The following is a 115,343-nucleotide window of genomic DNA, read 5'->3' as shown; positions in this document are numbered from 1 at the left end:
TAGCTAAAGATCATAGAAACAACTCGCAGATTACTTGGAGATAAAATGGGTTTATCCAAAAAAAAAACGGCTATAGCAACAGCACTCTCGTTAATATTATCAGTACCTTCCTATGCTGAACTTGCAACCAATACAACACATAATGACTTTCGTAGTTCTGTCAAATTAGACGTTAATCCAATACAACAAACAAATAAATCAGCCTATACAAATGGTTTACCAATACGTCAGCAGGATATAGCGTTCCAATATCTCAAGGATAATAAAAAGCGATACCAGATTGAATCAATCATTAATAGCTTGAAATTAACCTCAACCAAATCAAGCCTAATATCTAAGCATTTTTACTTTAAACAGTTTGTAAACGACATCCCAGTTGAAAGCAGCACAATAATTGTATCCATTAATAAAAATAATCAAATCACTCGTGTCTACAATAATACTTATCCAGTCTTTAAAAAAAGCAACATTCATAGTAAAAAGAATATAAGTGCGGATATGGCAATAAAGACGGCGTGGGAATTTCTACAAGCATCTGGCATTTTACATATCAAGCCAACATCCCAATTAACATATTTAAATATGGGAACAACCTTTCAGCTTTCTTATAAAGTGAATATCTCGGTCTCAAACCCACAAGGAGATTGGGAATTTAATATTAACGCAAAAGACAATAGCGTTATAAATGTTACGCGTATTGATCTACCTATTAATAAAAATGCCAATTCAAATTCAAATAATGGGAAATGGTCTCCATTTCCAATAAATAAGCAGCATAAGGCATTAGATGACGCGTTAGCGGAACTACATCAGGATAATAAATCAAACACTTACAATGTAATATCAACATCTATAAATGCCCAAGCTTTAGTATTCTCCTCTAATCCAATTATAGATTTAAAAGATAATACGATTGAAGATAATTCATCGGAAAATAGATTCTCGTCCGCTTATGTAACAAGGTCGCTTAACGAGGTAAGCTTAATTAATGGGCACTATCACCTAAGTGGGCCATGGGTTAAAATCGTAGACTGGGATGCTCCAAACACAGAACCAAGCACAACAGAAAATGGAAGCTGGACAGCCAAACGAGGTGATAATGCTTTTAATGATGCAATGACCTACTATCACATAGATCAAAGCCAACGTTATATTCAAAGCTTGGGATATTCAGGAAAGAAAGGTATACAGTTCAATTCGATTGCTGTTGATACAAACGGTGCCAAAGGAGCAGACAACTCTTACTTCTCTCCAGGAACGAATCGTTTATCATTTGGTCATGGTGGCGTTGATGATAATGAAGATAGTGATGTAATTCTTCATGAATATGGGCATGCCATTAATAAGTCTATAAATGATCAATGGTATGGCGGTGATACTGGCGCGATGGGTGAGGGATTTGGTGATTACTGGGCGAACTCTTACCGTTATTCAACGACTAACGGGCGTACTTTTAAACCTGAAAAAGTGTTCTCATGGGATGGAATTTCATGGGGCGGACGTCGTTCAGACAGAACCACATTCAGTTACGACCCAACAAAAACTTATCCAGCCCATACCGGAGTAAATGGACAAAACGGTGATGAACTATGGTCTACACCGCTTACACAAGCTCACTTAGAACTATTAGATCTCGGGATCCCCAGATCCGAAATTGATACTATTATATTAGAATCACAATTTGGATTGGGCCAGGGTTTAACGATGCCAGATCTAGCGAATTCAATCGTAAGCACAGCTCAAAAACTCTTCCCTTCTAAGGCACACGCGAGGGTTTTCTTTAAACACTTTAGCCAAGTAAATATACTTGAAGCCATGAAGGCTAAACCCGTTATAATCCTCAGTTCAGGTAACGATGTAACTGCCGAACCAGGTGAAACCGTTAATATACAAATTCCATTGAATAATAAGTCACCTGCAACACTATCAGGTATAATAGGCTCATTATCTAGTTCATCAAATATAGATATTAATCAACCTTCAAGCCGTTACCCTGACTTAATCGCTAACTCTATAGATAATAACCTAAAAAATTATCAATTTACAATTCCACATAACCATATTTGCGGTGCAGGAATACCACTTACACTATCTGCCCAATATCAATATAACAATAGTCCAAGGACCCACAATTTTAGTTTCTTGATTCCTACAGGAAAACCTGGAAACCTTGTCTCCCAACAATCAACACCCAATAAAGCCATACCAGATAATGATAACTCAGGTATCAATGATCAACTCACGTTAACAAATAGTGCACCAAATAGTTCCATCTCAGTGGAGGTTAATATATCTCATCCTTATTCAGGGGATATAACACTACTCTTAACTTCTCCTCATGGTACCCAAGTTAAATTGAAAGCCAGAAAACCTGGTGATTACAGCGCAAATATACAAGGTAATTACCCATTAACACTAACGCCAGTTGAGAGTCTCTCTGTATTCCGAGGGGAAGACACGAACGGAACTTGGACATTAAATGTTGCTGATGTTGACTCAATCGGCACAGGTGAATTAATTAGTTGGAAGATCATTTCCAGCGCTTTTAGCTGTAAGATGCCACCAAACCAACCACCTGTGATAAATATTCCGGATCTCAACATTTCAATTCACGAAAAAGAAAATGTTGTATTAGATGCAAGTAATAGCACTGACCCTGAAAATAGTGTACTAACATTCAATTGGACACAAGTTTCAGGTCCCGATGTTGTGCTGATAAATGCAGACAAAGCCAAAACCAATTTTATTGCTCCTGACGTGTCGGCCTCTACTGAACTCATATTTGAAATAAAGGTATCAGACCCACAAAATTCGGCATCAACTGAGCGTATGACAGTCAAGGTCATGCCTAAGCTTATCGAACCAAACCAACCACCTGTGATAAATATTCCGAATCTCAACATTTCTACCCGAGAAAGTGAAAATGTTGTATTAGATGCAAGTAATAGTACAGACCCTGAACATGGTGTACTAACATTCAATTGGACACAAATTTCAGGTCCTGATGTTGTGCTGATAAATGCAGATAAAGCCAGAGCCAATTTTATTGTTCCTGAAATATCTAAAGCTGCTGAACTCATATTCGAGATAGTAGTGTCTGACTCAAAAAGTGCTACGTCAATTGAAGAAGTTACGGTTAAAGTGAATAATATCAATTCGATACCACCACAATCAGTAAAACTAGAAGAAAACACGAGTGGAGGTAGCGTTGGGATATTTAGTATACTAACTATCGGCTTACTTACATTATTTAGACGTATCAAATAGCGGCAAAAAACCAAGGCACTCTCTCTTTACAGTGCCTTGGTTAAGATAGAACAAGGTGAATGATGAAAAAAAAATATTGGAAACTAACCCCTATTTTATGTTTTTCAATCCTAATAACAGCGTGTCAATCAACACATTCGGTTGTTAATACGTCGACTAAAACAGTGACCATTTACAACCTAAAAGGAAAAGAAATAAAAGAGCTCGTTGATCCTTCAATTATACAAAAATTAGAAATTAATTTATCTAAAAAAGATCGTATCTTTACAAAGCGTAGGCCTACATTTGAAGCAAAAATAATTATTAAAAACTCAAATACAACAATTAATGAATGGTTTTATTCAAGTAAGGGTTTTGCCACATCAACAAACAAAAAAAATCCTGATATATATAGGGTATTCCTGCCGAGTATAGATCTTTATTTAAAAGCGAATGAAGATTAGTATAAATCATGTAGCTCCACTTCTGCACAGTAAGAGGGGGGAGTCCTTTATATCAATGTTACTTTAAGCTACTGTGTTTAATTGTATATTGCAGTTTAAACGATATGAATATCCGTTTCAGTGACGGGTAAGCATTAGCAAAAATGACTCCGACAGTAATGCAGGTAATCCCAGTTAACTGTAATAGATGAGGCTGGGTGCCCATGGACATGCTAATCAGTAAAGTAAACATAGGAATAAGATTAAACATAGATGTTACTTTCTGTGGTCCAATTGTTTGAGTTGCCTTCATCCATAAAAAGTAAGCGACTAAAGTACCTAAAATCCCCATGTAGGACAGTAGTACGAGATCTTTCAGTGTCATGCTTTGGTAAACATCAACAGGGGATTCAAGCCAGCAAGCAGTTAATAACATTTGTATTAGTCCGAGTCCCAATGTCCACCTGACAAACTGAGGTACAGGTACATGCGGTACCCATTTTTTCGCCAGAATTGTATACAAACAACCACCAGCCAAGGCTAAAACAACGAGAAGATCACCCTTCCTCAAGAGTATCTGGTGCCAGTTTCCATCGGTGATCACCAACAACACACCAAACAGACTAATACAGATACCAACGATATGATAAAAGGTGATCCGAGTACGTAATAATAGTGCCGAAAGCAACAGACCAGCGAGTGGCATGTTCGCCATAATAACAGACCCGTTGACAGCCGAAGTATACCGCATAGCCAAAAACAAGGCGCTGTTTTGGATGAACACCCCAATAATAGAGAGCAACAGCAGATAGCCTTTGTCCTTATTTGACAGTATCGATTCAGGATGTTTCGATAATAAGCGTAGAATAAGGAGGGCAAACACCGCTATCGAAAAACGAATTGCAGCCGCTGTGATAGGGGTTAATTCTGGGCTCAACGCACTAATAGCATTAAAGTTACTCCCCCAGAAAAAAATAGCCAATACCGCGCCCAGCCAGATTTTATAATTATTTCTCATTGTGTTACCTATCTAATGACTTGTGCTAACAGAATATAGATTGCATAATTGTTTGTTAATAGACAGATTTAAGAGCTTAGTTATCAAAAATGAGAAATCATTCATTGGATGATTTGTATCTTTTCGTACAAATCTCTCAGTATCAAAACCTGACCGTTGCAGCAAAGAAACTAGACATACCATTGGCTACCCTCAGTCGTAGGCTAAAACGGTTGGAGCAGCAACTCAACTGCAGGCTAATCGAAAGGAGTGCTCATCATTTCTCCCTAACCAGTGATGGCATCCGCTACTGTCAGTTATGTCAGCCATTTATTAATGGATTACATAATGTGAAGCAACTTATTGAAATTGACCGGCAGCAACTTGAGGGGCACATTAAAATTACAGCGCCAATGAATATGACACAGGCCTGGCTCAAACACTGCATCTATGATTTTTACCTGAAACATCCGTCCATCAGTATCGATTTACAGGTACAGAACGAAAAGATTAATCTCACCGCCGAGCAAGTCGATGTCGCATTCCGAGTTGGAGATGCTCAGGAGACAGACTGGATTGCTCGTGATCTCTGGCAAAGCTCATTTGCTCTTTGTGCATCGACCCTTTATCTGGACCAACACCCCACTATTCATCACCCTTCAAATTTACTGGATCATAAATTACTGTCAGTCAGTACCTCCCCCAGATGGATTATGCGTCATAAGCAAACTCGCGAAGTTTATGAGATCAGTACTGAGTTTTCGTTTAAATCAAATGATGTGTTGTTGGTCAGGGATGCTGTTAAAGAAGGTATGGGAATCAGCTGGATGCCACCTTATTACTTTAATGGAGAACAGCATAAGGGTCATGGATTGGTACCGATACTACCAGACTGGTGTGGCCAAGACCGCCAAGTTATTTTGATGTACCGGGATAGAGATAAACAGCCTGCTAGAGTTCAGGCATTTATTCAGCATGTGTTCGACTGGAAAGCAGAGCAACCAGCTATGTATTCGGCGAACTAGCGCCAAATAGCTGGTTTATAATGGTATATGATACTCGACGAGTAAATCTACAAATAAAACAATCACTTAAAAAAGACCTTTCGCATTTATTAATGACTATGATTCTGTATTAACATCATGAATGCGCTCCAATGCTTTAATCCTACGCAATTGTGCAGTAGAAAAACGGACCTCACGTAAGTCTGTTATCGCGAATTCAAGCTCTTCATCCGTTAAGTTGTCATCCGCCATTAGCACTTGGCGCTCAACTAAATAATCATCAAGCTGGGTACTAAACGCATTATTTTTTTCATCTAATTCAGCTAAACGTTGTGCTCCTTCATCCCCCACCAGATCTTGACGTATTAAGTACTTTTCTTGCGTATCCAACCCTTTCGTATCTGCTAACGACCCCATTAAGGCCGCATTTTTATACACTACCTGTTCTTCTTCAGGAAGTAACTGTAATTCTTGTTGCCATAGTACATCAAACTCCTCTTCCGATGCTGCGACTTGCTGGAGTGCTAGTTTTTTCAATGTCATCGTTCTAAGTTGGTTTTCGTCTGCGAACAGATCTTTTTGTTGTTCAGGTGTAAAAAACTTAAGCTGAGCAGCAAGTAATAGATCATTTAGCGCCATCAGATCCTCTAAACCAAATTCATCAGAGCTAGCATTAGATTCTAGCGTCTGTAAATAGGTTTTATAGTTAATATATTGCTGAAATAATGCCTTATCTATTTGTGAGTCAGCAGGACGCTGCGAATTAAACTGTATAAATTTCGCTTGTAAATCATCCAACTCAACCTCACCTAATCCCGATAAAAAATATTCAAATGTATCGCGATCAAATGTTGAATCAATAGCAGTATCCTGCTGTGATTTTGACTGGAACGATTGCGCTTGCATTTGCTTATTCGTGTTATCCGTATAGATAAAGATCGCAGTAACGACTACGATTAAAACTACCAGCGTTAATACGATCTTTTTCATTTCTATAAACCTTGTAGTTTTAAACGGTTAGCATGTTGACGATATAAAGTTTTAGGATCAGTTTCAAATAAATGATGAAGACCCAAAGTTTGATTAACTTCATCCATATGATTCATTCTATAATTATCGCGAATTACTTTACCTAAGCGTGAACTGCACGAAGAAACAAGGCCATCATTTGGAACATTAAAAGCCTTACCAGTCAGAGTAAGCGCTAAATCCATTGGGTCTAACACATTAGTAAAGTTAGAACTACCGCTCCATGAGTAATAGTAAACCCCATTCCCAGCAACATAATCACCTTCACCACATGCGGTTGTAGGCACACCTTCTGGATACGATTCATTAAATTTTAGTGAGTTTTTAGTTGTTAACGCTTCTAATGCAGCAACTGTATCTTGTGGTAGCTTCCCTCCACGAGAAAGAAAAGTAATTAACTTACTTAAGCCATTAGCCATAGAAGCTATTAATTTCTCAGATACCGAACCCTCTGGCACCTCTCCACGTAAAATATCTGCAACACGTGAACCTTTATTCACACCACCAATGCTCGTTACTGACGCCACGTATTGTGGCGCTACAGATGCCACATAACGCGATGTTGGACCGCCATGGCTGTGACCAATTAAGTTAACTTTATCAGCACCAGTAGCCGCTAAAATCTCTTCAACCTGTGCTAATAACTGCTCGCCACGAACTTCGGTAGTATTCGCCGCAGATACTTGGGCTACATACACCTCAGCACCACTTCTACTTAGAGCACGAGTAACACCATAAAAATAATCAATACCCAAAATGGAATCAAAACCAAACAACCCATGGACTAAAACAATGGGATATTTCGTTTCTGTGTAGCCCTTATAGCTCGAACTATTCATGAAGCCTTTAGCCTGACTACTAAATACAATTAAACATAGAGTGAAAAATGTAAAAATCCGTTTCATTTGTCTATCCTTTATTATTAAATTTAAGTTAACAAATCAGTTCAGAGAGCCAGAACTGAGTTTTACTGAATAAAAACAAGTAAACATTACAGGTAGTCACGTTGAATAAATGTGATTAAGATCAATAAATTAAGACAATGTATTTGTGCATAAAAGTTTGATTTTTAGCGTTTTATTTTAAATGTGGAATTTTAATCTAATTAGAGATTAGATTATAAAAGAAACAATATAACCAACCTTGAAGCATCACTTAATGGGTATTTAATTCTAGGTAAGTCAAGGCTTAGAATTAATATATAAGTAAAGTAAAATTAATTAGCTATTGATACAGTTACTTTGCGATAACCACACCAACCAAATAACATAATAAGAAACAAGGGTCCAAGCCACAGTACATAAGTTCTTGGTTCAAATTTAGGTTTATACAAAACCACATCACCAAAACGGTGAGTCAGAAAATCTATCACTTGTCGATCGGTTTTGCCTTCATTCACCATCAAATACACTTTAAGTCGCAAATCTTTGGCTATCGAGGAATTTGACTCCATCAGGTTCTGGTTTCGGCATTGAGGGCAACGTAATTGGCGTGCTAAGTTAATGGCCCGATTTTGAGTGCCAACAGAATTGAACTCAAATATTTCTACCGATTGCTGTGATTCAACACTCGATGATATGTTGTATTCTGTTTGTAACTTTGCAGATAGAGGCGATACAACTAGTATGATAAAAATAAACAAATACACCGATGACAACTTCATTTTACTTCGTCCTTATATTGATTATTCACTTACTTTTTATTATTTAGCATAACGTTGTCCTATTGCTAACAGGCCACCAAGCATCATCATTATACTTCCCGCCCATAGCCAACTAATAAACGCCCTATTTTGTATTCTAATTGCATATGAATGACGGTCTATTTTCTCACCCATGGTGATGTAGATATCACGTAGCCAACTAGAATGAATAGCAGGTTCACTCATATTCATCACTCGGACTGGATAATGCCGTTTTTGTGGTTTCAATTGTACAATATGCCCGTCCTTATCAACGACCTCAAGTACCGCCTGCTCTGCGGTATAATTAGACGCGACCAACCACTCAGTCTCTATATAGTTAACGGTTATATCGCCTAAAACTACAGAACTACCAGGACTCATTTTGGCACTTACTTCCGTCGATTCGTAACTGACAAGCAGTACTCCAACAGCTGTAATAGCGACACCAACATGCGCAACAGTCATGCCTAAATGGCGAATACTCACACCGCCAAATAAACTCGACATAGCCACTGCAGCGCACAATATCAATACCAGTGATACAAACACTGACAAGCTATCATTAAATAAGTAACTAGCCACAGAGCCGACGACAACAGAAGATACCCAAACTAATACCAGCTTCGTGTTTATGCCATTAAAGTTGGTTTTTTTCCAATGTATAAAGGGTGAAATACCCATTAACACAAAACATAACAATGCCAAGGGGACAAATACGGTATTAAAGAAAGGCGCACCAACCGAAATACTCGCAAGATTAAATACTTGGAATACCATCGGATAAAAAGTCCCGAGCAATATCGATAATGTTGCAACCACCAGCAAACTATTTAGCATTAAAAACAATACTTCTCGACTAACCATACTGCGTAATCGCAAAGGTTTAATCTTACCGCTTTGTAACATGAACAAGGTTAATGGTACCACCACGCAAATACCTAGGATCACCAAGAGTACAAGTCCACGAGTTGGATCTACTGCAAATGCATGCACTGATGTTAAGATCCCTGATCGAACCACAAATGTACCCAGTAAACTTAAGCTAAATGTAAATATGGACAGTAGTAAACTCCAGTTAATCAAGGCCTGACGCTTTTCACTGGCTATCAATGAATGCACTAATGCAGTACCTGTTAACCAGGGCAGCAATGACGCATTTTCAACGGGATCCCAAAACCACCAGCCTCCCCAACCCAGTTCATAATAAGCCCACCAAGCGCCAAGTGCGATGCCTCCCGTTAGCATAACCCAAGCTGCAAGCGTCCAAGTTCGGCTCCACTCTGGCCAAGGGATATTAATATCTGGCATCGTTAACGCAGCGACCGCAAAAGCAAACGCACCCGAAAATCCGACATAGCCCATATACAACAGTGGAGGATGAAAAATAAGGCCAATATCTTGTAACATCGGATGTAAATCTCGTCCTTGCATTGGTACAGGAAACAAACGTGAAAACGGGTTTGAGGCCAACAAGGTGAATAAGCCAAACGCTGCCGTTAATAGGCTTAAAACAATTAATACTCGACTGATAAAAACCTGGTTATGATTACGGTTAACGAAGGCAATAGCCGCAGACCATACAGACAGAGAAAACACCCAAAATAATAATGATCCTTCATGCCCACCCCATACCGCGGCAATCTTAAAAAAGACGGGCAGCTGTGAATTAGAGTGTTGAGCAATATAACCAACAGAAAAATCATCCACGGTGAAGCTATAAGCAAGTAGACCAATTGACGTCGCCACAGCGATAAATGCGCCATAACTCAGTGGCCATGAATAACGGCTAAGTTGCGGTTGTTTACTCGCAATGCCAAACAAAGGAATAGCGGCACCTAAAATAGCGCATAAGGTACCAAGGATAAGCGAAAATAATGCAATTTCTGGGATCATAAATGGATCCATTAATAATAGGAAAACAAAGAGAGCCCTAATGAACCCTCTTACTTTATACTCAAGTCATTAAAACACTCGTTAAACGACCGTCATCTGTCCCGCATACAAAATAAATGTACGTAGCATTAACACACCTGCAAGACTGAGTGATGTCACTAACAATACAAACACTTTGTTATGACGCGACTGAGCTGGCACAAAAAAGTTTAACGCTAATGGCATTAACATACCTGTGCCAACTACCCCGTACCAGAACCATGATGCCCAAAAATCACCACCAATTGCAGCCATTGCCGCTGCTTCTTTCTGACCACCACCAAAAATAAGACCAGTGAAGAAAGTAAGTAACACAAACAATTCGAACACAACAACTGGACGTTCAATACTGTGGATCCATTTAACGCTTTTACTATGGAATGATTCTTTAAAACCAACAACACCCAGCATTAAACACGCCGCAGCACCTGATGACACACTCGAGAAGATAAACAGCACTGGTAATACAGGGTTGTTTAACATCGGATAGCTTTTCAATGCCGATAATAAAAAGCCAGTATAAGCGGCTAACATCGCAGCAAGCAGTGCTAAAAATAGCTCTAACGCATTCTCGAATTTAGCGATTTTATCTACAATAGGATTAACAAAAGCAAGGCGATCTTTAAATAGCTTCTGAAGTAATGTCGCTAACTCTTCTTTGAACATCACCGCGATCCAAGTAAATAGAATAACCATATAAACTTGGAATAAGATCACGCCCATCGACATAACAGAAGTTGGGTTAAAGTAAACTAAGATCTTCCAAAACGCTAATGGTTTAGTTAAGTGAAAGATCAGAATGGTTAAGCCTGACATGATCCCCAACGGCGCTAAAATTGCGGTAGCTTTGATAATACCATTAGCTGACGCTTTACCTTCAATCACCTTACGTTTCAAATGGATAGAAATTAATACCATCCCTGCTGACATGCCGGTTAAAAACAGGTACACAGCAATGATCCAGTCCCATACTAAAGAATCAAACGTAAAAGCACTTATAAATGTATTCATCGTTTTATCTCCCCTTTTGTGTCTGCCACTTTATACAGTTTCGGTTCGGTACCGAGCTCTACTTTCGAACGATAAACAGCGTTACTTGCAATCACTTTGTTTATCTCACTCGTTGGATCATTAAGATCACCAAAGGTCAGTGCGTTAGTCGGACACGATTCCACACAAGCAGGCAATTTACCGGCTTTTAGGTTGGTATCACGACAGAAGTTACATTTATCTGCAGATTTCGTTTCAGGATGGAAGAAGCGCACTTGATACGGGCATGCAGCTAAGCAATAGCCACAACCCACACACTTATCGCCATGCACATCAACAATGCCGGTTTTTAGATCAACATACGACGCACCCGTTGGACAAACTGTCACACAGGGCGCATTATCACAGTGTTGACACGAGATACGGCTAAATGTGTAGTCAACATCTGGGTACTCACCCATCGGCGCACTACGCTCTATTTTTAAGCGAGAAACACCTTCTGGCACATTATTTGTTTCACGGCAGGCATCTGTACATGCAGTACAACCAATACAAGCCGTTTCATCAAAAACCATACCGTAGCGTTTATCTCCGTCTTCTTGCGTAGCGACTAATGATTTTTTGGCTATCGCGACTGTAGAGACGCCGGTGGTGAAGATAACCGCACCAGCACCTATTAATAAGTTTCGTCTAGAACAGGCCATGTCATTCTCCCTTATCTTCTTTTTTCAAGTTAAAGTCTTTATGACAATCGACGCATTGCGCAATCTGAGCCTTACGTTCTAGCGCTTGCATGCCTTCTTTTTCACCATCGGCATGTATCACATGACAAGATGAACAAGTGGCTTTTTTCGCATGGACATCATGTACCCACGTTTTATCTTGTAATCGTTCTGATGTATGACATTCAGTACAATTGCCCGTTGCTTTTAAGATAGCGTCAAAATCAAGCAGGGTTTTATGTGTGCCGATTTGAGATTGAGCTGCAGAGAACTTGGTAACTTGAGAGGGATTTTCGCGGTGGTCTGGACCAATCGAATTATGGCATTCAACACATTTAAGGTCTCGGCCAATTTCTGCGACGACTTTTTCACCATGCGTACCTTGTCGTGTTTCTTTCGAGTCTTTATGGCATTGCGTACACGCATAATCACTGTCACGAATAAACGTTACTTCATGTCGGCTGTCAGTATTCGGATCAACGTTCTGACGATCTGACGACTCTGCAGTAACACTGAAATTAAAACCATAGATACATATGAACAGCAGAAAGCTAATCGTTGTACGTATGGCTAATTTTACATTACCCATTTTGCATCCTTCTATGAGAATTATAAAAATGTACTTCAATTAAAATACATTTTAATTTTCGTTAGTTTAATTATTCAAACAAACAAAGTTTTTAAATTAAAAGTAATTTTAACTTAACAATTATTTGTTTTACTGAGTAACACTAATTCTAATTAAGAATAATTCTTATTTATATATGCCAGCCACAACGCTTAACGAATTCACTATATTTTAAAATAGAAAAATTAAAAACAAATAACACATACCTACAATGAGTTAATGCCATATTTGAGATATACATCAACAAAGCTGTAACCCCTTGTTTTAAAGGTAGCATGAGTTGTTATTCAAATGTAAATAAATGTCAGCGTGTGTCATTTAGTGTATAACACCCATTCCCAGATTATATTCTTATTATTAATCTCGCATCACAAGGCTTAGCTTTAAGCATATTGATCAAAAACAATAAACACGACGGTAACGTTCGATTTGTATTTATATATAGGTAGGTTTGAGATATTTTAAATAACGTAATTATATGTTTTAAAATAACCCTTCAGATATGAAATGTTAAATTAAAATATATAACTACATTTCCAATTCTTATTTATTGCCACCCTCACAACGCTTGGTCAATCTAAATAATTAATAATTGGAGACAACATGGCTAGTATATATAAAACTCTAAAACCAGCCTCAGGCGTTACAGTTCTGCTCGTGACGTTATTGCTTGGTGCTAGCAGTAGTACTGTATTTGCTGCTGATCAAGTATCAGAAAAATTAGAACCACGTAATGAAAAATTCGAACAAGCCCATCCAGATCAGTATAAAACCTGGAAAGCGACTAGCGAAAGTAAAGAAATAGAAGATGCATTACAAGATGATCCAAATATGGTCATCATGTGGGCAGGTTATGGTTTTTCTAAAGACTATAATAAGGCTCGTGGTCATTTCTATGCAATTGATGACATTCGTAATACCTTACGCACAGGTGGACCAACGAATGCGAAGAGTGGCCCAATGGTCATGTCTTGCTGGAGTTGTAAAGGCCCTGACGTAGCACGCTTTATTGAAGAAAACGGTGAAGATGCTTACTTCTCGGGTAAATGGGCTAAAGGTGGCGCTGAAGTGGTCAATGCAATTGGTTGTGCCGATTGTCATGATACCCGTAGTGACGCATTTAAAAATGGTGAACCGGCGCTAAAACTGACTCGTCCACACGTTGAACGAGCAATGGAAGCAATTGGCAAGCCATTTGCAGAGCAAGGTCGTCTTGATCAACAAGCGCAAGTTTGTGCGCAATGCCACGTAGAGTACTACTTCACTGGTCCAACAAAAGCCGTTAAATTCCCATGGGATAAAGGTACTTCTGTTGACCAAATGGAAGAATATTATGACGAAATTGGCTTTAAAGATTGGACACACAAGCTGTCTAAAACGCCAATGTTAAAAGCACAGCATCCTGGTTATGAAACATGGCGCGAAGGTATTCACGGTAAAAACAACGTAACATGTGTTGATTGTCATATGCCTAAAGTGAAAAACGCAGACGGAACAGTGTTCACGGATCATAAAGTGGGTAACCCATTTGACCGTTTCCAAGATACGTGTGCAAACTGTCATACACAAACGAAAGAAATGCTACAAGATGTTGTTAAAACGCGTAAACAGCAAGTTCAAGAAATGAAACTGCTGGCTGAAAAACAAATCGTTGCAGCGCACTTTGAAGCAAAAGCAGCTTGGGATGTCGGCGCAACACAAGCTGAAATGGATGAGATCCAACTTAACATCCGTCATGCACAATGGCGCTGGGATTATGCAATTGCCTCTCATGGTGTGCACATGCATGCTCCTGAAGTTGCATTACGCATATTAGGTACAGCGTTAGACCGTGCAACAGATGCACGAACTCAATTGGTTCGCTTACTTGCTAAGAAAGGTATTACAGAACCAGTAGCGATCCCTGATATCTCAACAAAAGAGCTTGCACAAAAAGCTCTTGGTATGGATATGGACAAGATGAATAAAGAGAAAGCTGAATTCTTGAAAACACTTGTACCAAAATGGGAAGCTGAAGCAGAAAAACGCGAAGCGACTTATTAGTCATTCGTAAAGTACAACAAAAATGCCAACATAATGTTGGCATTTTTATTTAATAAATACTATTTAATCCGTTGTTATCGAATAAATTGTTTAGCTTGATTAATTGAATTGATAATTGATACTCTATCTAACCCTTGCTGATCAGAGTCAAGCAACTGTACCCAAAGGTCGATTGCTTGTTGATAACGCACATTCATAAATTCATTTGACGCTAACATCATTAATGCCGTTTGATTATTGACTTCGAGTGATAATGCCTGCTCAAGTAATGCTTCAACCTCTACCGTTAAATGCTGTCCTCCCGCATAATATAATGCAGAAGCCTTTGCTGAATACAGCGTGGCCGTTGGACTAGGTGTTAATTTTATTGAATAATCAAACACTAATAAAGCGTTGTCATATTCGCCGTTATACAGGTAAGCATTACCAAGTTGAAACCAAAGCGTCGCATTTTGCTTATCATCATAAAGCTTGTCTTGAAGGTTTAAAATACGCTTATCACTTATTTCTAGCACAGAAAGCTGTTCGAAAGGGGCAGCAGCTATTACCGCTTGCTGCGTCTCTAAGCGCTGATAATCGCTCAATAAATAATAACCCCCTAAGCTACCTGCAATCAGTACAGAAGATATTAATGGCGTCCACAAACGTCTATTCATAGTCATTATTTCATCTGTTGATAATGATGCGATCAGTTTAACAGATCTACCTATTATTACTTACTTATAAAGCTAAATAGTGAGGTAAACATTGTTAAACTCGCAATAAACTGCTTAAATACACCCACAAATGGGTACTCGATGTTAATTAAACAGCTCTGCGAGATAGAGGGAAACAGTCAATGAACACGAGCCAACCACAAAATTGCAATACTACAATGATCCGGACTCATGCCCTACTGAATATAGCTAAATCAATTCGGAGTATTAAAGAGGCTAAAAACCAAGGTATTGAATATTTAGAACCAAATATTGACCTTGCTGCGATTCAACGTAAATTAGATCAACTTGAAAGCCAATATTACTTTAATCATCAAGGTTACGTAACTAATCTAACTGACACTGTCGAATCGGCGAAAATAAATCCATACACTGAAGAATGTAAAATACTTAGCCCTGCAGGTAATAAACGTATTTGGCATTACAATGAAGCCGCAGCTATACAATTCATTCCGGCAAAACTTGCTGTCATTGGTGCAGGTATAGACTCGATTGAGATTGCGACCATCTATCAAGCATTAGGCTCGAATGTTGATATCTTCATTACTGGCGATGAAGTATTTCCAGAACTAGATAAAGACATCAATAAAGCCTTTCAGCGTTATGTAAAACGGCTTTTCAAAATAAAACCACAAGCAGAAATAACCGCTTTTAACTGCACGGATCATCACGTTCAGCTATCCGTAACCAGCAAAAATAAAATGCTGAAGGGCACGGATTATGATGCGATATTTATTGCTGACGATGCCGACTCACAACTCGATTTATTAACCCATCCTTTCATGGCCACCAGCTTCCCGACAGTGGCCTGGCTCGGCTGGACAGAAAAGAAACTGGCTATCAGTGCGTTAAATTATAAAGTGATCAACATACCATGGCGTTCACTTGGTCGCGCGAATACGGACGTAAATACCAATGGTCTAACTAAATTAATCTTTAATACCGATGACAACACATTAATCGGTGGCGGGACTATGGGTAACAATGCCGATGAAATATTTGGTGAGATTTGTTTAGCCATTCACAACAAGTTCACGGCAGACAATATTGCGCATACAGTACATGCCCATCCTACCCTGCATGAATCCATATTACTGGCTGCCGAGGTCTACAACGGCACAGCAACAGATGTATTAAATGAAGGATAGAGGACGATTAAATCAATCAGCATTAATTGTAATTAATGCTGATTCTTTATGACATTCTCATTAATAAGCCCGCACAAGAGCACCAGTTGCTCCCTCAAGGCTAACGATTGTGCTTGTTTTTCGGCATTATCTTTCTCATTTTTAACAATCGGCCAGCCTATGTTTAATCTTAAGCAGTTTTGATAATAATCAAGCGTGGTAAATTCACTCCCAGAACGGAACGAAATCCCTTTTTTCAACGCTTCATTTAATACGCTTTGACTATCCATATTATCAAGTTGTAACCAAATAACCATACCACCTTCGGCAACACTGATTTTAGTATTTGTGGGGAGTAATTCCCGTAGTAAACTATGGTACTGCCGTGCATGTGCAGCTAGGGTTAGCGTTAATTTTTTAAGGTGTTTTGCATAATTCCCCGTATTAATAAACTCGCATACCGTATGTTGAACGATATTATTAACACCGAAAAACTGCACACTCCGCAAGTGTAAATACGCATTAAAAAAACGCCCGGGCTCACACCATCCCAAACGGTACCCTGCAGCAATCGTCTTAGATACCGAACTACACCACAATACCCAGCCAGATTTATCCCAATACTTAATTGGTAAAGGGGTTGTATTGGAATAGCTTAACTCCAGATAAATGTCATCTTCGATAACAGGCACTCGATAATCAGCTGCAAGCTCAGCAATGCGTTGTTTTTGTTGATTACTTAAACAAAACCCTTGTGGATTTATATGGTTAGCGCTAAATAAACACGCAGAAATACGCTTAGCTTTGAGTAAAGATTCAAGTTGTTCTAAATCTAGCTGTGATTGATAACAAGGTATCTCAAGCACTAATCGCCCCATATTTTCAAGTAAGTTCAATAAACCATTAAAACAAGGTGATGAAATCGCGACCGTGTCCCCTGGATTAGTCGTGACTTCAATGGCACTACGCACAGCATCGATACAACCATTAGTAACAACCAAATGATCCGCCGTTAAAGGAAAGTGCTGTTGCGTAAAATGATCGGCTAATGCGGTACGTAAGCTCATGTCACCTTGATAATCAGGGTATGCAAATAGATCTGAACCAACTTTTTGGTTAGCACGTCGCAAACAGCGATTCAAAATGTCTTGAGGTAACAAGTCAGCAGGCAATTGCGCGGTATAAAATGGACCACGTAATCCTTGATCAATGGATTGACCAACTTTAGGCTTTGCAACTTGAGCGTTGAATTGAGGGTATATTGGGGTATTTTGTTTATTCAAAGGCTGAGTAATAAAATAGCCAATTTGCGGCTTTGCATGCAACCAACCTAAATCGAGTAAACGCTGATAGCAATTATTCGCTGTTGTCATACTCACATTATGCAACTGGGTAAACTGCCGTAACGACGGCATTCGTTTATCGACAAGTAACATACCTTTATCAATGTCGTTAATAATATTATCTGAAATTGTAATATAACGTGCGGTCATCCTTCCCTCCCCATCAAAATTAAAACTGTACTCTAAAAAATAACAAAAACTGCATCTGTTTATTATTTGTGAAAGCAACATACTAGTCAAACAATAAAACAACGGAGTATTCATATGCACGGAAGATCAATAGCACCTATTCACTTATTCATCATTATCGCGGTAACTTGTCTATGGGGTTTCAATTTCTCCGTGATTAAAGCGGGTGTGGACAACATAGACCCCTTTATTTTAACAGGGCTACGTTTCACCTTTGCAGCATTTCCAGCGGTCTTGTTTGTTCGTAAGCCGGATGTCAAGTGGCGTTATCTCGCACTCTATGGCATTACATTTGGAGTTGGCCTATGGGGTATGATGTCTATGGCTATTTATTCAGGTTTATCGGCTGGAACAGCGAGTTTGATACTTGAGTTCAGCGTATTTATTAGCGTACTAATGGGTATCGTCTTTCTAAAAGAGCGCATTAATACGAGTTTAAAAATAGGACTCGCATTGACCTTAGTGGGGCTTATCTTTATTGCCAATATTACTGATGGTTCGGTTACCTTAATCGGTTTTGTATTTGCACTCACTGGCGCCCTAAGCATGAGCATCATTAGCTTAATGGTTAAAAAATTGAATATTAAAGATATGTTTGCTTTTGTCGCTTGGTCTTGCCTTTTTGCACCGCTGCCGTTATTTACTATGGCGTATATCGTCAATGGCGTTAATCTTTATAGCGAGTTAAGCACGAAATTCAATCCAACAGCTTTTGGCTCTGTCTTGTTTCAGGCTTATCCAACAACCTTATTAGGCTATTGGGTATGGAACAAAATGCTAATTAAATACCCGCTCAGTATGATGAGTCCATTTAAACTATTAGTGCCTATTTTTGCTCTATTAGGATCGGTCATCTTTTATAACGAACAATTAGGCATAAACAAGATGATTGCCTTTTCGCTCATTATCGTCGGGATATTATTACCATTAATAACACCGTTATTAATGCCATTCATAAAACAACTACGGTTTAAAAAATTACAGTTATAATCTAACGGTTAATCAGCATTAACTGTGATTAATGCTGATTTTTCTATCTTAGCGGTACGCGTTTTAGTTCCTTCGCAATCATCACTATTACACTGCCGTGTACATGATTTAGTACAATGCACTCGCTTATTACAGCTCCATAAACAAAGCTGCCAAACTTGCCGCTTAGACTCTGGGTCTAAACAGTTGAGATCAGCCGCACAAAGATGACCCGCCTGAATCAACTCTGCAAGTTTCGAACTCGATATACTTAAATTAACCTTAGAAGACATGATTTAATCCCTTATAAACGCGCTATAGCTCCATATATTCATAATAACCCCAATTGAGAATGATTATCAATAGCGATTATTATGTTTACTCATACTAAATTACAAAGCGTTTAAATAACAATCTAAAATGATAGCTAGATCAAAGTAACTACGTATATGAAGTGACTATTTATATAAGAATATTAGCGACACAAATCATGAACGATTAAAGATCACTGGTTATAAAGATCAGGGTATAAAAAGGGGGCCATTGCTAATGTCAGTGCTTGGGTATAATTGCTTTCGCGGGTTGCATGCCCATTCGTTAACAAACCAATCGCCCCTCCTTTGTGTTTAATGTTGACTGTCTTAAACAATTTATCCATCACTGGTCCCAATTCATCTCCGTTTAATAATGATTGATAAATGGGTGTAGGTAATGGTAACGCAGCGCTACGTCCTACCGACTGTTGTTCTTTATTAGCAATAACAACATATGCGAATGTTGCAGGTCCATCATCGAGTAAATCAACGCCACCTTCGATTGCAATATAAAAATCGGCATCTGCATTCTGTTTACAATATTTAACGCGATTAATAGCCCCTTCACGTGTCTCAGAGGCATCCATGGGTTGGTCTGGGACATTCGAAGGTGCGTCGATACCATCACATTCCACAATATGCTCGGGATACAGTTGAGCAATAACAGTACGTGAAGCATTTACCTTCACTGGATTTTTAGACCCAACAATAACTTTAATTAATTTCTGTTCCATCATTTATAAATCAACTCTTCTTGATTGCCAATAGTGGCGGTTCCAATATGGATTATCCAAACGAGATAAGATTACCCCACGGCTACTGGATGCATGAAAAAATTGCAAGTCATCAACCATAATACCGACGTGACGTACATTAACCCCTGTTTTAAAAAACACGAGATCACCAGTATGTAATTGCTGGCGTTTAATTGAATACCCCACTTTTACTTGTTCGGCAGTCGTACGAGGAAGATGAATAGAAAACTGCTGTCTAAACGTCAGCTTAACTAAGCCAGAGCAATCTACCCCACTCTTACTTATCCCACCCCATTGATGAGGCGTCCCATACCAATCTTTATATTGTGCGAGTAACTGACGTTGAACATAGTCGAGTTCTGGTGTTGGTCGATTAACTGCTATTGTAGGATCTGAAGGTTTTATTGCTACCTGCTGACTACAACCTGAAATTAAGACCAACAACATAGAACACAATAAAGACTTAAACACTACAACATCATCCATTACGACCGATTCCCTCCCCGCATTCTACCTTTACTCATTGTTTCAAAACAACCAACTTATAACGCGATTTATAGTTAGAACAGGTTTCCCAACTTACACAGCTCGTCAATATACTTAAATAAATAATTATTAATATTTACCAGTCACTTTATCATGTTACAAAGTTAGTGATGTTACCGCTAACACCTCGAGGTGTTATTAACTCTATCAAGCTAACCCTTTTTATATACTGCCTTCGTGGTATATCACCATCGAATTAAGATTTAAAAAATCGCCAATTAAAAAGCAGCTGTAACACGAAAAATAGTACATTTAATACTATTTTCATACGCTTAAGATTTAAGTTAACACTTTGTCACTATTTACAAATGTAACACAAGGGACTAACATATACCCATATAGTTATAGACAAATGAAAAAGTAGAGCTAAATATCTAAACACTCTATTTTATGGATTTACTGCATAGGGATTAGATAACATGCAAGCACTAACGCTAGTTGATATGGGTTTCTTATACACAGAAACAGTTGCCAGTCCTAAACATGTAGCCGGATTACAAATTTTTACCGCGCCTAAAAATTACGAAGGCAACTTTACTCGGGATCTGTTCGACAGTTTAATGTCGCAGGATGACATTAAGAAACCGTTTAATTTAAAACTGAAAAAACAGCTCACTGGACAATATTACTGGAAAGAAGATGACAATATTGATCTCTCTTATCATGTACGATTTGCAATGCTACCGCAACCAGGCAATGAAAGTCAGCTGCTTCACTTTGTTGAACATCAGCATGAAACACTATTAGATAGAAATCGACCTTTATGGGAAATGATTCTGATTGATGGCTTAGAAGATAACAAATTCGCTATCTATCTAAAAGCACACCACGCGTTCACTGACGGCGCAAAAGCCAATCAACTATTAATGTCATATTTAAGTCAGAATACTGATGCGCCAATGACAGCATTTTGGAATATTGAACTTGAGCAGAAAGAAAAACAGCTTGATAGTATGCTTTCGTCACTCACAAAAACGTCCAAGAAACTGGCAGGCCAAGTTAAGTCAATCCCATCACTGACGAAACTAACGACAAAATTGCTTTTCCAAGCCGCAAATGTGTATAAAGCGGATATGCCGACACCGTTTATGGCGCCTAAAACACCTTTCTCTGTGAGTCCCAAACGTGCGCGCCGTGCAGCTGTTTCAGCTCTGTCGTTAACACGTGTTAAACGCATAGGTAAAATGACAGGCGCAACAATCAATGATGTAGTTGTCACCATCTGTGATATGGCTATTCATAACTATCTTGAAAGCAAGAATTTTAAGCTTAAAAAACCGCTTGTTGCACAAATGCCAATGAGCTTACGTGACGCTAGCGATACCGTAACCAACAATCAAGTTGCAATCAGCTTAGTTGAATTAGCTTATCATGGTGAATCACCGCTTGAACGTTTAATGACAATTAAAGATTCGTGTATCAAATTAAAAAATGAAACACGTTTACTCACAAAAGAAGCACTAACAAGCTATACAATGGCAAGCCAAGGCCTTGCTGTCGTTAGCGAATTTTTCAATTTGGATACCGTATTACCGCCAATGGGTAATGTGCTAATTTCAAATGTTCCAGGCCCACAACATCCCCTATATATGATGGGTGCGAAAATGGAACAATGCTTCCCTATTTCGGTACTTCCACCAGGAATGTCTTTAAACATTACATTATATAGCTACAACGGATTGATCAATGTCGGCTTAGTATCATGCCGATCTGCGCTACCTGATCTAGCGGATCTTGCTGATTATATCAATAAAGCATTTATTGAACTTGAAAACGAAGTACTAAAAAGTGCATCAATCTCGGTTTCAGAACAAATTGCACTATTAGCAATAACGAATGCTAACTCTGATATTAAGCAAGAAAGCTTAGCTGTGATCGAACAAATATTAGCAGACGCACAAAATACTACCGATATTGAAACTCCGCCGGTAACACAGCAACCAAGAATAAGCCGTGTTGATACACCACCAACCGATATTATTTCTACTGATACAGAGACTAAAACTGTATCAGCATCAGTTTAGGAAAAAGTGATGAAAACACGCGATAGGATATTACAGTGTAGCTTAGAAATGTTCAGCCAATACGGACACGTCAAAGTGTCCACGGTTGAAATTGCCAATGCTTTAGAGATCAGCCCTGGTAATTTATATTATCATTTCAATGGCAAGGAACAATTACTCACCGAGTTGTTCTACGAATATGAAGCAGCAATTAATAAACTTATGTCATTTTATGAAGATGATGTACAAGCATTTGAAGATTACTGGGCATACTTAAATGTGTACGTTGGTTTGATTCAACAATACTCCTTCTTCTATCGTGATATGAAAGTTATTTTTGATGAAAACAAATTGCTAAAACGACGATTTATGCGTTTAGTTCATAACCATCACAGTTTTTTCTTAAAAATGCTTGTTTCATTAAATGAGAACAGTGAAATAAAGATGACGGAAGCACAACAAAGCTCAATGGCTGATACGATCTGTTTAATTGCGACGAACTCATTAGATACACAGTTAGCTGAAGAAGATTACGATCTTCAAGAAATTACACAGCGTATCGTATTGCGTATTATCATGTTAGTGGAACCTTATTTTTCTCACGAATCTAAAGAAAAATATTTACACGAAGTTGAGCAAAACCCTGTTGAAGCAACAAGTTTGTTTAACTAAGTAGCGAACCTTGCAAGATCTGCTTAAACAAAAACCTAGTGATGATTAATTCACTAGGTTTTTTTAGTATAAGCATTATTTATCTTCGAGATAAATCTCTCACCAAGTATACATAATTTACAACATTTTTTATTAAAGACACCAATCAGTTACTTTCACGCAAATAACACCGCAAATCACTATATAAAATCATCATCAAAACCATATACACCACAACCACCCAAAACCATGTAACCACATGATTTAAATGGATTTTACAACATTGCCACAACTCTTGTTTATTGCTATTGTATATGGGCATTAGAGTAAAGACTCTCTTAGTGCTATTTGCTGTCACACTAATGAATTCATTCAACAAGGACATTTCAATGAAAAATTCGATAATTAAAACCAGTTTATTAGTAGCAGCCCTATCCTTAAGTGGTTGCGATGTCACTTTCATTGCACCTGATTGGGTTAAATTTTACGACAACAGTAAAACGGAAGAAACAACAGTAGAATGGTTATCTGCACAAGTGATCGATGGTGCCGGTAATATAATTCAAGCCGGTGAGACGATTAAAACAGGCCGTGATCGAGTTCAAAACATGCTATTAGTAAAATACGGCACATCTGGTAACACAATCTGGACGGTTGAGCATGATGTGACTCACGGATTATCACGCAGTGATGAAGATATAACGGCGATGGTTATCGATGATGAAGACAATATCTATATCACTGCAACAGCCTATCTACAAAATAATGCTCAAGGATCTCGCGCATCACTACTCGCTAAGTTTTCTACCGATGGGAGCATAATTTGGGAACAAATAATCAGTAATGAATATGACGTTCGAGATCTTAAGCTTAAAAATAGCAAACTTTATGTAACAGGGCTTAATACTCAGATCTTTAACACTGACGGTGAACAACAATTAAACATCGAACATCCAGATCAACAGGCTTGGAATATTGAACTCGATACGAATAATAATATGTATGTTTCTGGCCGTAAAGGCGTGAGTAAGTACAATGCATTAGGCCAATTAGAATGGACACAAGCACAAACTGAAGACACATTTGCAGAAGCTGAAACCACGGTTTTAGCTGACGGTTCTATTATTTCGATCATCATGACTAAAGATCGTGATCTACAAATTCAATCAATTGATACTAACGGTCAACTATTGTGGCGTAATAACGTATATGGTAACCAGGACAGTTATGCGCTACCAGGCCCTGTGATTCTTCAAAAGAATGCACAAGATGAATTATTTATCGCGTTTTCAGATGCGTCAAATAGAGATCTCATTAAGATGCAAGCGAACGGCGATATTATTTGGCATGTGAGCAATCAACAAGGTGAAATTAGTGCAATTAACCTTGACGATAATGGGGGTATATTTATTGTTGGTAATGGTAATAATGAAAAATATACTAACGATGGAGTATTAATTGCGGTTGCGAATACCGGATACGAAGTGCAGCAACGCACAGGTAGTATTGTCCGTAAAGGTAACGACGTTTATGTTGGTTATAGTACTTTCATTAATAATAATTTTGATTTCTATCTTGCTAAGTACACTGATAGATAACACCTAAAGAATCGTGTCGTCGATAATAAATAGTCAGTGATGGTTTCAAATACTGAGCCATCTTTGAAAATCGACCTTATTCAATCTTTGACATCTTAGCTACTGCGACTAATAAAATCGCCATAACGACAAACATAAGTCCAACATCGAACCAACGTTCATTCACAACATCATTGACAAAAATAAAGCCAAAAACAATACCGACAGCTTGAAAGCATATATACAAAGACTGTTTATCTTCCATAATACTATCCTACATATCTCTCATCTAATCTTACAAATTCATCATAAACTGAATTCATTAAGAATTAGGGTCATACATCGTTATTACCTTCTATTATAGTCGAGGAACAGTAATTGTATGGTTTTAAAAAATGTAAAACAGCGTATGCCATCACCTCATATACTTTAAAATCAGCTTTATAACCCATGCTTACTTTTCGCATCCGCCGTATATCTACACAATAAACGATTAAAATGTTAAATAATTGAGAAAAACAACAATTATTTCCTTAATAGTCTGTATTCCTGTATAATTCGCACCTTTAATTTTTCGCATTAATTTATCCCAAGGCTTATTATGAATCTTTCAGCTAAAACGGTTGTTGTGATTGCAATTGGTGCTGCTTTATACGGCATCGGCGGACTACCTATGTTTGGTATACCAGTGTTTGCAAACACGACGCTTAAACCTGCGATGGCAGTGCTTGCACTCTTCTCGGTATTATTTGGTCCATTTGTTGGTTTCTTAGTAGGATTTATAGGTCATTGGGTTACTGATTTATTCTCTGGCTGGGGTGTTTGGTTAACGTGGGTATTAGGCTCGGGTATTGTGGGTCTTATCATCGGGTTATTCCCTAAACTGACAAAAGGTCGTTTAGAAAAAGGGCAATTTTCGATGAAGGATATGGCACTTTTTGTTGCACTTGCCTTAGTCGGTAATACCGTCGGTTATGGCGTATCAGCACTACTCGATAGCATTCTTTACGCAGAACCGTTCAGTAAAGTCATGACGCAATTAACGATCATTGCAGCAGGCAATACGATATTAATTGGTATTGTTGGCTACATTCTACTGACTGCGTTTGCAAAGCGTAAAAAACAAAGCCGTAATCTGACCGAGGATTAATCAAAAATGACTATCGAATTTTCTGACTTCTCTTTTAAATATGCTTCGCAGGAAAAAGCGACACTAAAAGGCATAAATCTAAGGATAGAGAAAGGAGAGAAAATCGTCATTATTGGTCCAAGTGGTAGTGGTAAATCAACCCTTGGGCAATGCTTAAACGGTCTGATTCCGCATGCGATAAAAGGTGACTTGTCTGGTACCTTAACCATCAATGGTACGCAGGTATCAGGGTTACGTATGCAGGATTATAGCGAGGCAGTGGGCACTGTATTACAAGATACCGACAGCCAGTTTGTAGGTTTGAGCATTGGTGAAGATATTGCATTTTCGCTTGAAAACAACATGATTTCTCAAGCTGAGATGTTGTCTATCGTGCAGAAAACCGCCGCGATGGTTGATCTTGATGAGTTACTTGATCATTCACCATATGCATTATCAGGTGGTCAAAAACAACGTGTATCATTAGCGGGTATTTTAATTGATGATACAGACATTTTGTTATTCGACGAACCCCTTGCTAGCCTTGACCCAAAAACAGGTAAAGCCACTATCGAAATTATCGATCAGCTGCATCGAGATACTGGCAAAACCGTTATCATTATTGAGCATCGTCTCGAAGATGTACTACACCGCCATGTCGATCGCGTGATCTTAATGGAACAAGGCAAAATCATTGCCGATATGTCTCCGGACGAAATAATTGCTTCGCCGTTACTACAGGTTCATGGTATTCGTGAACCTCTCTATATCTCGGCATTAAAAGCAGCAAACTGCCCTATTCTAACGACTAATAATCCAGCTTATATTGAAAAGATGGATCTGAAACAATATCAAACGCCATTAACCAATTGGTTTCATGCGCAAGCCCCTATTGTTCACCCCCATACAAACGATACATTAATTGAAATCAATGATTTAACCTATTCTTATACTGGCGAAAAGAATGCCCTTGAAGGTATTTCGTTTAGCATTAATCGTGGTGAATTCGTTTCTATTTTAGGTAAGAACGGCTCGGGTAAATCAACCATCACCAAACTGATTATGGGCGTTATCGCACCAGATACCGGTAGTATTAAGCTTAATGGTGAAAATATTGCTGACTTATCTATCTTTGAGCGGGCTCAAAAGATTGGCGTTGTGATGCAAAATCCAAATCACATGATCTCTAATCATATGATTTTTGACGAAGTGGCGTTTGGTCTACGTAACCGTGGCCATGACGAAGTATTTGTTGAAGAAAAAGTATTACACGTACTGGGTTTATGCGGCTTAATTAAATACCGTCACTGGCCAATTGAAGCACTTAGCTATGGTCAGAAAAAACGCGTAACCATTGCCTCTATCTTAGCATTAGAACCTGAGTTACTTATTTTAGACGAACCAACCGCAGGACAAGATCATCGTAACTACACATCCATGCTGTCATTTATTAAGACACTAAACAAAACGCTGGGTATTACTGTTCTTATCATCTCTCACGATATGCACTTAGTGTTAGAATACACCACGCGTTCGATTGTTATTGCAGAAAGCAAATTAATTGCCAATGCCCCGGTTTCTCAAGTGTTCAGCGATCCTGCGCTACTTGACCGTGCAAACTTAAAAGTAACGAGCCTGTATACCCTTGCAAATGCTGTTGGTATCAAAAATACAGATAGTTTTATGCAGCAATTTATCAAATCTGAAGTGACGCCTTCATAATGACGCGCAACACAAATAATAAAAACAATATGAATAAAAACACGATAAAGAATACTTTTCATAACAACAAAAGTAACGTCAATAAAACTAAAAAAATCGATTTTGGTATTAACTATGTCAATACCAATTCAGCCCTACATCGGCTTAATGGTGTCACTAAGTTCGTCTTGTTTTTAGCTTGGGTAACAGTGGTGTTAACAACCTTTGATTTACGCCTTATTCTCGCGCTAATCATTACAGGTTGTACCTTGCTTAAATTAACTAAGGTGCCTTTTCCGGTTTACAAACCTTTGCTCATTGCCACGGCAAGTGTACTCACTATGAACGCATTGTTTATGTTCTTATTAGCACCACAGCAAGGCGTTGAATATATAGGTTCAAGTACCGTTTTGTTGTCGCTCTGGGGAAATTACTCCCTGACACAAGAAACCTTGTATTACCTGCTGACGGTAACGCTGAAGTATTTCAGTATGTTCCCAATTGCGTTGGTATTTGTCTTTACTACACATCCGACTGAGTTTGCTGCAAGTTTAAACCGCCTTGGTGTACCGTATAAAATTGCCTATGCAGTAAGCTTAACATTGCGCTATTTACCTGATGTGAAGAATGATTTTGTTAACATCATGCATGCACAGCAGGCACGTGGCGTGGATTTATCAAAGAATGTATCTGTACTGTCGCGTATTAAAAATGTGGCCAAGATCTTAGGGCCATTAATTTTCTCAAGCCTAGATCGCGCAGACGAGATTTCGAATGCGATGACATTACGTGGTTTTGGTCATAATAAGATGCGTACGTGGTACAGCTTAAAACCAATGACCAGACAAGATTACATTGTGATGGGGTTAATTACCTTGGTAGTAACGTTAGCCATTATCAAACGTGTTATGGCAACAGAGTTGTTCTGGTACCCATTCTAGCTGGTACTTTTTCTAGGTAAAATGACGAGCTAAAAGCTGTTGATGGCTTTTAGCTCTACTCTCTCTATCTTCCCTTTACTCATGCCTTAATTTAATTAAGCCAACGTCCAGCAATACGATAAATATTGCCAACATTGGGAGTAACACAGAATCAAGGTTGATTTATGTTCATTCTATATAATGATAAGATAGCTAAATGAGCTTACATTACATCACGTCACTCAATGGAATAAATAGTGCTTTCAACATCAGCAGATCAACTAACATTAGCTACGAATGAAATTCACCTGTGGTCAGTAGACCCGAAAAGAATCCAACAACCTGAATTATTACGTGCTTATAGTCGCCTGTTATCACCAGAAGAAACAGCAAAGCAGCAACGATTTCGTTTTGAAAAAGATCGCCACAGTGCATTAATCACCCGCGCTTTTATCCGTGATTTGTTATCACGTTATGCTGATGTGCCACCCACAGGCTGGAAATTTGTCAAAGGTGAAAAAGATAAACCCGAGATTGTTAACCCACCCCTGCCATTACGTTTTAATATCAGCCACACCGATAATATGATCATTTGCGCGGTAATGCTTAATGACGATATTGGTTGTGATGTGGAAAATACCAGCCGAACAAGTGATGTATTAAGTATTGCGAAGCACTCATTCTCTCAAGTTGAGGTCGAGGATTTACTCACTCAGCCTATAGCGCAGCAAGCGAGTCGTTTTTTTGATTATTGGACATTAAAAGAATCTTACATCAAAGCGTGGGGGTTAGGCTTGTCGATCCCGTTGAAAGACTTTAGTTTCACCCTACCGGATAACCACCAGCAGGTAAATGTTAGTTGTATTGAAAACATTAAATTAAGCTTTGCAGCTCACCGTGTAGACGATGCTAATATCTGGCGTAGTTGGTTGTTTTATCCCAACAACATTCACCGAGTCGCCTTGTCAGTTCGAGCTGCTAATAATAATCAAACTGCAGACTATAAAATGCGATTTTTTAATTCAATACCACTCATTAAAATAACTGAAACGACAAGCTTTATCCCTGATGTGAACACTATGATGGATTAAAGGTTAATTACTTGGCCTATCCAGTCGTTACCCTTCCGTTCAGCAATAACAAGTGCATTTTGACTTTCATCAGCACAAATAAGTTGACCAGACTTTGTCCAAATCGCACTCTTGCCTACAGGATCCCAATTACCGGTAGGCCTATTATGATTAGCCATTGCGACGAGCATATTGAACTCCCGAGCATAGCAGCTCATCAACTGAGTATCGGCGTAATAACCCCCCGCCGTGATTAACACACTCGCCATATATACATCAGCACCGAGTGCTGCACACCCTTTAGCATGTTCAATATGATTAGTATCAGCACAAATAGCATTAGCGACCGTTATATTACTCAGTTGAAAACTATGTCGCTTATCGCCAACTGAAAAATACGTCTCTTCACCGGAGTGTAAATTCATTTTGGCGTAGCTTTCTACTCGTCCTGTTGGATAAATAATGGCTAAACCAATATGTGGCAGTCCTGTCGTTAACAACGGTAGACCAACCCCTATTGTTATCTTGCTTAGTTTTGCAATATCAATGAGTGGTTGAAGACGCTTATCGTCAACAGTAAAAGCAAGGTTGGAGGCACATTCAGGCAGGTAACCTGTCAGTGATAACTCAGGAAATACAATATATGAAACACCTACAGATGCAGCTTTTTCAATAGCATTCATATGAACAGCTATATTTTCCGCTACATTACCGTCAACCGAAGCAATTTGCGCAACAGCCACTTTTATATTTTGCATTAATCTTCCTTGATAGATCCATAAATAACATTACTCATCACCTAAATACATTTCGAAAACATGCTGGGATTTAGTCGAGATAAAACCTATCCTTTCATAAAACTCATGTGTATCTTGACGCTTAGCATTACAGCGAACCCTTAACGCTATATTCTGATTCTGAGCTTGTTCGCAAGCAAACTCTACTAATTGTCGGCCAATACCTTTATTCCTTGCTTCAGGAGTAACGACTAAACCACCAATTTCAAAAAATGCCGCTGACGCTAATCGATGCGCTTTATAGACGTGAATCCAACCCAATATAATACCCGCATCTTCAAATACCCATACGTCATCATTCGATGAATCAATTAAACACTGAAGTCTTTCTTCAGCAACAAGTTGCGTAGCGATCTCGTAACCAAGATGTAAAGATAGTGCATTAATTGAATCTGAATCTTGTAGCCTTGCCATTCTGATATTTGTCACGAAACGTCCCCATGTTAATAATCTCCCTCGATATACGTAACAGCCTTCATTCGTTAGTCACCTCTGATTCCACCAACGCTTTTATTTTCACCGCTTTCTCAAAATGATCCAATTTATGCGTCATGATCCACCATTGTGCAGCTTCCATTAATAACGCTGGTTCATCATTCTTGTTCGCGAAGAACGCATAAAATGAGAGGCCAACATACGTCCCTTTTTTTTCTATTTTATTTTCACAAACGGCGATTATTTTATTTCTTAATATTTCTCTCATATACCCTAGTGATATCCATAAATAATGAAATAAACAATACCACATCTGTTTAACAATAATCCCAGCTTACTACTCAAAGGGGTTAAAAACGTCAATATCTCAATAAATTATAAATATTTATACAATTGATTAATACTTCAATTTTTTAGTCCATTAATAAATAATCAAAGAATTTACATCATTTTATTAAAATCCTTCAATAGCATTAAAATCTAGCCACCAATAAAGTTACCGATAACAATGTAATCGTTAACAAATATATACAGTTCATTATGCCAATCTACCTTCACCAATAACAAAAAACCTGCTACAAACATTCAATCATGAATCTAAAAAACACATTAAAACATTAACAATCAAAAAGTTAAAAGCAATTAAAGTACTATAATAAATCGTGAAAATATTTCATTTACGTAAATTTATGTCACAATGACATATCTCTTTATGAGTATCTGCGTATTATACATATAACTTTAACATCCGTGACAGTAAGTCATAACATCACACTATGATGATATGTGCGGTACGACTTAATCGGGCGTAATCTATCAATCACATTAGGAACATTAGAAAATGACTATGCAAGCACTCTCGTTAGTTGATATGGGATTTTTATACACAGAAACGGTGACTAGCCCAAAACACGTAGCAGGATTACAAATATTCTCAACACCAGAAAATTACTCTGGCAACTTTAGTCGAGACCTATTCGATAACTTAATGTCACAGCAAGAGATTAAAAAACCATTTAACCAAAAACTAAAAAAACAAATCACGGGTCAATATTTCTGGCAAAAAGATAACGACATCGATCTGTCATATCACGTACGTTTCGCGATGCTGCCACAGCCAGGTAATGAAGATCAGTTACTCAGTTTTGTTGAGCACCAACATGAAACATTACTCGATCGTAGTCGTCCATTATGGGAAATGATTTTAATTGACGGCTTAGCTGATAACAAATTTGCGATCTACGTTAAAGTGCACCATGCATTCACTGATGGTGCTAAAGCAAATCAACTAATCATGGCTTATTTGAGCAAAAATCCAGAATCACCAATGACCGCCTTTTGGGCTATTGATCACCCACAAAAAGCAAGAACAGAAAAAAGTGCATTGTCACTGCTATCTGATACTTCGAAACTTGTTACCAGCCATGTGAAATCAATTCCATCATTGACTAAACTCACCACAAAACTACTTTTTCAAGCTGCAAGCATGTACAAAGCAGATATGCCGACACCTTTTATGGCACCTAAAACACTATTTTCAGTTAGTCCAAAACGTGCTCGTCGTGCGGCAATGACATCACTGTCACTCTCACGAGTTAAAACACTTGGCCGCATAACTGGTGCCACAATTAATGATGTTGTTGTTACTGTTTGTGATATGGCTATCCATAACTACCTAAAAACACGTAACGTGGTACTTAAAAAACCATTAGTAGCGCAAATGCCAATAAGTTTACGCGATGCTTCAGACAAGGTGTCTAACAACCAAGTAGCGATTAGTTTAGTCGAATTAGCTTATGCCGGTGAGCATCCACTTGAACGTTTGATGACAGTCAAAGAGTCATGCGTCAGATTGAAAAGTGAAACGAGACTATTAACCAAAGAAGCATTAACGAGTTATACATTAGCAAGCCAAGGCCTCGCCGCTGCGAGTGAACTATTGCACTTGGATACAATATTACCGCCAATGGGCAATGTACTCATATCTAATGTGCCAGGACCAAGCACAGCGTTATATATGAAGGGTGCTAAAATGGATAAGTGCTTTCCAATTTCAGTACTACCACCGGGCATGTCTCTGAACATTACGCTATATAGCTACAACGGCTCTATTCATGTTGGTCTTGTGGCTTGTCGCTCTGCGTTACCAGACTTAACAGAACTAGCAAGCTACATCGATGATGCTTTTACTGAACTTGAAAATGAAGTGCTAGTCAGTGCCATTGAGACGGTGTCAGATCATATCTATTTATTATCATCGTCACAGCATAGTGACGATATAAAAAAAGAAAGCGTTGAAATCATTAGTAATATGGTCAACAACACACAGATACTAAGCCCTCGACCGGACGTTGATATTGAAGACTCTCGATTATGTGAAACAGCTTAGATCAGTAAATCAGTAGGAAAATTGCAGTTAGTAACCTATATAACAGCGGCTAACTGCTTTAGATAATAGCATTATTGATTTAGCTTAAAGGTGCTAAAACTCGGTGTAGATGATCTGCTATTTCAATACCGCTATCGGTTAAATACCCACCGTCGTCTCGTGTAATAAGCCCTTTTTCAAAAAGTGATTTCGCAGCACTAATAACAGAGGGGCCTGCTTCATTATGAACCTTAATACCTTCTAAATGAGATTTTGTTGGGAATTTAGCCAGTAATTTCATTTCTTCAAACAGTGTATCAGAATAATTGTTAGTCATAATTGCTCGCTTTTCTTAAATAGGAGAAGTTTCATCATAGGAGCTTCAAAGAATATTGCAAAATTAATAACAGAGTTAATAGGGGTAGATCAAAAAAAAACCTAAGAAAACGAACACTTAAGGGCTAATAGGTCAGTATTCATGCAACCATGTATGTTACACAAACACTTTATGCCTATTTAATGCTTAAATATTAAGGTTAGATAACAACGACGAACTTATTACTTGATATAGCAACTCATGTCCCGCGTTATTTGGGTGTAATCCATCGGCTGTTAAATAGCTTTCTTTACGATCATTGAATGGCGTGTAAACATCAATCAAATCGACATTATACTTCGCCGACAAAGCCAACAATGCTTGGTTATAACGACAAATGGTTTCATCATTGCGAATACGGTTATTTATATTCGGAATACCATCAAGCAGGGCTGAAATTGGCGTGACATTAATCAGAACAACAGCAGCTCCCTTCTCAATTGAAAACTCAATACAGCAGCGTAAGTTGTCAATATACGTTTCAATATCAACAAGGTAGTTACCGTCTTGCTTAGCAAGATCATTAGCGCCATACCCAAACAGCACGGTATCTTGTTTATCTACGGCTTGTCGGGTCAGAAACTCATGTTGAAAGCGTTGGATTAAACCATTTGTCGTTTCACCACTAATGCCCATGTTAAAGACACTTACCTTATCTTTACCCGTTTCCATAAATTGTTTAATTAAACGCGTTTTAATTCGGTCTGCCCAACCACCATACACAGCATCACTTTCACCACGTGTAATACTATCACCAAAACAAATTATACTCGCCATATACCCTAGCTCCGAAAATATTCATAAATAAACTATTGAAAGTAAACTACTACATATCTCAAAAAGTTAACAGCATAACCTAGCCTGTAATCAATGCATGAACAACAACGCAATTGCGAATGATTTTCAATTGCGTTACAATCATTAGCTACCGTCACTTCCGAGTGCTTATATAAACTAATTCGCGAATATAGCTGCCATGGAAAATACATCATTAAACCGCGTTAAAAATGCTTTTACCCAGGGCATTTGGGTTACATTAATTAGCATTGCTATCGGCTTTAGCTTTAAAGTTTGGTTGGCACACTGGATTCCAAAAGATGACCTTGCCCTCTTTCATAGTGTCGTTGATATCATTTCTTTATCGCTAATATTAATGACTGGATTTCGCTCATCCATGGTAGTGACTTATTCACAAACTCAAAATGACCGCGATATTATTAACATCTTCCGATATAGTTTAATCACCATGGTATTGATCACTTGGGGTTTGGTTATTCCTTATATTAAACATCAACTGCATATTGAAGTAAGTTATTACCAGTTGGTTGGTATCATATTTGGCATGGGGTTAAAAGTATATTTCACCAATCTTATTGCTATGTATCGGCTGTATAATATTTCCAATAAGGTAGTATGGCTAGAACCCCTAGCCAATGTGATCATGTTCTTCACTTGCTATTATCTACTTGGCCTAGACGCCCTTATTTCCCTCTTTTCAGGATTAACCTTATCATCACTCGCGATTGTTGTTTATATGTTTAAACATCGTCGTAAGGATACTTCTACACGCCCATTATCGAGTGAACATCTTAATCCCAACTTACTCAGCTTTGTAAAAAAGAGTTTTACCGCATCTTTAGAAGCGGGCGCAAGTATTTTAATGATATACATAACCGTACTGCTCACCATTCGTCATTTTAGTATTGACGAACTCGGTGATTTCCAAGTTGTTGTACGACCGGTATTTACCTATCTAACATTACTGTTTGTTTTTCCTATTTACCGTTTTGTATTACCCGAATTAGCGGTTTGTGTGCGCAATGGTGACCATCAACAAATTAAGCTTATTCGTAATTGGATATTTAAGATATCAGCCCTTATAAGTAGCAGCTTTTTCGCGATTATGCTGCTGTTTGGCAATACGTTAGTTTTAACAATTTTCCCAGCAGAATATGACGGTGCTATCCCTGTCCTATTGCATTTTTCGATGTTTTTCATCTTCCTTATGCTTAATGCTTATCAACTATGCTACATAAAAGCACATGGCCGTTTCATGCACAGTCTGTGTATTCGCATCAGTGGTATCGTCACTTTGGTCGTTTCGTTCGAGCTATTCAATCAGTTTACTGACAATGTAGTAGCCATTATTGTGGCACTTTGTTGTGGTTACTTGATGATGTTCATTCTATCCAGTGTTGTTGAACGACAAATACTGAAAAGCTATAACATCACGATTTATCGCCAGCCAAGTCTCAACTAAACCCCCGTAACCAACACGATAACCGCCCCAATGGTGCCGCTCATGTATCATTACGAGTTGGCCCGAGATCAGAAAAAGCCATGTGGTTCGTATACTATAAAGATTCAAAACACAGTGCGCGAGTCAAATGCTTTTATGCGTTTTTTCATGAACGATTGAAGAAATTAACAGAGCTAGAGAACAAATAACGTGGTGATAAATTGAGCCGGAGACAAGCACTTCCGGCTAAACGAATCGCGTGAATAAATATGTTAAGACTTGCTTGTATTATTACGCTATGTTTATTTAACTAATTTACTGATCTCTTTAAAGATTGGGTTTTTAGCATTCTTTGTCAGTTCAAATAGAATTGATTCATACGTTGTTGGTATAACACCCGCCTGAATTAATCGTTCAATCGCCATTTTAGAATCCAATTTAGAACGAGAGCTCACACAGTCTGTTACAAGAACAGGCTGTAACCCCTCAGCAAGTAAATCTAAACACGTTTGTAATACGCAAACATGCGTCTCTATTCCTGCAACAATTACCACTTTTTTATCCGTATTTTTAATCGCTGCCAACGTATCTTCATTACCACAGCACGAAAAGGATGTTTTTTCGAAATGAGGTGCCGATTCAACTAATGTTTGTAACGCAGGGATGGTATCACCGAGACCTTTCTTATACTGCTCATTAATAATCAAAGGCACATTATTAAGTTGTAAGCCTTTAATTAACGTAACTAGATTTTTTTCCACAGTTTCTTTATTTTTCATGTGTGGAAAAAGCCTTTCCTGAACATCAACTAAACAAAATACGGTATCTTGTACATTGATTCTCATATTATTCCCCTCAATAATTTTTAAGTGTTTCCATTTAAATATCATTTAAAGAATAAAAGCTCCTGTCGTTAAAGTCGAGCAACGTCATTATAAAACAATGGGTATCTCACTCGATTTTTTATATCTGCGATCTGCAGACTAAGCCAATGTAAATGCCAAAGCGTCCGCAACAAGAAACTCAGATTGTAAAAATAGACAAAACGAAGAATTTAACATCCTGAATATGAAATTCAACATTAAATAAATCAGCGATAAATAATTGATAATAAAATAAAAATAAAAATAAATTATATTACCCTACAAATACACAACTAAGATACCCAATTAAGTGCTATCTTAACTCTTTACCTTACATTACATAAACTTACATTGACTTACACCACCTTACACTGGATGTAATACGGAGAGAATAATGGCAGTATCAGTAGTAGCAACAACAAAGCAGTACAACAATGAAGTCGATTACTCAGAATCAGTAAACCTTATTTCAACAACCGATCCGCACAGTAACATCACGCACACAAATCAACATTTTGCTGATGTTGCTGGCTACACAGCGGATGAGATGTACAGACAACCGCATAATTTAGTCCGTCATCCAGATATGCCCAAACAAGCCTTTGAACAACTATGGCAATATATCGGCACAGGCAAAAGCTGGATGGGATTAGTAAAAAACAGCTGTAAAAATGGTAATCATTACTGGGTATCCGCTTTTGTCACACCAATTAAAGACGCACAAGATAAAGTAATAGAATATCAATCAGTTCGCAGTAAACCTGATCGGGAATCAGTAAACAGAGCGTCAAAACTTTATCAATCAATGCAAAAAGGTAAGGTACCCTCACTTTTTGACCTACGTTGGAAACAAAACACAATGTTGCTTGCCCTCGCAGGTCTCAGTCTGTTGCTTTTAGCTGCACAATTATTTAATTCAGGTATCACTTTGTTAACGACAGCGACAGTAGCAGCTGTCTTATGCTCATTTTTAATAATCTGGTACACACAAAGCAGAATTAAACATTTAACTAAACTAGCTAAGGATGCATACGATAACCCGTTAATGGAATATGTTTATACGGGTAAGAAAGATGACTTTTCAACAATAGAATTAGCCTTAAAAATGCGTCAATCAGAGCTACGAGCTATTGTCGGCAGAGTAAGTGAAACATCGACAGATATTCTAAAATCAGCTGAAAATGAGCTTAGCCAAACCCAGCGAATACAGACAAACCTGCGCCAACAAAATGAGGCGACAGAACAGGTCAGTGTTGCGATGGAACAAATGTCATTATCTGTTCGTAATATATCAGAAAGTGCCGTACAAGCATCATCATTGACTTCTGAAGCACAGGAAATGTCAACTGAAGGGCAGCAAAGTGTTGAAACAACGATCAATTCAGTTCATTCATTACACCAGGAATTAGATAATTCAAAGCGAGTCATCAATGTGTTGTCAGAAGACTGCCTACAAATAGAAACGATTCTAGATGTGATTGGTGCTATCGCAGATCAAACCAACCTATTAGCTCTAAACGCTGCGATTGAAGCAGCACGTGCAGGTGATCAAGGTCGTGGTTTTGCAGTCGTTGCAGATGAAGTGCGTTCCTTAGCTAAAAAAACGCAGGAATCAACAGGTGAGATCCAGCAAATGATAAGGAAACTACAGCAATCAGCTAATCAAGCAGTTAATTCCGTTGATCATGGCGTAGAACTATCACGCCAATGTAACGATCAAGCCGCTGAAACTGGTGAACATTTGGCTAAAATTAATAATAAACTAAGATTAGTCACAGATAGCAGTCACCAGATAGCTTCCGCTGTAGAAGAACAAGCGAGTGTTAGCGATGAGATTTCACGTAATGTTGAGCATATTGGTCAACTGAGTGAAGCAACTTCAAGAACCAGTAATGAATCTGTTCAAAGTACTCATGAGTTAGTTAACAGATTAGAAGCAATGCAACGCTTAATTAATCAATTTCAAAAATACTAAAAAAAAGGAGCCTATAATGGCTCCTCCTTCATTTTCTCATCACGCTATTTTTCTATTATTTGTAATCTATGGAACATACTATATAACACAGGTACAACAATCAGTGTCAGTACAGTAGCAAATCCTAAACCAAACATGATAGTAACAGCCATAGGTTTGAAGAACACATCGGGTAATAACGGGATCATACCTAATACCGTTGTGATTGCCGCCATACAAACAGGACGAACACGGCTAACAGCTGCATCAACAACCGCTTGATACTTTTCTTTACCAGTGTGAATCTCGAGCTCAATTTGATCAAGCAATACAATACCATTCTTAACCAGCATACCTGACAGACTCAAGAAGCCCAACAGAGCCATAAAACCAAACGGTGTATTTAGCGCTAGTAGCCCTGTTGTTACACCAATAATAGCTAGAGGGACGGTTGCCCATACAATCACCGCATTTCTCACATTATTAAATAAGAAGACCGTAATTAAGAACATGAACAAATAGCCCATAGGCATCGTTTGGAATAATGATGCTTGCGCTTTCGAAGACGATTCATATTCACCACCCCACTCGAGTGAATAACCCGGAGGGAAATCGAGACCTTCGACTAACGGTTGAATACGTTTTTGCAACGTTGCTGCCGTTTCATCACCTAAAGGATCGGGATCAGCAAATATGGTCAACATACGTTTACGGTTTTTACGCACGACAATCGGATCTTCCCAACGAATATTAACCGCTAATACCACTTGTTGTAGTGGCACATAACCTTTCAATACAGGACTCCAGATCTTCATACCTTCAATCGTACTGATATCCACACGTTCTTTTTCAGGTAATCGGGCAATTATGGGTAACAGGTTTGTACCGTCACGATAAATACCAACGGTCAGACCAGAAAATGCCATTTGCAATAAATCGTCAACGTCTGATTTAGTAATACCATATCGACGAGCCTGGCTTTCGTTAAATACAGGCTCAATCACTTTAGTACGTTCACGCCAATCATGACGCACGTTAAATGCCCCTGGATCGGCACGCATAATATCAGTTGCTTTCTGTGCTAAGCCACGTAATACCGTTGGATCTGACCCGACTAAACGCGCTTCAATTTTAGAACCTGATGAAGGCCCTAACTCAATACGTTTTAGTTTATATTCAATATCAGGGTGTTGTGAGTCAAGTTGCCCACTCACTTTACGTAACATTGGCATGACATCGTCATAGTCTTCAACACGGATAATTAACTCACCGTACGCTGCATAGCTTTTCTCTGGTGCGTAGGTCAACATAAATCGCTGAGAACCTTTACCCGTGCTTGAAGATACATGTGATACACCCGCATTGGCCCTCACCATCACTTCTAATTCACGTAGCTTTTCATTGGTAGCACGAATATCAGTACCTTCCGGTAGCCAAACATCAATCATAAACATTGGTGTTGTTGACGAAGGGAAAAATGATTGCTTTAACTGCGTAAAACCATACAAACTTGCCGCTAACATTAAGATTAATGCGAATACTGTTGTCCACGCATTTTTCATGCATGCTTCTAATGCGCGTTTATAAACAACAAAGACAACCCCTTTATACGGGTCATTATCTTCACTTTCGGCATCAACTTTAATACCTTTAAAGAACATATCGGCAAAAAATGGCGTCAGTGATATGGCCGTAAACCAGCTTAGCATCAACGAGATAAGTAACACACTAAATAACGTTTGGGTATATTCACCCGTTGAATCTTGTGATAAACCAATAGGAGCAAATGCAGTGACAGCAATAACCGTTGCACCTAATAAAGGCCATTTAGTCTGCGTGACAATGTCGGTTGCCGCCTGCAAACGCGTCCGGCCTTTTTGTACCCCAATTAAAATACCTTCTACCACGACGATGGCGTTGTCCACCAGCATACCTAATGCAATCACCAATCCACCAAGTGAAATACGCTGTAGATCAATTGCCATCATATTCATGAATACAAACGTACCCAAAACGGTAAGCAATAAAATTAACCCAATTAAAACACCAGCTCGAATCCCCATGAATAAAAGTAAAACAATGATAACAATACCTATCGCTTGACCTAAGCTGATAATGAAGCCTTTTACTGACTTATCAACTTCATCGGGTTGGCTATATACAATATCTATATCGATACCAATCGGTTGTTGCTCTTTAAGCTCTGCGAGACGTTGATAAACCCCTTTGCCCATTTCGACAACATTAACACCAGAAATAAATGACACGCCCACATTCAATGCGACTTTGCCATTAAAAGTCACTAAGTTATCGGGAACTTCTTTAAAACCACGCTTAATCGTTGCTACGTCACGTAGATAAATCAGCCCCTGTGCACCATTTTCTGTAATAATTAAATCGCCTAGCGAGTCAACATCGGAAAACTCGCCCGTTGGGTGAATACGGATGTATTCAGTACCCATCCTTACCGCACCAGCACTGGATACCAAGTTTTGCGCTGCCAGCGTATTGTAAATAGTCGTAGGTGAAATACCCAAACTACTTAAACGTTGCATCGACATTTCAATAAAGACCTGCTCTTGCTGCACACCAGATACAGATACTTTACCAACACCATCGACCAACTCGATTTCTCGGCGTAAATAGTCAACATAGTCATTCAGTTCTTTGTAAGAATAACCATCACCCGTTATCGCCAGCAAAATACCGTATACATCACCAAAATCATCAATCACTGATGGTTCAGCCACACCTGGCGGTAAATGGGATTTTATATCATTCACTTTCCGACGTAACTCATCCCAAATTTGTGGTAAATCATCCGGACCATAGTTATTCTTCATCGTCACGGTAATTTGTGACAAACCGCGGCTCGAAATAGAGTTTACCTCATCAACATATGTTAATTGCTGAATTGCTTTTTCAAGCGGATAAGTGACCTCTTCTTCAACTTGTAATGGCGTAGCCCCCGGGTAAGATGTCACGACCATCGCATCTTTAATTGTAAATGCAGGATCTTCTAATCGACCTAATCCGAAAAAGGCCATCGTACCTCCAATTAAGAAGATAAGCGTGATCATCCAGCTGATCACTTTATTTTTAATAAAATAGGCGGCGATATCTTGTTTCATTATTGTCCAGCCTCTTCAGTATCCGTTGAATTATTGATTGAATCATCGAAAATTTTGATCGATTGACCTTCACGTAAACGGTTGCCACCAGCAACCACAATTTTCTCACCGACTGATAAGCCCGAACTTAAACGAACACCGTCATTGACCACTTTACCCGTCACAATTTGACGCTTACTCACTGTATTATCATTGTTCACAACCCAAACAAATTTTTGCGTTAAATTCAAATCATCGCCATCTTCATTTAAAATAGCTTCGAGCGGAATAAAGGGTTCATTGGTCTTATAAATATTTAGCTTTTGAGCATCAGCCCGCACTTCAACAGCCATCCCATCAAGAATAAATCTATCTTTAGGCATTGGCATCGTCAGTGTAACGACAAATGAGCCCACTTCGGGATCCGGTTCAGTAGTGAACTCTTTTAAATGTGCTTCGTACTCTGTGCCATCAGCCGCAATGATCTTAGCGCCAGGTCTAGAGGCTTCAACTTGTACCGCCGAACTTTTAGAATAAATAATGTCCGGTGCTTGTAATTGAATATCGACCGTCGTTGTGCTGTGAATATTCATCACCTGCTGACCCACTTGCACATTTTCAAACTGCTGAATTGGTACATGTGAAATAACACCTGAAAACGGCGATCTCAACGCCGTGAAACTTAAATTTAACTTGGCTATATCCAACCTTGCTTTAGCAATACGACGCTGCGCTTTAAGCTCATCAAATTGAGACGGCGCAATATAACCTTGATCAACAAGCTTTGCCGAACGACGATATTGGCTATCTGCAATCGCGTATTCAGCTTTTGCGTCATCAACTTCTAAACGGTAATAAGTAGGATCAATTTGAGCAAGTATTTGCCCCTGAGTCACTCGGTCACCGGGACGAACCCTCACAGATGTAACTTCGCCTTGCAATCGGAAAGACAAACTTGATTTATCCGCTGCAACCGCAACCGCAGGAAACGATAACTTCGCCGTTTCTTCCGCTAATTTCACTGTATCGACTTTAACTAACTGCACTTTTTGTCTTGGCTCAACAATTAGTTTTTCACAACCTTGTAATATTGTCATCGCACTAAGCGCAATAATAATAGAGGGAAGTTTTTTCATGTTACAGTCCTCGTTCCTTGACCCACGGTCTCACTTTCTGACCTTCGCGCAATTGATTTACACCCGAGATCGCAACGTTATCACCATCGTTCAATCCCTTCGTAACACGCCTGTTTTCATCTAATTCGATTTCACGCTTGTGAACAATACCTTGATCATCAACCTGCCATACAAAATATGAACCACCCTTTTTCATTAACGCTTGTGGTGAAATACTACCAACACTGCCTTTTGGAAGCGCAATACGGACTGAACCAGCCATTCCAGGTAAAATGTTCTTGCCTTCAGGGCGATCCATAAACAAGGTTACTTTATAACTGGAATTTGTTGCATTTGCTTCGGTATCAATTTCTTTAAATTGAGCAGGAAATGCTTCGCCCGGGATAGTATCGAAAATAACGGTAGGGTTACGACTATATTCATTATTGAAACGCGTAAGTAGTTGTTCAGGCAATTGGAATGTTACATTGATAATACCCGCACGCTGAATATGCATCACAGGTTCTTTCGCCATTACATATTCATGATTTTCCTTTAAGGATAAGGATAAAGTACCATCATAAGGGGCTACCAAGGTCGCATAACCGAGATTGGATTCTTGCTTGCTTAACGCCGCTTGCGCTTGGTTTCGCTTAGCCTTAGAAGTATCGTATGCTAATTCAGAAACAACATTGGTTTTACGCAATTTAGCATCACGTTTAAACTGTACCGAAGCCAATTCATAATTTGCCTGTGCCTGTTCGACTTGTAATAAAAACTCATCTTGGCTCAAACTAGCAAGCTTTTGCCCTTTCACAACATTGTCGCCGGGGTTGGCATCAACCGAGAATAAAAGACCTGAAACACGGAATGCAAGTACCGCTTTGTCGTCGGCTTCAACCACCCCAGGAAAGGTACGAAATGTATCTTTAATACCGACATCAACCGCTTGTAACTTAACAGGCCGGGAGTCTGGTTCAGGTATTACAACCTGTTCCTCACTGCAGCCAGATAATAGCAAACTGGTAATAACTGTAGTTGCTAAAATTCCCTTCATATACTATCTCCAATAAGACACTGACACTTACGTTTTTCAAGTAACGTTAAAACATGGCAAGCCGTCACATTAAACTCTTACTCAATAATAGCGTTGTAAATAGTATTTACAACGGCTTATCTACTATATGCATATATCAAGCGTATAAAATCACGCCGATTAATAAAATGCTTAATACAGACAATGGAAACCATTAAATGATTCAAAAAATACCTCAATGTTAAATAGTGTGTGCAAATACCGTACACTAATGACAATTCAAAATGAAAAAATTTGGATTATCGTTACTCACTTGCAGTATTTTACTCGCAGGATGCAATGACAGTAACAAGCTCTTTCACCGGGCGATGATCAGTTGGCGGTATTTGATGGGGACAATTGGTAAAGAGGAATAACCCTGTAATGGTATAGGAGTCAGCTCGGGCTCCTACTCTTACAAGTTGACAGCGAAACTAACAGCCCGAATCTTCGAAACCAATAACAGGCTGAGAACCTTCAATTTCTAAATTAGCGTAGTAGGCAAAGCAACTTCCAAGTACATGTCCATTTGGCCAAAAGAAAACAACATGCCCAGATGTAACGCCATCAATAACCGGTTCATTCATATAACTACGATTACCAAGAATACAAAATGCAGAATCATCACAAGGTACAGTTAACCAATTTGGAGTCCATATTGAACTCGGTAAATCCATATTCAAAAAATAGCGCATCTGTCTTGCATCTGGCTTAGGATTACCAGCCACTAATGTGACCGTATTACCATTATAATTAACACTCGTTTCTGACCCGTCAATTTCTTTACGCACATTAACCAAGCCTATTGCCGCTTTCAACGTCGCACTGGCGCTCTGCACAACGGCACTCGTTGCATCGTGCTTCATATGAATAAATTTAGGGATGACTGTCACGGCTAGAACACCTAAAACGATGATCACTATGACTAATTCAATTAATGTAAAACCGTTATTGTTTTCCATAACATCAACTCATTCTAGCTTAATCGGAAACATGATATAAATATAGAATGAGTACTCTAACTTGTTAACAAAATAAATCAATACTCTAAAAGCGTAATATAATTACCCACTGAGAGATTTTAATGACATAAAGTCAATTCCATTGGCATATCTTTAATACCTGCTCTTTCCCGAACGCCACTCACAGGCACAAAGCCAAATTTTAGATATACGTCTGTCGCATTTATAGCTGAATTAACCGTAAACAGACCTTCGTTACCATTGGTAAAGCATACGTCTCTTGCCAGTTCCCATAACGTTCTAGATAACCCCTTCCCTTGTTGTGAATCAGCAACAAATAAATGGTACAAATGCGCATTATCTTTCATCCCGACAACACCAACTAGTTCGCCATTTAATTCTGCGACATGATATTCATGGCCTGCATCTAAATAGTTAGCGATACAATTTGGTGCCATAGAGTTCAGAATTAGCTGCCCACCCTCTTTGCTACAAGTAGGTAAAATGTATTTAATGACAAGTGGCGTGATTAACTGGCTGATTGCATCAATATCATCTAACTCGGCTTTTCTTATTATCATCAAATATCCTTAGCGTGCTAGCGGTTCGTTTATACCTAACCTACACGCTAAGAAATTGTAATTCAACACATAATAATCAAACAACCAGAGTAATATTATCAAATATAATACCTGTTCAATTGGCCCTAAGTAGTTAATCGACCTTTAATCAATAAGAAAATAAAATAGCTTCCACCGATAAGAGAAACCAGAATACCAGCAGCCAACTGAGCCGGATATAACACAACCTGACCAAGCCAATCAGAAAATTGCACTAAAAATCCCCCCAGTAACGCGCTAACCAACAGTTGTTGTTTGACACTTTTTGCGCCTAACATCGCAGCCATATGAGGTGCAAGTAAACCAATAAAGGCAACAGGTCCCATATTAGCAGTGACAAACGCCACCAGTAATGCGACCAAACAGAGTAATAATACAAACGCCGCGGATCCATTTAACCCTCGCGAAAACGCCATTTCTTTGCCCGCAGATATTAATGTTAACCAACGTGACAGTGAAAACGCTAATAGTAATAATAACATGACACTCACGGCAAGAGTCACCGCTTGATCTGCACTAACTCTGTAGCTAGAACCCGCCAACCAAGCTAAAATACCATAAACATCATCATTACCACGCGCTAGCGCAAATTGTACAAAGGCTTCAATTAATGCCGTTAACGCAATACCAGTAAGAATTAATTTCGGCGGTGAATAATCATGTTTTTTACCTAAAAGTAAAATAATCACTAACGCCCCCATAGCACCAACAAATGCAACCAGTGGACCCGCTTCGAAAATAGTAATACCCCAAAACATACTCGCAAATACTAACGCAAAAATAGCCCCTGCTGAAATGCCTAAAATATCAGGGCTCGCAAGAGGATTATGAATCAAACGTTGTAAAATTGTACCAGCAACCGCTAAGCCAGCCCCCGCAGATAAAGATGTTAAAATACGCGGCCATCGTATCGACCAAGAAAATGCATCAGGCCATGCGAATGTCCAAGCGCTATCTTGCATAACGAAGACACTTGATAACGTCACAGAGAGCAGCAGACTGACTAAAATAGCAATAAAAACCCGACTATTTAAACGACTAATACCTTGTGGTAAACGAAATACCATTTGATCTTGTGCCTTTAAGGCACTTCGACTAAACCAAATAAGCGCAGGTGCACCAATCACTGCGGCTGCGGTTCCACTCGGTATAAAATCGAGTGTAAACTGACTTAACCATGCGGCTAAACTATCCGTTAACACTAAAAATAGCGCCCCTAATAACAAGCTATAATAGAGTTCATCACGTGCGGTTCTTGCGCCTAAAAATCGGGCTATATTAGGCGTTAATAATCCAACAAAACCGATCACACCAACGGCTGTAATTACAGATGATATTAGCCATACACCTACTAGTAATAACAGCAAAAATACCGGCATAATGTTAAGACCTCGAGCGCTCGCACCTTGCTGACCAATACGCATTAACGTTAATACTCGTGGTGCTACCGCTAAAATGATCAAACCAACCAGCATACGTGGCATTAACCAATACACCCAATCCCAACCATTTTGAGCAAGATCACCTGCGCCCCAAATAAACAAATTTTTAGCATATTGATCATTAAGTAAAATAACCGCAGTCGCCAATGCACCAAGTAATAAATTAACCGCCATTCCTGCAAGAATAACGGGCAAACCTGAAAGGTTATTAAGTCCAGTAATCAGTAACACTAACGCCATTGCCAATAACGCCCCAAATAAGGCAAAAATATTACTATTTTCAATACCTAAATCAGGAAAAAATACCGCCACTAATACCAAGGCTAACCAAGCACCCGAAGAGGTGCCAAAAGTCAATGGCGATAACAGTGGGTTTTGCGTTAACTGTTGCATTAAACTGCCGACTAAACCTAAGCTTGCCCCCACCAAAATAGCAATAACCAAGCGTGGTAAAATAGCGAAAACAAAATCGACCTCAACAAACACGCGTGGTTCTAAACCACAGATTAATGCTAACTGCTCAGTGATCGTTAATTCAGTTTGTAACTGCAACGATAAAAACAGCGCTAGCATCAACGCCAGCACTGTCATTAAATACCTCAACATCTATCTTCCCGCTCTAACAAGTTTCTATTTAAGTTCGTGATTAATACCACAAAATCAATGCGCTAATTAGCGGACATTTCATTCGAATTAGCCGCTAGCGCTAATAAGCTTTCGGTGATTCCTTCCGCAATGTATTGAATTGACATTGCCCCACCATAACTCCAACTTGTCGCAACACTATTAACACGCTTACCCCGAACAAAAGGCATCGACTGCCATAGCCTTGAACGAGATAATGCCTGTTTTTTATCAAATGGTTCAAAGTACAACACAGTCCCATCCGTAATTGTATGTAGGTCAGAGATACGTTTTTGTACTATACCCCATTGGGTTACAGGCAGGTCTAGCGCTGGTTTTATACCTAATTGCTTTAAGGCATATTCTGGCATCGAATTACCGCCATACAGAAACACAGATGTTGTACTCGCAAAACGCATTGTAGTAACTTTTGGCAATTTCCCATCGTAAGCCAGTAATAAGCGCTGCTTTAAATCACCGAGCTTATCTGCCATTGCTTTGAGCTTTTGTTCTGCAAGATCTTGCCTATTCACAACACCAGCTAAATTGAGAAAATTGTCTATTGCTGCTTGTGCATTATCATGAGATGCACTAAAAGTTTGATAAAATAATACAGGTGCTATTCGCTCCAATTTACTTTGCAAATCAGCTTGCGGTGATGCAAAAATAATAACATCCGGTTTCAGCGCTGCGATCTTTTCATAATTAGGCTCAACTCGGGTACCAATGTCTTGCACTTCAGCAGGCACTTCAGGCTTACTTACCCATTCCTTATAACCCGCAATGTCAGGCATACCAACAGGAGTGACACCGAGTTCTAATATTTGCTCGGCCAGATCCCAATTAAGCACGACAATACGCTGTGCATATTGCACTAGCTGCTTGTTACCTTGGCTGTCTGTTACCGTTATTTCGGCCTGTGAGAATAACGGTGTTACTAGCAGTACCGATACGATAAATAATTGAACAAATTTAGTCATTTTTTTTCTCTTTAACATACAACAGCAACCTTCTCATCTCGGCTCGGATGAGCTATTAATTTAATATCAGTACCATACAAGGCAGAGAGTTTTTCGCTATCTAACAACTTACTGTGATCACCTGAAAAACTCACTTTCCCTTGTTTTAAAGCAACCACACGCGTCGCAAATCTTAGTGCTAAATTGATATCATGTAGGATAACGATCACTCCCTGCCCAGTATCTTTATTAAGGGATTGCAATAGTGATAGCAAATCATATTGATGGCCAACATCAAGTGCAGATGTCGGTTCATCCAAGATTAATACCTTTGATTGCTGTGCCAACAACATCGCAATCCACGCTCTTTGGCGTTCACCTCCAGAAAGACTATCTGCAATATGATCGGAAAATTGCACAATATCGGTTTGTTGCATTGCCGTTTGGATAATATCCGTGTCTTGTTGGTTATAACGCCCGAAGGTACCACGCCAAGCAAAACGTCCTAACCGCACAAGTTCTTTCACTGTTAACCCTGCGACTTCGGGTAAACGTTGAGGTAAAAACGCAATATTCTGCGCTAATAGTTTTGTTGATAGTGAGCTCATTGTTTGTTCTGAGAACTCAACCTTACCGTTATCAGGTTTTAACTGACCTGCTAATACTTGTGCTAAGGTCGACTTGCCAGATCCATTGTGACCGAGGATCACCGTAAACTCATGACTATCGATGTGCAGGTGATCAATAGCTAAGATATCTCGCCCATCACGGTTCACAATGACATTGTTCAATTTAAACATTTAAATCCTATTTATTCTTTGGGCAGTTAGAACACAAGTCACCGTCATATCAGCATCTTTATCTAGAGGCATAAATTATCCAGGCATGACACCTGGCCCTATTGAAAACAACATTAACAATTAAAAGTTAAATTTCACGTTAGCTGTGATATCACGTTCAGCACCAAACCAGCAATTATTCGTGTCATAACAAGAATAATATTCAGTTCCAAACAAGTTACTTGCTACCACAGAAATACTTGAACCATCTAAACTGTCGCTTAAATAAGACAGGTCATAAGAAACTGACAGATCAACTAATGTGTAATCAGGTACTTGATCGCTATTCAGAGCATCAATCTGTGTTTCACCCACATAACGGATACCCGTACCGACAGTCGTACCTGCAGCCATTCCGTTATAAAGATAATAATTTAACCACACATTAGCAGCATGTTTCGGTACCCAAATCGGCGTTTTACCTTCCAACCCAGTATTATCCTCAGTCACTTTCATGTCCATATAGGTATAACTCACCGCAAGATCCATATTGTCGGTTAGCATTGTATTCGCTTCAACCTCGACACCTCTAGACTGAGTTTCACCCGTTTGAACTTTATCGTATGGTGTGCCTGTCGGATCACGCGTTAAATCATTCTGCTTAGTAATGTTAAACAGTGAAACAACAAACTTTTTACTCATATCTGCAGATTCATACTTCAGACCCGCTTCCCACTGTTCACCCGTCGATGGTACAAACGCATTCCCGTGGCGATCTTTTCCCACTACAGGCTCAAAGCTCTGTGCATAGCTAACATAAGGTGCTAAGCCATTATCAAAGTTGTATAAACCACCTAAACGGAAAGCAAAGTTATCTTGATCCAGTGCAACGGCTGTATCGGCTCCTGAAGCATGGTCTGTTGATGTTTGTTCATATTGGTCATAACGACCACCAGCAATCACAACCCAATTACCCAGTAATAACTGGTCTTGTACATAGATGCCGACTTGGCGACTTTCTAGATCAAAGTCAGAGGTATAGTTGAAATTAAGCGAGCTACCGTCAATTTGTTGATGGTTAGGAGCAAATATATCAATTGGCGCTACACTACTAGTACCACTCCAATCATTCGTGTCTTTATAAATAATACGTGAATCGAGTTGCTGATAATCAAACCCTAACAGCACGTTATGTTCAGCCGAGGCAGTGTTAAAACGTCCTGATATTTGGTTATCTATGACAAAACTCTGTGATGTTTCATCGGTAAGGTAAGCATGCCGAGCTAAGGTACGCATATCAGCATCAAGCACGCCATTATAGGTATTTTCTTGGTAAGCATCCGCATCCATGTAACGCGCATTCATCAAGAAGGCCCAGCTATTATTAAACTCATGGTTAATTTTATAGCCCAGCATCAATACTTCACGCTCATAGGTATTCCAATTTTCATCACCTGTGAAAATACTCGAATCAAGCTGCCCGTTAGGATTTGATAACACACTCCCCGCCCCAGGTACTGATGTATAAATACCTGCGGATGGATCATTTTGGTAATAAATATTAAAATTAATGAGCGTCTTATCAGAGACCTGCCAATCTAAAGATGGCGCCAATACATAACGCTCTTCTTCAGAGGTATCTGCTTGACCATCTTTCTTACGCACCATACCAACAACACGATAAGATAAATTTGTATCGGCAATCTGGCCTGTTGAATCAATAGAGAGTCCTTTACGATTAAAATCTCCCCCTGTCACTGTCACATCCGTACTTTGTTCTTGTTGTGGCGATTTAGCAATGAGATTGACCATACCGCCCGGTGGGATATTGCCATACAAAACAGAGGTTGGTCCCTTAAATACTTCGACTTGTTCAAGTGCAATTGAATCAATTTGTGGCTGTAAATTCCAGCCATTAAACATCAGCGGCAAACCATCATAAAAATTCTGATAGTTAATAAAACCACGAATATTAAATAAATCTAATCGAGAAACCGCGCCCCCCCTTAGTTCAGTATTCACAGCTGGTACGTAACGCAGTGCTTCTGCTACCGACTTAACTCCGCGTAAGTCTAACGTATCTCTATCAACATCAGAGATTGCTTGAGGTGTGTCCATAGGCGCCAGGGCTGTTTTTGTCGCTGTATTTCGATAAGCTTTACCAAAGACAGTCATTTGCTCTTCAGTATTATCGCGACTTGACTGCTCGGCAAAAGCTGAACTCGATAACGCGCAAATAATGGCAAACGCCACTGGGGATAATATACGGGCAGGTTGGTGCTTCATTCGGTCTCCAAACTTCAATTTATGCAAATGATAATTATTATCGTTTGTATTGTATAGAGAGATTTAGAGAAAAAATTAACAATTTGGTGCAATAATCAAAAAGTTCAAATTATTTTAGCTACGAGGTTCGATTGGTAGCCAATATTCCATATAAGAAGATGAATCTTCAGGGTCATAATTTACCGGATAGACTTCCAATTCATAACCATCAACACTGTCATAATTTGAATCCGGTATCCAATGTGAAAATAACCAAGCAAGTACTTGTTCTAATTGTTTAATCGGACCTGTAAATGGAATAACGGCATACTCTTGTGCAGGTACATCTATAGTATCTAGTGACGTGGTACCGAGTAAAGCACCCGCAGTGCTGCCCGCCCAATAAGGGATCGCATCTATATCATCATTGGCTTTAATCACTCCAATAACACCAATCAACTCTATATCCGCAGCCAATGATGAGCTTTCACTCAATACGGACAGCATTTCAGCTTCAGGCAAGTTTTCAACAAATTCAGACCAAATGAGCGGGACTTGCTGTTGGTAATTAGGTGTTAATGAAAACAATCCTGAAATAATGCCAGATGTGCAGTGAAGCGTAAATTCTGGGCGGGTTTCAATACGGATTTGTAATAATCGAGCCTCTAAATCAAAGCTATCTAATACCCTTGAACAGAGTTTAATTGGTGTGCGTAAGCCAAGGCGTTTACCACGTCGTCGATACGCCATTGGTGAATACGAAAACATATTTTTAAACGTACGACTAAAGCTAACTTCAGAGCTAAAACCTAACGCCAACGCGATATCAACAATCCGAGTTTTACTGCCTAATAATTGCTCTGCCGCTAAACTCAGCTTCAGCTCTCGCACATACTGTGCAAGATTCAGTCCCGTTTCAAGATGAAATACACGCTGTAATTGCCAACGAGACCAGCAACTTTTATCCGCTAGTAGCTCAACAGATAACGGTTGGTCTATGTTTTCATTGATAAAATCCAACAACTTTCCGATGCGAGTAAAACGGTTAACTTGTTTTTGGTTTTCTTTTTGCATCGTACGCACAATACCTTTGGTAAATGACCGAAGAGAATAAGAGAATCATTATAAGAATAATTCTCATTTGTGCAATTAAAGCGGAAGGATAAATAGCGGTTAATATACGTATAAAAGATAAATATCATCATCCCTATCTATACATTTTCTATTATGTATCGTTTTCATTTTTATGTTCAGCACCCGCTTTAGCGCGATCTAATATCTTAAAAGTTTCTCGAATAATAGCCTCAACATGGGATCTACTTTGAATTTTTTTAGGCAATGCAGCACGGTCTGCTTCAACACCTTCAATAAGGTTATTGATTAACCCTTGATTGTCCTCTTCGAGTCTCTGGATTATCATCGTTATCAAATATGAGCACGCATCTGCTTTGGGGTTCTTCATACATAGCCCTTTTTAACTTTAAGCTGGAAATTAGAAATATAATTCTATATACAGTCTAAATAAAACAACCGTACTGCCTCAAGCATACCATGTAAAAACAATAACTTAACACACTTTGGATTTACGTATTTAATCTGATATATAAACGCATAAAATCATGAATTATCAGCATTTAAAAATATGTAAAACCTTAAACCGTAATATATTCTAATGGTGATTTACCCATTATTTTACGAAAGGCTGCGATGAAAGCACTCGGTGTGCTATATCCTAATTCTAGTGCGATGTATGTTACCGATTTTCCATCGTGTAATTGCTCAATGGCATAAAATAACTTTACTCGCATACGCCATTCTGTAAATGTCATACCGAGCTCTTTTTGGAACATTCTTGCTAATGTTCTTGGACTAACATGAATCGTCTTAGCCCATTGTTCAATAGTGTCTGTATTACTTGGTTCTTTAGTCAATGAAAATAGAATATCATTCAATTTATCTCTATTTGACCATGGTAATGATAATAAAGATTTTTCCAATGCCGATATTTCATCAATCAGAACAAGCATCAAACGATACTCTTTTCCATTAACGAAATAACCACAAAAAATGTGAATCTTTCGTTCAACAAGTGAATTAACTAAAGGTGAGATAATAAAATATTCAGATAAGGAATAAACAATGCGGGATCAATATATAAATTGGATATGTCTAAAGCACTTGGGGAAACTAATTCATGGGTGACATTCAGAGGACGCTAGCATACTTGCTAGGGTGGAAACCCACCCTCAATAAAAGTATGGCCTAATCACCTTTTGGCATATCGAAACTAATACCTTGCGCCAAGGGTAACTCACAGCCGTAATTAATGGTATTAGTGGTGCGGCGCATGTAACTCTTCCATGCATCGGAACCACTTTCTCGACCGCCACCCGTGTCTTTCTCACCGCCAAACGCACCACCAATTTCCGCACCGGACGTACCGATATTGACATTCACAAGCCCACAATCAGAACCTCTTGCACTCATAAATATTTCGGCTTCAGCCATGTCTTTAGTGAAGATAGCGGAAGATAAGCCCTGACTTACGCTATTTTGAATAACAATAGCTTGCTCAAGTGAATCATAGCTGTGCACATAAAGTAAGGGTGCAAATGTTTCTTGCTGAACAATCTCTGCCGTCGGTTCAATATCAATAATGGCAGGCCTAATATAAAAGCCGCATCCTTTTGTACCTTTGCCCTTTGAGTACTCCCCTTCATCGCCACCCGTAATGAGTATCCCTCCTTGCTCAATGGCCGTACAAATACTTGTTTTCATCGCATCAATGGATTTCTGGTTAATCAAGGGGCCCATTAAATTATGTTCATCAAAGGGGTCGCCAATACTCACTGTTTTATAAATCGCCTCAAGCTTGCTTAGTACTTGATGTTTAAGGCTACTATGCACAATCAACCTACGCAACGTTGTACAGCGCTGCCCGCTCGTGCCCAATGCTGAAAACGTGATAGCCCGAATAGCTAACTCAAGATCCGCACTCGGACACACAATCATGGCATTATTACCGCCAAGCTCTAGTAGCGTACGCCCCATTCTCGCAGCGACACGGCAATTAACCGCTCGCCCCATGGCGCATGAGCCTGTCGCTGATACCAATGCAACGTCCTTATGATCGACCAATTGTTCAACCTGCGTTTTCTCACCGAACACGATACTGCTAAGTTCCTTATTCCCCCCAAACTCTGTAATGGCTGACAATAATAATTGATGACAAGCCAATGCGCTGAGTGGCGTTTGACTTGATGGTTTCCAAATAATGCTATTACCACAAATCAAACTCAATGTGGCATTCCAAGCCCATACCGCCATGGGAAAATTAAACGCAGTAATGATCACAACAGGGCCAATAGGATGCCATTGTTCCATCATTCTATGATTAGGTCTTTCGGTCGCAATGGTTAATCCATAAAGCTGTCGCGATAGACCAACAGCGAAATCACACACATCAATCAGCTCTTGCACTTCCCCTAAACTTTCTTGAAATGGCTTACCCGATTCAAGGCTAATCATGGTGGCTAATTGATGCTTTGCTGCACGTGCTTTTTCGGCAAACAGTCGCACTAATTCACCACGCTGTGGAGCAGGCACACTACGCCAATGATAAAATTCGGTTTTGGCATTGCTAATGACCTGTTTGATCACATCGGATTCCGCGTGGCTTATTGAAGCAAATGACTGTCCATCGTTAGGACTGATGACATTAACATGGCTATCACTAACAAAACGCTGATCACCAAGATAAGCACTACCGTAGCACTTATCGTGAGCATAAAAACGACCAAGTACTGTTTTCAAAATTGCTTCATGCATGAGACTCCCCTCGTCATTACCGTTAAATACTTAATTCTGCGTCTCGATAAGCTTTCGCAAACTCATTGCCCAAAAAGTCTTCAATGTCTAGCGTCTCTTGTTCAACGAAACCCTGTCTTGGTTCACGACTATTTAAAATTAAATCCACCGTGGTCACTGCGGCGCTGGCTGTCGATATTTGGATCGCACTTTGCTCTGCTGTGTGTCGAAGTAAAAAAGTACGACTACACTGTCTTAATTTTTCGTCGACATAACCAGTCGCTACCACAGAGATCAGTACCAGATCTTGCATTGTAGTCGCGACAGAGCTTTCAAATATCTCCATTAACATATCTCGACGTTTACCCTCCTCCCCTAACCGTAAGTCATGAAATAAGAACTTCATCAGCTTACAATGCCCAGGATAGCGGATTGTTTTATAAGTTAATTCTCGCAGTTGACCGTCTAAGGTATAACAAAGGTTTGCCAAGCCTCCAGAGGTATTAAACGCTTCATATTCAACACCTGAGATAGAAAATACTTCTCTGCCTTCTAGCGGTTCTGTTAATGTCGGAATATGATTTTTTATGGATTCACAGGGATTTGCATATTCGTTAATTAACCCTTCTGTTGACCACGTCAGGTTATACATCATTTGATTGGATGGATATTCAGGTAAGGCACCTACGCGTAATTTAAGACTATCTAGACGGTCAAAATTATGTCTAAAACTGTAACCCAAAATACCAATAAAACCCGGAGCTAAACCACATTGAGGCATGAATACCTGGCCCGGTGCTGCGGCTAATGCAATCTCTTTAATCGCTTGTGTACAACGTACATCTTCGGTTAAATCAAAGTAGCTACAACCATTGGCTAAGGCTGCCTGTGCAACGTAAGGATTATCATTGAATGATAGCGCTGAAATCACCGCGTCTTGCCCTGCAAGAATGTCATTATAATCGCGTATTTCAGAGGATGTTTTTGATAATAATTTAGTGGGGAATTGATGACTAAAACGAGCCACGGCATGCGGGCTTATATCTGCCCCTGTGACCTCATAATCGTCATGACTATGTAAAATTTGGGCAATTGCACCACCAATACGTCCAAGCCCTAAAACAACAATTCGTTTTGCCATTTCTAACTCCCTATGACTGACCTCTTATTGATAGATGAGTACAGTCTTATCCGTGTTCCATTTTTACTGATTCAACCTCGTTACCGATGAAATTACTTTTCTGATAAAGCAAGGCTACGAATAAATAAGTACGCTGTTCACGCCTAACTTTTATCATCGGAGGTACCACTGCTAAGTATCGATTTCATATTCGTCGATTCAAATATTTTATCTGCACTCATTGGTACAAACCCTTGGTATAAGTCGCCATTTTCTTGGTTAAAGCGCTGTGCAAATTCGTAATAACAACTGCTTATTACTTGCTCCCCCGCATCTTTAAAATCAACCATGCAAGTATCAGCCATGGTTGATGCTTGAATTAATAAATCCGATGGCGTGCCTTTGATCAAGCCACCAGCATCATTAAGTTGATAACCTTCTTGCTGTAATAACGCCACGACTTGTGACAATTCAGGGGAACTTTTTAAGTGATTTACAAATAGAGTGAAATGGTTAGCACGTAACCCCCAGACAGATAACCAAGCGGCATATTCCGATTCTGCCAATAAGGTTTGATAGTCTGTATAACTGGGTAACAGCCACAACCGGCCTGCACTTAATAATGGGCTGAGCCCCTTGCTCGATTGCTCAAGTAAAGGGGACTTTAATGTCGCTTTTACCTGTTCGATAATGTCTTGAATAATGGCCTGAGAAGTCTCGGATAAAGACTGCCAACGCAGTTCACTAATGAATATTTTGGTCGGTGACTTATCATGCACATAACAACGTGCATCTAACTTTTTAACGTCGAACTGGTATGAGTCAAGGTGCCGATAACCGAGTGCTAATATCTCATATTCTAATATATCTATGCCGATATGCGAATCGGCGAAGGTACGGAAAGCAACATGATCATTCACTAACTCTTCACCTCGACTTTCAAACAGCTGATGTATATCGACGGCTTGTGGGCTAATGACGCTGTACTGCTGCCAGAGTTTGGTAAAAAATGCATCTAAAACAGACATGGGTTATCCCCTTAATTGCATTACCGTTATGAGAGGTGGTGTAATACTAAGATAGGTGATGAAGTCAGCTTTCGCTAGCAAGCAAGACGAGGTAAGAAACCTAGGAAGGGATATGAACTTATTCTACGAATAAACAGTCTACAACGAAAAGTAGACTGTATTCGCTATCAAGGTTTTCGATTAACGCAGCAGGTCGAGGAATTCCACTGGTGCAGGCGCTTCAAAAGTCAGTCGTTTACCAGTATTTGGTCGTGTAATACTTAGGCTCAACGCATGCAGTCCCATACGCGGACCATCAGTGCCATAACGGGGATCACCAATCACCGCATGTCCTAACCAAGACATATGAGCACGGATTTGATGTTGTCGACCGGTCTCGAGTTTAACTTCAACCAGTGTCCGATCTTTTACAGTGCGCAAAGTTTTAAAATGCGTGACGGCATTTTTGGCTTCCGAATGTGGACCAACAATCATTTGATACTTCTCTGGATCCATTCTCAAGGGCTGGTCAATGCGACCTTTACTTGGTTTAGGGCTACCTTCAACGACTGCAAGATAGGTTTTTTCAGCCTCTGACCAACCCGCATTAACGGCTTCACGCATCTCACGAGACGTTGCAAACATCAACACACCTGATGTATCACGATCGAGGCGATGAACAGGCCATAAAGCAACAGAATTTTTTGCATGTGAGAGTTGCTTGCGAAGAATAGCAAGCGCATGCTGTTTGTTTTCATTGGCTGATGCTACTGACAACAAACCTGCAGGTTTGTTAATGACAACAAGATCATTGTCAGAATACAAAATTTCGAGGTGCCGAACACCCTGTTGCGTGTTCTTTCCCGCTGCTCTAACCTCTACATTGTCGCCAACTTCAAGCTCATGGTCATGCTTCATGATCTGCTGGTCGTTGACCAGTACGCAGCCTGTTTTCAGTCGCTGCTTTATGTTTTTTCGACTCCAGCCTTTTAGCTGAGTATTGAGGAAAGTCAGTAGACCAGAGGCCTCTTTCACTCGAAATCTATCAGACATAGTAAGTTATTCTCCAACCTGCTTTTTCCAGTAATGTTTTAAACATAATAACCATCACTTGACATTTATATAGTAGACGTCTCGATTTGATAAAACGAACCGTCCTGTAAATTATTTGTTAATCTTTTAGGTTATACACTCAAATTACTTGAGCATATGCAAGACTAATTATGAGCCTGAGTATATGGATATTAATTTTTAGCACAAGATAAACATGAGTGTTTGTCCAGAATACTAATAACACGGTATAAAACAATCCCATTAAGTATTATACGAAGGCACAAGCTTAAACCCTTCATCAATAATTCAATGACAAAATACCCACAAATATCAAGTGTATGAAATAAAATATTAAAATATATTTTTAGATAGAATATTTACCTGATTTAGCGATATTGCAATACGTAAATACAAAATTTAATGATGCACTTAATACCCCCATTATTACGTTATTCAAACCGTTATAATGTTAAATCTACCCAACAAATTGAAGACTAAACCAGTGGTATAGGTCTCTTGAAATCTTAAATAATACAAACTGATCTAACCACAGCTAACCTGCTGTTTTTGATGGTGATACTCTTCCATTTGATTGCATTTAATGATAGGCACATATGACATAACAAGCATGTACATAGTCTTTGTTAGCATTTTTGTTTTAATAAAAACGGTGACAGATATTACGCATCCAGCACACGCCCTTATTCGCTTGCAATTTAACGTTCTAAGTTAGGCGCATCATGGAGCCTTAATTACAATTAAAGTTCACCAGAGGGCCCCTGAGGGCTTTTAGTGCTTTGATTTTATATGGGGGATGATGTATAAGTAAGCCGCCGAGTCTTTGCTCATGCGAATAGCTATCGTGCATAGTCAAGAAATAAGACATGCGATTGCTTTTATCCCGCGCATTTCAACTCTCGCCATAATTATAACCCCAAGGAGACCTATGTTAGACCCAGTGTTTTATAAATTCTCAATCAGTACCACTCTTATCCTCTTAATTGGCTTTTACGGCCTTACCTTTCTGTTCTCAACCTTAGCTTCAAAAAAATCGAGTAGTGTCGATGGCTATATGGTCGCCAATGGCGCAGTCGGATTTGGCATAGCCGCAGCAAGTATGACGGCCACCTGGATTTGGGCAGCATCTTTTTACGGCGCGGCAAGCTCGGGCTACCAATATGGTATATCTGGCTCCTTGCACTACGGATTTTGGGGAGCTTTAATGATATTATTTATCTATCCCTACGGACAACGCTTCCGTGAACTAGCCCCTAGAGCACGTACTTTAGCCGAAATAATGCAAGCAAGACACGGTTCGTCAAGTCAACTTATCTTAGCCGTTTCAAACTTAGTGGGTAGTGTTATCAGCCTAATGGTTAACTTCACCGCTGCAGGCGCATTGGTATCGGTGTTAACACCATTATCTTTCGAGGTTGGCGTAATAATAGCTGGTATTGGCGTTTTATCTTATACGTTATGGTCAGGTTTCAGAGCTTCTATTTTAACCGATTTCGCACAAGTTGTGGCCATGATGCTCGTCGCCATTATATTAATCCCTTGGATTTATTTCAGTATGGGCGGCTCAGAGGCTCTATCGCAAGGCTTCAATATAATAACAGCTGAACAGGCAGATTTTTTCTCGACTAAGGCAATGCTAGAACAAGGCGCACCATTCTTTGTGGCCGTTCTTGCCTACGGTATTGGTAATCAGACTATTGCCCAGCGACTTTTTGCGGTACGCCAAGACCTCATTAAATCTTCATTTATTACGGCGACACTAGGCTACGGTTCAATCGTTATTGGTTTAGGTATGCTAGGTATGATGGCACTGCTTATGGGAATGACGCCTTATGAAGGTGACCTGAACAACCTCATTCCACAAGTTGCTTCAGCCTACCTGCCGCCATTTGCTATAGGCATGCTGTTTATCTTAGTTATTGGCTCTTTGTCATCGACGGCCGATTCAGATCTATCTGCACTTTCTGCAATTGTCATGACTGATATCTACGCTAAAAACTTAGCCAAAGGTCAAATCGACAATAAAAAGATGCTGCTACTGGGTCGTATAACTATGATTATCGCGACCGCTCTTGGCTTAATTCTCGCTAGTTTCTCGCTCGACATTTTAGTCATGTTGGTATTTGTTGGTGCATTATGGGGGACGCTTGTCTTCCCTGTTATCGCTAGCTGTTATTGGGACAGAGTGACCAACCGCGCTTTCTTAAGTGCTGTACTTGGTGGTTTAATTCTATTTTGCTTGGTTCGTTTTGAATGGATCGCACTGATCGGTATTTGGGCTTCTAGCCTAGAATTAATTGCTGCTGTCGGTGGTGGTACTGTGATTGGCTTAATGTTCTTTGGCTTTACAAATCGCAACATTGCGCTTTTCGCGGGATCAATAGTAGGCGTGTTATGCGCGTTCTATTTCCACGATTTCTTACGTGACTACACTGTGCTACTTGGTTCTTTGGTTGCCTACGGTGCAAGTACTATGATCTGTACTGCGATTAGTCTCGCAAGTAACGAACGATTTGACTTTGCGTTGATCCATGAACGCGTTCAACACTTTGATGATTAAATACTAGGAGCACAATATGATGCTATCTCTCTACATTTTAATATGGCCGGTAATTTCAGCAGCGGTGCTGTTCGTCATCGTCAGCGCTTTTGTTAAAGACATGGCAGAAGCCAAACGCGAAGAGCGTGATATAGTTTAAACTATAAAATGCAAGAAAAGATCACACTGCTCAATGGTTAAAAACACTGAGTCGTGTGTTACAACCCCCATGTGAATACGCTGCCGTATGGGGGTTTTATTATAGGTAGTAACTTACTATGCTTTAAGTGCAATAGATGCCATTTTCATGATGCTTTCAAATGATTCTGCACCCGCAATAAATAAACCGTTATGACAGAACATAACATCATCAATACCAGTCACTTCTTTAAATGCCTTATCAGACAAACCAGCCCATGGTTTAGGCAGTGATTTTCTATCTTCAAATGAACCGAGTTCAACAGGTACGGCTTGAATAATCCATTTGCCAGATTGAGATGGGTAAACCATAAATAAAGCTTCTGACGCTAAATTTAGAACCGTTGTTTTCCACGGCGTATATTGCGCTAATACAATCACTCTTGGATCGTCGGCATTATCAATTGCTTTGGCAACAATATCTTTCGCATTAATGCCACCAGCCGCAGATGCAATGAATCGTGTTAAAATGCGCGACGCAAAAGTAACCGCTTCATCAAAACATGCATCCAAGTCACTGTCTTCTTCCCAGGTAGGGTTAAACATTGAAATAGTTTGGCTTAGGCTAATACCTTGAGCAACACCTTCAACATGACCACAATCAACCGCGTCAATCGTAGACACTAAACCAGCATCCACAGCATCTGCGATTTCTTGGTTACCTTGGCATATTTCTAGGCCGTACTTTTGCCAAATTAGACCAAATGATGAATAAGGAATACCATTTTCGCGCTCACCTGCGCCACCACGTTGGTGATGGTCAAAACGCCCTGTATCTGGATCATATTCACCACCTACATCGACCACAATATCAGCTTCGCCGATTATCTCTAAATCACGTGTGCGCACTAGCTTAAAAGCAGGCAAAATGTTTTTAAGTGCAGCGATACTAAAAACATCATCTGCATGAAACTTACCATTGTGCGTTACTATCGTTTTATCATTCATTTTTTATGTCATTTTAGAAAGGAATAAGAAGATGTCGTTAGTTTAACTTTATTGTTTTGAATTTCCCAATTTTAGGAAATGTTAACCAGTAAAATTATATGGCGGATTCTATACGAAGACGGCTAACAAAAATAGCTGATTTTTCCACGGACGCCATTTTTAGCTGCGTAGTAAGGCGTCACCAGCCAAACGTTGTTAAATACGTATTTTATTATGCTTAACTAGAAATTCGATTGCTAGCTGAGCAGCAGGAGCACAAATTACTTTAAACTCACTTCCAACCCATTTTATTTATTCTATCTCTGAATTTTCGGAAATAGAGCTTCTGTACTGAGCAAAAAAGCACTGCATTTCGACATTTATCCCAGAGATATAGAACTTATCTTTACCCTTTGTTCTGACACAAAGAATCTTATTATTTTCAGCATGTAAACACGCAACACTTCTAATCAAGTCCATTTTTGTTCAGGCGCCTTATATGAATTAATTACTTGGCTAAACGTTACGAGCATATAACGCTTTGTATTCCTTTTGGCAGTTTGTTACTAAGTGTCAACGACAAAGATAGGAAGTTTCCATCATTTTCAACCACTCCATATCCAAGTCTTTTATAAAATCTCACAGCCTTATTATTGCGAACAAAGCTTGATAACGTAACACTATTTCGGTGCTCACTTTGTGCAACTTTATGAACATAATCCATTATCGTTTCACCTAGTTTCTGATTTTGAAACTCTGGAAAAACAACCAACAAGTGAACATGATAAGAATTATCGTATGGCTTGAAACACAACATTCCAACACGTGTTGATGCAGCGTAAACCCAGAAAAACCAATTGGGTTCATAATCTGCAATTAAACGATTTCGCTGATAATCATCACACCAACCAAAAACCGAATTTACATGAGAATACAGCCCTTCTTTTACCACCAAAAACAGCGACTCAAACTCACCTTCTAATATTGATTCTAACTTGATATCCATATGCGCCATAACGTTGTGCTTGCCTTGTTAGGTTTGTACATTTTGACCAAAACGCCATAGCACACCGCTTGGATCGTAAAGCACGAAATCCAGCATCCCCCATGGCTGCTCACTAATTTCAGAAAGCGTAATGCCATATTTTTCTTCGACTCCTGAACTTTTTACGGATTTATGCCAAGAAGCAATATCCTCTACCAGTAGGTGCATAACTAAGTTTTCGGCAAGTACTTTCTCGTAGAAGTCTTGAAGTAAGAAGCTACAATTCCCGTAGTTAAAATAAGCGATACCATCTGAATCAGATGCTTTGCTAAAGCCTAAATCTAAATAGAACTGCTTAGAAATTTCGAAATCCTTTGCTGGAACAAACGCTTTAAGTTCAATGGTATTGAGATTGTTCATGTTATTATGTCCTTGAAGGCCTCACGCCCTCATAATGACTAAAAATGTCGACTAAAATGATAAAGCATGACCGTCTTACCTAAGTATTTATCATGCGGTATAAGATCACAGGTCACTTAAAGCTAGCTGTACCGCTTGCGCCGCGTGGATTTCGGTTGTGTCATACAAAGGCACATGCGTATCGACTTGTTGGACCAGCAATGCGATCTCTGTACAACCAAGAATGACGGCTTCAGCGCCCTGCTCATACAAGCTATTAATAATACTAATGTAATGAACTTTAGACTCTTGACGAATAATACCTCGGCATAACTCATCGTATATAACGTCGTGAATAATGGTCTGTTCGTCTGTATTTGGAACGACGACTTCAATACTAAAATTGTCCACTAAGCGGCTTTTATAAAAGTCCTGTTCCATCGTAAAGCGAGTACCCAGTAGACCGACTTTCGTAATACCATCGGCAACTAATTTACTCGCCGTCGCATCTGCTATATGTAAAATAGGGATTGCTATTTCACATTCAATTTCGGGAACTACTTTGTGCATGGTATTGGTACAAATAATAATAAAGTCTGCACCACCAGCCTCGACAGATTTAGCCGCTTGCGTTAGTATCTGCGCAGTTTTGTCCCAATCACCTTGATGCTGTAACTTCTCAATTTCGTCAAAATTGACGCTATATAAACAGATTTTTGCTGAATTGAGGCCACCAAGTTCTGATTTAATCCCTTCGTTAATGGCTTTGTAATAACTGGCTGTAGATTCCCAGCTCATTCCACCCAACATCCCAATTGTTTTCATTTTGACAGCCCTATTCATTCGTGTTTAAAAAGACAAAATCACATAGTATTGCGATTACAATAAGTCGCTTTTTCAAACTCAGCGACATTCATGGTTATGTGTGAAAAACCGGGGAATAATTCAATGAGCCGAGTGACAAGAAGGCGTGATAATGCGGCTTTTTGCTCTGTTGTTCGCCCTTGCATTATATGCGAAAAAATATGGATAAAGTCTTCTCGCTGATTAGCCACTAAGTAAGTAGAAAACGGATTCATTCTGACTTTAATATCCTTTTCATTAAACAACCCAGAGCTATTAGCTAACACATGAATTTGTTCAAGAATATACGCTTCGCTGTAGTGTTCTAAAATGCTTTCCGAGCAATCAATTACAAAATGTGGCATTACGAACCCCTTAATTAATAAAATATAAACAAGTCCTACCCTAACCTAATTAATAATTAAAACCAATAGCTTAGTAATAAATGCAACAGGTTAAAAAAGTATGAGTAAACTAGCGATTTATTAACCTAAATGACTTTGGTCAATTACTTGAGTTAAACACTTGGTTATAGTGACTGGGTATTTTACTTAACACTAAATTAATCGACTAAAGAGGATATTATTATGAGTTGTTGTGGCGGCTGCGGCGGACAAGATTTAGAAGAAACGAAGAAAGTTGAAGAAACAGAACAAGATTCAGAATAGTCAGTAATACTGACTCGTTAAATAAAGGCCTTACTTAACATCATTAGTAGGGCCTTTTGCTATGCGTGACTAAAAAACGACGCCATACCGCAGGTATAACAGCCGATACAACCAACATTAGCAACTAGTATCTTACGTTTAAAACCAGGGGTCGTTGCTGTCATATTGGCCATCGCTTACACACGCGGTTAACAACTCCACAATTACACAAGTTATGCTCCATTTCGACATAAACTTCGCTTGCGATCAATATTTAACTTGCCCAAGTTTGCTCATTCTCCCTCTCGTTCATATATAACTTACAATGTAGTGATACTACTTTAACGCTAATAACGGTTGCAAACGCGCAGGTTCTCGATCAATTTGTTTTAATGCTTGCTTGAAATTCCGTTTTAAATAACCTTTCAAATTACGTGTCGCGTCCCCTATTGGAATACCTTTCAGTCGACAAAACAGCGCCAAGGCAAAGATGACATTGTCTTCAGATAAGGTTGCCTGTCGATTTGCTTGCGCGTTATAGCAACTGCCACATCCGCCTCTAAAAGTATAAGCTGAATTAGCCATCATCACGCCAAAACCCATGAAAATAGCGATAATTTCGGTACTCTCATTAAAATACTCCGCCCCACCAGGAGGAATTTGTTGTGATTGTGCCACCACATGCTGGGCTAAATGATGCGCATAACTCGAAGCTAGATCGCCCGGTTTAGCAGCTTGCTGTGGATTATAAGTCATTGCTAAAGGCTGAGATGCAGCTAACACCGGTAAGGTATTCGCAGCTGAAGAATCTCGTTGTACTGCGGATAAATCAAGTAATGCAGGAGCTTGCCCATTAAAAAACTGGGGCGCTTGTAACTGTAGTGGCCAATGACTCAATCCGGCATATTTAACCACATGATTAAAAATAGTTTCAGCCATACCGTGGCGACTATCAATATTACCGGGAAAAAAATCATTCGTTGGTTGGATTAACCGAGTACGCAGAAAGAACTCTTGACGATCAAAATGTGTTAACGCCCACGCAAATGTGTCAAACATCCACTCACAACTGGCATCATCAATTAGTGGTTTAGAACGGAAAAAATTCAGCATAGGTTCATTTCAAAATATAGGTTCAGATAACAATATCATATCCTAACTCTCAATACCCATCTATAGCCAAACTACTTCAAGATGGTACCGATGCCACTATTTTATGCCCTAAAGTTGCGTTACTTTATATCCAGCCACTTCTAATCGTTGTAATAGACCATCCTTTCCGACTAAATGCAATGCCCCCACAAGTACGAACTCCGTATCTTTACTGTCAAACATTGCTTCAATCTGAGGTAACCAATTATTATTGCGTTGTACTAATAATGACTGATAAATATCAGGAAAATCTTTAAGCAAAGGGGTAATAGCAAGATCAATAAGTGCTTGGCGATTACCATGACGCCAAGCGGTTTTCATCTCATGCATAAATGTGGGTAATGTTTTTATATCTTCTAAACTATAACGAATGAATTCATCTTCCTTACCTTTACCCATACCCTCAATAAACGCTAACTGTTGTTCTACTGTTTCTAGTTTACCGAGTTCTTTAGCATCGATAACCGCTTTACTGTTGTAATATGTATCAACACCAAGACCGGTTAAATTAAGGCGTTGTAACTCTGCCATTGTTAACATCAACGAAATCATACTCGGTTTAAAATTATTAATAACCTGCATACCAATACCCCGTGACTCACAATACGCTGCTAACATCTTGTATGTTTCAGGTGTTAAGTTTTGCGTTAAGTCTTGCCCATCAGGGTATCTAAGCTGACTTAGCATAGTTTGCTGAAATTCAGGGCTTTCTAATTTTTCCATATCTGTTTCGAATACCAAGGTCTCAGCCAACGCATACGCACGATCAAACTCTGCCGGAAACGGATAATCATCAAGCGATAAAACATGCACTGTTCCACCTAAATATAAACTGTGTTCTCCATTACTCACTTTCCATACAGACGATGTAGCATGTGCCGTATTAACTACACCCAAGATCAGTATAGAAAATACATAACAAATGTTAGCCATTTTCATTGCAACCTCTATTTTATAATCGTGTTTACTGAAATACTCATCAGTATTTTATAAATCTTGTCGTTGATAACTCACTGCTTTGTTGACATTAGCGGCTTTATCAAAGATAAGAAAAATGCCGCAGAAATCACGGATGAACCAAACAGCATGCACATAATCATAATTTGGTATCGCACTGCAATGAATGGCGATACGCCGGATAAAATCTGGCCTGTCATCATGCCTGGTAAAGAAACTAAGCCAACAGCAAATAGTGCATTAGTAATCGGTATTAACGACGCTCTTAACGCGATGCCTCGCGCAGTAAAATAGTCATCGCCACGCGTCATTTCCGCATGTAAACGTTCAGCAGACAAACTGACACTATTCATCGCATTGGCAAATGCCATCCCTGCAAGTGGCACCATATATTGCGGATTGTACCAAGGGTCTAGCCCCAGTACGCCAATACTCATCACAAATAAGGTAAACCCGCCCCCAAGTGCAACTGCGATTAATGCATATTTATACATTTTCCAGCGCTGTTCAGGCACTGCACCTAAAGCAATCCAGCTCGAGGCGACAACCATGACGATAAGCACGACAACAACAATGCCAGCACTATGAGATTCAAAAATATATGACAGGAAATAGCCAATTAACAACAATTGAATCAGCATACGTGATAACGCATACAAGCCATTTTTAATCGGTAATCGCCATTGCAACAAGATAGCCAGCGCGACTAACACAGGAATAAAAGCAAAGACCAAATGAGAGAAAGAAATCACCTGAACCGCATTACTCACAGTTTATCCCCCGGTCACTGATTGTACTGGTATATCAGAAGCGGCATACAAGGCATCGATATTTACAATACGAATATGCCCTCTTTTTTCTTCGATCAAGCCTTCTTTAGCCAGTTTTTTGAGTAGACGTGAAAACGTTTCTGGTTGAATCGATAGTAGTGAAGCAAGTGTTCGTTTAGGTATATCTAATTCAATCACACCTTCATTACCGTCTTTGTCTTGAATATTCTGCATCAAGAATAACAGTAAACGGTTTTTGGCATTCTCGACCGATAACATTTCAATTTCGTAAAGATCATGATGTAAACGAATACTCATATTCGCCATAATTGAGATACCCGCCTCTGGGTTATTTTTCAGTATCTTTAAGTAGGTTTCATTATCAAATGTAATCAGTTCACTGGCTGATACCGCTTGCGCTGCCACAGGATAAAACGGTTTGTTATTAAACATTAATGCTTCCGCAAAGGTATTACCTTCACGCATCACTTCGACAACCTTCTCTTGCCCACTTGGACTGGTACGGTAAAGTTTAAGGTGTCCGCGTAACACCAAATAAAATCGACTGGCTTTATCGCCTTGATGAAACACATTCTCTAGTGGTTCTATTTTACATGTTTTGGCGGTATTAAAGAGTTGTTGAAACTCTGCATCCGTAAGGGCTGAAAACAAATGATGAGCTGATACGGTATCGATAATATGACTGTCGGTGATCATGAAATCCAACTTTTAAATGCGGTTGTTATCTGTATATACAGGGGATAGCGTTAAATAAATGATAAGCACCAATATAATGCCATGATTTTGGTTTTAAACAAGCACGATACGTATCATATCATGATCACAAAATTGACCTGCGGCCTAAAAGTTGGGGTTTTATCTATTTTTAATATCAATGGTATAAACTTTATGCTACCGTCCAGCCGTTTATTTAAAAATGGAGATAAAAAAATGCAAATTTTGCAAGGTCTGCAAATGCTATTCGTCGCATTTGGTGCCCTCGTATTGGTTCCACTTCTTACTGGTTTGGATCCAAATGTCGCGCTTTTCGGTGCTGGTCTCGGTACTTTAGTGTTTCAAGTTATCACTAAACGTTCTGTTCCTGTTTTTCTCGCGTCTTCTTTTGCCTTTATTGCTCCGATCATGTTCGGAATACAAACCTGGGGCATCGCGAGCACTATGGGTGGCTTGATGGCTGCTGGTTTCACTTACGTATTATTGTCAGCTGTGATTAAATTCCGTGGCGTAGCAATTATCCATAAGCTACTGCCTCCCGTAGTTGTAGGCCCAGTGATAATGGTAATTGGTCTTGGTTTATCACCTGTTGCAGTCAATATGGCCATGGGTAAAACCGGTGATGGCGCAATACAGTTAATTGATAACGACGTTGCGATTATCATTGCTGCTATATCATTATTTACCACCATTATAGTGAGTGTTTTTGGTAAAGGTCTACTTAAACTGATTCCAATTATGGCGGGTATTATCGCCGGTTATCTTGCAAGTCTTGCTTATGGCATCATCGACTTTGCTCCAGTTGGCCAAGCAAGCTGGTTAGCATTACCAAACTTTACTTACCCAGAATTTAACATCAATGCGATATTATTTATGATCCCGGTTGCGTTAGCCCCTGCGATTGAGCATGTTGGCGACATTCTCGCGATCTCGAATGCGACAGGTAAAGACTACCTTAAGAAGCCAGGTCTACACCGGACGCTTGCTGGTGACGGAATGGCGACAATGGCTGCGTCTATGTTTGGCGCGCCACCAAACACCACCTACAGTGAAGTAACTGGTGCAGTAATACTAACTAAGGCATTCAACCCTGTCATCATGACATGGGCAGCGGTTATCGCAATCGTGTTGGCTTTTGTGGGTAAACTCGGTGCGTTACTGCAAACCTTCCCTGTACCAGTGATGGGCGGCATCATGATCTTACTGTTCGGTACAATTGCAACCGTAGGTCTTAATACACTTATTACTAATCGTGTTGATCTGCATAAGTCTCGCAATTTAATCATTGTTGCGGTGACATTAGTATTCGGTATTGGTGGTATGGCATTTGGTATCGGTGATTTCAGCCTTCAAGGTGTGAGTCTATGCGGTATCGTGGCGATTATTCTTAACTTAGTATTACCACATGACTTGGGTGATAATCATGTTGTTGATAATGTTGAAGTAAACACAGACATTAACACTAAGTAATATCGTTTCTGACTAGATAGATAAGTAGTTAAATAGATAATAACAAGTTATAACAGATAATGTATCGGTTATAACTTGTTAATTCGTTATTATGCAGCCACTGGCTTTGACGTGTCGTAAACCAATTCATAATAATGATTATTGTTATATTCAAATTCTTGAATAACGGTTAACCCTAATTTTTTAGTATGTGCCGTAGCATAAGCGAAAAAAGGCAGGCTTAATGAATAAATCATCAAGCAGTTGCTTGGGTAAAACTCTTACTTTGGAAACCCTGCAAACGTCGGGGCAGCTAAAGCCGCATCATACCAAGCCGCACGCTCATGCCAAAATATATTATCTTGCGGTGCAACGTTAAACACCGTCTCTTCGTCTACATCCAATGAACCCGCAGGTACGATTAAGGTTTTACCTTTATTGACTAAATACGGCAATCCAGTTCCACACTCAGTGCAAAATACACGCGCAAAATGACGATTTGGGTAATCGAATCGTTTGATTTTATCCGTACCTGCCAACCACGAAATGTGGCTGGATTGGCAAAATAAATTAGATGCATGAGCAGAGCCGGTTATTTTTTGGCACTGCTGGCAATGACACAAATGAAATTGACTAAAATCATTGGTAATTTCAAATTTAACTGAGCCACATAGGCAGCCCCCTGATATTTTACTCATCGTTTACATCCTTATAAATCAATTTATTGAAAATTTAACTGTCTCCGATACGGAAACCTATTTTCAGCGTCACTTGAAAATGCCCAACCGCACCATCAACAATATGACCACGGGTTTCAACCACTTCAAACCAATCCATATTCTTTACTGTTTTACTGCACTCTGCAAGTGCATTATGGATGGCCTCTTCAATACTTGTTTTTGACGAACCAACCACTTCAATTTTTTTGTACGTATGATGATTTGACATAACTTACTCCAATTAATCATAAAATAGCCTAAGTGTAAATATAGTTCGATATTTGCATTCCATAACAAGATTACTAAAATTGATTCTATTTATGGCTTTGGGCATAAGCGCGCAAATTAATCGCCGCCGTATTGCTATTATGATTAAATCAAGGAGGTGGTATGTTCAAATTATTAAACAAATTATTAACGAGAGTAGTTTATGCGCCGCTCATTATCGCACAAGGGCAATATGTAAAAAAAGTAACACCAAAGCTACCAGAAGCGGCAGGAGAACGCTCTGGAATGGCAGGAAAAGGACAAAAAATACGACTGCTTATTGTTGGTGATTCTGCCGCTGCTGGTGTTGGTGTGGATAACCAGTCACAAGCGTTAACAGGACACTTGGTTTCGGCACTGGCCGAGTGCTACCAGGTTAATTGGCAGTTATTGGCGAAATCGGGCCATACCACATTAGACAGCCTACAAATGCTATCGGAACAACCGCAACAAACCTTCGATATTATCGTGACCTCATTAGGTGTAAATGATGTCACGGGTACACTAGCAGCATCAACGTGGTTAACTCAGCAACAAGATTTGATCACGCTATTACGCGAACAATTTAACTGCCAACAAATCCTTATCACACAAGTCCCTCCGATGGGACAATTCTCAGTACTACCACAACCATTACGACGTTATTTAGGCGCAAGAGCAGCTCAGTTTAATCGTAAACTAGCAACCCTAATTGAAAGCCAAAGTGATTGTCAATTAATCGATTTCAATGCTGAATTAAATGATAAGGATATGGCTGAAGATGGGTTTCATCCAGGGCCAATTATTTACCAGCAATGGGCTGATATTGTTGCCGATAAAATTAAATCACAACATAACTATGAATAACTTAAGCGAAGAAGCTCTGTATCGACAGAGCTTCTTAACTTATTATTATGGCTCAGTATTAACTAAACAGATTTCGCCAGTTATTCATAATAGGCATAGGGGCGCGCACCTCCATAGTAGCTATACAGCCTTGGTAAAGCTGCTGAGATTTCACCTTTTTGTGGTGCATAGGGATTATTTGTATTCTGGCTATCTTGAAGATATCCCGCCATACCAAATAAGTAATGCTGATTAAGTAAATGACCCCAAGCCTCACCACCTTGTTTTTCGTATACTGCACCATCAATTTCGATAATATCGCTACCATCTTCTCGCAGTGGTGATAGCACGCCCAACCTAGCAACCAAGTCAAATTGATTAGCAAAATTTTCAATATAAGGTAGGCCAATCAACTCCCCTTTGCTATTGGTGGAGTGACAAACATAATTCATTTTATCGGCACAATTAGCAAAAGTATAAACCTCTAGCTTTTTCATCATGCTTACCAAATAAGAATCAAGTTCATCATTGGTAAAGGTAGAAATAGCCTCCATCCAAAATAGATCAAATGCCAGACGTTCTAAATGATTCAACTGCAGTGTTAACTGCATTTCAGGTGCTTGATGCACGACTTTAATTTGGCTGATACTTTTTTGTAATGCCCGTAGTACATTCGCAGTAATGATTGTACCTTGTGAGTGACACAATAATACGACCCTTTCTTTCGCGGGATCTTTCAATGCTGCCAATACTGCAATTGTTGCCTTAACCGCTGGCTCTGTCATCGATTGTTCATCATCAAGATTCGGGTTAGTTTTAAATACTTTACCTGTGACACACTGCACAAGGTCTAAAATCGTTGAATCAGTTTGATTATGTACAACTGTCAATGGGCGCTTGAATAGATGACTAAGTAGCTCAGCGTTCATCATTGCTACATCTTCGTTCGTCGCGATACCATTAACATAGATCCACTGTTCATTGATAAATGAGGTGACGCTTGCTAGCGGGTCTGCTTGTTGAAAATAATGACTTGGTCGCCAAAACAGATTTTGTACTACAGGTGGTAATAACGTTCTAGCCCAGGGGCCTGGTCCATGCGGAAATGCTGGCACTAGGCTATCGACTAAATAATTAGCAGTCCTTATTGGTCGCCAAAAATCAATAATATTAAATTCAGAATCTTTTTTGTGTGGTGGGATCCAAGTACGAATAGGGCCAAATATAGATTGTGTATATAAAGGGGGGAAGAAATTCAATGCTTGAAATAGTACTTTCGCGACAATTTCATAATCGTTATACACTGTCGGTTCATCAATTTTTAACACTGACTCTATAATTTTAGATATTTTGGGATCTAAGGTTTCATTTTTATCCACTGTTTGTTTAACGCTATTTGGCATAATGCACTCCTTGCGATTACTTATAATGTATTAGCACGTACAACATAACCGACACTATTCCTTACCTTTCACAGCTGAGTTAAACTCACTATCAACGCTAACTAATTATTTTTACAGGTCCAAGTGGCGTGCATAATTCCCGCGCTTATTATAAACATTTTTAAAAAGCTTGTGAGCCAGTACTTATATTGAAAGCTAAAATGTGACTTAGAACTTTCCATTTATTAACGCAGGGACATAGACTAGTGACTGCATGAATTGTTCAGCTGTTATTTTGTATATACCTACGCTTCTTCAGGATTTCGAGCGATTTAAAATCACCTTTACTCGGTTTTTATCAATGCCAACTACGTGGATGCTGTAATGTTACTCAAAAATAAGATCGCATTATCATTTATCGGATTAATTTTGTTTTTTTGGCTAACGACCACAGGCATCATGTTCTATAGCATGCAAAAGCAGTTTGAAATAAATACCGGATTACATTTACAACATAATGTTGAGAACGCAGCAAAGAAAGTCGATAACTTTATGCTTAAAGTACAGCTTAACTTTGAACTCCTCAGTAAAAGTCCGTTGTTCGCACTTGCCGACTATGTCGAAATCACCAATCATTTTGAAGACATCATTGACACCTATCCTCATTACAAATCAATATATTACGTAAACGTAAAAGGCAAAATTATAGCGGCATCAGAAAGCCATACAATTAACGACAATATTTTTTCCTATGCCGAAAACATAAAAAATGAATTTAATAAAGCACTCGCCGATCCATCCCATGCATATATTTCTCCTTTAACGCACTTAGGTGGTGAAACTAATAACCACTTTCAGCAACGTCATTTTGACTTTAAATTTGTGAGTGCGGTATTCGACCCTCGAACAGCGAAAGTCATCGGGGTTTTAGTCAGTGAAGTTAATATCACCGAATTATTCGATATCGTTGCTGACATAGACCAACAAACAATTGGTAATGAATATGCCTATTTAGTCGATGACCCAGGGAATGTATTGATCACAACAGATCCTAATACGCGCTTATTAAGCCCACACAAAGACTTAGCAATTGAATCACTACAAGCCAAGCTCGAAGGAGATATGGATGGTTATGCGATCTACAACAATGCCGATAATCGTAAGGTTATTTCTGGTTACGCCGATTTAGGTGAATACGGTGCCGAGATGACTGGCGACTGGTCTTTATTAGCCACGGCGCCTTATGACACCATCATGGCGCCACTATTTGATCTGTTTTATAAATTACTCTTTCTCGTATCTTTATGCATCCCTATTGTGGCTTGGATAAGTTATGTTATTGCTCAAAATATTACTGGCCCACTCACTGACTTGACTAAATTGGCGAACAATATTGGTAAAGGTGATTTTATCGATAAATTACTCATTGATCGCAATTGCGAAGTGGGTACCCTCGGCAACGCATTACTCAATATGAGCCATTCTTTAGAGCATAAAACGCTAGAATTACAAGAAGCTGTGGATCATGCCCGCCGCAGTGAAAAATCAAAAACTCGATTTCTGGCAAATATGAGTCATGAGATCCGAACCCCTATGAACGGTGTATTAGGTATGGGGCAAGTTTTAACTAAAACTCAACTTACAGAAGAGCAAAGCGCCCACCTAAAAACCATTATGGATTCGGGTAATCACATGATGGCATTACTCAATGATATTCTGGACTTTTCTAAAATCGAAGAAGGTCAATTAGATCTAGAAAACGCAAACTTCAATCTATCCGACATTGCAAGTTCTTTAGCTAGCACTTATTACACTCTCGGTATCGAAAAAGGCATTACATTCAGAGTAATTAATAGTTTAAAACACAATAGTTGGTACTTAGGTGACAAAGCCAAAGTCAGGCAGGTCTTGCTTAACTTAGTTAATAACGCACTTAAATTCACTAAACAAGGCGGTGTTACTGTCTCTTTTAATGAAACAAAAGTGGAAGGTAATATACACACTATTTCCATTGCCGTCAGTGACTCTGGAATTGGTATTGCTCGCTCACGAATGACAGCAATTTTTGACCCATTTACACAAGAAGAATCCTCAACAACCCGACAGTTCGGTGGAACAGGCTTAGGCTTATCGATTGTTAAGCAATTACTTAATTTAATGGACGGTAATATCAAACTGGAAAGCGTTAAAGGACAAGGCTCAACATTTACAGTCGAAATTCCGTTAGAGTGCGGCGAAGAAACAAAAATTGTGACCCCACTTAACCATGGCATCACTGATTTTTCCGGATTACATGTACTGATAGTCGAAGATAATAAAGTAAACCAGCTTGTCCTGTCTTCATTCTTGAAACTCCGACAAATCAGCAGTGATATTGTTGAAAATGGCGCTCAGGCCATTGCAAAAGTACAGACTCAGCATTACGATTTGATATTAATGGATAATCATATGCCTGTTATGAATGGTATTGATGCGATAAGTGCTATACGTACATTACCACTTGATATTGCAACCTTGCCCATATTTGCCTGTACTGCGGATGCCTACGAGGACACACGTATCCACATGCTTAACGCAGGTGCAGACTACGTATTAACAAAACCATTAAAAGAAGAGGCGCTATTATCAGCACTCATGCAGTTGAACAACCGCAACGGCTTACTTTTAAACAACCCACGCTTAACCCCCCTCGTTTAACCTTCCATTGTAAGTTCATCAATAACCTGCTCTAAATATAATTAATGAACCCACATAAAAGTACTGTATGTAATACTGTATAAGCCACCAGTAATAAACGGAATTCAGTTTGTTAATACGATGAGAGCCCCACTCAAGTGATCGACCAAAAAAAAACAATAAATAGATAAATAACATTAGAATCATCAAGTTATACAATACCACTTCAGATTTACTCATTTAAAAGAGAATAAATGCTTGCAAATACCACCACAAAATACTACTGTACATATAACCACTGGATATAAAGACAGGCCCATAACCATGCAAACTAAATCTTTTATATATAACGCGAATACTTCTACACAAAATCAGCCTTTGACTCATGTTGATGAAGCCGTAATTGAAGATAGCCATGGTCACTGGACTGCAATCATTGCACCACCAATGACACTGACTGCCGCATTACTATGGCAACATGGGATTAGCGCAGATAGTGCACTAATCATCCATAAAGCTAAAGTGAACAATAAATTTCATACTCTATTAAAAGCAGCTCAAAGCCCAACTATTTCAGCTATTGTAACCTGGGATGACGAGCTAACAGCTGACGAAATATTTCAAGTTAAGGCAACGATGAAGGCGTATAACACTAAGTGTGTGATACAGAGCAACAAAAGATTACACTAACTAAACAGATACTTGCTATATTTAGTTATCTGAACCGTATTTATCGGACAACGACTAAAAAGAGCAAGGACTGCCGATGAAGATCCTCATAATCGATGACTCCAAAATTGAACGACTGATTATTCGATCTTACCTACAACATCTTAATCACGAAGTCTTCGACGCAGAAAATGGTGAAACAGGCATCGCACTATTTTCAGAATGTAATCCAGATATTGTGTTACTGGGTGTTGTGATGATAGGTATTAACGGTTATCAAGTAGCAAAACAAATTAGGCAAGAATTTACTGATTGGGTGCCCATTATATTTCTCAGTGGTAAAACTGAGCCAGAAGATGTTATGGTTGGTATTGAAGCAGGTGGTGATGACTACTTACCAAAACCCATTCAGAAACAAATCCTTATAGCTAAAATGACAGCGATGGAGCGCATTGCGACAATGCGTTCACAGCTATTAAAAACCAAAAATGATTTGGAATTGGCAAATGAAGAATTAGAACGCTTGGCCACGCTTGATGGCTTAACTGGCATTGCCAATCGTAGACACCTAGATGCTATGTTTTCAAAAGAGTTGTCACGTGCCAAACGCCATGCTCAACCCCTTACCTTTATCCTTGCTGATATAGATTTCTTTAAAATATACAATGATCACTACGGTCACGTCCAAGGTGATGAGTGTTTAAAATTGGTCGCATCCACACTTAACAAGTCCCTGCGAAGACCTTCTGAGTTAGTCGCCCGTTATGGGGGGGAAGAATTCTGTATGTTATTACCAAATACAGATACAAAAGGCGCTAAATTAGTTGCTGAAAAACTCGTTAATGTAGTGAGATCATTAGAGATTCAACATGCTGGAATCAATGAACATGCCATAATCACCATGAGTTTTGGTGTCGTCAGTGTAATCCCTGATAGGAAAATAACGGTAAAAAGCTTAATACAGCAAGCAGATAACAAATTATATCAAGCGAAAAATAATGGCCGAGACCAATGGGTAATATAATGAAAAGGGAAGCCATATGGCTTCCCTTTTTCATTATAACAGTCCAGTCCGAAATAGAATTAAGGCCACTACAAACTCGCTTTAAACTCTGCAAATGCGATTTTTACGCGCTTAATAGATACAGGATAACTGGTCCCTAATTGTTGAGCAAATAACGATACACGTAGCTCTTCCAACATCCAACGCAGTTTTAATAACTCACTTTGTTGTGCAAGTGTTAATCGCGGCATCTTAGTTAACTGGATATAATTTTCCAATAACGGTTGCACTTCAACTGAGTTACCACGATCACGAATAGGATCAATCTTAAGCTTATTCAATCGATGCTCAATCGCAGCAATGTAACGTTGAACATCTGCTAATTTTTTAACACCTGTATTGGTCACAAAACCACTGTAAATAAGCTTCGCTAATTGCGCTTTGATATCACCATTAGCCACGATCATATCAAGAGATACTTTGCCTTTAATCTGTTTATGCACTTGATGCGCGGCAGTGAGAATCTTCTCAACCTGCTTTGCGACTTCAACCGTCTCATCTGCGATATTGGCACGAACCAGTTCTTTTAATGCTTCAAAACTTTCTGCATCACTCGGAGCAGGCTGTTTTGCAATTATGCTATCAACAGCGCAAGAAATACAATCGTGGATCAGATCAGTCACTTTACCAAACGGATTGAAATACAGTCCAAGTTTCGCTTTGTTTGGTAGTTTCTGTTCAAGGTATTTAATCGGTGACGGTACATTAAGTAAAATCAAGCGACGCAAACCCGCTTTAGCAGCAACAGCAGCGTCTTCTTGATGATCAAACAGCTTAATTTCAACCGACTTTTTATTATCAACTAAAGCGGGATACGCTTTAACTTCATAACCGCCATGTTTTTGTTTAAATTCAGTCGGTAAATGACCAAAGTCCCAGGTAATAAGATCTGTCTTCTCAATACCTTTGTCAGCCACCTTCACTAAGGTTTCTTGAATATTACCTTGCAGTTGCTGTTTTAATGCACCTAAGTCATCACCAAAACTAATTTGTTTTAGTTTTTCATCAACAACTTTAAAATGAATTTTAAGGTGCGTCGGCAGCGTCAAGTGCTCCCATACATCTTGCTCTAAACGGACACCCGTCATGCGCAATAACTGTTTGTTCAGACTTACAGCTAATTCACCTTGGCTAGGGTCCATATTCTCCAGCGCTGCACCCGCATAATTTGGCGCAGGTACAAAATTACGGCGCAGTGTTTTTGGCAGCGCCTTAATCATGGTGATGATTAATTCTTCACGTAAAGCCGGGATCTGCCAATCAAAGCCTTGTTCATTGACTTGATTGAGGATCGCTAATGGAATAATAACCGTGATACCATCTTCAACAGTACCCGGTTCGAAATTGTATTCCAGTTTGAATTTAAAGCTGTTTTGACTCCAAAACTCTGGATAGCTATGTGCAGTAATCGCTTCTGCATTATGCTTCATCAAACGAGCTTGGGTTAGCGTTAATAAATCAGGTGTTTGCTTGCTCTCTTTTTTCCACCAGCTATCAAAGTGACGACCAGAGCAAACGTGTTCAGGAATAATATCCGCATAAAAACCAAACAAATCATCGTCACTAACCAAAATATCACGACGACGCGACTTATGTTCTAACGCATGAATACGCTCTACTTCCGCCATATTGTGCTTAAAGAATGCATGTTTAGTATTAAATTCACCTTCAACTAAACCACTACGAATAAATATTTCACGGCATAATGCCGGGTCAATTTGACTGTAGTTCACCATGCGCTTAGCAACAATGACTAAACCATACAAAGTTACTTTTTCAGCAGCAACAACCGCACCACGGCGTTTTTCCCAATGCGGTTCGCTGTACGTTGATTTGTTTAAATGTGTAGCAAGCGGTTCAATCCATTCCGGTTGGATTTTCGCTGCGATACGGCCGAACAAACGCGATGTTTCCACCAGTTCCGCAACCATTACCCACTTAGGCTGTTTTTTGAATAAACCAGAGCCAGGGAAGATATTAAACTTACTGTTACGTGCACCTAAATAATCTTGGTCTTTATCTTTAAAACCAACGTGACTTAACATACCCGACAATAGCGCTTTATGAATATTATCGCCGTTACTGATCGCGCCTTCTTCATTAACTTCAACAGGCTTAACATTAAAGCCGAGTTCTTTCACCACTTGCGACAGCTGCGAGTAAATATCTTGCCATTCACGTACACGCATATACGCAAGATAATCTTTCTTACATAAGCGACGGAACTGTGATGACGATAACTCGTCTTGTTGCTGTTTGACGTAATTCCAAAGGTTCAAGAAGGTGATGAAATCAGATTCTTTATCATAAAAACGACGATGTTGTTCATCTGCCGCTTGCTGTTTTTCTATTGGTCGTTCACGTGGGTCTTGAATCGACAATGCCGCCGTAATCACCATCACTTCATTCAAACAACCATTGGTGTTTGCTTCCATAACCATACGTGCAAGACGTGGATCAATCGGCAATTTAGCCAACGCAATACCAACCGGCGTCAGGCGTTTATTATGATCAGCGTTACTGATATCAATGGCGCCTAATTCTTCAAGCAGTTTTAGACCATCGGTAATGTTACGACTGTCTGGTGGCTGTACGAATGGGAAATTAGCAACGTCGCCTAACCCCAATGCATGCATTTGTAAAATAACAGAAGCAAGGTTAGTACGCTGGATCTCAGGGTCGGTAAACTCAGGACGATTATTGAAATCTTCTTCACTATAAAGTCGAATACAAATACCCGCACTCACACGACCACAACGGCCCATACGCTGATTAGCACTGGCCTGTGAGACAGCTTCAATCGGTAAGCGTTGTACCTTGGTACGATAGCTATAACGGCTAATACGCGCAGTACCTGGGTCAATCACATACTTGATACCCGGTACCGTTAACGATGTTTCTGCCACGTTAGTCGCTAATACCACTCGACGACCAACATGACTTTGGAAAATACGGTTCTGCTCGGCATTCGTTAAGCGCGCATACAAAGGCAGTACTTCGGTATCTCGAAGTTTTAACTTGTTTAACGCATCTGCAGTATCACGTATCTCACGTTCACCGTTAAGGAAGACTAGGATATCCCCAAGGCCTTCACTCTGCAGTTCATCTACGGCATCAACAATGCCTTGGATTTGATCGCGTTCGTGCCCATCGTCTTGTTCTGCTAACGCGTTATAACGCACTTCAACAGGATAAGTACGGCCAGACACTTCGATCATCGGCGCGTTATTAAAGTGCTTAGAAAAACGTTCTGGATCAATCGTCGCAGACGTAATAATCACTTTTAAATCGGGACGACGGTTAAGTAATTGTTTTAAATAACCGAGGATAAAATCAATATTTAAGCTACGCTCATGGGCTTCATCAATAATGATCACGTCATATTTACTTAAGAAGCGATCTTGTTGGATCTCAGCCAGTAAAATACCGTCGGTCATCAGCTTGATGTAACTTTTCTTGCTGACGTTATCGCTAAAACGGATCTTATAACCTACGTGCTCACCAAGCTCTGAATTAAGCTCTTCAGCAATACGATTCGCAACCGTACGAGCCGCAAGTCGTCTTGGCTGTGTATGCCCTATCATGCCATCAATACCTAAACCGAGGTCGAGGCATATTTTAGGGATCTGAGTGGTTTTACCCGAGCCAGTTTCGCCTGCAATAATAACCACTTGGTTATTTAAAATAGCATTAGCGATATCATCACGCTTTTGACTAATAGGCAGATCTTCAGGATAAGAGACTACTGGTAAGTTATCAATACGCGACTGACGCAGGCTCGACGATGCCGCAATATCTTGCTGCAGCTTATCAAAAGCTTTTTCTTGCTTTTCAGAAGGTAATTTTTGCGCTGTTTGCAAACGACGTTTAAAACGAAAACGATCGGAATGCATACAGTTAGATAGTTCAGCCGTCAGGGATTTTAAGATACTCTGCATAATAGTTAGAAAGCGCCCATTAACTCTAGTTTTAAAAGCGAAATACTATGCCAGTATCTCTAGAATTTCAAATGATTATTGGATTTCAAATGAAAAGCACTTCAGTCACCTCGCTATAACCTCGATTGGTCATCGTGATGGCACACTTTTTAGGCTATTAGTTAAACACTGAGCAAAATATAAATTTAATGAAATATATGGCACATATTATTTACACTGCTTGACATATAAAGCCGAAAAATAACGACACCACCACTAAATGAGTAGTTACTACCTAGATTAACAGCCTGTCACGATTTATTTACAGACGCCAAAACAAGCAATCAAATCACATATGCCTATCCATATGTGTTGCTTATTTGATTCTAAAGATATATTTATGAGATCTAGGTCACACATTAAATAATCGAAAGAAAATAAAATCCAAACGATTTTCGCTCGAACGAACTTCAAACCCTATAAAATGGTTATTTAAAACCATCAACACGTTGAAACTCGAGGTTATAAATGTTTGGTATTTTCAAACCGAAAGAGCACATTGCTCGTTTACCCGCAGACCAAGTTGACTCCACCTATAAATATTTAAGGTGGCAGTTATTCTTTGGTATTTTCTTTGGCTATGCAGGCTACTACCTAGTTCGTAAAAACTTCAGTTTGGCCATGCCATACCTGATTGAACAAGGCTTTAGCCGTGGTGATCTGGGTGTTGCTTTATCTGCAGTATCTATTTCTTATGGACTCTCTAAATTCCTGATGGGTAGTGTCTCTGACCGCTCTAACCCACGCTATTTCTTAACCGCTGGCTTATTAATGTCAGCTGCCGTTATGTTTACTTTTGGCTACATGCCTTGGGCAACCAGCAGTATTACTGCGATGTTCGTTTTACTGTTTTTAAATGGTTGGTTCCAAGGTATGGGTTGGCCAGCTTGTGGTAGAACCATGGTTCACTGGTGGTCTAAAAAAGAACGTGGTGAATTAGTCTCGGTTTGGAACGTTGCGCATAACGTCGGTGGCGGCTTAATCGGCCCTATGTTCTTACTTGGCTTATGGGCATTTAATGACGATTGGCATACCGCATTTTATGTACCAGCTTTCTTTGCTGTACTCGTCGCAGTCTTTGTCTGGCTCACTGTGCGTGATACTCCGCAATCTTGTGGGTTACCACCAATCGAAGAATATAAAGATGATTATCCAGATGATTACAGCACAGATCATGAACAAGAAATGACGGCAAAAGAGATTTTCTTAAAATATGTTCTTAATAATAAACTGTTATGGTCTATCGCGGTTGCTAACGCCTTTGTTTATATGATCCGTTACGGTGTTTTAGATTGGGCACCTGTGTACCTGAAAGAAGCAAAAGGTTTCACTGTAGATGGCTCTTCTTGGGCTTATTTTTTGTATGAATGGGCGGGTATTCCAGGCACCCTACTTTGTGGTTGGATTTCAGATAAATTATTTAAAGGACGTCGTGCACCAGCGGGAATACTATTTATGGCGCTAGTGACGATTGCTGTACTTGTTTACTGGTTTAACCCGCCAGGGAACCCAGCCATCGATATGGCGGCATTAATTGCGATTGGGTTCCTGATTTACGGCCCGGTTATGTTAATTGGTCTATACGCACTTGAGCTTGCACCTAAAAAAGCGGCAGGCACTGCAGCGGGTCTAACAGGTCTATTCGGCTACCTAGGCGGCGCAGTTGCTGCCAATGCAGTACTTGGCTATACAGTTGACCATTTTGGTTGGGATGGTGGCTTCATGGTTCTCGTCGCCTCTTGCTTAGCCTCTATCATTTGCTTAAGTTACGCTTATTTTGGTGAAAAGCGTTTTCACGCTAACAAAACTGGCGATACTGCGGTTGCATAAGTAATTAGTATTAGTTGATAGCTTAGAGGCTGCAATCGTTGTAGCCTCTTTTTATTGCACTGGGGTTGCTAAATATTCGCGGCATTTAAATAACACGCCTGTTGTTGTTTATCCATTGCTTTGAGTACATTTCGACGAGAAATGATCCCCACTAATAATCCTTCATCGTCAATCACAGGATAAACTTTAGGCTTCTCTTCTAGCATTTGCTGCGCGAGTTCAATAATACTGTCCGTCACCCGAACCGTGAGCACATCCTTTCTCATCAAGTCTTCAACTATCGCGACCTCTTCACAGTAATAACTCGATTCCAGTAACGATGCTAAGCAATCCTGTTCTGAAATCCAGCCAATGAGCGTATCACTATCATTCACCACAGGCGCACCAATATGAGTAGATCTTAGTAATCTATCAACCGCCGTTGCCACAGGCATATTTGCAGTCAATTTAACTGGCCGCAACTGCATATAGTCAGATACCTTTAAAGAATTCATTCCCTCACTCCTTTAATCATTGATCTATTTAAAATAATACATGGTTACTACTTCTTCTAAGCATAGGTTATATGGTTATTTCTACAATCATGACCTTAATATTGTAGAAATAACTTTATTTACCACGTTGAAAAACTAAAAAGTCTAAATATTAAACATATTATAAAAAACAAATAACCCCGCCAACGGCAAATATATCAATGCATAAAACTAGGTATGTTAAATTAAACAGATTTATACTCCAATAAAAGTCGATAATGACAAACAATAACAAATTGGATATTTATAATTCTAACTATTTATGAAATTATGTTCTTGAAGAAGGTCACACTATTGTCATAGTATCAAGACATAAGAAAGTATAAATATCTCGCTTGATGGGAAGGGAAGCAAAGCAATGAAAAAGACAATGTATGAAAAAATTTGGGATTCACACTTAGTTCATGAACCGAAAAATGGAACCCCGCTGCTCTACATCGATCGTCACTTGATGCATGAAGTAACAAGCCCACAAGCATTTGAAGGCTTAAAAGTACAAAAACGTAAGATCCGTAATCGTCATAGTATTCTAGCGACAATGGATCACTGTGTACCAACCGTTGACCGTCATCTACCAATTAAAGATCCAATTGCAGCAAAGCAAATTGATACGATGGCAAACAACTGCAGTGAACACGACCTCCTTATTTACGATATGCAAAACGTTAATAATGGTGTTATCCATATCGTTGTACCTGAGCATGGCTTTATCCATCCAGGTATGACTGCTGTTTGTGGTGATTCACATACTGCAACACACGGTGCATTTGGTGCCTTAGCGTTCGGTATCGGTACTTCTGAAGTTGAGCACGTAATGGCAACTCAAACGCTACAGCAGAAAAAATCAAAAACCATGCTTGTAAGCGTAGAAGGTACATTATCGAAGTATTCAACAGCTAAAGATATTGCCCTTGCTGTTATCGGTAAAATTGGTACTGCAGGCGGTACTGGTCATGTAATCGAATTTGCGGGCTCTGCAATTCGAGATCTGACAATGGAAGGTCGTATGACCTTATGTAACATGGCGATTGAAGGTGGCGCACGTGCCGGTCTTATTGCTCCAGATGAAACAACATATGCTTACCTTAAAGGTAAAGAATTTGCACCCAAAGGTGATCACTGGGCTGCTGCACTCGCATACTGGGAGTCACTACCAACTGATGACGGCGCTGTATTTGATACTACTATCAAGCTTAAAGCGGAAGATATTGCACCACAAGTGACTTGGGGTACATCGCCAGAGCAAGTTGTAGCAGTAAACGCAAGTGTACCTTCACCAAGTGATTTCAGTGATGAAATTAAAGCTTCTGCATGTAAAGGTGCCCTTGCCTACATGAACATTGAAGCCGGAGCAGCAATCACTGATATTAATATTGACCTTGTGTTCGTTGGTTCTTGTACTAACGGCCGTATTGAAGATTTCCGTGCCATTGCTGAATTAACAGTCGGTAAAAAGGTGAGCGCTTCAGTACAAGCAATTGCAGTTCCAGGTTCATACCTTGTTAAAGAACAAGCTGAAAAAGAAGGTCTAGATAAGATCTTAGTTGATGCTGGTTGGGAATGGCGTGAACCAGGTTGTTCTATGTGTTTAGCAATGAATGGTGACCAACTAAGCGAAGGTCAACGTAGTGCGTCTACGTCAAACCGTAACTTCGAAGGTCGTCAAGGTAAAGGTGGTCGTACACACCTTGTATCACCAGCAATGGCTGCAGCAGCAGCAATTGAAGGCCATTTTGTTGACATCCGTAACTGGGCATAAGCTTTAGCACATTAGTGATCAAGGAATTAAAATGAAAGCATATAAAAATCATACTAGTGTTGCTGCATTAATGAATCGTAGCAACGTAGATACAGACCAAATCATTCCAAAACAGTTCTTGAAAAAAGTAGAACGTACTGGTTTTGGCATTCACTTATTCCATGACTGGCGTTTTCTTGATGATGGTTCAGAAAATCCTGAGTTTGAGTTAAACAAACCTGCATTCAAAGGCGCTAAAATTTTAGTTGCTGGCGATAACTTTGGTTGTGGTTCATCACGTGAACATGCGCCGTGGGCAATTGAAGATTTTGGTTTCAATACCATTATTTCAACTAGCTATGCTGATATCTTCTATTCTAACTGCTTTAAAAACGGTATTTTACCAATCCGTGTAAGCAAAGAAGAACTCACCGCATTAATGGCTGAAATTGATGCTAACGAAGGTATCGAGTTTACTGTTGACCTACCTGCACAAACAGTAACAACACCGGGTGGTATTGTTATTAATATTGAGGTTGACCCATTCCGTAAACAAAGCCTTATCGAAGGTGCTGATGATATTTCATGGACATTAAAGCATGAAGCTAAAATCAGTGAATTCGAAGCTAAAAATAAGCAGCAGTTTCCATGGCTATGGCCTGAAGCAAGCTAACTTTTCGGTATAGCACGGTCTTAATACATCACTGAACACACTAAGATTCGGTTTAACAGCGGATAGTTATCTTCTATCCGCTCTTTCCCTACAATTTGAAGCAGGTAGCAAATATGGAAATAGTGCGCCCTCAAGTCCAATTAATGGACACAACTCTTCGTGATGGAGAACAAACCCAAGGGGTCTCCTTCACCCCCGACGAAAAAGTTAGTATTGCCAAAGCCCTACTCCAATCCCTTAATGTTGACCGAATTGAAGTCGCATCTGCGCGCGTTTCGCTTGGCGAAAAACATGCCGTATCCTCATTAATCCAATGGGCAGAGCAAGAACAAGTTGCAGACCGAATCGAAATACTGGGTTTTGTCGATCATACCAAAAGCGTTGACTGGATAACGTCCAGCGGTGCCAAAGTGATCAACTTACTCACCAAAGGTAGTGAAAAACACTGTATAGAGCAACTCCGAAAAACCCCAGCGCAACATATTGCAGATGTCAGAGAAACCATTCACTACGCCATAGAGCAAGGGTTAACAGTTAATATTTATCTTGAAGATTGGTCTAATGGTTACAGTGACAATCCTGATTATGTTTACAACATGATCAATGCACTTGTAGATTTACCAATCCAACATTACATGCTGCCAGATACACTAGGTGTAATGTCTCCAGATGAAGTCCATCTCAGCCTGTCTGATATGATTGGGCGTTATCCGCAACAGAAATTTGATTTTCATCCACATAATGATTACGGTTTAGCCACAGCAAATGCACTCGCTGCAGCAAAAGTTGGCATTAGCGCTATTCATTGTACAGTGAACTGTTTAGGTGAACGCGCTGGTAATGCCTCACTTGCAGAAGTTGCAGTAGTCCTTAAAGATAAGCTCGGTATCGAATCATCAATCAATGAACAACGCATCCATCAGATAAGCCAAATGATTGAAAATTTCTCGGGTAAAATAACGCCAGCAAACGCGCCTATTATTGGCGCAGACGTATTTACTCAGACCAGTGGTATACATGCCGATGGCGATAATAAAGGTGGCTTATATCAAACGGTGTTAGGTCCTGAACGGTTTAAGCGTACCCGAACCTATGCCCTCGGAAAAATGAGCGGTAAAGCATCGATAGAAAAAAATCTTGAAGAGTTAAGTATAGACTTAAGCCCCGAGCAAAAGACTAAATTGCTCGAGCGTATTGTCACTTTAGGTGATCAAAAAGCAATTATCACACCTGAAGATTTACCCTTTATTATTGCGGATTTACTGGAAAGTAAAGATTACTCGCATATTGAACTGCTCAACTGTTCGATTACATCTGGACTCAATGTTGATTCCACCGCAAGCATCCGTATTCGCATCGGCGATGAGATATACAAATCAGCGGGATCCGGTAATGGTGGCTTTGATGCGTTTAGTATGGCAATTCAAGCCATCATGCACAAAGTTGGATTTGATTATCCAAATTTAGAAAACTATCAAGTACGTATTCCACCAGGCGGTAAAACCAGTGCATTAACAGAAAGCTTTATTACTTGGCAGCAGGGCGATCGAAGTTTCCGAACCCGTGGTGTTAGCTCTAACCAAGTATTCGCTGGTGTGCAAGCAACAATGCGTATGTTAAATAAATTGCTACATGAAACGATAACAGCATAGCACTTCCCCAAACAGGTTTACTTTAAACCCCCTTAACGTAAACCTGTCACTAAAATAATGCCCCCCTTTATAGCAAGGTCACCATTATAGCGATGTCACAATTCGTGAATATCAATTCTAAATAATATTTAATCACATCTTGATTAGACTATACTTTGTTTATATATTGTTATATCAATAAATAATAATACAAAATTCCGCAAAACAACTCTTACATCTCCTCATTCACTAACAAACGCACGATTACCTTTTAAATAATATATTGCAGCCATAATAAAAAAATAATAAAACGCTTATAAAACCGCAATTTAATTGCGCAATTTTAAAATCAAAGTCTAAATTTAGATTAGAAGTGAGAAATACTTCAGACTTGTAGATGCTAATGTTTGCGGATGCAAGTAATTACATTTTGGGGGTAACTATGAGTATTTTTGAACATTACCAGCAAAGATACGAAGAAAGTCGTGAAGAAGAGTATACCATTCAAGAATTCTTGAATTTATGCCGTGACGACAGAACTGTATATGCATCTGCAGCTGAAAGATTACTAAACGCAATTGGTGAGCCTGAAATGGTTGATACCGCAACCGACTCTCGCCTAAGCCGATTATTTTCCAATCGTGTTGTAGCACGTTATCCAGCCTTTGAAGATTTTTATGGTATGGAAGATGCCATCGAGCAAATTGTCGCCTATTTAAAACATTCTGCTCAGGGCTTAGAAGAAAAAAAACAAATTCTGTATCTACTTGGCCCAGTGGGCGGTGGTAAATCATCACTTGCCGAAAAATTAAAAGACTTAATGCAGAATTTACCAATTTATCGCATTAAAGGATCTCCCGTTAACGATCACCCCTTTAGCTTGTTTGACGTGAATGAAGATGCCAGTATTCTGCGTAACGAATACGGTATCCCAACCCGCTGTCTTGGTCATGTAATGTCACCTTGGGCTGCTAAACGTTTGAAAGAATTTGGCGGTGATATAAGCCAGTTTAAAGTAGAGAAAGTGCGCCCATCTATACTGCATCAAATTGCCATTGCTAAAACTGAACCCGGTGATGAAAACAATCAAGATATTTCCTCGTTAGTCGGTAAAGTTGATATTCGTCAGTTAGAACATTTTTCACAAGATGACCCCGATGCATACAGCTACTCAGGTGCACTTTGTAAAGCGAACCAAGGAATGATGGAATTTGTCGAGATGTTCAAAGCCCCTATCAAAGTGCTACATCCTCTACTCACTGCAACGCAAGAAGGTAACTACAACAGTACCGAAGGTCTATCAGCCCTGCCTTTCGAAGGTATTATCCTTGCTCACTCCAATGAGTCTGAGTGGCAAACATTCCGTAATAACAAAAACAACGAAGCCTTCTTAGACCGTGTCTATATTGTTAAAGTACCTTACTGTTTACGCGTGAGTGAAGAACAATCTATATACCGTAAACTATTAGAAAACAGTGCGCTATATAATGCAAAATGCGCACCGGGTACACTTGATGCACTGTCTCAATTCACCGTTTTATCGCGCCTTAAAGATCCTGAAAATTCATCAATCTACTCCAAAATGCGTGTTTACGACGGCGAAACGTTAAAAGATACCGATCCAAAAGCAAAGTCATATCAAGAGTATCGTGATTATGCAGGCGTCGACGAAGGTATGTCAGGCCTATCAACCCGTTTTGCTTATAAAATTTTATCAAAAGTATTCAACTTTGATCATGCGGAGGTTGCAGCAAACCCAGTTCATCTTTTTTATGTATTAGAACAACAAATTGAACGAGAGCAGTTCCCTCAAGATATTGCGGACCGATATTTAGAATTTTTAAAAGGTTATTTAATTCCCAAATATGTGGAATTTATTGGCAAAGAAATCCAAACAGCTTACTTAGAGTCTTATTCTGAATATGGCCAAAACATATTCGACCGTTATGTGACTTATGCTGACTTCTGGATCCAAGATCAAGAATACCGAGATCCTGAGACCGGCCAGCTATTTGACCGTGAAGCATTAAATAATGATCTAGAGAAAATAGAAAAACCAGCAGGTATCAGCAACCCTAAAGACTTCCGTAATGAAATAGTTAACTTTGTACTCCGTGCCAGAGCCAATAACAGTGGTAAAAATCCGTCTTGGGTTAGCTATGAGAAACTCCGTACTGTAATCGAAAAGAAAATGTTCTCCAATACAGAAGAGTTGTTACCCGTTATCTCATTTAACGGTAAAACATCCACAGACGAACAGCAAAAGCATGACAACTTTGTTGACCGCATGATGGAGAAAGGCTACACCAAGAAACAAGTTAGACTATTGTCAGAATGGTATTTACGCGTACGTAAATCATCATAACTGTATTCTTTAGGGGGATGAGATGGCACATTTTATTGATCGCAGATTAAACGGAAAAAATAAAAGTACCGTTAATCGACAACGCTTTATGCGTCGTTATAACTCACAAATAAAAAAGGCGGTATCTGATGCTGTAAACAATCGTAGTATTCAGGATATTACATCTGGAGAAAGTGTCAGTATTCCAACTCGTGACATCTCGGAGCCAACTTTTCACCAAGGTAAAGGCGGCAAACGTACCGTTGTCCACCCTGGTAACGACCAATTCATTACTGGTGATAAAATTAACCGTCCACCACCAAGAGGCGGTTCAGGTTCTGGCGGAGGAGAAGCCAGCGATAGTGGTGAAGGTAATGATGATTTTAATTTTAAAATTTCAAAAGACGAATACCTTGATCTTTTATTTGAAGATTTAGAGTTACCTAATTTACAAGAAAATCAGTTTAACAGCATTGTTGAAATGAAAACCCGCCGTGCTGGCTATACTTCACATGGTAACCCCGGCAATATTTCGATTATTAAATCATTACAAAATTCATTGGCGAGGCGAACGGCATTATCCGCTGGCAAAAAAAGAAAAGTAAAAGCGCTGCAACAGCAAGTTGATGAATTAACGAATCAGGACGAAATTGAAGGCCAATTTGTCCGCGAATTAAAAAAAGAAATTGCGGAATTAAAAGAACGGATCAGTAAAGTGCCGTTCATCGACACTTTTGACTTGCGCTATAACAATTTTGAACAATATGCAGTACCGAATAGCCAAGCCGTTATGTTTTGTCTAATGGATGTCTCAGGCTCGATGGATCAGCCAACTAAAGACATGGCTAAACGTTTCTATATCTTACTGTACCTGTTCTTAACACGTACTTATAAAACGATTGAAGTAGTTTATATCCGTCATCATACCCAAGCAAAAGAAGTCGACGAACATGAATTTTTTTATTCACAAGAGACGGGTGGCACAATTGTATCGTCCGCTTTAAAACTAATGGATAAGATTGTGACCGATAAGTTTCCCGCAAATGAATGGAACATTTACGCTGCACAAGCTTCTGATGGTGATAACTGGGCTGATGACTCACCACTATGCCGTAAGCTATTGCTAGATAAAATTATGCCAAAAGTCCGTTATTTCAGCTATATCGAGATTACCAATCGTGCCCATCAGACTTTATGGCGAGAATATGAAAAAGTAGCAAAAGAATACTCACAGTTTGCCTTACAGCATATTCGCCAGCTGGAGGATATTTACCCTGTATTCCGAGAACTATTTAAAAAACAAGCCGCTTAGGGAGAGTCTATATGTTAAGAGATGAAGTGAAGCAGCTCAGCGATGGCCCCGATTGGAATTTTCCACTACTAGAAGAGTATCATATCGAAATTAAACGTATTGCAGAATACTACCGACTTGATACTTACCCCAATCAAATTGAAGTCATCACAGCAGAGCAAATGATGGATGCTTACTCTTCTGTAGGGATGCCTATTGGTTATAATCACTGGAGTTTTGGTAAGAAATTTATTCAAACAGAACAAAGCTATAAACGTGGTCAAATGGGGCTAGCATATGAAATTGTTATCAACTCTAATCCGTGCATTGCTTACTTAATGGAAGAAAACACCATTCCAATGCAAGCATTAGTTATTGCACACGCCTGCTATGGACATAACTCTTTTTTTAAAAACAATTACTTATTTAAATCATGGACAGATGCAGATTCAATCATTGATTACCTACTCTTTTCCAAGAATTATATTGCTGAATGTGAACAAAAATACGGTATCGATGCTGTCGAAAATATTGTCGATTCATGTCATGCATTAATGAATTATGGCGTTGATCGTTATAAACGCCCAAGTGAACCATCACTCAGTGAAGAAAAACGACGCCAACAAGAACGCACAGATTATTTACAAACTCAAGTCAATGAATTATGGCGTACCCTCCCCCAATACAACCAAAAATCAGAGCCTGTTGAACCAAATTACCCAGTAGAACCCCAAGAAAACATTCTCTATTTTGTAGAAAAAAATGCGCCACTGTTACAATCTTGGCAGCGCGAAATAATTCGTATCGTTCGCAAAATCAGTCAATATTTTTATCCACAAAAACAAACTCAAGTCATGAATGAAGGTTGGGCAACATTCTGGCATTATACCATCACTAATCACATGTATGACGAGGGATTGGTTTCGGATAAATTCATGTTAGAAATCTTACATAACCATACTAACGTTATTGCACAACCGGCTTATAATAGCCCGTATTATTCAGGAATGAATCCTTATGCATTAGGATTTGCCATGTTTACAGATATTCGACGTATGTGCGAAAACCCGACCGAAGAAGATAAAGCTTGGTTCCCTGATATTGCGGGTAGTGATTGGTTAGAAACCTTGCATTTTGCAATGCAAAACTTTAAAGATGAAAGCTTCATTAGCCAGTACTTGTCACCTAAAGTAATGCGTGACATGCACTTTTTTTCAATCGAAGATAACGAAAACAGTAAATTTATTGAAGTATCTGCGATTCATAATGAAGAAGGGTATCAACAATTGCGAAATAAGCTATCAGCCCAGTATAATCTCAGTAATAACGAGCCTAATATTCAGGTATTTAATGTCGATAAAAAAGGGGACCGTTCTTTAACACTACGCTATGTGCCTCACCAAGAGATACCACTAGACGCGAAATCAGCACAAGAAGTAATAAAACACCTTCATCGATTATGGGGCTTTGATGTTCGGTTAGAACAAGTTCAAGCTAATGGCAATGTGGAGGTTATCAGCCAAAGTTCCCTCCCTAAGGTATAAACTGTCCCGCGGATATAAAAAAACCAGTCAATGACTGGTTTTTTTATAAGATTATTGCGTAATCATTATTTAATGCGTTGTTCAAAAGCGACGCAAATATCATCCCATGTTTCATCACGGTACTGCTGCCAAAGTAGGCCTGAGTTCATACCATAGTTACGGATAACATTTAAGCTCTCATCCGCTTGATTATTTTGAGCTATCTCTTTCAATTCTTTGTAGAAATTTCGAGCTAATACACGAGCTTCAGGATAATCAAAATAAATTTTACCCAAAATACGGTACATATTATCAAAACCATTCAGGATCAACGCATAAACTAAATTACCTGATAAAAAGGCCAATTTATGTAGCATACTGTAATCATACGCAGTAAAGGCTTCTTTATCATCAGCAAGTTCTTCGGCTTCATTTAGAATTTCTACAACACGTTCAGGATCGCGTTTGATCGCAGCTCGAATAAAAATAACACTAATATTAGTACGGGCAGATAATAAATCACTCACCAATTCAGGTAAACGCTCAGGGTCCAATCGCACTAAATCTTCTAAGATAGACAGGCTCGATGTTTCCCAAAAATTATTAACCTGAGTTGGTTTCCCATGACGGATAGTCAGCCAACCGTCACGCGCTAAACGTTGTAATACCTCACGTAGCGTAGTACGAGTAACACCAATAAGCTCAGAAAGTTCTCTTTCAGCTGGAAGAATTGAACCTGGAGGGAAGCGATTTTTCCAGATCGATTCAATCAGATACTCTTCGGCAAATCCAGCTGGGCTTTTCGCCTTAATAATACCGTCATTCTGACGCTTTTTCTTCGTTGTTTTACTATCAGTAATATCCATTTAACTTCTCATTTGGAAATATAACAGGTTGTGTCCATTAGAATCTTAGCATCCTGATGCAAGTCCGACCAGATTTTAATTAGATACTATCACTAGAATAATTATTTTCCGATTTAAATAGTAAAATAAATTTAATTGCTATAACAATAATCTGTATCAATAAAAAGTATGGCGCACCACACGGAATACGCTTAGAATATCCCCGTTTTAAATCCCTTAAACTTAATCTTAATAAAATATTGGACAAGCCCTCATGGACATAAGCCTTAGTACGGCGGCAAAATTAAACTTCTTAGGTAATTCACCTCAGTGGTATAAAATTGCAATCATTGCATTCCTCATTATTAACCCGATTGTTTTTTCAATTGACCCGTTTATTGCTGGTTGGTTATTAGTTATCGAATTTATTTTTACTTTAGCAATGGCCCTAAAATGCTATCCTCTTCAACCCGGTGGCTTGCTTGCTATTGAAGCGGTTGCCATTGGCATGACATCTTCCGAACAAGTCCAGCACGAACTTGTGAGTAATATCGAAGTATTATTATTATTAATCTTCATGGTTGCTGGTATCTATTTCATGAAGTCATTATTGTTATATGTCTTCACTAAGCTATTGATTAACATCAAGTCTAAAGCATTACTGGCTTTATCATTTTCAGTTGTTTCAGCCTTCCTTTCTGCATTTTTAGATGCTCTGACTGTGATTGCAGTTGTGATCAGTGTCGCGATTGGCTTCTATAGTATTTACCACAAAGTAGCATCAGGCCGTGACTTTAAACATGACCATGATCATACCGACGATGCAAATGTGAATGAGCTGAAACGTCAAGATCTTGATGAGTATCGCGCTTTCTTACGTAGCCTTATGATGCATGCGGGTGTTGGTACTGCACTTGGTGGTGTATGTACTATGGTAGGCGAACCACAAAACCTAATTATTGCTGAGCAAGCAGGTTGGGATTTTCTTGAGTTTGCACTACGTATGGCTCCCGTAACGGTTCCTGTATTCTTTTTTGGTCTATTGACTTGTGTTCTGGTCGAGAAATTAAAAATATGTGGTTACGGTGCTGAATTACCAGCAGCAGTACGTACTATTTTGGTTGATTTTGATAAACATGAAGATGCAAATCGCAGCCAACGTGAACGTGTAAAACTTTATACGCAAGCGGCTATTGGTGTTTGGTTAATCATAGGCCTAGCAATGCACTTAGCTGCTGTAGGCCTCATTGGTTTATCTGTCATCATTCTTGCTACTGCATTTAACGGGATTACTGAAGAGCATGCTTTAGGTAAAGCATTCGAAGAGGCATTGCCTTTTACTGCATTACTTGCGGTATTCTTTACGATTGTTGCTGTAATTATTGATCAACAGCTGTTCATTCCACTAATTAATTCGGTTCTAGCTGCAGACCCACATCAACAACTACCGCTATTTTACTTAGCGAATGGTATCTTGTCGATGGTGAGTGATAACGTATTTGTTGGTACTGTTTATATTACCGAAGTAAAAGCAGCTCTGGTAAACGGCACTATCACACGAGATCAGTTCGACCTACTTGCTGTCGCAATTAACACAGGTACAAACCTACCTTCCGTTGCAACGCCAAATGGACAAGCTGCATTCTTATTCTTATTAACGTCTGCAGTAGCGCCACTGTTACGCTTATCGTATGGCCGTATGGTTATCATGGCATTACCATATACGATTGTGATGACGTTAGTTGGTCTTGGTGCCATTATCTACTTATTAGAACCAGCAACAGCAACGATGCTTGATATGGGGTTAATTACCGCCCATGTAGAATCTGCAGCCGAAGCGGTTAAATCAGCTGGCCACTAGTCTAGCTAAAGCATAAAAAACGCCGCTAATTAGCGGCGTTTTTTATACATGTAATCACTTTACATAAGCATTTATTTTTACACATTTTTACACTCTACATCTCATATCTAGCGCCACAATATGTTATAAAAGTAGATAGTTATTAAATTCATTTGAGACAATATATGTACCAGTTTATTTCTAACCTACCAAAACAACGCCTTCCTTGGGTTTTACTCGCTCTAACAGGTTTGGGGTTAGAAGCATCAGCCCTCTTCTTCCAATACGTGATGGAATTAAGCCCTTGTGTATTATGCGTGTATGAACGTGTAGCAATAATAGGCATTATTATTGCGGGCTTAGTGGGTGCGATAGCCCCTGCGAATCCAGTGATACGCTTAAGCGGTTTTACATTATGGTTTGTCAGCGCAGGTTACAGTTTAAGCCTCGCAATTGAGCATACCGACATTCAACTGAACCCTTCGCCATTTTCAACGTGTGACTTCTTCCCTAATTTCCCGACTTGGGCACCGCTCCATGAATGGGCTCCAGGGTTGTTTAACCCAACTGGTTTTTGTGATGAAATAAACTGGCAGTTCTTATCGTTTACAATGCCACAGTGGTTAATTTTAGCCTCTTCTATTTACTTAGCTGTTGCAGTTATCGTTTTAAGTTGCCATATTACAGGCCTGATTAAGTCAGCGAAATAACAAGGAATTGATAATGAGTAAACCAGAATTAACTCAAATTCAACAAGATCAGTTGGACGCGAAAGTATTACAACGTTTATTAGCGCATTTAGATGATAACAAACAAGTTCAAAATATTGATTTAATGATCTTGGCTGATTTTTGCCGAAACTGTTTAGGAAAATGGTATAAATCTGCTGCAGATGAACTGGAACTAGACGTAACAGATGAACAAGCGAGAGAACGCATCTACGGTATGACTTATGCTGAATGGAAAGAAAATCACCAGCTTCCAGCAACTGAAGAACAACTTGCAGCATTCAATTCGAAACCAAAAAATAACGCTAAGTAATTAATTTAATACTAAAAAGGGAGAGTGAACTTGACGTTTACTCTCCCTTTTTCACAAGTCCATTAACCGTATTGGCAAAGGTACGCAGTTTCTTGCGCTACTTTAACTTGAAACTTACTGTCGCTAGGTACATTAAACTGTTCTCCAGCATTGAATGTTTGCCACTCAGATTGTCCAGAGAGTAACACCGTTAACGCACCAGTAATCACAACCATCACTTCCGCTAAGGCTGTACCAAACTCATACTCACCGACAGCCATCACGCCAACACTGGCTTCTTTATCCGCTTCTTTAAACCCAATAGAAGCAACTTGACCATCAAAGTACTGATTTATCTTAAACATTTAAAATCCTTTTATACGATTAACTAATCTTTTAGTGCTCAGAATAACCGAAAAAATGTCTAATTAACAGTATCCCCTATTGCTAAGGTAAGTAGTGCAAAGGTAAATACTAATATCGATTAAAAGTTATAATAACCGGTCAATTGGATCATGTTGTCATCGTTATAGCTTTTATTCGCATAGTCATCATCATTAATATTAAACCACCAACCTTCAACGCCAACAGAAAGTGCTTTCGTCACATTCACTTTTGCCTGAACAAAACCATGCTGAGAGCCAAAGTCAAAATCATAATTATGGCTAATAAGTAATTCGCTATTATTTAAACCATTCAAAGTAACTCTTACACCCGCAAATATGTCATTTTGAAAACTATTATCAAGTGCTTTTTCACCATGTTGATCCCAGCTATATTCACTCAGTAAGTTAACACCAATATTTTTAGTTTGTAATAAACTAAACTCCGCACCTAATACCGCAGCACGCGTAGATTTACCTTCAACGATCTTATATAGCACTTCACCTTTTAAAATAATCTGGTTCAGATCAGCTTTAATATCTATTGATATCTGGTCAACTAAATTCACATACCAAATTGGCTCACCCACCGCTGAGTTTCGCAATTCGGGGGTACGTGTATGTCCACCAAAATAACTCACACCAACATCAATATTGTTAACACTTTTACTGTAGCGTAATGCAACATCTGGGTGATACTCTTCGCCCCAACCCGCATATTCATAGCGATAATCATTCTCGAAACTAAAACGAGCGCCTAGTGTAGGTAAGGCAGGTTCTCGGTAACCCACCAGCAGCATGGCTTCCAGTAACGCACCTTTTAGGTCTATACCCAACCTAAACATAGGCTGACCTAGCTTATCCTCTCCATTTGGTGATTCGAGATAATCCGTTTGATTCACAATATCAACTAAATGGTGGTTTTCCATCACCCCCCAATGAACTTGATCAAAACCAATAGATGCTTCCCACTTTTGAGTGACAAGCGCAGCTTTAAACTCTCTCAAATCAATATGTGAACGTTCATCATCACGTTCATCAATACGAACAAAGGGGTGTACTGTATATACCATATTGTTTTTTTTAGATGACGCTTCTATATGCGGAGATAAAGCCGCTGATATTTGATGATAAACAGGATAAGGGTAATCATTCGCTGGATATGTCGGTTGTTCAGGACTATCGAGGAAAATACGCTGCTCTAAGCTCGCACTACCCTTTACTTTTATTTCAGCATTCACATTTGTCATAACGCTCGACGTTACGAGGCCGAAGGTGATTAAACCACAGCATTTTATTAATGATTTCAATTTCATTCCCCATCAAAGAAACCAGTAACTAGGGCGAAGTAATAAACAACGATCCTTGTTGTCTCATTAGTATGTCTTTATATGTTGATTCGAAGCAATTTTTTTAGCCAAAATCATACCTAATAAGTATCAAGAACTAGAACCAAGTAATGAAAACGCATTAGACTCACACCAATCAAGTATTAAATTAACTCGTAACTCACAATGCTGGTATAATTAATGCTCAACCAATATTTATTCACATTTTCAATCAATAACGACATAAAAATGACAATAATTACAATAATTACAATAATTACAATAAGGAAAACACATGCGTTTTAAGTTATGCAGCATTATTTTACTGACTTTAAGCCAAGTTAACCCAAGCTTTGCAAGCGGCTGGTTATTTGGCATGCATAATGACGTGATCTCAAATGAAGATGGTAATTATACCAATGCTGTTTTCATCAATTATACAACTGAAGAACCCGCATTAAATAACCGCTTTTGGCAAGCGCTAACGCCGTTTGATCCAAACCCACTGAAATATGCCGTTAATTACCAAATTGGACAACAGATGTGGACACCGAGTGATATTTCGGCGACGACACCACAACCAGATGAACGCCCATACGCAGGGCTATTATTTGGTGAAGCTAGCGTATTAGGCTATAGCGCCGTCAGCTCTTACCGACTCTCTTTGCTACTGGGAACAGTCGGAGAACAGTCAAAAGCAGGTGATACACAAACCAAGGTTCATGAATGGATTGGTGCAACGCCACCAGAAGGCTGGAAATATCAAATTGAAGATGAAGTCGTATACCAACTCACAGCAGAGGCGGATCAACTTGTCGGCCGCCCGCAAATGCTTATTGGTGAATCAGATTTGTCAGTTTATCAACGCTTAGCCGTAGGTAATTTTCAAAGTGAAGTGGCACTTGGTTCGACAGTACGATGGGGACCAGATTTAGGCGCTAACTATAATAACCTAAGCCTACACCCTCAGCGACTACAAGGCATGTTACTGGCACCAAACAGCTCAGGTATTATGCTTTATGCTACGGCCGAAGTTCGTTATCGTTTCAACGATATTACGATTGAAGGTTATACACCTGATGAAGTACCGGACATTACGTTAAATAACGTACAAGTAACAGTTGCCGGAGGTTTACTTGCTTATTACCACAATATCGGCATCAAATTTAGTGTCGTGGCAATGAGTCCAGACTATGAAGAAGACGCACATAAAGAATACGTAGTCGGTAGCCTGGGATTATTCTGGCAATTTTAGTAGAATCTCCTCACAAAGTGGTCGAAATATGCCCGTTTCTTAAAATAGCTAAAAGTAGTTATCTGTTACTAATTAGCCGTGTTAGTATTCCGGTAAATTAGTCACTTTTCTGCTTTAAGATACGTTATGCATGATTCTTCATTAACATATACACGCCGCCCTAAAGGCACACTTGCCATATGCAGCCTGTATGCCTTTACTGGCGCAGCCATCACTGCGTCAGTAATATTCTCACTGCTACTCTTTTTATCTATTCACGATAAATTACTCATGCAGATTTTATTCGGCAGTTTGGCCGTCATTTTCGAACTCGGTAAATTTTTTGCTTGGTATGAATTTGGTGAGCGTATTGCTCGCAAAGCATTTCATGCCGCATTTATCGCACTTGGATTCTATTGCATCCTTGCCATTATTTCGATAGGTGGCAGTATTGGCGGCATTAACAGTGCAACCAATGTGGCACAACAGTATGTTGATCAACGCGATAACAGAGTAAATGCAATTACTCTGCAAATATCCGCGATCGACGATGAAATTGCACTTAATAATAAAGCTGCAGATAAATACCTAGAGCTACAAATGATTTCGCTTGGTGTCACTCGGATCCAGAAAGAAAATCAAGTTCTACGTGAAAAGCAAACACAGCTTAGAATTGAGCGTGATAGCGTTCCGGTCTCTGAAAAAGGGTCTGTTATCAGTTTGATCGCAAGCCTTGCAAAAATTCTGAATACGACAACAGAAGATGCACAATCATGGTTAGTCATATTCTTATCGGTATTACTTGATATTTTTGCAGCTTTCTTTGTTGGTTTAATAGGTGAGGAACTGCGTTTCCGCCATTCAATTAGCCGTAAAAAAGAACAAGAGAAAGCGGATAAAGCTGAGCACTTACGTCTTTTAGCAACGCAAAGCTATATTGAAATTGAAGCGCCAGCTCAATTAGAAGATCAGTCCTTATTAATTGAAAAACAAATGTCAGTAAGGTCTTCTGCTATCTTACAAGCAGCGCAAGAACAAGATTTAAAATGCTCAAAAAAATACATTGCAGACATACTACAACTCAGCATAGAAGAAATCGATCACGCTTTCGAAGAGTTTCTATCGTTTGGTATTGTTGAGAGAAAACGGAATAACCATTTACGTTGGATAAGACAAGCTGACGTAGCTTAACGCCTCGACTCTTTTCGATATAAAACCAACACAGTGATAGCAAGTGCTGCTGTGTTGGTTTTATTTTTAATCAAACATATACTCCAATATCAACACTTCCCGCCATATCGACCTGTTATTAAAAAGCTTAAGCAATATGAATCTCGACAGGGTTGCTAAAGGCTGTATTAATATTTTTATCCTTGATAACATAGTACTATATAGAAGCTTACCTCCCTGTTATCGACTTATGAGTTAGTCCGAATGATAAAACAACAATTACATATTGCCCTCGTTGAAGATGAAATCAATATCGCAGAAAATTATCGTGATGCGTTGCAACGTATTGGCTATCGGGTTTCACTTTTTTATAACCGCCAAGACGCACTCGCAGCTTTTACCCTGGCGTTACCTGATATGGCAATTATCGATGTCGGTTTACAAGATGAATACGAAGGCGGTTTTGACCTCTGCCGTACATTACGACAATTATCTGAGACGCTTCCAATTATCTTTTTAACCGCGCGTAGCAGCGAGTTAGATGAGATCTCAGCATTACGCCTTGGTGCTGATGATTATTTAACAAAAGACGTCAGTATTCATCAAGTATTAGCGCGCGTTTCTGCATTATTTCGTCGTATTCAAGCACTGAAAAAGCCACAATCCGCAGATGAACAAGTACTCAGTAGAGGTTCATTACGCATCAATATTGAACGTATTGAAACTTACTGGCAAGAGCAGCCTGTGATACTCACTTTAACCGAATTTTGGATTGTGCACACACTTGCTAAGCACCCTGGCCAAGTTAAAAACCGAGACCAGCTCATGGATGCTGCACATGTGGTATTAGATAACAATACGATCACAACGCACATCAAACGTATACGTAAGAAATTTAGCCACATCGATAGCGAATTCAACGCCATAAAAACAGCTTATGGTATGGGTTATCGATGGGTCATGGAGTGATAATTCACTTTAGTCTAAAAACTCAACTGCTACTTGTTGCCAGCTTAATGCTATTACTACCATGGGCGGGCTGCCAAAGCGTGAGTGTTTTAGAAACGAGTTTACGTCAAAGTCATAGTCAGTTACTTGATGTAAAAATGACCGCCGCCGCACAGCAAATAGAACGTAAACTTAATCAATCACAATACCCTAACCTTAATACCAACCAAGGCAACTATTACGCCCCGCTCACTGACAGTAAAATGTTATTAGATGGGTTTGATGGAGAAGAAAGTGATTGGGAAAATATAACCACACCTTGGTTTCAACTTAATACCTATAATTATGTAGCTGGGCTATCAACAGAAGCCAAACCATCCACAACAGTTAAATTTAAATTAGCTGCAAATGATAAATTACTCTACATCTTAATTCAGACCTCCGCTCTAACACCGCATTATTTTAACCCTATGCAACCAAAAAAAATCGCTGACCAGCTCAATATTCGCAGTATCAATAATACCGGGCTTATTTCACGTTGGCAGATCAATCCGCAAGGCTCTGGCCGGGTAGAAATGCATAATATGAGTCAAACGATGAAAACAAGTCGAGATGCGGGTACATGGTTATGGCGAGATGGTCATTATAATATTGAAATCGCAATACCGATTAACCTAGCAAGCAATGCGATTGGGTTTGATCTCGTGCTTAATGACCAACAACAAAATCAACACTTTAAATCGAAAGCAGCGACAACGTACGAGCGTAGTTTAGTCCGTGAACAGTGGGCATTAAATCAGCAACTCGCTAACTATATACAACCGGGTCTCAGTTTATACCTACTCAATAGTCAATATTGGTTGGTTGGACAACTAAATGCAGAGCAAGTAACAGGCGATAGTTTAGAAAATGACGATATCCAAGAAGAACCATCTTGGTTAATGCACACCATCTACAATAAGTTGTTCACTTCAGATCCCTTACCTTATTGGCGAGAACCAACTAGTCTAGGCCGCTGGAGATCACCACAGCAATTAGAACAAACAGCTTGGTATCAAGACTCACCGATTAATAAACAACTTAATAGTAAAGTGATTATCGTTAATGGCCAACAATTCTATGTTGTTGCAGTACAAGATTCACGACAAAGTTTACTCTCTGCCAGCGACGCGTTAAACCAGTTATTGATATTACTGTTTACTATCATCGCCGTTATTGTGACTGGCTTATTTGCATTTGCCTCGTCTTTGTCTTGGCGTATTGTTCAAATGAAGAAACACTACCGCGCAGCAATCGATAGCGACGGTAAAATAATGGCAGTGCCAGCCGCCAGTCGCCTCCCTGATGAATTGGGCGATTTATCCCGAGTGATGCAACAACTGACTATTAATCAAGGTAAGTACACTGACTATCTGGCCACATTGGCAGATAAGCTTTCTCACGAATTGAAAACACCTGTTGCCGTTATTCGAACATCACTCGAAAATATGGAACTATCAAATTTAGATCCAGAAGCAACGAAATATCTCACTCGCGCAATGCAAGGTACTAACCGTTTAAGCCAGACATTAAATGCCCTAAGTGAAGCGAATAGGTTGGAACAGAGTTTAGAATATGCGCAATGGCAAATCGTCCCATTAGACGATATGTTAGAAGAGTTAACCGAAGCTTATCGACAGATTTATAACCGCCATCAGTTTCACTTAAAGTATGATAATAGCCTTGAGTATGCCATCAATTTAGCACCCGAACTCATCGTACAATTACTCGATAAACTCATCAGTAATGCCGTTGACTTCGCGCCAGTCAATGACGCTATTGTATTTACCCTAACCAAACAAGATAAACAACTAAAATTAACGATTGAAAATCAAGGTCCACATTTTAGTAGCGATAATATCTCGCAGCTATTTGATTCTATGGTATCCATACGCCAACAATCTGAGACACCACATCTAGGTTTGGGTTTACATATTGTCAAGCTAATTAGCGACTTCCATCACGGCAACATAAATGCAAAAAACTTATCGGGTGATAAAGGCGTTATATTTGAGCTATTATTACCTATAGAAAACAAATAATAGCGTTTAGCGAGGAGGAACCTCATGTTAATACGGCCTATCGCAAAACGTAATGGCATAACAGTGACGATTATTGCAGCCCTGTTAATTTTCAGCAGTATTATTTCGTTGTTAACTACATCCGCAGACACAGGCAATTACCTCTATTTTCCTCTGGCAGCAGGGGCGCTTATTATTGGCATATGTTTGTTAATTGTCGGCATCGTGAAAATTAATGACCTATATTACCGTTTCTCACTGACAAAAGAAGGGATTCATTATTTCACCTCACGAGGTGGTTTTACTATCCTTTGGGAAGATATACAACGAATCGATATACCAAAGATAAATGAGGGATTAGAGTTAAAAGAATTACCCTACATAGGTATCCGCCTCAAACACCGAGAGCATCTTATCAATAGCGCGTCCCTACCCACTTTATCTCACATGTTATTAGAGCAAAGAGCCCTTATCATGCTCACAGCACCCAACTCGCCCCTCTATGGCAATGCCGATAATATGCTTTATCCAGACGTAAAAGTAACCCATAATTATCGAGGACTACAAGCCATGTTTATTAACCGAATGCAGTACCTCCATAATACGCTTGGTTATGATATTTACTTCCCGAACGATGATCTCGATCGCGCACCCACAGAGTTTGTTCAACTATTACGCGAGTTTAAAACAGATTGCTCTAGATCATTATAAATAGTAATTATTATCAATTAGAGTTGCATTTGGTATATTTATATGGATAATACGAACTATTCTCATTAAGACATAGTCTATTTTTAAAATAATGTAGCCTATATATAAAAATAAAAAGGATTTGTTGTGAAAAAATCTGCCCTTTGCTTTGCCATCTCTTCAGCGTTACTTACTGCTTCATTTGCATCACATGCTGCAAATGTAAAAGTACTTGATAAAACCCTTTCTCCTGCTGCAAACTTTCTTGCATATACAGAATTTGAATTATCAGGTGAACCACTTGCTGAAGCTCTCGGTTTAGACCTTGATGTTTTAGACCCGAACCAAGTTGATCAACCAACTGCATTCGATTACGCAGCGGGTATTGAAAGCTACGAGTATTCAGAAGAAGCGATGTACGCGTTAAACTACCAGTCTACTATGGGTCCTCACCTAGTTAATGGTCCCGTTAACCAAGCGCGTGGCGGCTCTCTTGCTGACTTAGGTAAACGCTTCATCTCACTTGCTGACGCAGTAGGCTTCCCAAGTGAAGAGATTCCATTAAACATGTATCCTATTTCGGTACCATACGTTTCAGGTAACCCTGAATTTGTAGGTAAAGTAGATATAACAAAAGTGGGTGGTGAAGAAATTGAAGTGTTATCTGCAACAGGTGTCGCAGCAACCCATAAAACAATTACTCCAGCATACTTCCGTGATTACAAAACACTAGCGTGGGACAGCGCAAGTTTCGATAAAGCCTTAAACCCAGGTGCAATCGGCAGCATTTTCCTTAAAGAAGTCATGTGGTCACAAGATTTCTTAGGTGGCATGCACGTTACAGCAACAGATGAAGAAGTTGAAGCAACATCAAGCACAATGGATCAAGACGGTAAACACAGTCTTGGTGTATCTGCTGCCGATGGTTTCAACGGCATGATATTAACTGAAATGTCAATCGATAAACTACTCATCCTTCAAGAACAGCTTGGCTTTGACGGTAAAAACTTAGGTGTTAAATTCGGTCCTAACTACGATGCATCTAAAAACCCAATCTGGTTTGCACACAAAGTAGCAGTTAAAGAAACACAAAAGAACAACGTAAATAACATCGGTAAATTAACAGTTACAGATGGTTCATCATCACTACGTGATACTTGGATGTTATTATGGCCTGTAAGTGAATTCTATGCATTTACTGACCAACGCACAGCGAATACTGCACAGAATCCAGCATTTAAAGCTGTATTTGATGGCAAGCCATTTGCTGCAGCACCGAAACAAAATATCGATGGTAAAACAAGCAACAATGTAGCTGCTGACGATGCATTTTCTCTTGCAAGTAACATTGCTAACCTATCGTTCCAAAATTTAGAAAATCTACACTTTAATAAGAAAGCTGGTACGTTTGTAACTAAATACGATGGCAAACAAAATGCAAAAGTTGAGACATTTGACGCTGCATACAGCATCGTAGCACTATCTATTTACCAACGCTCACAAGATGCACTACCTGTTGGTTATGCAGCTGCAGACGGCGGTGATGTTGACCTAGAAACACCTCAAGGTAAACAAGCACTAAGTCTAATAAAAGCACAAGCAAATTACATCGTTAATACACTAGTTGCGAAAAACGGTCTAGTATACGATGGCGCAACAGTTGGTAAATCAGTAGATAAAAACCAATCACTTGATGCACAATTTGCTGCAATCCGTGGTTTAGTTGCTGCTTACCTTGCAACACAAGATGACACTTACAAACAAGCTGCACGTTCTATCTTCCTAGCGGTAGAAAAAAACATGTTTGATTCAGAGTTAGGTACTTGGGCACAAACGCCAGGTAAAGCAACAATCCACACACCGTTAACTGCTGCGGCAATATCGGGTGGTTTACGTGAAACTATACTTCACCTTGCAAATGAAGAAGGCGAACATGTTCCAGCACTAGAACTACAACACTTAACAGAGCGTTATACAGCTTGGTTCAAGAAAGTAGTAAATGGTGGCCAACAATTAGCTGAATGGATTGGTGATTCAGGTGAAAATATGTTGGAAAACAGTACAACTACCGATTCAGATAATGACGGTGTACACCAAATAACAGGTGCCGGCGGTAAATACGGTACAGCACAAACAATGGCAGCAAAAGTATCGGTTAGTGCAAACTAGTCTAACCCTTTTGGCAATGAACGCCATCTCGCAACACAATTGTTAATTAACATGTATTGACTAATGAAAGTGTTGCGAAATTAAAATAAAAGTTGTAAAAAGGGATGAGAATTAACTCAGCCCTTTTTGCGTTTTCATTACGTCGATATGAATAAGGTTTTATCATGTCAGTTCAAGTAGCAACCCCAATCGGTGATAATATCTGGTCACGTTTACAGTGTCATTTTAAACGTCTCGCTTTTCATCATAAGAAAGCCGAAACGATATTATATTTGATGTTCCTGTCAGGACTTTTACTGTGGCCATTTATTACTATTCCATGGCAAATAGAACGTACTGTATTGCTGATGCATATGCTTGCAGGTATCAGTATCTTCCCTGTTTTTGTTGGTAGTTTCTGGCTCTCTCACCGAAACCTTATTCAAAACAGTAAAAAGAAATTCTTACGTCAAACCGGTACCATTATCGAATATTTGCTCATTGTTTGTACTCTTACCGGTGTCTATCTTACTTTTTGGGGTAACACGGGTAATAATTTCAGTATACTCATGCAAGATGTTCATTTTTACAGCTCATGGCTACTTGCCCCGCTTGTTCTTCGCCACGCTTGGCGCTGGACTGTAATCAAATTCTTTAGGAAGTCTTAATATGTTTGCCAGTTTTTTAATCACTTTTCGTGAAGGACTTGAAGCCTTCCTACTCGTTGGCATTATACTTTCTTACTTAGCAAAGCTTGGCCAATCAAAACATAACAAACTTATCTATCTAGGTGTTGCGCTCGGTTTAATTGCCTCATTAATTGTCGCTTTCATTTTCCAGTTCGTTGTCGATCAGTTCGACTCGCATGAATATCGTAATTTATTAATGGCGGGTATTTTAGGCTTCGCGACCTTGGTACTCACCTACATGGCCATTTGGATGCAACGCCAAGCCAAAACCCAAGTCTCTAACATGCAAGAAAACATTCGCGAGATCTTAACCACAGGTAATGTCTTTGGTTTAATCTTTTTAGCTTTCCTTGCAGTAATGCGCGAAGGATTTGAAACCGTACTATTTTTCTCGGCGTTAATGTATTCAGGTCAAGGTGATTTCTCACTACAAGATGGGTTGATCGGTGCTGGCGCAGGCTTAATCGCATCGCTGGTATTGGTTGTCGTACTGATGCGTGGTAGCCGCAAAGTGCCACTACAAGCATTCTTTAAATGGACAAGCTTGCTGATTATCATTATTGCCGCAGGTCTATTGTCTTCGGCAAGTAACATGTTACAAAGCGCAGATGTATTACCGGTCTTCCAGACTGCCGTGTTTGATATTAGCCATATCCTTGATGACCAAGGCGTATTTGGTACTTTCTTGCGTGCTTTATTTGGCTATAATTCATCACCGAATTTATTACCGCTTGTTATTTGGTTCGCTTATTTAGCGATATTCACTGTGTTTTGGCATCGTGGATACCAAGCGCCAGCTAAAACAGCCACAACTTAGTTTTAAACAATAAAATGAGTGGCGAACATAAATACAATCTCTTTATGTTCGCCATGTAAGAATAAAAAGCATATTAATCATTGAGTAAATAATGTCGAAAGAAATTGTAATTTTAGGTGCTGGTCCAGCCGGACTAATGGCCGCATGGGAATTTAATCAAGCTGGTTACCAAGTAACTATCCTAGAACGTGAAGAGTTTGTTGGCGGCATGTGCGCAACGCAAACCTTCCAAGGTGAAAAAGGTGAATACCGCTTTGACTATGGTGGCCATCGCTTTATTACTAAAAACCCGAAACTATTACAGTTTATCGATGACTTAATGAGTGACGATTTGCTGTATGCAGAGCGTACCAGTGTGATCCGTTTTAAAGGACGTACCTACAACTACCCGCTTGCAATTGGCAACTTATTACGTAATGCACCGTTAAGTTTATTAGCTGGTGCGGCTGTAGACTTGGTATTCAAATTACCCTTCCAAAAACGCCCAAGTGAACAAAGTACCAGTAACTTTGCAGAATGGATTGAAACGCGCTTCGGTACCACCTTATACAAAAACTTTTTTGAAGGTTACACCGGTAAACTATGGGGTATCGACCCACGTCAATTATCAGCCGACTGGGCATCGCAACGCATTAGTTTGCTAGATTTAAAAGATGTTGCTCGACGTTTAATACCAACGCGTGGCGCAACACCGCGTACTTACGCTAAAAAATACCGTTATCCTAAACTCGGCTTTGGCCAAATGTACACCAAACTTGCAGAAAGACTGCAAGAACAAGGAGTAACGATTGTTCGAGGCGCTAACATCACCGCATTAGAACAAGGTCGAAATGCGCTTAAAAATAATCGTAGAATTGATGCCGTCACTTATGAACTTAACGGTGAGACACACTCAATTAACTGTGATCACGTTGTCGGCACTATTCCTTTACCTGTGGTTTGTACTTTAACAGGATTTGATTCTGGCCTAACTTATCGTTCATTGCGCTTCTTCAACATGCCTATGGCAACAGAAAACGTGTCACAAAATACTTGGCAGTACCTGTCTGATCCAGAGTTAATCGGTACGCGTTTGCAAGAACCACGTCGTCGTTCGCCATTCATGGCACCCAAAGGACAAACATCGGTGATGATCGAGATCCCGTGTAATAAAGATGACGATGTTTGGCACATGGACAACGACAAACTATTAAAACGCGTAAAACAAGATCTTAATCACCTAGGAGTGCCAGATGTAAGTACCGGTGAGTTTTTTACCACTTACACCGAATACGCTTATCCAATGATGGACGTGAGTTATAACGCCAAACGCGAAGCCGCAATTACGCACCTTCACCAATTTGATAATTTAGTGATGACTGGTCGCCAAGGTACTTTCCGTTACATCTTCACCGATACAGCAATGGAAATGGGCTTAATGGCGGCAGAAGGTATTATTAAGGGTGAAGATAATCGTCGCCAGATCTTTGATCACCGTAACGAAAAAACAGTGATTGAAGTACAAAGCATTATGGATGATAAAAAAACGCCAGAGGAAAAAAATGTCGCTTAAAACAATCAATAGAATTACGGTAAAATCATTTATCTTAAGCTTATTCGTATTATTATTTAGTGCGCAAAGCTTTGCTTATTCTTATGCTGCCGCAGGTAAAGAGCCATTAATTGAGGGTCGAGAAGCCTTGTTAAAAGCGTTATCGGCAAATGATTATACTGCAGTACAAACTGCCTATGATTCGATGCAGAAAGAATTCGTTTATTTCAACGAACACCATGGGCTCGCTGTCGATCAACAAATGCAAACAGCAATCACCAATAAAGATCAACAAGGTGTAACCACAGCATTAATCACCACGATAAAAGCAGAAGTTATGCGTCGTCTCAACGGTGCAGAGCAAAACATTAATGACTACCAAGTGGCTAAAGTCTTAGTGGTGAAAAGTAAATTATTTATTGATTTACTTGCTGCCGATTTAACCGCTGATAATCGTCAACAGGCCGATATTGCCATTCGCGGTGCCCTTGCGTCGATTGGTAATCCAGGTGTATTTGGTGTAGGTCAAAAGCCTGCAGATGTAACGCGCTACATTAAATACCGCACTAATTTACAAGCTGCATTACAATTTACATTGCCTGATGCTCCAACAAAGTAATAAACCTTGGCACCCTGGTTTAATCGTTAGTATTAGCTTAATAGCCTGCATTGCAGGCTATTTTGGCCTACTCAATTATTATAGCTTTGATATTAGCAGTGATGATGCGCTTTATTTTCAGCGTGCGCTTAGCCACTTTTCAGTATTAGAATTTAGCCCTCACTTTCCCGGTTACCCTGGTTTTGTTTGGCTAGAACGACTTATCAGTGCGATAAGTTCACATCCCAACAGTAATGTCTTACTCAGTTTCCTTTCTGCAATAGCGTTAACCTGCATTGTTTTTGTGTATTGCTATCAACGTATGCGAATAAAGTCATTTGCATTATTCGCAGTTGTACTTTTTTTACTGCAAGGTAACATTGCAGAATTAGCCTTAAACGGTTTATCAGACGCTTCCGCTCTGTGGTTCTTTAGCTTATATTTATTATTAACCCGTTTTCATTTACCGCTCGGCTCAAACCTTTTATTAAAGACTAAATTACACCGTGTATTACAGCCTCTTTTACAAAGTCAAACATTCAGCGCTATTATCAGCGGATTATTACTGGCTGCATGCCTAGCAACCCGGCCTTCTTATTTACCCTTAGTCGCCTGCGCGCTCCTGCTCGCTCTCTGTTACAACAGCCAACGATACTCAAACTACAAACGACTCGGTTGGCAGATATTAAGCATCACCCTGGTAGGCATCATTTGTGCGCTCTACGTATTCATGCAAGACGGTTGGGCCTATATAGAGGAAGGACAGCGATTCACCCAAGGTCACTTTACTATTTGGGGTAATACTACAAGTACAACAGATTCACGACTGATCCAGTGGCTGACGACATTAACGAATACCTACTCCACTCTCGGGGTAATATTATTAACTTCGATGCTTACCATTGGTTTATATCTACCAAAAACCCGTGGATTAAGTATTCTCGTGTGCTGTTGGTTTGCCTGGATCATCCGAGGCCAGAATCCAGAGAATATCCGTCACTTAGCTGTTTTTAGTTTATTACTACCGATTATCTGCGCGCAACTCTTGGAACACGTTTACCAAACGCAGCGTATTCGACCCGCTCTATATATATTAAGTATTACCTTACTCGTGACACTGGGTTATCACAGTATCAAACAATTCACCCAACAACAAAATGCCCCAGTATTACAAGCGACTCAGTTCTTTAACACAATAGATAATCAGCAAATTATCATCAGTAATTATAATATTGATAATTTACGGCATAACCTACCACAACATGTCATCTTAGACCGTCATTATCAGAGCAGTAGTAATTATCAAGCCCAACAGCAAGGCTACTGGCGACTAAGCAGTAATAAACTAGGTACTGATAAACGCGTAAATGACGATTTAGTGGCATTATTTAAAGGCCGCTTTCTTGGCGAACGAAATTTATACTTATATTACTTTGATCTGAATCATTTAAATCCGCGATCATAGCTACAAATATTGCACTATGATTTCAACGCGATATAATGATAACCATTCTTAATCGTAATGCCACCTTTCCCCCACCAAGATGCCGTAGATCTATGAATATGAATATAAATATTTTTCCTAAATTAATGTTCGCCTTGTTACTTTTAGCAAGCCACTCGCTTTATGCTAGCACTACTTATTCAAATACAAAAAGTAACAGCTTATTACTATCTATAGATGGTACGCAGTTTATTAGTGCAAACATGGACGCTGGTAGCGTCAGTCTTATTAACGCAGAAAGCGGCAAGCTAATGGCTGAACAAGCCCTCGGTAAAGACCTACGTCGACTTGCATTAGACCCAATAAATAATCAATTATTAGTCAGTGATTATCTTGCCGATCAACTGTACCTCATTGATGCTAAAAGCCTGAAACTCATTAAAACAATCAAAACAGGCTATCGCCCGTTTGGTATTGTTTATGATGGATATAATAAACAATACTACGTCACATTGTTTGAAGCGAAACAGCTAATAACCGTTTCAACCGACGGTAAAATAACCGCAACAACACAAACAGCAGATACACCGCGTGGTCTTGCATTAGCAGGTGATGGGCGTTTATTTGTTACTCACAGCATGACCGGCCAAGTGTCCATCTATAATACGCGCACACCAAACCTCGAATTAAACAAAATCATTCAACTTGCCGATACCCCAGAACATAGCTCTCGTGCAACACCACAAGGTAAACCGCGTGTATTAGATAACATTGCGATCTCTCCAGATGGCACACAAGCTTGGTTACCCCATGTACTGTGGTCATTTACACAAGACTTTCATTTTCAATCGACCGTCTTCCCAACGATTTCGTTACTTGATCTAACACCAGGTAAAGAAAAAGAACTAGTCGATAAACGTAAACAATTATTCAAACAAATAAACATCATTGAGAACAACAATACCACGCGTATTGTGTCTAACCCACATGACGTGGCGTTCCGTGAAGACGGCAAAAAAGTATTTATTACTCTCTCTGGTTCAGAAGACCTGCTCGTGTTTGATTTATCTCGGCAAGGTAAAATAGGTAAAAAACCTAAACGCCATCGCCGTACCAAATTACAAGGCGGTGTGAAAGCGACACAAATTTATCGTCATATTCCCGGCACTAATCCGCGTAGCCTGATTGAAAAAGACGGTACACTCTATGTCCAAAACGCCATGTCTCACGACTTAGTGAGTTTTGATGTGAGTGGTAAAGGTCCGTTTGCTAAAGTTAAACTGGCTAATGCCCAGTTTTCCCAGTTAATTAGTCAAGATCCCATTGCACCAGAACTACGCTTGGGTAAAACCCTCTTTAATCTTGCAAATAGTGATAAATTTGAAAACAGCGCCATGGCAGGTGATTATTGGATGAGCTGTAACTCTTGCCACCTTGACGGGTTTAACTTCACTAACAAATACTTATTAGCCGACGGTACCAAAGACGTTAAAGAAAATGCCATGACGGGACATGTAGGTTTGGCAACCATGATCGCTGGCGACCCTATCGAAGCCTATATAGATATGATTCAAAAAACCCAAGGTGGTATGGGGACCGACCCGAAAAAACCAGAACTACCTAAAGTTGATCCTAAATCACCGTCTGCAGAGATCGTACGCTTAATGTCAGCATTAAACATGTACGTGACAACGAAAGAAAACTTACCTTATCTATCAACCTGGTTACGTTTTGATGACGAACGCAAGTTCACTCACAAATCTGAATGGTTAAATTCAGCAAGTTGTGAATCATGCCATAGCACCCTCTACAAACAGTGGGCTGACTCTAACCATGGGATGCACATGGATAGCCCTTATTACCGTTTCCAAGAAAACTTAGCCGCAGAATCAGAAGGTGAACCATTTAGAAATTTATGCCGTGGCTGTCATGCACCGCAAACCTTACTTAACAACAATAAAGCACCCTTGACTCATCTTAACAACATGTATGAAAAAGAAGGGCAGAGCCTACGTGATGCACTAAAAGAAGGTCTACCTGTTGATGAAACTGGCACCAGTTGTGTTTTCTGTCATCGAATCACCAAAGCGGAAGACGCTGGCGGTAATACCGACCTTACGGTTAACTTAAAAGATCGTGCTAAGTACCTGTTTGAGTTCTCTAACAACCCAGTGCTAAAATTCGCTGCTGAAGCACAGATAAATGCATCACCACAGCAGCACAAAGACAGCTATTCAAACCCAGAGCTGTACAAGAGCTCATTATATTGTGCGACCTGTCATAATGAATTCACCCCCGGTCAAGGTGCCAATGTGAATAACAACTATGGCGAATGGCAAGCCTCCAAATTTAACGCACCGGATAATCCAGAACAGAACAAAACCTGCATTGATTGCCACATGCGTATGGATATGACTGATTTTGATAAAAAGGTACCAGGACAAGCCACGGATAATGGACCAATTAAACCAAACTTAATTGCGCATAACTTTATTGGTGGTAACTATTACTTCTCTGACATGCGTTCGAAAGAACACGGTAAACTCAGCCGTGAAATTTTACGTAACGCCCTACTGCTCGACGTTGAAACCAGCGAAGATGGCCGTACTATTGATGTGAAAATCACAAACCATAATACAGGTCACAAAATGCCGGGTGGCGCACGTCGTCAAGTATGGGTTGATCTTGTAGTAACGGATAGTAAAGGCGTAGAGCGCTTAGTGAGTGGTCAGTTAAACGATGGTTACTTACCAAAAGACAGCCGTGTGTTTGCTAAAAAGTCTGGTTACATGCACGGCGAACCCGTTGGTCTTAAATTCTGGCGCGTCGAGAAGATTCTATCGGATACCCGTATCTCTCCTGATGAAACTCGTGTTGAATCATTTGAACTACCTGAAGGTATCAGCTATCCAATCACGGTAGTCGCTAAAATTAATTACCGTTCGTTCTCAAAACCACTAACAAGTAAGGTCCAAGCAGCCTTCCCTGAGCAAAATATTCCTTTTGCTGATGTGATTGAATTAAATAAAGTCACCAAGGTTTTCCGTAACAAATAACATCTAACCACACGATTAGAATTGAGGCTGTAATCCTATTTTACAGCCTCAAATCAAAGCAGTAGTTTTACTGTATGATTCAAT

At 39.4% G+C, this 115,343-nt stretch carries 98 protein-coding genes and 1 pseudogene; 46 read left to right on the top strand and 53 right to left on the bottom strand.

The window, feature by feature from the left end:
- Nucleotides 1-45 precede the first annotated feature (45 nt).
- Both HWV01_RS09890 and HWV01_RS09885 read left to right on the top strand, forming a co-directional pair.
- Entirely contained in the window at nt 46-3,267 is a 3,222-nt protein-coding gene (locus HWV01_RS09890) for a proprotein convertase P-domain-containing protein (RefSeq protein WP_211675210.1), read from the top strand.
- 59 nt (nt 3,268-3,326) lie between these two features.
- Entirely contained in the window at nt 3,327-3,710 is a 384-nt protein-coding gene (locus tag HWV01_RS09885; protein WP_211675209.1) for a hypothetical protein, read from the top strand.
- Nucleotides 3,711-3,768: 58 nt separating this feature from the next.
- Here the strand turns inward: HWV01_RS09885 and HWV01_RS09880 are convergent, their stop codons facing one another.
- Nucleotides 3,769-4,707 (bottom strand): DMT family transporter, encoded by a 939-nt coding sequence (locus HWV01_RS09880; protein ID WP_211675208.1) that lies wholly within the window; start codon nt 4,705-4,707, stop codon nt 3,769-3,771.
- An 89-nt stretch (nt 4,708-4,796) separates the two neighbouring features.
- Here HWV01_RS09880 and HWV01_RS22490 point away from each other — a divergent pair.
- Both HWV01_RS22490 and HWV01_RS09875 read left to right on the top strand, forming a co-directional pair.
- Nucleotides 4,797-4,928: pseudogene (locus HWV01_RS22490) on the top strand (LysR family transcriptional regulator); the annotation flags it as partial.
- Between the two features lie 108 nt (nt 4,929-5,036).
- The gene (locus HWV01_RS09875; protein WP_249185511.1) at nt 5,037-5,711 is read left to right on the top strand and encodes a substrate binding domain-containing protein; all 675 of its coding nucleotides are present in this window, start codon (nt 5,037-5,039) and stop codon (nt 5,709-5,711) included.
- Between the two features lie 96 nt (nt 5,712-5,807).
- Here HWV01_RS09875 and HWV01_RS09870 read toward each other — a convergent pair whose 3' ends face one another.
- From HWV01_RS09870 to nrfB, 7 genes are all read right to left on the bottom strand, one after another.
- On the bottom strand, nt 5,808-6,680 hold the full coding sequence (locus tag HWV01_RS09870; protein WP_211675206.1) for a lipase secretion chaperone: 873 nt from the start codon (nt 6,678-6,680) through the stop codon (nt 5,808-5,810).
- Nucleotides 6,681-6,682: 2 nt separating this feature from the next.
- Nucleotides 6,683-7,624 carry a triacylglycerol lipase gene (locus tag HWV01_RS09865; RefSeq protein WP_211675205.1) on the bottom strand — a complete coding sequence of 314 codons (942 nt, stop codon included), beginning with the start codon at nt 7,622-7,624 and terminating at the stop codon, nt 6,683-6,685.
- A 311-nt stretch (nt 7,625-7,935) separates the two neighbouring features.
- Nucleotides 7,936-8,382 (bottom strand): cytochrome c-type biogenesis protein, encoded by a 447-nt coding sequence (locus HWV01_RS09860; protein ID WP_211675204.1) that lies wholly within the window; start codon nt 8,380-8,382, stop codon nt 7,936-7,938.
- 39 nt (nt 8,383-8,421) lie between these two features.
- On the bottom strand, nt 8,422-10,296 hold the full coding sequence (locus HWV01_RS09855; protein WP_211675203.1) for a heme lyase CcmF/NrfE family subunit: 1,875 nt from the start codon (nt 10,294-10,296) through the stop codon (nt 8,422-8,424).
- A gap of 81 nt (nt 10,297-10,377) precedes the next feature.
- Nucleotides 10,378-11,346: a cytochrome c nitrite reductase subunit NrfD gene (gene nrfD, locus HWV01_RS09850; protein WP_211675202.1), complete on the bottom strand. Its 969-nt coding sequence runs from the start codon at nt 11,344-11,346 to the stop codon at nt 10,378-10,380.
- Nucleotides 11,343-12,029, bottom strand: coding sequence for a cytochrome c nitrite reductase Fe-S protein (nrfC, locus tag HWV01_RS09845; RefSeq protein ID WP_211675201.1), 687 nt, complete (start codon nt 12,027-12,029; stop codon nt 11,343-11,345). The genes nrfD and nrfC overlap by 4 nt, the downstream gene beginning before the upstream one ends.
- A 1-nt stretch (nt 12,030) precedes the next feature.
- Complete coding sequence (gene nrfB, locus HWV01_RS09840) at nt 12,031-12,636, bottom strand: cytochrome c nitrite reductase pentaheme subunit (protein WP_211675200.1); 606 nt, start codon at nt 12,634-12,636, stop codon at nt 12,031-12,033.
- Nucleotides 12,637-13,278: 642 nt separating this feature from the next.
- Here nrfB and nrfA point away from each other — a divergent pair.
- Nucleotides 13,279-14,718, top strand: coding sequence for an ammonia-forming nitrite reductase cytochrome c552 subunit (nrfA, locus tag HWV01_RS09835; protein ID WP_211675199.1), 1,440 nt, complete (start codon nt 13,279-13,281; stop codon nt 14,716-14,718).
- 74 nt (nt 14,719-14,792) lie between these two features.
- On the opposite strand, the gene HWV01_RS09830 is transcribed toward nrfA, so the two are convergent.
- Complete coding sequence (locus tag HWV01_RS09830) at nt 14,793-15,380, bottom strand: tetratricopeptide repeat protein (protein WP_249185510.1); 588 nt, start codon at nt 15,378-15,380, stop codon at nt 14,793-14,795.
- Nucleotides 15,381-15,556: 176 nt separating this feature from the next.
- On the opposite strand from HWV01_RS09830, the gene HWV01_RS09825 reads away from it, so the two are divergent.
- Nucleotides 15,557-16,582, top strand: a complete 1,026-nt coding sequence (locus HWV01_RS09825) for an NAD-binding protein (protein WP_249185509.1) — start codon at nt 15,557-15,559, stop codon at nt 16,580-16,582.
- Nucleotides 16,583-16,614: 32 nt separating this feature from the next.
- Here HWV01_RS09825 and HWV01_RS09820 read toward each other — a convergent pair whose 3' ends face one another.
- On the bottom strand, nt 16,615-18,054 hold the full coding sequence (locus HWV01_RS09820) for a PLP-dependent aminotransferase family protein (RefSeq protein WP_211675198.1): 1,440 nt from the start codon (nt 18,052-18,054) through the stop codon (nt 16,615-16,617).
- Nucleotides 18,055-18,168: 114 nt separating this feature from the next.
- On the opposite strand from HWV01_RS09820, the gene HWV01_RS09815 reads away from it, so the two are divergent.
- Nucleotides 18,169-19,083, top strand: coding sequence for an EamA family transporter (locus tag HWV01_RS09815; RefSeq protein ID WP_211675197.1), 915 nt, complete (start codon nt 18,169-18,171; stop codon nt 19,081-19,083).
- An 8-nt stretch (nt 19,084-19,091) separates the two neighbouring features.
- Here the strand turns inward: HWV01_RS09815 and HWV01_RS09810 are convergent, their stop codons facing one another.
- The 3 genes from HWV01_RS09810 to HWV01_RS09800 form a co-directional block, all read right to left on the bottom strand.
- Nucleotides 19,092-19,355 (bottom strand): hypothetical protein, encoded by a 264-nt coding sequence (locus tag HWV01_RS09810; protein ID WP_211675196.1) that lies wholly within the window; start codon nt 19,353-19,355, stop codon nt 19,092-19,094.
- Nucleotides 19,356-19,567: 212 nt separating this feature from the next.
- The gene (gene yjjX / locus HWV01_RS09805) at nt 19,568-20,110 is read right to left on the bottom strand and encodes an inosine/xanthosine triphosphatase (protein WP_211675787.1); all 543 of its coding nucleotides are present in this window, start codon (nt 20,108-20,110) and stop codon (nt 19,568-19,570) included.
- A 3-nt stretch (nt 20,111-20,113) separates the two neighbouring features.
- On the bottom strand, nt 20,114-20,617 hold the full coding sequence (locus HWV01_RS09800) for an NlpC/P60 family protein (protein WP_211675195.1): 504 nt from the start codon (nt 20,615-20,617) through the stop codon (nt 20,114-20,116).
- A gap of 479 nt (nt 20,618-21,096) precedes the next feature.
- Here HWV01_RS09800 and HWV01_RS09795 point away from each other — a divergent pair, with 479 nt between their 5' ends.
- From HWV01_RS09795 to HWV01_RS09785, 3 genes are all read left to right on the top strand, one after another.
- On the top strand, nt 21,097-22,701 hold the full coding sequence (locus HWV01_RS09795; protein WP_211675194.1) for a wax ester/triacylglycerol synthase family O-acyltransferase: 1,605 nt from the start codon (nt 21,097-21,099) through the stop codon (nt 22,699-22,701).
- A 9-nt stretch (nt 22,702-22,710) separates the two neighbouring features.
- Nucleotides 22,711-23,352, top strand: a complete 642-nt coding sequence (locus HWV01_RS09790; RefSeq protein WP_211675193.1) for a TetR/AcrR family transcriptional regulator — start codon at nt 22,711-22,713, stop codon at nt 23,350-23,352.
- 368 nt (nt 23,353-23,720) lie between these two features.
- The gene (locus HWV01_RS09785) at nt 23,721-24,929 is read left to right on the top strand and encodes a hypothetical protein (RefSeq protein WP_211675192.1); all 1,209 of its coding nucleotides are present in this window, start codon (nt 23,721-23,723) and stop codon (nt 24,927-24,929) included.
- 76 nt (nt 24,930-25,005) lie between these two features.
- Here HWV01_RS09785 and HWV01_RS09780 read toward each other — a convergent pair whose 3' ends face one another.
- Nucleotides 25,006-25,173 (bottom strand): hypothetical protein, encoded by a 168-nt coding sequence (locus tag HWV01_RS09780; RefSeq protein ID WP_211675191.1) that lies wholly within the window; start codon nt 25,171-25,173, stop codon nt 25,006-25,008.
- 336 nt (nt 25,174-25,509) lie between these two features.
- On the opposite strand from HWV01_RS09780, the gene HWV01_RS09775 reads away from it, so the two are divergent.
- The 4 genes from HWV01_RS09775 to HWV01_RS09760 all read left to right on the top strand — a co-directional run bounded on the left by HWV01_RS09775 (nt 25,510) and on the right by HWV01_RS09760 (nt 29,749).
- On the top strand, nt 25,510-26,058 hold the full coding sequence (locus tag HWV01_RS09775; protein WP_211675190.1) for an ECF-type riboflavin transporter substrate-binding protein: 549 nt from the start codon (nt 25,510-25,512) through the stop codon (nt 26,056-26,058).
- A gap of 6 nt (nt 26,059-26,064) precedes the next feature.
- Nucleotides 26,065-27,759 carry an ABC transporter ATP-binding protein gene (locus HWV01_RS09770; RefSeq protein WP_211675189.1) on the top strand — a complete coding sequence of 565 codons (1,695 nt, stop codon included), beginning with the start codon at nt 26,065-26,067 and terminating at the stop codon, nt 27,757-27,759.
- A gap of 29 nt (nt 27,760-27,788) precedes the next feature.
- Nucleotides 27,789-28,679 (top strand): energy-coupling factor transporter transmembrane protein EcfT, encoded by an 891-nt coding sequence (locus HWV01_RS09765; protein WP_249185508.1) that lies wholly within the window; start codon nt 27,789-27,791, stop codon nt 28,677-28,679.
- Between the two features lie 236 nt (nt 28,680-28,915).
- A complete protein-coding gene (locus HWV01_RS09760) occupies nt 28,916-29,749 on the top strand; it encodes a 4'-phosphopantetheinyl transferase superfamily protein (RefSeq protein WP_211675187.1) in 834 nt (277 codons plus the stop codon).
- On the opposite strand, the gene HWV01_RS09755 is transcribed toward HWV01_RS09760, so the two are convergent.
- Genes HWV01_RS09755 through HWV01_RS09745 form a run of 3 tightly spaced genes read right to left on the bottom strand, consistent with a single transcriptional unit; the run spans nt 29,746 to nt 31,228 of the window.
- Nucleotides 29,746-30,486 (bottom strand): carbon-nitrogen hydrolase family protein, encoded by a 741-nt coding sequence (locus HWV01_RS09755; RefSeq protein ID WP_211675186.1) that lies wholly within the window; start codon nt 30,484-30,486, stop codon nt 29,746-29,748. The genes HWV01_RS09760 and HWV01_RS09755 overlap by 4 nt on opposite strands.
- Before the next feature lie 30 nt (nt 30,487-30,516).
- The gene (locus tag HWV01_RS09750; RefSeq protein ID WP_211675185.1) at nt 30,517-30,954 is read right to left on the bottom strand and encodes a GNAT family N-acetyltransferase; all 438 of its coding nucleotides are present in this window, start codon (nt 30,952-30,954) and stop codon (nt 30,517-30,519) included.
- 46 nt (nt 30,955-31,000) lie between these two features.
- Entirely contained in the window at nt 31,001-31,228 is a 228-nt protein-coding gene (locus tag HWV01_RS09745; protein ID WP_211675184.1) for a DUF6500 family protein, read from the bottom strand.
- Between the two features lie 579 nt (nt 31,229-31,807).
- Between HWV01_RS09745 and HWV01_RS09740 the strand changes: the two genes are divergently transcribed.
- The gene (locus HWV01_RS09740; protein ID WP_211675785.1) at nt 31,808-33,349 is read left to right on the top strand and encodes a wax ester/triacylglycerol synthase family O-acyltransferase; all 1,542 of its coding nucleotides are present in this window, start codon (nt 31,808-31,810) and stop codon (nt 33,347-33,349) included.
- Nucleotides 33,350-33,428: 79 nt separating this feature from the next.
- Here the strand turns inward: HWV01_RS09740 and HWV01_RS09735 are convergent, their stop codons facing one another.
- Both HWV01_RS09735 and HWV01_RS09730 read right to left on the bottom strand, forming a co-directional pair.
- Nucleotides 33,429-33,665, bottom strand: a complete 237-nt coding sequence (locus HWV01_RS09735) for a TIGR02647 family protein (RefSeq protein WP_211675183.1) — start codon at nt 33,663-33,665, stop codon at nt 33,429-33,431.
- Between the two features lie 186 nt (nt 33,666-33,851).
- Nucleotides 33,852-34,481: a GDSL-type esterase/lipase family protein gene (locus HWV01_RS09730; RefSeq protein WP_211675182.1), complete on the bottom strand. Its 630-nt coding sequence runs from the start codon at nt 34,479-34,481 to the stop codon at nt 33,852-33,854.
- Between the two features lie 199 nt (nt 34,482-34,680).
- Here HWV01_RS09730 and HWV01_RS09725 point away from each other — a divergent pair, with 199 nt between their 5' ends.
- Nucleotides 34,681-35,964, top strand: a complete 1,284-nt coding sequence (locus tag HWV01_RS09725; RefSeq protein ID WP_211675181.1) for a lipopolysaccharide biosynthesis protein — start codon at nt 34,681-34,683, stop codon at nt 35,962-35,964.
- Nucleotides 35,965-36,245: 281 nt separating this feature from the next.
- Here HWV01_RS09725 and HWV01_RS09720 read toward each other — a convergent pair whose 3' ends face one another.
- Nucleotides 36,246-36,788, bottom strand: coding sequence for a hydrolase (locus HWV01_RS09720; protein ID WP_211675180.1), 543 nt, complete (start codon nt 36,786-36,788; stop codon nt 36,246-36,248).
- A 412-nt stretch (nt 36,789-37,200) separates the two neighbouring features.
- Here HWV01_RS09720 and HWV01_RS09715 point away from each other — a divergent pair, with 412 nt between their 5' ends.
- Nucleotides 37,201-38,781 (top strand): PAS domain-containing methyl-accepting chemotaxis protein, encoded by a 1,581-nt coding sequence (locus tag HWV01_RS09715; RefSeq protein WP_211675179.1) that lies wholly within the window; start codon nt 37,201-37,203, stop codon nt 38,779-38,781.
- A 44-nt stretch (nt 38,782-38,825) separates the two neighbouring features.
- Here HWV01_RS09715 and HWV01_RS09710 read toward each other — a convergent pair whose 3' ends face one another.
- The 16 genes from HWV01_RS09710 to HWV01_RS09635 all read right to left on the bottom strand — a co-directional run bounded on the left by HWV01_RS09710 (nt 38,826) and on the right by HWV01_RS09635 (nt 58,698).
- Nucleotides 38,826-41,891: an efflux RND transporter permease subunit gene (locus tag HWV01_RS09710; protein WP_211675178.1), complete on the bottom strand. Its 3,066-nt coding sequence runs from the start codon at nt 41,889-41,891 to the stop codon at nt 38,826-38,828.
- Nucleotides 41,891-43,006, bottom strand: coding sequence for an efflux RND transporter periplasmic adaptor subunit (locus tag HWV01_RS09705; RefSeq protein WP_211675177.1), 1,116 nt, complete (start codon nt 43,004-43,006; stop codon nt 41,891-41,893). The genes HWV01_RS09710 and HWV01_RS09705 overlap by 1 nt, the downstream gene beginning before the upstream one ends.
- Nucleotide 43,007: 1 nt before the next feature.
- Nucleotides 43,008-44,042, bottom strand: coding sequence for an efflux RND transporter periplasmic adaptor subunit (locus tag HWV01_RS09700; RefSeq protein ID WP_211675176.1), 1,035 nt, complete (start codon nt 44,040-44,042; stop codon nt 43,008-43,010).
- Nucleotides 44,043-44,494: 452 nt separating this feature from the next.
- The gene (locus HWV01_RS09695; RefSeq protein WP_211675175.1) at nt 44,495-45,022 is read right to left on the bottom strand and encodes a type II secretion system protein; all 528 of its coding nucleotides are present in this window, start codon (nt 45,020-45,022) and stop codon (nt 44,495-44,497) included.
- A gap of 119 nt (nt 45,023-45,141) precedes the next feature.
- Nucleotides 45,142-45,603 carry a GNAT family N-acetyltransferase gene (locus HWV01_RS09690; protein WP_211675174.1) on the bottom strand — a complete coding sequence of 154 codons (462 nt, stop codon included), beginning with the start codon at nt 45,601-45,603 and terminating at the stop codon, nt 45,142-45,144.
- A 125-nt stretch (nt 45,604-45,728) separates the two neighbouring features.
- On the bottom strand, nt 45,729-47,690 hold the full coding sequence (fhuB, locus tag HWV01_RS09685) for a Fe(3+)-hydroxamate ABC transporter permease FhuB (RefSeq protein ID WP_249185506.1): 1,962 nt from the start codon (nt 47,688-47,690) through the stop codon (nt 45,729-45,731).
- A gap of 62 nt (nt 47,691-47,752) precedes the next feature.
- Nucleotides 47,753-48,688, bottom strand: coding sequence for an iron-siderophore ABC transporter substrate-binding protein (locus tag HWV01_RS09680; protein ID WP_249185505.1), 936 nt, complete (start codon nt 48,686-48,688; stop codon nt 47,753-47,755).
- An 11-nt stretch (nt 48,689-48,699) separates the two neighbouring features.
- Nucleotides 48,700-49,467 carry an ABC transporter ATP-binding protein gene (locus HWV01_RS09675; protein ID WP_211675172.1) on the bottom strand — a complete coding sequence of 256 codons (768 nt, stop codon included), beginning with the start codon at nt 49,465-49,467 and terminating at the stop codon, nt 48,700-48,702.
- 120 nt (nt 49,468-49,587) lie between these two features.
- The gene (locus HWV01_RS09670) at nt 49,588-51,732 is read right to left on the bottom strand and encodes a TonB-dependent siderophore receptor (protein WP_211675171.1); all 2,145 of its coding nucleotides are present in this window, start codon (nt 51,730-51,732) and stop codon (nt 49,588-49,590) included.
- A 114-nt stretch (nt 51,733-51,846) separates the two neighbouring features.
- Nucleotides 51,847-52,785 (bottom strand): AraC family transcriptional regulator, encoded by a 939-nt coding sequence (locus tag HWV01_RS09665; RefSeq protein ID WP_211675170.1) that lies wholly within the window; start codon nt 52,783-52,785, stop codon nt 51,847-51,849.
- A 151-nt stretch (nt 52,786-52,936) separates the two neighbouring features.
- The gene (locus tag HWV01_RS09660) at nt 52,937-53,173 is read right to left on the bottom strand and encodes a hypothetical protein (RefSeq protein WP_211675169.1); all 237 of its coding nucleotides are present in this window, start codon (nt 53,171-53,173) and stop codon (nt 52,937-52,939) included.
- Between the two features lie 190 nt (nt 53,174-53,363).
- A complete protein-coding gene (locus HWV01_RS09655) occupies nt 53,364-53,738 on the bottom strand; it encodes a helix-turn-helix transcriptional regulator (protein WP_211675168.1) in 375 nt (124 codons plus the stop codon).
- 235 nt (nt 53,739-53,973) lie between these two features.
- Complete coding sequence (locus HWV01_RS09650; protein ID WP_211675167.1) at nt 53,974-55,539, bottom strand: aldehyde dehydrogenase family protein; 1,566 nt, start codon at nt 55,537-55,539, stop codon at nt 53,974-53,976.
- Between the two features lie 22 nt (nt 55,540-55,561).
- Complete coding sequence (locus HWV01_RS09645) at nt 55,562-56,659, bottom strand: saccharopine dehydrogenase family protein (protein ID WP_211675166.1); 1,098 nt, start codon at nt 56,657-56,659, stop codon at nt 55,562-55,564.
- A 143-nt stretch (nt 56,660-56,802) separates the two neighbouring features.
- Entirely contained in the window at nt 56,803-57,666 is an 864-nt protein-coding gene (locus tag HWV01_RS09640) for a DUF1338 domain-containing protein (RefSeq protein WP_211675165.1), read from the bottom strand.
- A gap of 180 nt (nt 57,667-57,846) precedes the next feature.
- Entirely contained in the window at nt 57,847-58,698 is an 852-nt protein-coding gene (locus HWV01_RS09635; protein ID WP_211675164.1) for an RluA family pseudouridine synthase, read from the bottom strand.
- Between the two features lie 946 nt (nt 58,699-59,644).
- Here HWV01_RS09635 and HWV01_RS09630 point away from each other — a divergent pair.
- Together HWV01_RS09630 and HWV01_RS09625 are read left to right on the top strand one after the other, a co-directional pair.
- Nucleotides 59,645-61,276 (top strand): sodium:solute symporter family protein, encoded by a 1,632-nt coding sequence (locus HWV01_RS09630; protein WP_211675163.1) that lies wholly within the window; start codon nt 59,645-59,647, stop codon nt 61,274-61,276.
- A 16-nt stretch (nt 61,277-61,292) separates the two neighbouring features.
- Complete coding sequence (locus tag HWV01_RS09625; RefSeq protein ID WP_211675162.1) at nt 61,293-61,415, top strand: putative transporter small subunit; 123 nt, start codon at nt 61,293-61,295, stop codon at nt 61,413-61,415.
- Between the two features lie 116 nt (nt 61,416-61,531).
- On the opposite strand, the gene HWV01_RS09620 is transcribed toward HWV01_RS09625, so the two are convergent.
- The 9 genes from HWV01_RS09620 to HWV01_RS09580 form a co-directional block, all read right to left on the bottom strand.
- The gene (locus tag HWV01_RS09620) at nt 61,532-62,401 is read right to left on the bottom strand and encodes an MYG1 family protein (protein WP_211675161.1); all 870 of its coding nucleotides are present in this window, start codon (nt 62,399-62,401) and stop codon (nt 61,532-61,534) included.
- Between the two features lie 502 nt (nt 62,402-62,903).
- The gene (locus tag HWV01_RS09615) at nt 62,904-63,386 is read right to left on the bottom strand and encodes an N-acetyltransferase (protein ID WP_211675160.1); all 483 of its coding nucleotides are present in this window, start codon (nt 63,384-63,386) and stop codon (nt 62,904-62,906) included.
- A 27-nt stretch (nt 63,387-63,413) separates the two neighbouring features.
- Nucleotides 63,414-63,785 (bottom strand): VOC family protein, encoded by a 372-nt coding sequence (locus HWV01_RS09610; protein WP_211675159.1) that lies wholly within the window; start codon nt 63,783-63,785, stop codon nt 63,414-63,416.
- A gap of 105 nt (nt 63,786-63,890) precedes the next feature.
- Nucleotides 63,891-64,589 (bottom strand): aspartate/glutamate racemase family protein, encoded by a 699-nt coding sequence (locus tag HWV01_RS09605; protein ID WP_211675158.1) that lies wholly within the window; start codon nt 64,587-64,589, stop codon nt 63,891-63,893.
- A 38-nt stretch (nt 64,590-64,627) separates the two neighbouring features.
- Entirely contained in the window at nt 64,628-64,972 is a 345-nt protein-coding gene (locus HWV01_RS09600; RefSeq protein WP_211675157.1) for a 5-carboxymethyl-2-hydroxymuconate Delta-isomerase, read from the bottom strand.
- A gap of 618 nt (nt 64,973-65,590) precedes the next feature.
- Nucleotides 65,591-66,367: a hypothetical protein gene (locus tag HWV01_RS09595; protein WP_211675156.1), complete on the bottom strand. Its 777-nt coding sequence runs from the start codon at nt 66,365-66,367 to the stop codon at nt 65,591-65,593.
- Between the two features lie 108 nt (nt 66,368-66,475).
- Nucleotides 66,476-67,345, bottom strand: coding sequence for a TraB/GumN family protein (locus tag HWV01_RS09590; protein WP_211675155.1), 870 nt, complete (start codon nt 67,343-67,345; stop codon nt 66,476-66,478).
- A 71-nt stretch (nt 67,346-67,416) separates the two neighbouring features.
- Nucleotides 67,417-68,133: an ABC transporter permease gene (locus HWV01_RS09585; protein WP_211675154.1), complete on the bottom strand. Its 717-nt coding sequence runs from the start codon at nt 68,131-68,133 to the stop codon at nt 67,417-67,419.
- 3 nt (nt 68,134-68,136) lie between these two features.
- Nucleotides 68,137-68,850 (bottom strand): Crp/Fnr family transcriptional regulator, encoded by a 714-nt coding sequence (locus tag HWV01_RS09580; protein ID WP_211675153.1) that lies wholly within the window; start codon nt 68,848-68,850, stop codon nt 68,137-68,139.
- Nucleotides 68,851-69,084: 234 nt separating this feature from the next.
- On the opposite strand from HWV01_RS09580, the gene HWV01_RS09575 reads away from it, so the two are divergent.
- A complete protein-coding gene (locus HWV01_RS09575; RefSeq protein ID WP_211675152.1) occupies nt 69,085-70,338 on the top strand; it encodes a uracil-xanthine permease family protein in 1,254 nt (417 codons plus the stop codon).
- Nucleotides 70,339-70,598: 260 nt separating this feature from the next.
- On the opposite strand, the gene HWV01_RS09570 is transcribed toward HWV01_RS09575, so the two are convergent.
- Together HWV01_RS09570 and HWV01_RS09565 are read right to left on the bottom strand one after the other, a co-directional pair.
- Complete coding sequence (locus HWV01_RS09570; RefSeq protein ID WP_211675151.1) at nt 70,599-71,015, bottom strand: GFA family protein; 417 nt, start codon at nt 71,013-71,015, stop codon at nt 70,599-70,601.
- Between the two features lie 34 nt (nt 71,016-71,049).
- On the bottom strand, nt 71,050-71,265 hold the full coding sequence (locus tag HWV01_RS09565; RefSeq protein WP_211675150.1) for a dodecin: 216 nt from the start codon (nt 71,263-71,265) through the stop codon (nt 71,050-71,052).
- Nucleotides 71,266-71,426: 161 nt separating this feature from the next.
- Here HWV01_RS09565 and HWV01_RS09560 point away from each other — a divergent pair, with 161 nt between their 5' ends.
- The gene (locus HWV01_RS09560; RefSeq protein ID WP_211675149.1) at nt 71,427-72,149 is read left to right on the top strand and encodes an SGNH/GDSL hydrolase family protein; all 723 of its coding nucleotides are present in this window, start codon (nt 71,427-71,429) and stop codon (nt 72,147-72,149) included.
- A gap of 80 nt (nt 72,150-72,229) precedes the next feature.
- Here the strand turns inward: HWV01_RS09560 and HWV01_RS09555 are convergent, their stop codons facing one another.
- A complete protein-coding gene (locus HWV01_RS09555) occupies nt 72,230-73,531 on the bottom strand; it encodes an alpha/beta hydrolase (protein ID WP_211675148.1) in 1,302 nt (433 codons plus the stop codon).
- A gap of 363 nt (nt 73,532-73,894) precedes the next feature.
- On the opposite strand from HWV01_RS09555, the gene HWV01_RS09550 reads away from it, so the two are divergent.
- From HWV01_RS09550 to HWV01_RS09540, 3 genes are all read left to right on the top strand, one after another.
- A complete protein-coding gene (locus tag HWV01_RS09550; protein ID WP_211675147.1) occupies nt 73,895-76,207 on the top strand; it encodes a hybrid sensor histidine kinase/response regulator in 2,313 nt (770 codons plus the stop codon).
- Between the two features lie 303 nt (nt 76,208-76,510).
- The gene (locus HWV01_RS09545) at nt 76,511-76,876 is read left to right on the top strand and encodes a hypothetical protein (RefSeq protein WP_211675146.1); all 366 of its coding nucleotides are present in this window, start codon (nt 76,511-76,513) and stop codon (nt 76,874-76,876) included.
- Nucleotides 76,877-76,952: 76 nt separating this feature from the next.
- On the top strand, nt 76,953-77,879 hold the full coding sequence (locus HWV01_RS09540; protein ID WP_211675145.1) for a diguanylate cyclase domain-containing protein: 927 nt from the start codon (nt 76,953-76,955) through the stop codon (nt 77,877-77,879).
- A gap of 68 nt (nt 77,880-77,947) precedes the next feature.
- Here the strand turns inward: HWV01_RS09540 and hrpA are convergent, their stop codons facing one another.
- The gene (gene hrpA / locus HWV01_RS09535) at nt 77,948-81,856 is read right to left on the bottom strand and encodes an ATP-dependent RNA helicase HrpA (RefSeq protein WP_211675144.1); all 3,909 of its coding nucleotides are present in this window, start codon (nt 81,854-81,856) and stop codon (nt 77,948-77,950) included.
- Nucleotides 81,857-82,363: 507 nt separating this feature from the next.
- Between hrpA and glpT the strand changes: the two genes are divergently transcribed.
- A complete protein-coding gene (gene glpT / locus HWV01_RS09530; protein WP_211675143.1) occupies nt 82,364-83,725 on the top strand; it encodes a glycerol-3-phosphate transporter in 1,362 nt (453 codons plus the stop codon).
- Between the two features lie 68 nt (nt 83,726-83,793).
- Here the strand turns inward: glpT and HWV01_RS09525 are convergent, their stop codons facing one another.
- Nucleotides 83,794-84,219 carry a CBS domain-containing protein gene (locus HWV01_RS09525; RefSeq protein ID WP_211675142.1) on the bottom strand — a complete coding sequence of 142 codons (426 nt, stop codon included), beginning with the start codon at nt 84,217-84,219 and terminating at the stop codon, nt 83,794-83,796.
- A gap of 397 nt (nt 84,220-84,616) precedes the next feature.
- Here HWV01_RS09525 and leuC point away from each other — a divergent pair, with 397 nt between their 5' ends.
- The 6 genes from leuC (at nt 84,617) to HWV01_RS09495 (ending at nt 93,479) form a co-directional block, all read left to right on the top strand.
- A complete protein-coding gene (leuC, locus tag HWV01_RS09520) occupies nt 84,617-86,017 on the top strand; it encodes a 3-isopropylmalate dehydratase large subunit (RefSeq protein ID WP_211675141.1) in 1,401 nt (466 codons plus the stop codon).
- 31 nt (nt 86,018-86,048) lie between these two features.
- A complete protein-coding gene (gene leuD, locus HWV01_RS09515) occupies nt 86,049-86,669 on the top strand; it encodes a 3-isopropylmalate dehydratase small subunit (protein ID WP_045110698.1) in 621 nt (206 codons plus the stop codon).
- A gap of 113 nt (nt 86,670-86,782) precedes the next feature.
- On the top strand, nt 86,783-88,321 hold the full coding sequence (locus HWV01_RS09510; protein ID WP_211675140.1) for an alpha-isopropylmalate synthase regulatory domain-containing protein: 1,539 nt from the start codon (nt 86,783-86,785) through the stop codon (nt 88,319-88,321).
- A 421-nt stretch (nt 88,322-88,742) separates the two neighbouring features.
- Entirely contained in the window at nt 88,743-90,665 is a 1,923-nt protein-coding gene (locus tag HWV01_RS09505) for a PrkA family serine protein kinase (RefSeq protein ID WP_211675139.1), read from the top strand.
- A 22-nt stretch (nt 90,666-90,687) separates the two neighbouring features.
- Nucleotides 90,688-91,956, top strand: a complete 1,269-nt coding sequence (locus HWV01_RS09500) for a YeaH/YhbH family protein (protein ID WP_211675138.1) — start codon at nt 90,688-90,690, stop codon at nt 91,954-91,956.
- 11 nt (nt 91,957-91,967) lie between these two features.
- On the top strand, nt 91,968-93,479 hold the full coding sequence (locus HWV01_RS09495) for a SpoVR family protein (protein WP_211675137.1): 1,512 nt from the start codon (nt 91,968-91,970) through the stop codon (nt 93,477-93,479).
- A 65-nt stretch (nt 93,480-93,544) separates the two neighbouring features.
- Here the strand turns inward: HWV01_RS09495 and fadR are convergent, their stop codons facing one another.
- A complete protein-coding gene (fadR, locus tag HWV01_RS09490) occupies nt 93,545-94,324 on the bottom strand; it encodes a fatty acid metabolism transcriptional regulator FadR (RefSeq protein WP_211675136.1) in 780 nt (259 codons plus the stop codon).
- 253 nt (nt 94,325-94,577) lie between these two features.
- Here fadR and nhaB point away from each other — a divergent pair, with 253 nt between their 5' ends.
- The 3 genes from nhaB to HWV01_RS09475 all read left to right on the top strand — a co-directional run bounded on the left by nhaB (nt 94,578) and on the right by HWV01_RS09475 (nt 97,184).
- Nucleotides 94,578-96,164: a sodium/proton antiporter NhaB gene (gene nhaB, locus HWV01_RS09485; protein ID WP_211675135.1), complete on the top strand. Its 1,587-nt coding sequence runs from the start codon at nt 94,578-94,580 to the stop codon at nt 96,162-96,164.
- Between the two features lie 164 nt (nt 96,165-96,328).
- On the top strand, nt 96,329-96,853 hold the full coding sequence (gene dsbB, locus HWV01_RS09480; RefSeq protein ID WP_211675134.1) for a disulfide bond formation protein DsbB: 525 nt from the start codon (nt 96,329-96,331) through the stop codon (nt 96,851-96,853).
- A 13-nt stretch (nt 96,854-96,866) separates the two neighbouring features.
- Complete coding sequence (locus HWV01_RS09475; protein ID WP_211675133.1) at nt 96,867-97,184, top strand: DUF1244 domain-containing protein; 318 nt, start codon at nt 96,867-96,869, stop codon at nt 97,182-97,184.
- 62 nt (nt 97,185-97,246) lie between these two features.
- Here HWV01_RS09475 and HWV01_RS09470 read toward each other — a convergent pair whose 3' ends face one another.
- Together HWV01_RS09470 and HWV01_RS09465 are read right to left on the bottom strand one after the other, a co-directional pair.
- Nucleotides 97,247-97,528, bottom strand: a complete 282-nt coding sequence (locus tag HWV01_RS09470; RefSeq protein WP_211675132.1) for a pyrimidine/purine nucleoside phosphorylase — start codon at nt 97,526-97,528, stop codon at nt 97,247-97,249.
- A 119-nt stretch (nt 97,529-97,647) separates the two neighbouring features.
- Nucleotides 97,648-98,862, bottom strand: coding sequence for a hypothetical protein (locus HWV01_RS09465; protein ID WP_249185504.1), 1,215 nt, complete (start codon nt 98,860-98,862; stop codon nt 97,648-97,650).
- A 307-nt stretch (nt 98,863-99,169) separates the two neighbouring features.
- Between HWV01_RS09465 and HWV01_RS09460 the strand changes: the two genes are divergently transcribed.
- From HWV01_RS09460 to HWV01_RS09405, 12 genes are all read left to right on the top strand, one after another.
- Nucleotides 99,170-100,129 (top strand): lipid A deacylase LpxR family protein, encoded by a 960-nt coding sequence (locus tag HWV01_RS09460; RefSeq protein ID WP_211675131.1) that lies wholly within the window; start codon nt 99,170-99,172, stop codon nt 100,127-100,129.
- Between the two features lie 126 nt (nt 100,130-100,255).
- A complete protein-coding gene (locus HWV01_RS09455) occupies nt 100,256-101,299 on the top strand; it encodes a Preprotein translocase subunit SecY (protein WP_211675130.1) in 1,044 nt (347 codons plus the stop codon).
- Between the two features lie 243 nt (nt 101,300-101,542).
- On the top strand, nt 101,543-102,247 hold the full coding sequence (gene pdsR / locus HWV01_RS09450) for a proteobacterial dedicated sortase system response regulator (RefSeq protein ID WP_211675129.1): 705 nt from the start codon (nt 101,543-101,545) through the stop codon (nt 102,245-102,247).
- Nucleotides 102,244-104,307 carry an ATP-binding protein gene (locus HWV01_RS09445; RefSeq protein WP_211675128.1) on the top strand — a complete coding sequence of 688 codons (2,064 nt, stop codon included), beginning with the start codon at nt 102,244-102,246 and terminating at the stop codon, nt 104,305-104,307. The genes pdsR and HWV01_RS09445 overlap by 4 nt, the downstream gene beginning before the upstream one ends.
- 24 nt (nt 104,308-104,331) lie before the next feature.
- Nucleotides 104,332-104,997 carry a DUF2982 domain-containing protein gene (locus tag HWV01_RS09440; protein ID WP_211675127.1) on the top strand — a complete coding sequence of 222 codons (666 nt, stop codon included), beginning with the start codon at nt 104,332-104,334 and terminating at the stop codon, nt 104,995-104,997.
- 126 nt (nt 104,998-105,123) lie between these two features.
- On the top strand, nt 105,124-107,145 hold the full coding sequence (locus tag HWV01_RS09435; protein ID WP_211675126.1) for a hypothetical protein: 2,022 nt from the start codon (nt 105,124-105,126) through the stop codon (nt 107,143-107,145).
- Nucleotides 107,146-107,309: 164 nt separating this feature from the next.
- Complete coding sequence (locus HWV01_RS09430; protein WP_211675125.1) at nt 107,310-107,792, top strand: hypothetical protein; 483 nt, start codon at nt 107,310-107,312, stop codon at nt 107,790-107,792.
- A 1-nt stretch (nt 107,793) separates the two neighbouring features.
- Nucleotides 107,794-108,630 (top strand): FTR1 family protein, encoded by an 837-nt coding sequence (locus HWV01_RS09425; protein WP_211675124.1) that lies wholly within the window; start codon nt 107,794-107,796, stop codon nt 108,628-108,630.
- A gap of 91 nt (nt 108,631-108,721) precedes the next feature.
- Nucleotides 108,722-110,182: an FAD-dependent oxidoreductase gene (locus HWV01_RS09420; protein WP_211675123.1), complete on the top strand. Its 1,461-nt coding sequence runs from the start codon at nt 108,722-108,724 to the stop codon at nt 110,180-110,182.
- Complete coding sequence (locus HWV01_RS09415) at nt 110,172-110,780, top strand: hypothetical protein (protein ID WP_211675122.1); 609 nt, start codon at nt 110,172-110,174, stop codon at nt 110,778-110,780. The genes HWV01_RS09420 and HWV01_RS09415 overlap by 11 nt, the downstream gene beginning before the upstream one ends.
- Nucleotides 110,764-112,224: a hypothetical protein gene (locus HWV01_RS09410; RefSeq protein ID WP_211675121.1), complete on the top strand. Its 1,461-nt coding sequence runs from the start codon at nt 110,764-110,766 to the stop codon at nt 112,222-112,224. The genes HWV01_RS09415 and HWV01_RS09410 overlap by 17 nt, the downstream gene beginning before the upstream one ends.
- 98 nt (nt 112,225-112,322) lie before the next feature.
- Nucleotides 112,323-115,259 carry a multiheme c-type cytochrome gene (locus HWV01_RS09405; RefSeq protein WP_211675120.1) on the top strand — a complete coding sequence of 979 codons (2,937 nt, stop codon included), beginning with the start codon at nt 112,323-112,325 and terminating at the stop codon, nt 115,257-115,259.
- The last annotated feature ends 84 nt before the right edge of the window (nt 115,260-115,343 follow it).

This window comes from Moritella sp. 5, from assembly GCF_018219455.1.
Lineage (GTDB): Bacteria > Pseudomonadota > Gammaproteobacteria > Enterobacterales > Moritellaceae > Moritella.
This window is presented reverse-complemented; position numbering and strand designations above follow the sequence as displayed.

Coding starts and splice junctions, on each gene's coding strand:
- HWV01_RS09890 (WP_211675210.1), top strand. CDS start 46: ATGGGTTTATCCAAAAAAAAAACGGCTATAGCAACAGCACTCTCGTTA.
- HWV01_RS09885 (WP_211675209.1), top strand. CDS start 3,327: ATGATGAAAAAAAAATATTGGAAACTAACCCCTATTTTATGTTTTTCA.
- HWV01_RS09880 (WP_211675208.1), bottom strand. CDS start 4,707: ATGAGAAATAATTATAAAATCTGGCTGGGCGCGGTATTGGCTATTTTT.
- HWV01_RS09870 (WP_211675206.1), bottom strand. CDS start 6,680: ATGAAAAAGATCGTATTAACGCTGGTAGTTTTAATCGTAGTCGTTACT.
- HWV01_RS09865 (WP_211675205.1), bottom strand. CDS start 7,624: ATGAAACGGATTTTTACATTTTTCACTCTATGTTTAATTGTATTTAGT.
- HWV01_RS09860 (WP_211675204.1), bottom strand. CDS start 8,382: ATGAAGTTGTCATCGGTGTATTTGTTTATTTTTATCATACTAGTTGTA.
- HWV01_RS09855 (WP_211675203.1), bottom strand. CDS start 10,296: ATGATCCCAGAAATTGCATTATTTTCGCTTATCCTTGGTACCTTATGC.
- nrfD (WP_211675202.1), bottom strand. CDS start 11,346: ATGAATACATTTATAAGTGCTTTTACGTTTGATTCTTTAGTATGGGAC.
- nrfC (WP_211675201.1), bottom strand. CDS start 12,029: ATGGCCTGTTCTAGACGAAACTTATTAATAGGTGCTGGTGCGGTTATC.
- nrfB (WP_211675200.1), bottom strand. CDS start 12,636: ATGGGTAATGTAAAATTAGCCATACGTACAACGATTAGCTTTCTGCTG.
- nrfA (WP_211675199.1), top strand. CDS start 13,279: ATGGCTAGTATATATAAAACTCTAAAACCAGCCTCAGGCGTTACAGTT.
- HWV01_RS09830 (WP_249185510.1), bottom strand. CDS start 15,380: ATGACTATGAATAGACGTTTGTGGACGCCATTAATATCTTCTGTACTG.
- HWV01_RS09825 (WP_249185509.1), top strand. CDS start 15,557: ATGAACACGAGCCAACCACAAAATTGCAATACTACAATGATCCGGACT.
- HWV01_RS09820 (WP_211675198.1), bottom strand. CDS start 18,054: ATGACCGCACGTTATATTACAATTTCAGATAATATTATTAACGACATT.
- HWV01_RS09815 (WP_211675197.1), top strand. CDS start 18,169: ATGCACGGAAGATCAATAGCACCTATTCACTTATTCATCATTATCGCG.
- HWV01_RS09810 (WP_211675196.1), bottom strand. CDS start 19,355: ATGTCTTCTAAGGTTAATTTAAGTATATCGAGTTCGAAACTTGCAGAG.
- yjjX (WP_211675787.1), bottom strand. CDS start 20,110: ATGGAACAGAAATTAATTAAAGTTATTGTTGGGTCTAAAAATCCAGTG.
- HWV01_RS09800 (WP_211675195.1), bottom strand. CDS start 20,617: ATGGATGATGTTGTAGTGTTTAAGTCTTTATTGTGTTCTATGTTGTTG.
- HWV01_RS09795 (WP_211675194.1), top strand. CDS start 21,097: ATGCAAGCACTAACGCTAGTTGATATGGGTTTCTTATACACAGAAACA.
- HWV01_RS09790 (WP_211675193.1), top strand. CDS start 22,711: ATGAAAACACGCGATAGGATATTACAGTGTAGCTTAGAAATGTTCAGC.
- HWV01_RS09785 (WP_211675192.1), top strand. CDS start 23,721: ATGAAAAATTCGATAATTAAAACCAGTTTATTAGTAGCAGCCCTATCC.
- HWV01_RS09780 (WP_211675191.1), bottom strand. CDS start 25,173: ATGGAAGATAAACAGTCTTTGTATATATGCTTTCAAGCTGTCGGTATT.
- HWV01_RS09775 (WP_211675190.1), top strand. CDS start 25,510: ATGAATCTTTCAGCTAAAACGGTTGTTGTGATTGCAATTGGTGCTGCT.
- HWV01_RS09770 (WP_211675189.1), top strand. CDS start 26,065: ATGACTATCGAATTTTCTGACTTCTCTTTTAAATATGCTTCGCAGGAA.
- HWV01_RS09765 (WP_249185508.1), top strand. CDS start 27,789: ATGAATAAAAACACGATAAAGAATACTTTTCATAACAACAAAAGTAAC.
- HWV01_RS09755 (WP_211675186.1), bottom strand. CDS start 30,486: ATGCAAAATATAAAAGTGGCTGTTGCGCAAATTGCTTCGGTTGACGGT.
- HWV01_RS09745 (WP_211675184.1), bottom strand. CDS start 31,228: ATGAGAGAAATATTAAGAAATAAAATAATCGCCGTTTGTGAAAATAAA.
- HWV01_RS09740 (WP_211675785.1), top strand. CDS start 31,808: ATGCAAGCACTCTCGTTAGTTGATATGGGATTTTTATACACAGAAACG.
- HWV01_RS09735 (WP_211675183.1), bottom strand. CDS start 33,665: ATGACTAACAATTATTCTGATACACTGTTTGAAGAAATGAAATTACTG.
- HWV01_RS09730 (WP_211675182.1), bottom strand. CDS start 34,481: ATGGCGAGTATAATTTGTTTTGGTGATAGTATTACACGTGGTGAAAGT.
- HWV01_RS09725 (WP_211675181.1), top strand. CDS start 34,681: ATGGAAAATACATCATTAAACCGCGTTAAAAATGCTTTTACCCAGGGC.
- HWV01_RS09720 (WP_211675180.1), bottom strand. CDS start 36,788: ATGAGAATCAATGTACAAGATACCGTATTTTGTTTAGTTGATGTTCAG.
- HWV01_RS09715 (WP_211675179.1), top strand. CDS start 37,201: ATGGCAGTATCAGTAGTAGCAACAACAAAGCAGTACAACAATGAAGTC.
- HWV01_RS09710 (WP_211675178.1), bottom strand. CDS start 41,891: ATGAAACAAGATATCGCCGCCTATTTTATTAAAAATAAAGTGATCAGC.
- HWV01_RS09705 (WP_211675177.1), bottom strand. CDS start 43,006: ATGAAAAAACTTCCCTCTATTATTATTGCGCTTAGTGCGATGACAATA.
- HWV01_RS09700 (WP_211675176.1), bottom strand. CDS start 44,042: ATGAAGGGAATTTTAGCAACTACAGTTATTACCAGTTTGCTATTATCT.
- HWV01_RS09695 (WP_211675175.1), bottom strand. CDS start 45,022: ATGGAAAACAATAACGGTTTTACATTAATTGAATTAGTCATAGTGATC.
- HWV01_RS09690 (WP_211675174.1), bottom strand. CDS start 45,603: ATGATAATAAGAAAAGCCGAGTTAGATGATATTGATGCAATCAGCCAG.
- fhuB (WP_249185506.1), bottom strand. CDS start 47,690: ATGTTGAGGTATTTAATGACAGTGCTGGCGTTGATGCTAGCGCTGTTT.
- HWV01_RS09680 (WP_249185505.1), bottom strand. CDS start 48,688: ATGACTAAATTTGTTCAATTATTTATCGTATCGGTACTGCTAGTAACA.
- HWV01_RS09675 (WP_211675172.1), bottom strand. CDS start 49,467: ATGTTTAAATTGAACAATGTCATTGTGAACCGTGATGGGCGAGATATC.
- HWV01_RS09670 (WP_211675171.1), bottom strand. CDS start 51,732: ATGAAGCACCAACCTGCCCGTATATTATCCCCAGTGGCGTTTGCCATT.
- HWV01_RS09665 (WP_211675170.1), bottom strand. CDS start 52,785: ATGCAAAAAGAAAACCAAAAACAAGTTAACCGTTTTACTCGCATCGGA.
- HWV01_RS09660 (WP_211675169.1), bottom strand. CDS start 53,173: ATGAAGAACCCCAAAGCAGATGCGTGCTCATATTTGATAACGATGATA.
- HWV01_RS09655 (WP_211675168.1), bottom strand. CDS start 53,738: ATGCTTGTTCTGATTGATGAAATATCGGCATTGGAAAAATCTTTATTA.
- HWV01_RS09650 (WP_211675167.1), bottom strand. CDS start 55,539: ATGCATGAAGCAATTTTGAAAACAGTACTTGGTCGTTTTTATGCTCAC.
- HWV01_RS09645 (WP_211675166.1), bottom strand. CDS start 56,659: ATGGCAAAACGAATTGTTGTTTTAGGGCTTGGACGTATTGGTGGTGCA.
- HWV01_RS09640 (WP_211675165.1), bottom strand. CDS start 57,666: ATGTCTGTTTTAGATGCATTTTTTACCAAACTCTGGCAGCAGTACAGC.
- HWV01_RS09635 (WP_211675164.1), bottom strand. CDS start 58,698: ATGTCTGATAGATTTCGAGTGAAAGAGGCCTCTGGTCTACTGACTTTC.
- HWV01_RS09630 (WP_211675163.1), top strand. CDS start 59,645: ATGTTAGACCCAGTGTTTTATAAATTCTCAATCAGTACCACTCTTATC.
- HWV01_RS09625 (WP_211675162.1), top strand. CDS start 61,293: ATGATGCTATCTCTCTACATTTTAATATGGCCGGTAATTTCAGCAGCG.
- HWV01_RS09620 (WP_211675161.1), bottom strand. CDS start 62,401: ATGAATGATAAAACGATAGTAACGCACAATGGTAAGTTTCATGCAGAT.
- HWV01_RS09615 (WP_211675160.1), bottom strand. CDS start 63,386: ATGGATATCAAGTTAGAATCAATATTAGAAGGTGAGTTTGAGTCGCTG.
- HWV01_RS09610 (WP_211675159.1), bottom strand. CDS start 63,785: ATGAACAATCTCAATACCATTGAACTTAAAGCGTTTGTTCCAGCAAAG.
- HWV01_RS09605 (WP_211675158.1), bottom strand. CDS start 64,589: ATGAAAACAATTGGGATGTTGGGTGGAATGAGCTGGGAATCTACAGCC.
- HWV01_RS09600 (WP_211675157.1), bottom strand. CDS start 64,972: ATGCCACATTTTGTAATTGATTGCTCGGAAAGCATTTTAGAACACTAC.
- HWV01_RS09595 (WP_211675156.1), bottom strand. CDS start 66,367: ATGCTGAATTTTTTCCGTTCTAAACCACTAATTGATGATGCCAGTTGT.
- HWV01_RS09590 (WP_211675155.1), bottom strand. CDS start 67,345: ATGAAAATGGCTAACATTTGTTATGTATTTTCTATACTGATCTTGGGT.
- HWV01_RS09580 (WP_211675153.1), bottom strand. CDS start 68,850: ATGATCACCGACAGTCATATTATCGATACCGTATCAGCTCATCATTTG.
- HWV01_RS09575 (WP_211675152.1), top strand. CDS start 69,085: ATGCAAATTTTGCAAGGTCTGCAAATGCTATTCGTCGCATTTGGTGCC.
- HWV01_RS09570 (WP_211675151.1), bottom strand. CDS start 71,015: ATGAGTAAAATATCAGGGGGCTGCCTATGTGGCTCAGTTAAATTTGAA.
- HWV01_RS09565 (WP_211675150.1), bottom strand. CDS start 71,265: ATGTCAAATCATCATACGTACAAAAAAATTGAAGTGGTTGGTTCGTCA.
- HWV01_RS09560 (WP_211675149.1), top strand. CDS start 71,427: ATGTTCAAATTATTAAACAAATTATTAACGAGAGTAGTTTATGCGCCG.
- HWV01_RS09555 (WP_211675148.1), bottom strand. CDS start 73,531: ATGCCAAATAGCGTTAAACAAACAGTGGATAAAAATGAAACCTTAGAT.
- HWV01_RS09550 (WP_211675147.1), top strand. CDS start 73,895: ATGTTACTCAAAAATAAGATCGCATTATCATTTATCGGATTAATTTTG.
- HWV01_RS09545 (WP_211675146.1), top strand. CDS start 76,511: ATGCAAACTAAATCTTTTATATATAACGCGAATACTTCTACACAAAAT.
- HWV01_RS09540 (WP_211675145.1), top strand. CDS start 76,953: ATGAAGATCCTCATAATCGATGACTCCAAAATTGAACGACTGATTATT.
- hrpA (WP_211675144.1), bottom strand. CDS start 81,856: ATGCAGAGTATCTTAAAATCCCTGACGGCTGAACTATCTAACTGTATG.
- glpT (WP_211675143.1), top strand. CDS start 82,364: ATGTTTGGTATTTTCAAACCGAAAGAGCACATTGCTCGTTTACCCGCA.
- HWV01_RS09525 (WP_211675142.1), bottom strand. CDS start 84,219: ATGAATTCTTTAAAGGTATCTGACTATATGCAGTTGCGGCCAGTTAAA.
- leuC (WP_211675141.1), top strand. CDS start 84,617: ATGAAAAAGACAATGTATGAAAAAATTTGGGATTCACACTTAGTTCAT.
- leuD (WP_045110698.1), top strand. CDS start 86,049: ATGAAAGCATATAAAAATCATACTAGTGTTGCTGCATTAATGAATCGT.
- HWV01_RS09510 (WP_211675140.1), top strand. CDS start 86,783: ATGGAAATAGTGCGCCCTCAAGTCCAATTAATGGACACAACTCTTCGT.
- HWV01_RS09505 (WP_211675139.1), top strand. CDS start 88,743: ATGAGTATTTTTGAACATTACCAGCAAAGATACGAAGAAAGTCGTGAA.
- HWV01_RS09500 (WP_211675138.1), top strand. CDS start 90,688: ATGGCACATTTTATTGATCGCAGATTAAACGGAAAAAATAAAAGTACC.
- HWV01_RS09495 (WP_211675137.1), top strand. CDS start 91,968: ATGTTAAGAGATGAAGTGAAGCAGCTCAGCGATGGCCCCGATTGGAAT.
- fadR (WP_211675136.1), bottom strand. CDS start 94,324: ATGGATATTACTGATAGTAAAACAACGAAGAAAAAGCGTCAGAATGAC.
- nhaB (WP_211675135.1), top strand. CDS start 94,578: ATGGACATAAGCCTTAGTACGGCGGCAAAATTAAACTTCTTAGGTAAT.
- dsbB (WP_211675134.1), top strand. CDS start 96,329: ATGTACCAGTTTATTTCTAACCTACCAAAACAACGCCTTCCTTGGGTT.
- HWV01_RS09475 (WP_211675133.1), top strand. CDS start 96,867: ATGAGTAAACCAGAATTAACTCAAATTCAACAAGATCAGTTGGACGCG.
- HWV01_RS09470 (WP_211675132.1), bottom strand. CDS start 97,528: ATGTTTAAGATAAATCAGTACTTTGATGGTCAAGTTGCTTCTATTGGG.
- HWV01_RS09465 (WP_249185504.1), bottom strand. CDS start 98,862: ATGAAATTGAAATCATTAATAAAATGCTGTGGTTTAATCACCTTCGGC.
- HWV01_RS09460 (WP_211675131.1), top strand. CDS start 99,170: ATGCGTTTTAAGTTATGCAGCATTATTTTACTGACTTTAAGCCAAGTT.
- HWV01_RS09455 (WP_211675130.1), top strand. CDS start 100,256: ATGCATGATTCTTCATTAACATATACACGCCGCCCTAAAGGCACACTT.
- pdsR (WP_211675129.1), top strand. CDS start 101,543: ATGATAAAACAACAATTACATATTGCCCTCGTTGAAGATGAAATCAAT.
- HWV01_RS09440 (WP_211675127.1), top strand. CDS start 104,332: ATGTTAATACGGCCTATCGCAAAACGTAATGGCATAACAGTGACGATT.
- HWV01_RS09430 (WP_211675125.1), top strand. CDS start 107,310: ATGTCAGTTCAAGTAGCAACCCCAATCGGTGATAATATCTGGTCACGT.
- HWV01_RS09425 (WP_211675124.1), top strand. CDS start 107,794: ATGTTTGCCAGTTTTTTAATCACTTTTCGTGAAGGACTTGAAGCCTTC.
- HWV01_RS09420 (WP_211675123.1), top strand. CDS start 108,722: ATGTCGAAAGAAATTGTAATTTTAGGTGCTGGTCCAGCCGGACTAATG.
- HWV01_RS09415 (WP_211675122.1), top strand. CDS start 110,172: ATGTCGCTTAAAACAATCAATAGAATTACGGTAAAATCATTTATCTTA.
- HWV01_RS09410 (WP_211675121.1), top strand. CDS start 110,764: ATGCTCCAACAAAGTAATAAACCTTGGCACCCTGGTTTAATCGTTAGT.
- HWV01_RS09405 (WP_211675120.1), top strand. CDS start 112,323: ATGAATATAAATATTTTTCCTAAATTAATGTTCGCCTTGTTACTTTTA.